This is a genomic window from Flavobacterium soli DSM 19725 (genome assembly GCF_000422705.1).
In the GTDB taxonomy this organism is placed as follows: domain Bacteria; phylum Bacteroidota; class Bacteroidia; order Flavobacteriales; family Flavobacteriaceae; genus Flavobacterium; species Flavobacterium soli.
Genome location: NZ_AUGO01000006.1, coordinates 173,015 through 288,357 on the forward strand (window position 1 = coordinate 173,015; position 115,343 = coordinate 288,357).

Sequence of the window (115,343 nt, forward strand, 5' to 3'; positions counted from 1 at the left end):
AAGCAATTCTGATAAAACTTCGGCTTTGTTGGTTTGGGTTTCATTTACCAATATTCCATCCACGAAAGTGGCAAAAGTTGGAAGATTGGAAACATTCGCCAATTTTCTCGATTCTGGAGATTTTTCAGCATCAACCAAAACAAAAGTCACGTCTTCGTTTTCCGAAGCCAATTTCTTGAATTTCGGTTTCATGATACGGCAATTGCCACACCAAGAAGCAGAATATTGCACCACAACTTTTTTAGTTTTGGCAACTAAATCTTGTAAAGTATCTTCGTTTAATTCGATTAACATAGTGATTTTTTTGTAAAAAATAAATTCCAAATAAAAATATCCAAATTACAAATCTTTAGGCTTCCGGATTTTTTTTTTGAAAATTTTAAAATTGATTTTTGGGTTTTATTTGGAATTTATAATTTGTGATTTGAAATTTTTAGTTTTGAGACAAATAAGCAGCAGTACTAATTCTATCAGCACTCATCGCTTGTTTTCCTTCTTCCCAGTTTGCAGGACAAACTTCACCTTTTTCTTGAACGTGAGTATAAGCGTCAACTAATCTCAAATATTCGTTAACATTTCTACCTAATGGCATGTCATTAACACTTTCGTGGAAAATTTTACCAGTTTCGTCAATTAAGTAAGTCGCTCTGTAGGTTACGTTTGAACCTTCGATGATTACTGAATCAGTTTCTTCGCTGTAGCTTGTAGATTCGATATCAAGAATTCCTAGGATGTTAGCCAAATTACGGTTAGTATCAGCCAAAAGTGGATAAGTAACTCCTTCAATTCCACCGTTATCTTTTGCTGTATTCAACCAAGCAAAGTGCACTTCGTTAGTGTCGCAAGAAGCTCCAATCACAATTGTGTTTCTTTTGTTGAATTCTGGTAAAGCAGCTTGAAAGGCGTGTAATTCAGTTGGACAAACGAAAGTGAAATCTTTTGGATACCAAAACAATAGTACTTTTTTGTTATTGTTTACTGCTTCTTCAAAGATGTTAATTTTTAAATTATCACCCATTTCTGAGATGGCGTCAACTGCAATACTTGGAAATTTTTTACCTACTAAAGACATAATTATAATTTTTAATGTGTTATTTTTTTCTGGTGCAAAAGTATCGATATATTACATCGTTTTGACGAGAAAGTAATGGTTAATTTTTATGCTGATATAGAGAATCACTATGATGCTTTTTTTAACTTTGATAGGTTATAAAAACAAAAACCATCCTTAATTAAAGATGGTTTTTGAGAATTATTTAAAGTTAATTATTTAGTTTTTAAGGTCAAAACGATCCAAGTTCATGACTTTTGTCCAAACTTTTACAAAATCCTGAGCAAATTTTTCATTATTGTCGTCTTGTGCATAAACTTCTGCATAAGCTCTTAAGATTGAATTGGAACCAAAAACTAAATCTACTCTTGTGGCAGTCCATTTTGTAGCACCCGTTTTCTTATCAACAATATGATAGAGATTATTTTCGATTGGTTTCCAACTGTAACTCATGTCTGTTAGATTTACAAAGAAATCATTACTCAAAACACCTTCATTATGTGTGAAAACACCATGTTTGGTTCCGCCATAATTGGTTCCTAAAACTCGCATTCCGCCAAGAAGAACGGTCATTTCTGGAGCTGTAAGTCCTAAAAGATTCACTTTGTCCAGCATTAATTCCTCTAAACTAACGGCATATTCTTTTTTGGAGAAATTTCTAAAGGCGTCATGAGTTGGTTCTAAATCTTCAAAAGATTCAGCATCAGTCATTTCTTGGGTTGCATCGCCTCTTCCAGCATGAAACGGAACTTTGATATCAAAACCGCCTTCTTGAGCTGCTTTTTCGATTGCTGCACTTCCTCCAAGGACGATCAAGTCAGCTATGCTTACTTTCTTGGCTAAGCCAGATTGAATTTCCGTAAGTTTTTGCAATACACGTTGCAATCTTTCAGGCTCGTTTCCAACCCAGTCTTTTTGAGGAGCCAATCGAATTCGAGATCCATTGGCACCACCTCTAAAATCAGATCCTCTAAAAGTTCGGGCACTGTCCCAGGCGGTGTTTATTAATTCTGTTCTTGTCAAGCCGCTGTTTAGCAATTTTTCTTTTAATGCTTCGATTTCTGATTCCGATAAAATATAATCTACTGTTGGAATAGGATCTTGCCAAATTAAATCTTCGGAAGGAACATCTGGTCCTAAATATCTGTTTTTCGGACCTAAATCACGATGTGTCAATTTGAACCAAGCTCTTGCAAATACTTCTGAAAAATAGGCTTGATCATTACTAAAACGCTCTGAAATTTCTCTATAAATTGGATCCATTTTCATAGCCATATCAGCATCGGTCATGATAGGATTATTTCTTTTTGTTGGATCATGGGCATCAATTGGCTTGTCTTCTTCCTTAATATTAATTGGTTCCCATTGCCAAGCTCCGGCCGGACTTTTCTTTAATTCCCAATCATACGTAAACAATAAATGAAAATATTCATTGTCCCAACGCGTCGGATTTGTGGTCCATGAACCTTCCAAACCACTAGTAACGGTGTTTCCGCCATTTCCATTGGAATTGATCCAACCAAAACCTTGATCGTGAAGTTCTCCAGCTTCAGGCTCTTTTCCTAATGTTGAAGCGTCACCGTTTCCGTGAGCTTTTCCAACGGTGTGTCCGCCAGCCGTCAAAGCTACAGTTTCTTCATCGTTCATGGCCATACGTTTAAACGTTGTTCGGATATCGATTGCCGTTCTCAAAGGGTCAGGATTTCCATCAACTCCTTCTGGATTTACATAAATCAATCCCATTTGAACAGCAGCCAAAGGATTGTCTAAGGATTCGCGGTTTTCATCACTTGCATATCGGTTTCTAGTTTCAGCCAGCCATTCCTTTTCAGAACCCCAATAAATTTCTTTTTCTGGGTGCCAAATATCTTCTCGGCCTCCGGCAAATCCATATATTTTTAATCCCATCGATTCATAAGCCATTGTTCCTGCCAAAATGATCAAATCTGCCCATGAAATTTTATTTCCATATTTTTTCTTGATAGGCCATAACAATCTTCGGGCTTTATCCAAATTTCCATTATCTGGCCAACTGTTTAAAGGTGCAAAACGAAGGTTTCCAGTTCCACCACCACCACGACCATCTGAAACCCTATAAGTTCCAGCAGAGTGCCAAGCCATTCGAATCATCAAGCCACCATAATGTCCCCAATCTGCAGGCCACCATTCTTGCGAATCAGTCATGAAATTTTTCAGATCCGTTTTTAGGGCTTCCAAATCTAATTTTTTGAATTCTTCGGCATAATTAAAGTCGTTTCCAAGCGGATTTGTTTTCGTGTCATGCTGATTTAGGATGTCTAATTTTAATGATTTAGGCCACCAATCCTGGTTACTGGTTGCCGGTTTTGCTAAATCTTCTTTTTGATGAAAAGGACATTTGCCGATGTTTTCGAAGTTTTCCATAAATGTTGTTTTTGTAGTTAAAATATTTTTGGATTTATAATTATTTGAAAGTTTGTTAAAAGATAATTAATTGATTTGCTTTTAATTTTAACAAATTTAATAATAAATAAAAAACAAACTATAGATGATTAATGTTTAATTGTTATTTGTTGATAGATTTTGGTTATAGTGTGTAAATTTTACAAGTCAGTAGAAGTAAATAATATTATCCTATATTTGTTTTTCAAAAACACTAAAAAGTAAGTTATAGCTATGAGTTTTTCCAATTTATTCAGAAAAAAATCAACCAATGTAATAATCCAAGAAGGAGGAGATGGTGAACATTCAGGCCTAAATAAAGTATTGACAGTAAAAGATTTAACCTTTTTTGGAATAGCAGCAATTATTGGTGGAGGAACTTTTAGTGCTATTGGGAATGCTTGCTTTTCTGGAGGTCCAGCAGTAGTGTTGTTGTATGTAATGTGTGCCATTGCATGCGGATTCACAGCCATGTGCTATGCCGAATTTGCTTCACGTGTGCCCGTTTCTGGTAGTGCTTATACGTATGCTTATGTTTCTTTCGGAGAATTATTTGCTTGGATAATAGGCTGGGCATTGATCATGGAATATTCAATAGGAAATATTTATATCGCTTTTTCATGGAGTGGATATTTTACTAATTTATTGGAAACATTTCACATTCATTTACCCGAATGGTTGACTATAAATTACAAATCAGCTCATGCCGCTTTTATTGCTAATAAAGGAACAGAAGGTTTGGCGGCTTGGAGCAATGCTCCAGTAATTGGCGGATTGCGAATCATTTTCGATTTGCCTGCAGTTGTCATTAATGTACTAATTACCTATTTAGTATATAGAGGAGCGAAAGAATCCAAGAATTTCAGTAATGCAATGGTTTATATTAAGTTAGCTATTATTGCATTGGTGATTGTTGTAGGTGCCTTTTATGTCGATATTGACAATTGGACCCCTTTTATGCCTAACGGATTCAGTGGCGTAATGGCTGGAGTTTCTGCTGTTTTCTTCGCTTATATTGGTTTTGATGCCGTTTCAACTTTGGCAGAAGAAAGTAAAAATCCGCAACGTGATTTACCAAAAGGAATGATTTATTCACTTGTTATTTGCACAATTGTTTTTGTTGTTTTGGCATTGGTAATCACTGGAATGGTTTCTTACGAATTACTTGGTGTAAGCGATCCACTAGCAGAAATTTTCGCATTAAAAGGTGTCAAATGGATGCTATTCATAGTATCAATTGCCGCTGTTGTTGCCATGACAAGTGTGTTATTAGTTTTCCAAATGGGACAGCCTAGAATTTGGATGACCATGAGCCGCGATGGATTGATGCCAAAGAAATTTTCAGAGATTCATCCAAAGTATAAAACACCTAGTTTTGCTACCATCGTGACCGGTTTAGTGGTTGGAATTCCTATATTTTTCACCGATGAGAATTTTGTATTAGACTTTACAAGTATCGGGACTTTATTTGCTTTTGTTTTGGTTTGTGGAGGTGTACTAATGCTTTCTCCACAAAGTGAAACCGAATTGGCAGAAAGAGCAACAAAAGGAAAATTCAGAATTCCGTATGTAAATTCCAAGTATATTTTTCCGGCAATAATGATTGTGGCTGTTGCATTAATCATAAACTATGTTCCAACATTTTTTACCGATATTCTTGATTTTTCAGAAGGCAAAATGGCTACAAATCTCCCAATGTTAGTATTCCTATTAGTTTGCGTAGTCATGACCTTTTTATCGTTCCTTAAAAATCTTTCATTGATTCCATTATTAGGATTGGTTTCTTGTTGTTATCTTTTAACAGGAATGGCAGTTTCCAACTGGATGTGGTTTGGCGTTTGGTTAGTTATTGGTTTGATATTCTACTTTATATATGGTTACAAAAAAAGCAAGTTAAATCTTCAAAACATTTAAAATTATATCCCGGTACTTCCGGGATTTTTTTATTATACAATATAAAGCTTAAAATCATGTTAACCCTTTCCGTTACTGTTGTTTTTTGCGTATATTTAAATAAAAAACAATTTATGAAAAACCTTAAGTTATATTTAATACTCTTTGCAGGATCACTTTTGATGACCGTTTCCTGCAAAAAGAAAGAAGAAAAATCTGCTGTAGTAGAAAAGGAAGACCTCGTAAAATTCGATAGTACACAAATCGCTTCTTTCTTTGTTAAATATCCTGAATTCAAGTCATTTGAATCCGAAATAAAAGAAGTCTATAAAAAAAGAAACTACCATTATGTGTGGTATGATAAAGACGGAAGAATTGATTTTGCCGAAGTTTTATACAACAGAATCAATCAAATCAAATCGGATGGTGTTCAAGCTTCCATTCCTTATAAAAAACAAATCGACGAACTTTTCGACCAAAGGGAAAGCAAAAAGGCAGGTCCAGAAAGTGATTTTTTGGTAAGTTCCATGTATTTTTTCTATACCAAAAATGTATTGGAAGGTTTAGACCCTGAAAAAAGTAAACAAACCGGTTGGTATTTGCCTCGCGAAAATGTTTCCTATGTCGATTATTTAGACTCGCTTTTAAAAGATCCTTACTTAATAAAAAAAGATAAAGGTGAATTAATTGGTCAATATTACAACCTCAAAAAAGCTTTGCAGAAATTCCGTGAAATCCAAAAAGCGGGAAGTTGGTCAAAAATTGAATTGCCCGAAGGTGTGAAATCTTTAAAACCTGGCGATTCTTCAACTGCAATTACCCAAATTAGAAAGAAATTATTCTTAATTGGAGATTTGAAAAAAGATTCTGGAAAACCTATTTTCGATGATGATTTAAAAGAAGCTCTAACCCAATATGAAAGCCGCCACCATCGTAAATTCGATAATAAAATTGGACCTGCAATCGTAAAAAATCTCAATGTGCCAATCGAAGAAAGAATCAAAACAATCATTGTAAATATGGAAAGATGCCGATGGATCAATCCCGAAACAATGAATGCAAAGGAACTCGTTGCCGTGAACATTCCTTCTTACAGAATGCAATATTTCCGTGATGGAAAACGTGTTCTGGAATCCAATGTCGTGGTAGGGAAGGAGCTGAATCAAACCGTAATTTTTAGTGGAGAAATGAGCTATATCGTGTTTAGTCCTTATTGGAATATTCCACCAAGCATCATCAAAAATGAAATCAAACCAGGAATGGATGCCGATAGCGATTATCTTGCCAAGCACAATATGGAATGGAACAACGGAAACGTCCGTCAAAAACCAGGACCAAATAACTCACTCGGTTTAGTGAAATTTATGTTTCCAAATTCAAATAATATCTACCTTCACGATACGCCAGCAAAGAGTTTATTTGGCAGAGATGCTAGAGCTTTGAGCCACGGTTGTGTTCGTGTAGAAAAAGCAAAAGAATTGGCCAATGCTATTTTGGATGGCGATAAAAAATGGAACGCAAAAAAAATTGATGAAGCTATGAATGCAGGAACCGAAAAAGCATACACCTTGAACCATAAAATCCCTGTGTATATCGCTTATTTTACAGCTTGGGCTGATGCAAACGGTAACGTTAGTTTCTATGAAGATATCTATAAAAAAGATGATAAATTGGCTCATTTATTATATACCGAAGCCAAATAATTCAGAATTTAAAACACGAATTCCACTAATTTACACGAAATGATTTGTGCAAATTAGTGGAATTCGTGTTGATAAGAATCTGTGAAAATCTGTGCAATCTGTGTTTAAACTTCTTCCGTTTTCAAAACACCCAATTCCACCATACAAGCTTCCATCATGTCAAAAGTTCTCTGGATGTCATTATCAAGTCCTATTGAAAAGCGAATCAAGCCATCGGTCAAGCCCATTTCTTTTTGCTCGTCAAGCGGGATCTCGCTTGATGTAGAAGTTCCTGGAGCACTAAAAAGCGTTTTATAAAAACCTAAACTTACCGCCAAGTATCCTAGATTTCGTTGTTGCATCAACTCCATCAATTCGTTCGCCTTTTCCAAACTTCCTACGTCAACCGTCATCATCCCGCCAAAACCATATTCAGGATTAATCATGCTTTTATACAACTCGTGGCTCGGATGACTTTTCAAACCAGGATAAACCGTTTTCAAACCAGCCTGTTCAAATTTCTCCGCCAAAAATTGTGCATTATGACTGTGCTGTTTCATTCGGATGTGCAATGTTCTCAAGTTTTTCATCACACTTGCCGAACGTAAACTGTCCATCGTTGGCCCCAAAAGCATACTCGCTCCGTTGTTCACATTCTTCAAATCGTTGATAAATTCCTGTGAAGCACAAACCACACCACCAACCGTATCGCTACTTCCGTTGATGTATTTCGTCAAACTATGAATCACGATATCAGCTCCCAATTTCGCTGGAGCTACAGATAATGGCGAAAACGTATTATCTACCACCAATTTAATATTATGTTTCTTTGCAATCTTCGCCAAACCAGCAATATCGGCCACTTCAAGTAAAGGATTACTCACGGTTTCGCAATACAAAACTTTAGTATTTGGCGTAATCGAAGCTTCCACAACATCCAATTTTGTGATGTCTACAAAAGTGGTCTTGATACCAAATTTAGGAGTAAAATTCTTCAAAAAAGCATACGTTCCGCCATAAATGGTTCTGCTCGAAACAATATGATCGCCACTTCCACACAATTGCAAAAGCGTTGGTGTAATCGCACCCATTCCAGAAGCCGAAACATTCGCAGATTCCGTTCCTTCCATTGCTGCTAAAGCCTTGTCCAAATACAAATTACTAGGCGAGGAGTGACGCGAATACAAATAACAGCCTTCTGCATTTCCTTCAAAAGTGTCAAACATCGTCTTTGCCGACAAGAATGTATAAGTTGACGAATCAGAAATCGATGGATTCACACCACCAAATTCTCCAAAATACTGCAAATCCTGAATGTTATCAGCCGGATTAAAATTTTTCATATGGATATTTTTAAAATTATTATTGCTTTTTGAAATTGCTATTGTCTTTTTTTAGAAGCAAATCGGTCGGGTATTTCAGCAATCCATGTTCCCGCCTTCCTTCCAAATCTTTTTGTTTTTAAAGGAAAAACAAAAAGGATTTTCCCTCAAGTCGGGGCTATTGGACAATCCATTTACCCTTTGGAATCTTTTTCAAAACAACAAACAAATAGATAGATAATCAACCTAAAACACTATATTTAGAATATAAAACTATAATTGAGTATATTTTTAGTTATTTTTACATAAAAACTAAAATATTTCCATTTAAACCGAAAATATATCCAAATGACCTTAGATGCCACCGATAAAAAACTGCTCCAATTCCTTCAAGAAGATTCCAAGCAAACCACAAAAGAGCTTTCTTTAAAGCTAAACCTTTCCGTTACGGCCGTTTACGAACGAATCAAGAAGCTCGAACGCGAAGGAATCATCGATAAATATGTAGTACTTTTAAATCGAAATAAAATCCAAAAAGGTTTCGTCGTTTTCTGCCATCTCAAATTAATGCAGCACACCAAGGAATTCATTTCGCAATTCGAAAAAGAAGTCGTCCAGCTAACTGAAGTCCTCGAATGCTTCCACGTCAGCGGTGATTACGATTATATCCTGAAAATCTGTGTAGAAAATATGGAAGAATACCGGGAATTTATGGTTACCAAACTCACGACTTTGCAACACATTGGTAGTACACATAGCACTTTTATGATTGGTGAAGTCAAAAACACAACAGGTTTTTCATTACAATAAATCATTATAAAACTTTAAACACAAACCTCTCTTAAACAAAAAAACTTCCGTAATTTTGTACTGCAAAAATTTAAACACACAAAACAATATAATATGAGTTCATTTGACGTAGTCGTTATCGGTTCAGGACCAGGTGGATATGTAGCAGCAATTCGTTGTGCACAATTAGGTTTCAATACCGCAATCATAGAAAAATATTCAACCCTTGGCGGAACTTGCCTTAATGTGGGTTGTATTCCATCAAAAGCTTTACTAGATTCTTCACACCATTATCACGATGCCATTTCGCATTTCAAGGAACACGGAATCGAAATCACAGGCGAAATCAAATTCAGCATCGAGCAAATGATTGCCAGAAAAGCTTCGGTTGTAGACCAAAACGTTTCGGGTATCAAATATTTGATGGACAAAAATAAAATCACCGTTTTTGAAGGTGTTGGTTCTTTCGAAGATGCTACTCACGTAAAAGTCACAAAAGCCGACGGTTCTTCTGAAACTTTGGAAGCAAAAAACACCATTATTGCTACAGGTTCAAAACCATCTTCTTTGCCTTTCATCAAAATCGACAAAGAAAAAATTATCACTTCAACAGAAGCATTGAATCTAAAAGAAGTTCCAAAACACCTTATCGTTATTGGTGGTGGCGTTATCGGGCTTGAGTTAGGACAAGTCTATCTTCGTCTAGGTGCCCAAGTTTCAGTTGTAGAATATCTAGACAGAATCATTCCAGGAATGGATGCCGGTTTGTCTAAGGAATTGACAAAAGTCTTGAAGAAACAAGGAATGAAATTCTACACGTCTCACAAAGTGAAATCAGTAAAAAGAAACGGAAAAGATGTTCAAGTTCAGGCTGAAAATGTTAAAGGAGAAACCATTACGCTTGACGGAGATTATGCTTTAGTTTCTGTAGGTCGTCGTCCTTACACTGACGGTTTGAATGCTGATAAAGCAGGAGTAAAAGTTACTGAAAGAGGTCAAATCGAAGTAAACGATCATTTGCAAACTTCAGTTTCAAATATTTACGCAATCGGAGATGTTGTCAAAGGTGCAATGTTGGCCCACAAAGCCGAAGAAGAAGGTGTTTTTGTAGCCGAAACTATCGCCGGACAAAAGCCACATATCGACTATAACTTGATTCCAGGAGTTGTTTACACTTGGCCAGAAGTTGCTGCTGTTGGTAAAACCGAAGAGCAGTTGAAAGAAGCAGGAGTGGAGTACAAAGCCGGAAGCTTCCCTTTCAAAGCCTTGGGACGTTCCCGTGCAAGTGGCGATACAGACGGTTTCGTGAAAATCCTTGCCGATAAAAAGACAGACGAAGTTCTAGGAATCCACATGATTGGTGCCCGAACTGCCGATTTGATTGCCGAAGCCGTAACAGCAATGGAATTCAAAGCCTCAGCCGAAGATATTTCAAGAATGAGTCATGCACATCCAACCTATGCCGAAGCTGTAAAAGAAGCTGCACTTGCTGCAACTGAAAACAGACCAATTCACATGTAAGATTATTCTTTTTCAAAATACAAAAACCCGTTTCCAAAAGAAGCGGGTTTTTTATTTGGAGCGAATCAGAGGCATTTTAAAAATCCATGTTCCCGTTGGAGCCACTCGCTTTGCAACAGCTCTTACGGCAGTTGCAAGAGCTCAAATCCCGAAGCTTCGGGAGCACCATCGGGGCTAGATGGAATCTTTTCGCACTTTGGAACCATTTTCCTAGATTGCCTTAGAAACTTGTTTCTTCAAATATTTTTTATAAACGATAAAAGCAATAAATCCAAGCAAAATCAATGACCAAAGCTGTACAATAAAACCAATAATTGCTTCAAGAATATACCAACCTGTTTTCAATCCATCCACAATCTGAATCCCAATATGCGGTCGATAAGCACTGATATCTGCATTGTTCACCACCATTTCCTGTCTTGTAGTTTCAGGCTGATAAATATATAATGAAATCGTACTGAAATTAACCTTGTCATTTAAGGCAAGATTCTCCAGCTTTTTATTGTCGTTAATTTCTTTCTGATTATTCAAATTCTCTTCTGAAGGATTGATTTCTTTGAGCTTTCTGCCTTTTTCATCAATTGCTTTTTCCAATCGGTTTTCATAATTCTTGCTTCTATTCTGAGCCAATTGGTTGCTTAACATCTGCAACGAAACATCATCAGCCTTAATCACACGATAATCCAGAAAGTCAATTTGCTTGGCAATTGTTTTGATTACGGTATCCAATTGAGTGTTTGGAACCCGAATCGTAATATTGTTTTCCACTTTATATCGTGTCGTTTCCAAAGTACTATCCTGACTGATTTTGGTATCAAATTTTTCGGAGACATTACTTTGCAAATTGGTATAGATTACAAAGCCACCAAATTTTGTAGTGGCATTTTCAATCGCATAAGTGGATTGTGCCACATTTTTGACTTTAAATTTTGCATCAGCTGTGCGAACAAATTTTCGTTCGCTGTTTTTGTTTTCTACTGCAGCCGAAGATGAAGTAACATCAACTTCCTTAGCAGTTTCAGTCATTTCCATTGAAGCTTCTTCAGTTTCAGAGTAGTCTTTACACGAAAGTGCAACAGTAAAAAGGAGTAGGGCAATTCCAAGTTTTGGAACAGAAATCAATCCATTTCTTGAATCAATTTTTTTCAAAGCATTTTTCATAAAATTCATATTAAAGGGTTACTATTAATTTAATTACAGTTTTAAATAAGGAAAGTTGTAGTGTAATTTTCAATCAATAGCGTTATGAATTTTTAGATTATTTTAACATTTAAAACAATACTAAAAACTGTGCCAGAAATTTTCAGGAAATAAAAATAAAAAGAATTTAAAGGCTCAAGGCTTATATTCTTTAATCTTAAATTTTTTAGAATAAAATATTTTCCCTTTATCATCTATAATAATACCCTGAAGGTGTGGATTTTTTTTCAAAAGTTTCAATCCGGCTTTCTTGCCCAAAACCATAATTGCTGTCGAAAATCCGTTTGCAGTTTCAGCACTATCGGCAAAAACAGTAACACTTGAAACACCTGCCGAAGGATAGCCTGTTCGAGGATCAATAATATGGGAATAACGTTTGCCATTAAGCATGATATATTTTTCATAATTGCCAGACGTGACAACAGCCGTACCTGAAAGTTCAAATAGGGCAAACAAATCTTCATTTTCCATTGGGTTAGTAATGCCGATAATCCAGTCGCTTTCATCGGGCTGTTTTCCCCAAGTATTCAAATCACCCGATGCATTTATAATTCCAGCTTGAACACCTTTCGAGATCATTAATTCCTTGGTCTTATCGGCTGCATAGCCTTTTCCTGTTGCTCCAAAACCAATTTTCATCCCAGGGAATTTAAGGAAAATAGTAGAATCTTGATAGTTGACAATAATGTTTTTATAACCAATTTTTTTTACTGATTCCCGAACTTCATCAGCTGAAGGCACTTGTTTCATAGAACCATCAAACTTCCAAATTCTTTCTGCAGCAGCAAAACTAATATCGAAAGCACCATTTGTTAATTCAGAAAAATGAAGGGCTCTTTGGGTTAAATCTAGAAGTTCTTTGTCTACTTTTACAGGTTGTATACCTGCATTTTTATTTATTTTAGAAACCTGACTTTCTGGAATCCAATCCGAAATTAGGTTTTCTATTCTTGTAATTTCAATGATTGAGGAATCAATATAAGCTGATGCTGTAGTCTCATCTTTTGCAACAATTGTAATATCAAATCGAGATCCCATCAAAGTAACCGCCCTACTTTTGGCAACTTGTGATTGCACTTCAATTATTTTAAAAAGTAGAAATAAGAAGAATATATTTTTTTTCATGATAGTAGATTGCTGCAAAAATAGAGTTTTATTTTCAGTTCAATTTTAAAAACAAATAAGCATCCAATAAAACCCATTAGGATAAGTTTAACGTAGATTAAATAAAAATAAGAGCGATATAATTGCCGATTAATTTTTAATTTAGAATCATTCTTATTAGTTTTGCCGTAAGAAATTTTTTAGATCCCTATTCGTACAATTTAGGTTTCCCAATCTTATAATCATTAAAAATGAAACAACTTTTTATCCTTGCAATTACTTTGTTGAGTTTTTCTGTTCATTCACAAGAAAACAGTTTATTAGACCGTTCGTTCTGGAAAAAAAGTCCAGATGTTGCAGCAGTTGAAGCCGAAATAAAAAAAGGAAATAATCCAGCAGAGCTAAACAGTAATGCTTTTGATCCTGTAGTTTTGGCTATAAACGAACAAGCTTCAAATGATGTCATCAAAATGTTATTGAATCAAAAGGGAAATGATGTCAATAAAAAAACGCATGACGGTCGGACCTACATTTTTTGGGCCTCTTATCGTGGAAATATTGAGATTGTAGAATTTTTACTTCAAAAAGGAGCTAAAACAAATGTATTTGATGACAAAGGATATTCTCCTTTAAATTTTGCTGCTTCATCTGGACAGGAAAATACTAAAATATATGACGTTCTGATTGAAAGCGGAATCGATCCTAAAAAAGATTTTGATAGTAAAGGAGCAAATGCATTGCTTTTGGTTGCTCCACATGACAAAGATTTTACCCTGATTAATTATTTTGTCAACAAAGGTTTGGATTTAAAAAGTACCGATAAAGAAGGAAATACGGCTTTCAATTATGCCGCAAGAGTTGGAAATATCGCGACTTTAAAAGCATTGGTAGAAAAAGGAGTGAAGTATAATGACAATGCTATCCTGATAGCAAGCCAAGGAGGAAGAGGAACTGCTACTAAACTAGAGGTGTATCAGTATCTTGAAAGTTTAAAATTGAAGCCAACTGTTATTGGAAAAAATGGGGAAACAGCTTTGCATAATGTTGCTCGAAAAGAAAAACAGAAAGAAGTTATCGAATATTTATTGTCCAAAGGATTGGATGTCAACAAAGAAGATAACGAAGGCAATACTCCATTTTTGAATGCAGCAGGCGGAAATCCAGAGGCAAACGTTATAGAAATGCTTTCGTCTAAAGTAAAAGACATCAACCATAAAAACAAAAAAGGGGTGACAGCTTTGGCCTTGGCTTTGAAAAGTAATTCGCCAGAAATTGTAAGATTGCTTTTAGAAAAAGGAGCCGATAGTAAAGTTTTGGATAACAATGGAGATAATCTAATTGTGTATCTGATGGATTCTTACAACCCTAGAAAGAGAGATGATTTTGAAACAAAAATAAAAATCTTGAGAGAAAAAGGGCTTGATTTTACAGCACCACAAAAAAATGGAACCACTGTTTATCATTTGGCTTTAGCCAAAAATGATTTGGAATTGCTACAACTTGTAGAAAGATTCAAAGCTGATGTGAATCAGAAAAACGGCGAGGGTATGACTCCTTTGCAACAAGCCGCTTTGACAGCAAAAGATGACGTAATTCTAAAATATCTTTTAGCACTTGGAGCCAAAAAAGAAACAGCAACTGAATTTGGAGAAACGGCCTATGATTTGGCTTCCGAAAACGAAATGTTGACCAAAAAGAAAGTATCAATCGATTTTTTAAAATAAGCCATGAATAACATCTTTAAAATTTGCCTTTTGTTGGCAATCACTTTGACTTCTTTCAACTCTTTTGCACAAAAAAAAGGAGTTACAAAATATAAATGTATGGTCCAAATGACCAATTATCCTGGAGAAGGAGCCTATATTGTGGTTTCGTTGATTGATCCGAAAGGAGCTTACGAGAAAACACTTTACATGATGGGACCGGACAAGCAATGGTATAAAGATTTGAAGGAATGGAACAAATTCCAAACTAAAAAACCAGTGAACATCAGTGCCATTTCTGGAGCATCTGTTGATGGTGGTGATAGAAGTATGACAGTTTTGGAAATTGAAAATTCAAAGATTAATGCAGGTTACAGCATCCGATTTGAATCGGCTGTTGAAAATCAAGAGTATCATGTAAAAGATCTTCAATTTGAACTTACTACTGAAAATCTAGCGAAAAAGAACGAAGGAACGGGTTATATTCGATATGTACGTTTGAACGCGAATTAAAAACAAAAGAGAATGACAATTTCAATCTGGAGGTATAGCCATTTAGCTTTGGCTATATCTTCTTTTCTTTTTATAGCATTGGCTTCCATCACTGGGATTATCTTGGCTTTCGAGCCAATTTCCCAAAAGGTTCAGCCTTATAAAACTGATGGTTTTAGTGAGATGAATGTTGCTGAAACCATTGGAAATTTCCGTTCAAACTATGATGAAGTTTTTTATATTGCTGTAGATGACAATCAGTTTGTTATTTTGAATGCAATTGACCAAGAAGGAAATGATGTATCGGCTTATGCCAATCCCAAAACAGGAAAAAAAATAGCTGAAGTAGGAGAAAAGAACGAATTTTTTCAATGGGTTACCAATCTGCATCGATCACTTTTCTTGAAAGAAACAGGACGTTTTATTATTGGATTAGTTTCTTTTTTACTGCTTTTGATTGCCTTTTCGGGAACTGTTTTGGTCATTCAAAGACAACGTGGCATCAAACGTTTTTTCACCAAAATCATAAAGGAAAATTTCGCACAATATTATCATGTTGTTTTAGGAAGATGGACACTTATTCCGATTATAATTATAGCCTTGACGGGAACTTATTTGTCACTTGTGAAGTTCAATGTTTTTACAGAACAAAAGATTTCTCACGATATTGATTTCGATAAAATTACATCTGAACCGAAAAAAGAAGTTGCTGATTTTAAAGTTTTTCAAGATATTCCTTTATCTGATGTAAAAAAAATTGAATTCCCTTTTTCAGATGATCCAGAAGATTATTTCACGCTCCAATTGGCGGATCGTGAATTGGTGGTGAATCAATTTACAGGCGAAGTTTTAAGTGAAATAGAATACTCTAAAATTAATATTTTTAACACTTTAAGTCTTGACTTGCATACAGGAAGGGCTAGTGCGATTTGGTCGATAATTTTAGCAATTGCCTGTATTAATATTTTATTTTTTATTTATTCTGGTTTTGCAATTACGCTAAAGCGGATGAAAAATAAATTGCGAAATAAATATAAAAAAGAAGACTGTAAGTTTATCATTCTAGTAGGTTCAGAAAACGGAACAACAATTCGTTATGCAAATGCGGTTCACAATGAATTGCTGAAAAACGGTCAGAGATCGTTTATTACTGAATTAAATAATTACACCATTTTTCCAAAAGCTGAGCATTTAATTGTGATCACAGCGACTTATGGTTTGGGAGATGCTCCAACAAATGCAACAAAATTTCTTCAAAAAATAAAAGAAAACCCACAATCCAATTCGGTTCATTTTTCCGTTCTCGGATTTGGTTCGAAAGCCTATCCTGATTTTTGCCAATTTGCTTTTGAAGTTCATAATGCTTTATTGCAGGAAAGTTGGGCTGAACCTTTGCTGGAAATTCATACGGTAAATGATAAATCGCCAGATGATTTTGAAAAATGGACATCTCTTTGGTCACAAAAAACAGCCATTCCATTCGATATTTCGCCAAAGCTTTTGAATCTAAAACCAAAGCGAACCCAACAACTCGTGGTTACCGAAAGAACTGAAATCGCACATGTTGATGGATCTTTTTTAATCCGATTAAAATTCAAGAAAAAGGCAAAATTTACTTCGGGTGATTTGTTGGCTATATATCCTGCAAACGATCATCGTGAACGCTTGTATTCAATTGGAAAGGTAAATAATGAAGTGCAATTGAGTGTGAAATTGCACCAAAATGGACTAGGTTCAGGTTTTTTATATCAATTGGATTCAGGTGATACAATTGAAGCTCATTTGAGTAACAATAAACATTTTCATTTTCCGAAGAAGGCGAAATCAGTTGTTATGATTTCCAACGGAACCGGAATTGCTCCTTTTTTAGGGATGATTGATGAAAATCGAAATAGAATAAAAACCTATTTGTATTGTGGTTTCCGTGATCAATCTTCCTTTGAATTATATAAAAATGATCTAGAAAAAGGTTTATCAGAAGAAAAACTTACCCAATTAAATTTGGCTTATTCCCGCCAAGGCGAAAAACAATATGTGAAGGATTTGGTGCTTCGAGATGCAAATCTGATGGCTGAAACTTTGAAAAATGGCGGTGTCATTATGATTTGTGGTTCATTGGCTATGGAACAAATGGTTGTCGCCAATCTGGAAGCCATTTGCCTTGAGCGAAAAATGGAAACAATTGGTTATTATCAATCAAGAAATCAATTGCTGACGGATTGTTATTAATAACAGCAATTTTTTAAATTTTATGGATAAAAAAGTCAACACAGATTTCACAAATTTCCACAAATTAATTGGTGAAAATCTGTGAAATTTGTGTTGATTAACTACTTTTATTCGGAGTAATTAGTCTTAAATTCTAGTAAATTTACAAACTATAATTCAAGTTTACCGCCAAACGATAATTGGCCTCAACTCGACTTCCGGTAAGATTCTGATTGATTGGAAGCATTGCATTTACTCCAGCGGAGAATTTTTTGTAACCCACTTCAACTCCAATTTTACTGAAAAAAATATCGCCTTTTGTTAACGGTACATCTTCCTTGTGGTCTTGGTTGGCCTTGTAAGTTTCTCCAGCAATTCCAATTTGTGGAACAATCAAAACCTTTTGGATTCCAGTTGTATAAAATAGCGTGCTTCCGTAATTAAATTGATCGCCAAATTTATAGTTCTTGTCGTTTTCAGTCTTGAAAATATAATTTAATGTAGTATTCAGTCCTAATTTTTTTCTTCGAATGATATATTCTGAAGCAAGCGAATAATCCCAACTTCCGGTTCCAACCTGAAAACTCGGATTGATGCTTCCGTTATTGGTACTGTCGTATTTTCCTGTTGGAGCTTTCACGCCACCACCAACGAGAATTTTGTGTCCAAATTTTACGGTACTGTCAATTTTTGATTCAAATAGATTATAAAAAGCCATCACGGTAATATCGCCAATTCCATCGATATTTTGAGTGTCATCGGTTTTGATTCTTCGATGAAAATGATAGGGAAGGAGGGCTGTAATTTCAATCTTTTTAGAAATTGGAATTCTTCCCCAAATTTGAGCCGTATTGAAGTTTTCGTCTATCCAAGGTGAATTGTTGAAAACGCCATCCCGACTTTTATAGCTTTGATGGAAATAGCGAATACCAACAAAATTATCGTTCAACATCGAGCTGAACCCCATACTTCCTCCATTTGCAGAGCATCCACAGGCATCACAATCATCGAAAAAAGTAAAAGAATTTACCTTGAAAAACGGATTTGGAAATGCATTTGGTTCATTTGCAAAAGCATTTAAAACCAAAAAGCAAAACATTATAATTAGTGTTTTTTTCATTTTAAATTAAGTTTGATGGTAAAATTCAGGATTGGTAATGAATTGTTGATCAGTTAATGTTTTCAAGAAAGCGATAATGGCTTCCTTTTCTTCTTGCGAAAGCGGAATTCCTAAGGTTTCGTGTTGTTGCATCAAAGGGTCTAAATTTTGGGTATTTTGAACGCCATTAGAATAAAAATTCAAAATCGATTGCAATGAGCCAAAACGGCCATCGTGCATGTAAGGTGCTGTTAGTTCAACATTTCTTAAACTTGGCACTTTGAATTTGTATCGGTCATTTAGAAATCCTGTAACCGTTTCTCTACCTAAATCATTCAAATTTGGATTAGGTGGCAAACCGTTATTTCGGAAGGAATTATCAGTGAAAATATCAGTCGGGTGACAAGAAGCACAATTGTTTTGGAACAAGCTCAATCCTTGCAATTCCTGTGCATTCAATTCACCACCCATTTCGTTTCGAACATATTTGTCGTATTTTGAATCGGCCGAAATCATAATGGTCATAAATTGACCTAAAGCCTTGAGAATATTAGCCGAACTGATTTGCTTGTTTTCAAATGCATCACCAAATAAACGAACATATTCTGCATCTTGCTTGAGCTTTTCTGTAATTCCAGGAAGCGTTTCGTCCATTTCTATTGGATTGTGAATCGGAACTATAGAAAGCATCTCAATACTATTGGAAGCTCCGTCATAGAAATAGTCACTTTGAAACGCCATATTTTGAATAGCTGGAGCATTCCTAGTACCAATCTGGTTGTTTATTCCGTGACTGAAATCGTGTCCGTGATGCGTGAAAGCTGATGATTGTTCATGGCAAAAAGCACAGGAAATAGTGTTGTCCTTTGATAAACGAGCATCATAAAACAATTTCCTGCCTAATTCCACACCGTATTTTGTTGGATAATTATTGGCAATATCCTGTTGCAAATCGGGGAAATTGGAAGGGATTGTAAAATCATAAGGACTGTTCTTTGGAATGCTAGCATAATCGTCTTCATTGCTACAAGATGTCATCATCAAAAGCGGACCAATCAAGGCAATGTGTTTTACTTTTTGAAAAAATAAAGTCATGTTTTTTAGATTGAATTATTCAAACCATTAAGATATTAAGTTTCATTAAGCCTTAATTCTCTTAATACCTTGATGGTTTAAAAGTTATTAGTGATGGCTTCCAGCTCCATTATGAACGTGATCTACTTTAAACATATTCAAGGTATTGGTTGCAATCTTGATTAAGTTTTCGCCACCCATAATACTTGCGTTAGTTCCAGCATTATTCAAGTTGTTGTGAAGGATGATTTTGTTGGTTCCATCAGCAATTACATTGGCATCAGCCACCAAATGAATGTTAGGCATCTCGTTGGTTCTTACTCTGGCTGTAGAAGGTAAGTTCAAAGTAATCTGCCTGTAATTGTCTGTTGCAGAATTACTTCCTTGATGTATTTGGAAGTTTAAAGGTTCTTGATTGTTTAAAGAAGTAAACGTTCCTTCAAAGTTGATAAAACGGTAGCCTGTACTCCAAGTCCAAACCATATTGTTGGCAGAAGCGAGGTTCCAAAATTCCTGTTGGGCCGTTTCTCCTTCCAAATAACGTTGCTGATCCACTCCAATTCCGAATTTTATTTGCTTATAATTTCCAGAAGGAACATTTTCTAAATGTACTGTCAACGCTTCAGTTTCTTCACTGATAAGGAAATAGCTTTCATTTTTTGGATAGGTGAATTCCGTTCCATCTTCTTTTATGAGGACAATATTACTCACGATATAATTGAAGCGGTTGATAGTCAGCGTTTCACCATTTGAGTTGGTGTATGAACTTCCCAAGACCAATGCATCTCCGTTTACACCGTTGTCAAAAAACAGTTCTACCTCTCCAAAAGTTCCATTTGCGGAACCTTCATTTGCAGAATCGTCGTTGCTACAAGAAGTTAATAATACAGTGAATGCTAAAAATAGTGCTAAATGTTTAAAGTTTGTTTTCATTTTATTTTTAAGATTTGATAATTAAGATTTAGTTTTCCTTTCGGAATTGTTCAGGTGTAATACCCACCTGTTTTTTAAAGAATGTGATAAAATAGGACGGACTTTCAAAACCCAATTCATCGGCAACTTCATTGATGGAAAGTGAGGTAAAACGGAGCTGTCTCTGCGATTCAATTAGTATGTGTTTTCGAATCATATCTCCAGCAGTTTTACCTGTTTCTTTCTTGCATAAATTATTAAGATAATTGGTTGTAATGTTCAATTTATCAGCATAATAAGAAGGGAGTTTTTGACTTGAATAATCTTCCTCTATTAATTTTTTAAATTGATTTATCTTATCCAGTTTTACTTCTGTTTTTCTGAGAATATTTTTAGGCGAAAGCAATCGTTCCAACTCAAAAAGAATGATGTTGATGTAGGAACGAAGTATGTTTATTCCTTCTTCTGAATGCAATAAATATTCCTGATGGAGTAGTTCCAACAAGCTTTTTATTTTGTTTGATTGCAATGTTGACAGCTTCGAAACCACTCGGTTTTCTGTTTCCAAAAAGCCAAAATGATTCAGGATATTATTGTTATACCGCAAGGAAAAAAAGGTTTCCGAAAAGCAAATTGCCTTTCCCGAAGCTTTTTCCTCAATAGTAATCGTGTTGACACAACCTGGCTCAATGACAATGATTTTAGCTTGCTCAAGATGAACTACAGCATTGTCTATTTGAACAATGCCAAAAGCATCATCCACAAATAGGACCGTATAGAAATCATTCTTGTGAGGCGTTTGCAATTCTTGAAAAGTCACTTGAAAATCTTCAAGATCACAAATCAAAAAGTGCTGAAAATCACTATCAAATTCAGCCAGATTGCATACTTTTATTTTTGTATGCATTTGGGATTTGATTAATTAAATTTTAGAGGATCTAAAAATAATTAAGCCAACTTGGGAGGATGGAATATGGAAGTGGAGCGTTTCTTGATTAAAATACAATCAGGAAGAATTGCAGGTTTTGGATATTCCTGAAAAAGCACAGGCATTTTTGTATAAGTATCATCTGCAATATGACAGAATAACTGAATTTCTTTAACTTTTAAATTGGGAAGTTTTTGTTCCTGTTTTTGGTTTTCCTTTAATTTCTCATTCAAAAAACATTGTCCTTTACAAACTGGAATCTGGTCAAATCGGTTGATACAAATGTTTTCGGCAATATAATCTCTATTGGCATAAAAAGAAATTATGATCCAGAAGTTGCACGTACTTTGGAATACGAACGTCAAAAGCATTATATGAATCAGCAACTTTTTCATTTAGGCTTTCAATTCTTTTAAAAGGATTTTGATATCGGCAATCAATCGTTTTGTTTCGGCAGAATTGGTTCCGTCATAAACGCCACGAATATGACCCTTATCGTCAACCAGCAATAAGCCACCTCCGTGAACATATCCGCCAGGTTCATTTTCATCACTGTAAGCCGTTGTAAAATAGCTTTTTTCTGCTATTTCAAGGATATCTTCTTTTTTTCCGGTAACAAAATGCCAGTTAGAATTAAGGTTCATACTTTCGGCATAAAATTTTAATTTTTCGATTGTATCTCGTTCAGGGTCAATGGTGTGGGAAAGAAAAGCAACTTGCGGATTACTGTTGTAAACATCATAAACTGATTTTAGTTCTGATGTCATTTTCGGACAAATAGTAGGGCAGGAGAGGAAGATAAAATCGGCAACGTAGATTTTATTTTCAAATGTTTTATTGGTAACAATTGAATGATCCTGATTGGTAAATTTGAATGCACTAATCTTTGGGAAAATGGTATCAGTGCCTTTCACAACAGGGTTTCCCAAATATGGAAGTTTAGTTTCCTTTTGAGAACAGCCCATAATGCCCATAAACAAAAAAACAATTGCCATTTTGCAAGAGTGTTTTAAAGTATATGGAGCTGTTTTTTTCATTTAGGGATTTTCCTTTAAGAAAGGATTCAAATTTGATGCAAATATACTGAAAACAATAGCAATTTGGATTTCGTTTTTAAGGTGTTGTATATCAATAATCAATTATAAAACGAAAAAAACTCTTCAGGAAACTGAAGAGTTTTGAAAATATAAGGAGCAATAGGGCTTATTTCAAATTCGCTTTGATAACAGCTGCAGCTTGCAAAATAGCTGTTTGAACAGCTGGTACATTTGCAATAGGGTTCAACAAACCATAATCGTGAATCAATCCGTTGGATCTTGTTAGTGTTACTGGAACTCCAGCTTGTTCTAACTTTCTGGCGTAAGCTTCGCCTTCATCTCTCAACACATCATTTTCGGCAGTTTGGACGAGTGTTACAGGTAAACCTTTTAGTTGCTCCAATGAAGCTTGTAGCGGAGAAGCATATATTTCTTTTCTTTTTGAAGTATCAGGCAAATAGCTGTCCCAGAACCATTTCATCATGTTTTTAGATAGGAATCTTCCGTTTGCAAACAGGTTATAGGATTCTGTTTCAAAATTTGCATCCGTAACAGGCCATAACAAAACTTGCAATTTGATTTTTGGTCCGTTTTTATCTTTTGCCATCAAGGCAGTTACCGCTGCCATATTTCCACCAACACTGTTTCCAACTACGGCAAGGTTTTTTCCGTCAACACCAATTTCTTTTCCGTTTTTTGAAACCCATTCTGTAGCTGCATAAATTTCATTGATAGCAGTAGGATATTTGGCTTCTGGAGAAGGAGAGTAATCCGGAAATACGGCTACAGCACCACTTTCTACAACCAAATCACGAACCAATCTTCTATGTGTTGGGTAATCTCCCAAAACCCATCCACCACCATGAATAAAGATGAAAACTGGTGCATTTGCTTTAGCTCCTTTTGGTTTTGTAATATGAATTTTTACAGTATATCCGTTTTGAGAAATGGTGCGTTCTGATTCTTCAATTCCTGAATAATCTACTTCAACAGATTTTTGTGCTCCAACCAAAACCTGACGAGCATCTGTAGGACTTAATTGTTCCAATGGCTTTCCATTGCCAGAGTTCAATGCTTTTAAAAATGATTGAACAGAAGTGAATACTTGAGGGTCATTTTCTCCTTTGAAAGGTCTTTCTTGTGCCATGATAATTGTATTTAATGTTAGTAGTAAAAATAGTGCTATTGATTTTATTGTTTTCATGATAAATGTTTTTTAATGATTAATTTAAATGTGCTTCTAAAGTAATTTCGAGGTTATAAGCTTTACTTACAGGACAAGTCTCTTTAGATTTTTGTGCGATTTCTAAGAATTGTTCTTCTGAAATCCCGTCGATTTTAGCATTTAGGGTTAAAGCTGATTTTGTAATAATACCATTATCTAATGTTACGACTGCTGTTGTTTCCAAAGCATCTGGATTGAATCCAGCTGTTGTCAAGTCTAAACTTAATTTCATCGTAAAGCAACCTGCATGTGCAGCCGCCATTAGTTCTTCAGGATTGGTTCCTTTTCCTTCATCAAATCTTGAAACGAATGAATAAGGAGTTTGATTTAAGGTTGTACTTTGAGTAGTTAGGTTTCCTTTTCCTTCTTTGATTGTACCGTTCCAAACGGCTTTTGCTGATCTGTTCATAATGTTTATTTTTAATGATTAATTTTAACACTACAAAGTTGCGACAGTTACACGTTCGAAAACAGAGCTAATATTCCTTAAAGATTGTATATTTTTCCCTTTGAGGTATTTTTATAGATTTTTATATGATTTTCTAAGCTTAAAGCTAAAGTTTGAAGCAAAAAAAACCAGTCAAAAAGGTTGACTGGCAAAAGTTTTAATTCGTTCCGCTGAATTTTTTCCTAAAACTCACCGGACTATCTCCGGTTTTTAAAGTAAAGAGCCGATTGAAATAGGCGGGGTCTTCATATCCTAATTGATAGGCAATTTCCTTTGAAGTTTTGTTGGTATGGATAATAAGCCGTTTTGCTTCAAGGATAATTCGGTCTTTAATGATGTCATTGGGTTGTGATAAACCTAATTTTTTGAATTTGTGTGTAATAGTTTTTGGTGCCAGATGCAGTAAATCGGCATAATCTGCTACGGTATGTTTTTCTTTATAATGAATTTCAACCAACCTGCTGAAGTGGCGGAAGAATTCCATTTCGCTATCTTGAGTAAGCATTTCCTGTCCTAATTGTTGCTTTTTCCAAGCACGAGCCGCTCTCAATAATATTTGTTTCAAGCAAGTGCGAATCATTTCTTCTTCCGAAGCATCTTTCAAATCCAATTCTTCATTGATTTGCAGGAATAGATTTTGAATCAGTTGCTTGTCTGCATCATTCAGAACGGTCATCGGCATATTATAGATGTTGTTGAAAAGCAAGCCATCACAAGCCACTTCTTCATCATGAATCTGGACACAATAGAAATCTCGATTATAAAATATAAAATAACCCTTTTCTTTTCCTGATTTTTGAATTTGTAAGAACTGATTGGTATTTACAAAAAACAGACTGTCTTGAGAAGTAGTATATTGATTAAAATCAATGGTTAGGGTATAATCTTTTGGGAGATAAAGTATTTTTATCAATGATTTAAATTGTATGTCATTATTGATTTTTGACACACTTTCTTCATCAACGGCAAGTAGGCCTAATTTTTTATAATTTAATTCAAATACTTTTTGCAAGACCATATTATAGGGATATAATGAGTTGTAAAAGTAGTAAATTTAAGGTAATTGAAATTTTTGAGATAATAATTAAAACTTAAATATAAAGAAAAAAACTCCAACATTTCTGTTGAAGTTTTGTGGGCGATGAGGGGTTCGAACCCCCGACCCCCTCGGTGTAAACGAGGTGCTCTGAACCAGCTGAGCTAATCGCCCTGAATGCGAGTGCAAATATACACTATGAATTTATATTTGCAAGCTATTTTGAGTAAAAAATTATTCTTTTTTGATGTCTTTCAATAAAACCTTGTCGGAATAGTTGATGACTTCTACAGTAATGTTCTCATTTTTAGAATTTTTACCATCAATTGTGTATAGTTTTCCGCTTCCGTCTTTAATATTACTTTGGTCAAAATCAACATCGCCATGGGTCAATATTTTTTTGATATCGCTGGTGTCAATCCATTTTTGAGCTAATTTTTCCTTTGCAACATCAGAATAATGGAAAGGTTTACTTCTCAAATCTTTCAAAACCCTGGCATTTGGAAAATAACTGCAACTTGTTTCTTTTCCGTTAAGGATAAAAAAAAGAAAAACCATTCCGATGGCAAAACCAGAAAGGTAATAGGCAAAACGCTGATAAAACTTCATTTAGTTAAATTTTGTGCAAAGGTAAGTCAAACAATAATTAAAACACAATTAAATTGATGTCGCTATTTGGAATTCCGAACCACTCTCCAATTGCTTTATTGGTAAGGATTCCGTGATAGAAATAAACACCGTGTTTCAAGCCATTATTGCATCTGATGGAACTTTCAATTCCGCCATCTTCGGCAATTTGCAATAGGTAAGGAGTGATGATGTTACTGATGGATAACGAAGCGGTTTTGGAATAACGCGAAGGGATATTGGGAACACAATAATGAATAACATCGTGTTTTATAAAAGTAGGTTTCTCATGTGTTGTCACTTCCGAAGTTTCGAAACAGCCACCAGTATCAATGCTAACATCCACGATTACAGCACCTTTTTTCATGTTTTCCACCATTGTTTCGTTTACAATAATCGGGCAACGGTCTCTTCCTTTCATGGCTCCAATAGCGACATCACAACGGCGAAGCGCTTTCAGTAAGGATTTTGGTTGTATGGTTGAAGTAAAAACCCGTTGATTCAAATGATTTTGTAATCTTCGTAATTTTGTGATTGAATTGTCAAAAACTTTTACGCTTGCACCTAATCCGATGGCAGTTTTTGCAGCAAATTCTCCAACACTTCCAGCACCAAGAATTACAACTTCGGTAGGAGGAACGCCAGTTATGTTTCCGAAAAGCAATCCTTTTCCAGATTGACTGCTGATCATTAATTCGGCTGCAATTAAAACAGAAGCTGTTCCTGCAATTTCACTCAAGGATTTTACTGCTGGATATGTTCCGTCGTCGTCTTTTATGAATTCAAAAGCTAAGGCAGTAATTTTTTTCTTGTGAAGTGCCTCAAAATAGTTCGCTTGTTTCGTTTTCAGTTGAATTGCCGAAATAATAATCGTTTGCGGATTAATCATTTCGATCTCTTCTATTGTTGGTGGTTCTACTTTTAGAAGCATCGGACAACCGAAAACTTTCTTGGTGTCTTTTGTAATTTCGGCACCTGCATCACTGTATTCTTTGTCGGAATAACTTGAAGCTTCTCCTGCACCAGATTCTACCATTACCCTGTGTCCATGTGAGGTAAGCGAATTTACAGCATCGGGAGTCAGGCAAATTCTACGTTCCTGAAAAGAAGTTTCTTTTGGAAGACCAATAAAAAGTTCGCTCTTGTGTCGGGCGATTTCTAACTTTTCTTCCTGCGGAATAAGTTGCTGTTTGGTAAAGGGGGTCAGTGACATAATGGTGTCTAAAAATTAAAGGTCTAAATTACGTAAAAAGTTGGAAAATCCGGAAGTGAAATGTTGGAATTTTATCGATATTTTTAAGAAATGTTTAATAGTACAAAAATCATTTTCCTTTTAGCCCCGATAGTAATGGAAATCCCGATGATTTTTTCTTTAAAAATCATCGGGATTGTAATGGATAGCGGGAACGACGTTTCTGAAAATGCCCTACAGTTTCGCTCCCGAAACTTCGGGATAATTACTTTAAAACAAGTTTCCTATTTCCGTTCCCTAATACTTTAATATTGATAACAGAATGCTGTTGCGGAATCAATGACGGGATTTTTTCGGCCCATTCGATGAAGCACCATTCGCCTGAATATAAGTACTCGTCGATGCCCATATCATAAGCTTCGGCTTCGTTTTTTAATCGGTAAACATCAAAATGATAAACTAGTTTTCCGTTTTCGGCTTCATATTCGTTTACTAAAGAAAAAGTTGGGCTGCTTGTGGCATCTTTCACGCCAAGTGCCTTTGACAACGCTTTTATAAAGGTGGTTTTGCCAACTCCCATATCGCCGTTAAACAAAATTACCTTTTGTGGATTTTGCTTTAATACTTCTTGCGCAACTTGATGTATTTGTTCAAGTGAAAATTCTATTTCCATTGTATATCAGAACAATAAATTTTTATTTTGGATTAAAAACTAAAAACGGAACAATCATTTCTTCAAGCGAAATTCCACCGTGTTGGTAGGTATTTCTATAATAGCTCACATAATGATTGTAGTTGTTAACGTAGGCCAGAAAGTTGTCGTTCTTGGCAAAAATATACGAACTACTCATATTAATTGTTGGTAATCCGATGGATTTTGGGTCTTTGACTGCATAGACATCACGATCTTCATACGTTAGACTTCTTCCTGTTTTATAACGTAAATTCAAGCTCGTGTTTTTGTCTCCGATAACTTTTGAAGGATTCTTCACGTTGATGGTTCCGTGGTCGGTGGTGATGATGAGTTTGAACCCCATTTTTTGTGCCTGCTGGATGATCTCCAAAAGAGGAGAATTTTTGAACCAACTCAAGGTCAATGAACGATATGCCTTGTCATCCGAAGCCAATTCTTTCACAACATCCATTTCGGTTTTGGCATGTGATAGCATATCAACAAAATTATACACCACACTTACTAAATCATTGTTTTTGAATGATTTGAAGTTTTCAGCCAGTTTTTTACCGCTTGCCAAATTTGTAATCTTGAAATAATCCTGCTTGATATTCAACCCCAAACGTTTTAAATGTGCTGTTAAAAATTCAGCTTCGTAAAGGTTTTTTCCACCATCGTCAACATCATTTTTCCAATATTGCGGAAATTGTTTTTCCATATCAATCGGCAACAAGCCTGAGAAAATAGCATTTCTTGCATATTGTGTCGCAGTTGGCAAAATGGCATAATAAGGAACTTCTTTTTCTAACTTGTAATGATTGTTTACCACACTTTCGAAGACTTTCCATTGATCGTAACGCAAGTTGTCAATTACTACAAACAGGACTGGACGGTCTTTTTTGGTGATTTCTGGAACAACGAGTTCACGGAAAAGGGTATGGGATTGGATCGGTTTATCAGCTTTTGGCAAAAACCAATCTTCATAATTTCTTTCGATGAATTTCCCGAATTGTGAATTGGCTTCTATCTTTTGTGATTCCAATATCTCCACCATATTCTGGTCGTCAATATCTTCGAGTTCAATTTCCCAATACAATAGTTTTTTATACAATTCGAACCAATCTTCATAAGAATTTACCATAGAAAGTTCCATGGCAATCTTGCGAAATTCCTTCTGATAATCCAAAGTTGTTTTTTCGGAAACCAATCTTGAATGGTCCAAATTTTTCTTGATGCTCAATAAAATCTGGTTTGGATTCACTGGTTTTATAAGATAATCGGCAATTTTAGAACCGATGGCTTCTTCCATAATATATTCTTCTTCACTTTTTGTAATCATGATTACAGGTGTAGAAGATTTTTTTTCCTTGATTTCCTGAAGTGTTTCCAAACCGCTCATTCCAGGCATATTCTCATCCAAGAAAACAATGTCAAAATTGCCTTCGTCGAACATATCGACAGCATCTCGACCGTTGTTGCAAGTGGTTACATTGTAGTTTTTTTTCTCTAAAAAGAGTATGTGTGGCTTGAGCAAATCGATTTCATCATCAACCCAAAGTATTTTTATCTGATCCATTCGTAGCTATAATTTTCTGTTACTAAAGTAGTGCAATTTAACATTTATTGGTTGGGTTGGTTCTTAATATTTTTGTAAACTTTTTTGCGAAGAGGATTTAAAGATTGAATGATTTAAAGATTTAAAAAGATTGTTGGTGTAAAATAAAAAACTCCCAAAAAATGGGAGTTTATATCTATGATACTATTCTGAAAGATTACTCTTCCATAGTGTGATACACGTTTTGAACGTCATCGTCTTCTTCTATTTTTTCTAATAATTTTTCAACATCAGCTACTTGTTCTGGCGTTAATTGCTTGGTTACTTGCGGAATTCTTTCAAAACCAGAAGAAAGGATTTCTATCTTACGGTTTTCTAATTCTTTCTGGATAGCACCAAAACTTCCGAAAGGAGCATAGATCAGGATTCCGTCTTCATCAGCAAAAATTTCTTCTGCACCAAAATCGATGAATTCCAGTTCCATTTCTTCCACATCGATTCCTTCTGCAGGAATTCTAAAGTTGCAAGTATGGTCAAACATAAATTCAACCGAACCTTGAGTTCCCATTGTTCCGTTGCATTTGTTGAAATAGCTTCGGATGTTGGCAACGGTTCTATTATTATTATCTGTAGCAGTTTCAATCAAAAGTGCAATTCCGTGTGGTGCATATCCTTCAAACAAAACTTCCTTATAGTTAGCAGTGTCTTTATCGGTAGCTTTTTTGATGGCACGTTCCACATTTTCCTTTGGCATATTGGCAGCCTTGGCGTTTTGCATAACGGCTCTCAAACGGGAATTTGCTTCCGGATTTGGTCCACCTTCCTTAACGGCCATTACGATATCTTTTCCAATTCTGGTAAATGCTTTGGCCATTGCTGACCAACGTTTCATTTTTCTACCTTTTCTAAATTCAAAAGCTCTTCCCATTTCTAAAAATTATTTTAACGATGCAAAAATAGTGTTATTCCTTCTTTATATCAAATGAAAAATTAATCTTTAGGTACATGTTTTGAAACAAAATTTTCGCTTGCCATATTCCAATTGTTTACGGCAGTCGTTTTTTCTGCATTGAATTTGGCATTCAGCTTGTTGTAGTTTCCAACTTCCTTGTTTACTTCTGTAACCAATTTATTGAATGCATCAATTTCCTCCTTGGTTCGGTCCTTTGGTTTCTTATTGTTCATTGTAGTATTACTCTCTTCCATTTTCTCATTGAGCATTAAAAAGGCAATGATTTTCGGACTCAATTCAACGGCTTCTTTTTTGTAGAATTCTAAAGCTTTCTTTGTTGCATTAATCAATAAAGGATCGTTCTTATAAGCCTGAAATGTTTTTAATTTCTCCAAACCTTCATTTGCAAACTGTTCCAATGCATTTGCATTTTGCTGAATGGCATTCAAGTCTTTCTTTTCAGCAGCTTGCATCAAATTATAATCGGTGATATTTGCCTTGAAGAAAATCAAATACAAATCAGTCTGATTTCCGAAAACCTCATTGGAAATTTTCATCTTTTTAGCCAATTCTGTTTTGTTCTCACCAATTTGGATGCCGTATTTATTAGCAAATAATTTCTGGTTGGCATTCAGTTTATCCACTTCGGCATTTATTTTTTCATTGACTAATTCTCGGGCTAAAATATAAGCTTCCATAAAATCATAGGATTGTTCCGCGACTTCTTGCATATCAATAATTTTGTCATATTCTTCATTGATTTGATTTTCAGAAATTGTCAGGTAAGACAGCATTTGATCGCGGTATTCTACATCTCCTTTATAGCCATCCTTTAAAGCCCCGATTTTCTTTTTTGCATTTTGAATACTTTTTACCAATGCTTTTCGGGTGTTATCAATCTTTCTGGCGCTTTTACTATGAGCTACAGCCAAAGTATATTTCCAGGTAGTTCTCGAAATAATATCCGATTCATTCCCGATGTAATCCAAATAATCTACAGGCGTTTTAAATTCTTGAGCATTCGTGTTCAAAACGAAAAGTAAAAGCAAAGCTGATAAAGCTGTTTTCATAAAGTTTAGTGTTTAAATTTTTTATAATCGTTAATAATATTGATGGCTTCTTCCAAGTAAGGATTTGTCTTGACATCTTTCATTTTAAAGGTGTTGATTTCCTTTTGGAATTCATCAAATGCTAATTTTTCGGTATCATAAGAAGTATTCGAGATGGTCAAATTGTTTTCTTTTTCAGTAACATTTTTTACTTTTTCCCAAAGCGAATCAATGTCGTGCACTTCCTTGAAGACATCTGTAAAAGTCAGTCTTACAGGATTTCTCGGTTTATTATAAGTGAAATTAATTTCTTCATTGATGCTTCTCATTTCTTTAAAACGCAAATCATTATCAATCCTCGTTTTGCTCAAATTGAAGATTTCTGAATTAAAAGTTGTAGGTAGAGGGTTGTATTTTGCCTTTGTTGTAATAGCATCATAAGGAAGAGCCGTTTTAAAACTATTTTCTCTTTTTATAAGACTGTCAAATAAAACCGGAGCCGAAATATCAGGAACAATACCTTTTATTTGATGGCTTTCGCCCGAAATCCTATAGAATTTTTCAATCGTAAGTTTCACAAAATCATTCTCGTTGTCTTCTTCCAAAGGCATAATGGTTTGCATTGAAGCCTTTCCTAAAGAAGTAGAGCCTAGAATTACAGCACGTTTATAATCCTGTAAAGCTGCCGCAAAAAACTCGCTGGCGGATGCCGAATAGCCGTTCATTAAAATTACAATCGGACCATCATATACTTCGCCACGGTGAAAATCCTTGATGATATTTTGATTATGATTATTATCTACCAAAACTGAGATTGGCCCTACATTAATAAACATGCCAGCTAATTTTATAGCTTCCGTCATTGATCCGCCACCATTATTTTGCAAATCGATCACGAGACCAGTAATGTTGTCCTTTTTCAATTTTACAATTTCCTTCGCCACATCATCGGCACAACCCTTCATGGTCTTGCCATCAAAATCGGCATAAAAATTTGGAATCTTGATATAGCCAACCCGTGTTTCTTTTTCAGCTATAAAGCTATAAACCGCATTAGCTGTGGCTTTCATTACTTTTTTTTGGAGTAAAACATCTAGTGTAGTACCATTTTTCTTGCGAAGTGTAAGCTGAATCTGCTTGTTGGTATCCGAAAAAATCAAATCGCCTATGGTTTCCATCGAAGAGCAGGAAACCCAATATTCTTCGCCAGTTGTATTAGAAACTTTGGTGATAATGTCACCAATCTCCATTTTTTCATTTCTAGCAGCAGGCCCACCTGGAACAATTTCTTCAATAACAATTTCATCATTTTCATTCAAGGAAACATCAAATCCAAGCGATAAATTGCTGGTGGATAAACCTGATAAGAAGTTGGATTTCGCATCAAAAGAAAAATAGTTGGAGTGGGGGTCAAAATAATAGCAGAAAGCGTTCAGGAAATCATTTTTCAAAACCCCTTCCAAGCCATTCTTACTATTCAAAATCGCATTGACTTTGCATAGATTGGTATCTAAAATTTTCTTTTTTATTGTTTTTTCAATCGAAGTAAAGTTTTGCTGAAGGGAATCAGCATTCTTGCTCAGTTTCGAAATATCTTCCAAGATGTCAAAACGTAATCTTTTTTTCCAAACCCTATCAAAATCATTTTCAGTCAAATCAAACGGAAATTGTTCTTTCGAAAATTTCACGCTGTCTTTCGAGTTATAATCCAAGGCAACACTTTCTAGCTTTTCAATAACAGCTCTCTTTCTTTCCAAGGCCAATTTATAAGTCGAAACAAAATCATTCATAAACGAACAATTGTTTTCCGTTATATAATTGTCAAGCAAAAGGCGGTGTTTGCGGAGTTTTTCATATTCCACTTTCGTAAAAAGATTCCTGTTGCTGTCCAATCCGTCAATAAATTTATCAAAAACAAAAACCGATAGACTATCGTCCACCGGTTTCGGTTGAAAGTGATTCTCTGCTACAAGAGCATTTATTTTAGAAAGCGTTTCGCAGGTCTTGTCGTTCGACTGACTCAAAACGGAAATAGGTAACAGCAACGAAAAAAGTAAAATTTTCTTCATAATTAAGGTTAATTAATTGCCAGCCGTTGCCAATAGAATAGCTGTAAATTTCAAACCATTAAGATATTAAGAAAATTAAGAAATCAATACTTTTTTTAAAATTTTGTTTTTACTTAATTTCTCTTAATATCTTAAATGGTTCAATATATTTACTATTTCTTATAAAAAGGCATTTTTACCACCTTAGCAGGAACATCATTTTTTCTGATTCTGATGAAAATCTCACTGTCAACAGTAGCAAACGGAGTCGTAACATAACCCATTCCGATACCTTTGTTCAACGAAGGAGCCATTGTTCCAGAAGTTACAATACCAATCACATCGCCATTCTTGTCAACAATTTCGTAGTCTTGACGCGGAACACCTCTGTCCAACAATTCAAAACCAACTAATTTTCTATGAACGCCAATTTCTTTTTGCTTCTTCAAGCTCTCCGAATTCACGAACACTTTTGTGAATTTTGTAATCCATCCCAAGCCAGCTTCCAAAGGCGAAGTCGTGTCATTGATGTCGTTTCCATAAAGGCAGAAACCCATTTCCAAACGCAAAGTATCTCTAGCAGCAAGACCAATCGGCTTGACCCCAAAAGAAGCACCCGCTTCAAAAACCTTATTCCAAACCTGTTCCACTTCGTCGTTCTTGCAATAAATTTCAAAACCTCCAGAACCAGTATAGCCCGTGGCAGAAATAATAACATTTTCAATTCCAGCAAACGGCCCCACCTCAAAGTGATAATAAGGAATAGCCGACAAATCAACCGAAGTCAATGCCTGCATCGCTTCAACCGCCTTAGGACCTTGAATTGCCAATAACGAATAATCATCAGAAAGATTTTTCATGTCCACACCTAAATCATTGTGTGACGAAATCCATTCCCAATCCTTCTCGATATTCGATGCATTCACCACCAAAAGATATTGCTCTTCTTTCATTCTGTACACAATCAAATCGTCCACAATACCACCGTGAGTATTTGGCAAACAAGAATATTGAGCACGACCAATAGTCAGTGTCGAAGCATCATTCGAAGTCACTTTCTGAATCAAAGCCAACGCGTTTGGCCCAGTCAAAAGAAATTCCCCCATGTGCGAAACATCAAAAACACCCACTGCATTTCGCACCGTTTCATGTTCGGCATTCACGCCTTCATATAAAATCGGCATATTATATCCCGCAAACGGTAAAATCTTCGCTCCCAAACTCTCATGTATGTGCTTTAATGCAGTATCTTTCATCTTAGATGTAGTTAAATTTTTAAAGTTGCTAATTTATTGCTTTTTTTAGAGAATATTATTTTTTTAAGGAGCAATTTCCCGTTATCCGTTACAATCTTTGTTATAAAAACCTTTTTTTCCAAGCCCCGGCAGGAGCTTCCGTTGGTCGCTCTGCCACGTCAAGAAAAAATAGTTTTTTATCAACAAAGGATTTCCACTACTATCGGGGCTAGTTACCAGGATTGTCGATGTAGATTGTGTCAATTAGGCAATCCAAGTAGAAATTATTTTTTCAATGATCCATTTATTATTTGTCTTTTTTAGGTAAATTTTATAACCTTGTCCACACTTTCCTCCACATAAATATGACGCACTTAAAATACCGTGTGTTTTTTCTTTGTCGAAATAGATTTTTGAAACCGAAATGATGCCACCTAATTCGAATTCATATTTTAAATTAAAAAGTTCAGTATATCCTTTAAATTTAGATAAGTATTTTAATTTATAAGCAGTTACACATTCCAAGTCTATTTTATAATTTAAATTTGACGAAATAGTTTCTTTTTCAAATTTGACTGTTTTAAAATATTGATTTCGGGTGTTTCAATCTTCTTGATTTATTTTATAAGTAGAATCATTTATTGCAAATACAACATTTGTATCCTGTTTTATTTTTATTAATCTTTCTTCAAATTCCTTTCTCCTCATATCTAAGTCACTTGAATCTAATCCAATACGATTATCATTCTTATCAAAAATTGCTTTAGCAACAGGAGGAAGAGGGTACATTAATCTTCTATCAATTGCTAATGAATCCATCACTATAGGAAGAATTTCACACATTACATTTTTTTCAAATTCTAATGGCGTTTCTTTTTTACAACTTAAAAGGCTTTGAAGTACTAAGAAAAGTAAAAGAAGTTTGTATGATTTTTTCATTAGAAAATATTTAATAAGCTAAATCAAATATAAATATTTAAAACTTCTAAAACCCTCTAAACATTTCATCTTTAATTAAAAATTCCTATATTTAAACAAATCCATAAACAATGAAAACCATCGATATTACCAGAACCGAAATCCTAAAAAGATATAAACCAATAGAAAGTGACACCCATAAAGGAACCCAAGGACATGCCGTTATCATTGGCGGAAGCTACGGCAAGATGGGTTCGGTTTGTTTAGCATCAAAAGCTTCGCTAATGTCAGGTTGCGGATTGGTAACAGGTTATATTCCAAAATGTGGTTACAACATCATGCAAACTTTTCTGCCAGAAGCAATGGTTATTACAGATATAAACGAAGAATTTATCTCTAAAATCCGTATAGGTTTTACTCCAGATGCAATAGGGATTGGAGTAGGAATGGGGCAGGACCGTCAAACCAAGAGAGCACTTTATCAATTCTTGAAAAGCAATACATCACCTTTGGTTATTGATGCCGATGCCTTGAATATTTTGTCCTTGAATAGAGAATGGCTGTTGGAGTTACCCAAAAAGACAATTCTGACACCACACCTAAAAGAACTAGAAAGATTGATAGGTAAATGGGAATCCGAAGAAGAAAAATTTGAGAAAACCCAAGCTCTTTCACAAACGCTAGAAGTAATAATCGTGATGAAAGGTGCTCCAACTTATATTTTTGACGGCGATACAATTTATAAAAACACCACAGGAAATTCCGCATTGGCGACAGCCGGAAGTGGCGATGTATTGACGGGAATTATAACTGGATTATTGGCACAAAAATACAATCCCACCGATGCAGCCATTTCAGGGGTTTACCTTCACGGACTAACAGCCGATCTTGCCTTATCTGAAACAGGACATCAGAGTTTTATTGCCTCTACCATCATAGAATATCTTGGAAAAGCCTATCTGAGCATTGAAAGGGAAATCGGACATGGATAGAAAATTTTATTAAAACGCAATAAATCAGTTGGTTGTTAAAAAATTTTTGTGTAAATTTACTTTAGTGATTTATTCTAAACTATTTATTTTCTTTCAGTCCTGATTCTTAATAAATAGTTTAACCTCGAAGTACTGTCAACGTAAACTGCAGGTATATAAATTAACAAAAACTATAGTAGAGAAGTCTTTTTTGCAAAGGGCTTCTCTTTTTTTATATTTGAGTATTAAATTTCTAATCCAAAAATGAACGAAGAAGATTTAAGAAATATCGCAAACCAACTATCAAAACCCGATGGGGAACATGGAATTCAAGTTGCCGATATGATGAATACCACCAACTTTACTATGACATCGGACTGTATTGATCTATTGAAATTAAAGGACGGTAATTCAGTTTTGGAAATCGGTCACGGCAATTGTGGTCATCTAAATTATCTTTTAGAAAAAGCAAAAGATGTAAAATATACTGGCTTGGAAATTTCTTCTTTGATGTCAGAAGAAGCCAAGAAAATAAATAGTCAGTTTTTAAGCGAAGCTGTTCAATTTGTTTTATATGACGGAATAAAACTTCCTTTTGAAGAAGAGTATTTTGATTCAATTTTCAGCGTAAATACCATTTATTTCTGGAAAGATCCTCAAGATTTTCTAGTAGAAATTTATCGAGTTCTGAAACCAACCGGGAAGATGCTCATTACTATGGCTGATAAAACATTTATGCAAAAACTACCTTTTACCAAATATGTCTTTAATTTATATGAGACAATTGAAGTTGAAAAATTAGCTAAAAGTGTTGGTTTTGAAATATCCGAAATCAAAGAAAATAACGATGAAGTGAGGAGCAAGGTAGGGGATTTGGTTACCCGAAAATTCTATACGTTACATCTTGATAAAATTTAAAATAAAAACAGCTTCTGATTAAAGAAGCTGTTTTTCAAGTTTATTGTCTATATTTAAAATTCTTTTCAATTGCGAGAATCATTTCTCCTGCAATGTCTTTATTGGTAGCACCCTCAATTCCTTCTAATCCAGGCGAAGAATTTACTTCCAACAACAATGGTCCTTTTGAAGAGCGGATGATATCTACACCTGCAACTTTCAAATCCATTGCTTTTGCAGCCTTTATGGCAATACGTTTTTCCTCAGCAGTTACTTTGATGATTGAAGCTGTTCCGCCCAAGTGAATATTCGCCCTGAATTCTCCTGGCAAGGCTTCACGCTGAATGGCTGCCACTACTTTTCCGTCAATTACAAAACAACGAATGTCTTTTCCGTTGGCTTCCTTGATAAATTCCTGTACCAAAATATTTGCATTCAAACTCTTGAAAGCATTGATCACACTTTCAGCCGCTTTTTTAGTCTCTGCCAAAACGACACCTTTTCCTTGTGTTCCTTCTAATAGTTTTACAATTAATGGCGGTCCGCCAACCATTTTTATCAAGTCATTGGTGTCCAAAGGGGAATTTGCAAATCCTGTTGTCGGAATATCTACACCATTATTTAATAATAACTGTAATGAATATAATTTGTCTCTAGACTGTGTTATTGCTGAAGATGAATTCAAACAAAAAACCTTCAAAGCCTCGAACTGTCTGGTCAAAGCACAACCATAAAAGGTAATACTCGGACGAATTCTAGGAATGATGGCATCAAAATTATCAAGGATTTTTCCACCTCTGTAATGAATTTCAGGTTTGGTGGCATCGAGTTTCATATAGCATTCCTTAATGTTCAGGAATTGCATATCGTGACCTCGCATTTCGCCAGCTTCCATAATCCTTTTATTACTGTAAAGCTCAGGATTACTGGCCAAAAGTCCGATTCTTAAACCTGTCTTTGCTCGATCAGAAGTCTTGTAAAGTTCTTTTAGACTATCAGTTGTAGGTTGGCCTAAAAGATATTTTTGTGAAGGGTCAACCAAAACACGACCGTTCATAGCTTCACGACCCAACAACATCCTGAAACCCATCGAGTCACGATTGGTTAGTGTAATTTCTACCGACCAATGTTGGCCGCCAATTTCAAGTTCAGCACCAATAACATAACGTTGTTCGCGGAAACCGCTGGAACTTTTTACTACCCTTTTGTCAACCAATTTCGATTCGCAATGGATGACGGTTTTGACATTATTTTGTATTGGATTGATGTCAAATTTGACCCAATTTTCTCCATCTTTAATGAATGGAGCAATATTAATAGCATGCAAGGCTGATGTTTTTGCACCAGAATCTACACGTGCCTTAATCGTTGGAATACCCAAAGCAGGGAAGGAGCACCATTCTTCACTTCCGACGATAACTTTTTCTTGTAACATATTTTTTGATTGATGAACTGTTATATTGACTTTATCAAAAGTAGTATTTGTTTTGGAAATATATCCTAGAATCCTAAAAAGATTAGACCCGATAAACATTGAATTTATCGGGTCTTAAAAGTACTATAACAATTTAATAATATTAATTTGTAGGTTCTTCTGTTTTTTGAACTGTAACCGTCAATTCCTGACCGCCATCTTCAATGTCCATAAAAATTTCATCACCCATTCCAATTTTTGAAGTTATGATTTCTTCTGCCAAAGCATCTTCAACATATTTTTGAATGGCTCTTTTCAATGGTCGTGCACCAAATTGCTTGTCAAAACCTTTTTCAGCAATATATGCTTTTGCTTTGTCAGAAAGTTTTAGGTTATAACCTAATTCTTTCACACGAACATATAATTTTTTCAATTCAATTTCGATGATTAGGTTAATGTGTTCTTGCTCTAAAGCATTGAAAACAATAACGTCATCAATTCTATTTAAGAATTCTGGAGCAAAGGCTTTTTTCAAAGCGTTTTCGATAATGCTTTTTGAGTTTTCATCTGTTTGAGAAACTTTCGCGGCAGTACCAAAACCAACACCTTGACCGAAATCCTTCAATTGACGGGCTCCAATATTAGATGTCATGATGATAATAGTATTCTTGAAATCGATTTTACGACCTAAGCTATCAGTTAAAAATCCATCATCTAAAACTTGAAGCATCATGTTGAATACATCTGGATGTGCTTTTTCAATTTCATCCAAAAGCACAACTGAGTAAGGTTTTCTTCTCACTTTTTCAGTCAATTGACCACCTTCTTCATATCCAACGTATCCTGGAGGTGCTCCAACTAATCTTGAAATGGCAAATTTTTCCATGTATTCGCTCATGTCAATTCTGATCAAAGCTTCTTCGGAATCAAATAATTCTTTGGCGATAACTTTTGCCAATTGTGTTTTTCCAACTCCTGTTTGCCCTAAGAAAATAAATGAACCAATTGGTCGATTTGGATCTTTCAATCCGGCACGATTTCTTTGGATGGAACGGGCAATTTTCATTACTGCTTCGTTTTGTCCAATTACCTTACCTTGAATAATTTCTGGCAATTTAGCTAATTTATTACTTTCAGTTTGAGCAATACGGTTTACTGGTATTCCAGACATCATTGAAACGACATCAGCAACGTTATCTTCAGTCACCTGAATACGGTTGTTTTTAGAATCTTCTTCCCATTGTTCTTGAGCGATTGCCAAGTCTTTTTCGATGCGTTTTTCATCATCTCTAAGTTTGGCTGCTTCTTCGTATTTCTGTTTTTTAACAACAGTATTTTTAAGTTCACGAACTTCTTCCAACTGACGCTCTAAATCCAAAATTTGTTTTGGAACATCAATATTAGTAATGTGAACTCTGGAACCTGCTTCATCCAAAGCATCAATAGCCTTGTCTGGAAGGAAACGCTCTGACATATATCTGTCCGTTAACTTCACGCAAGCTTCAATTGCTTCTGGAGTATAGATGACGTTGTGGTGGTCTTCGTATTTATTTTTGATGTTGTTTAAAATCGTAATTGTTTCTTCAACAGAAGTTGGTTCGACAATTACCTTTTGAAAACGTCTTTCTAAAGCACCATCTTTTTCAATGTATTGACGGTATTCATCAAGAGTAGTGGCACCAATACATTGGATTTCACCTCTAGCTAAAGCTGGTTTAAACATATTTGAAGCATCGAGTGAACCAGTAGCTCCTCCAGCTCCAACAATGGTATGAATCTCATCAATGAAGAGAATAATATCATCGTTTTTTTCAAGTTCGTTCATCACAGCTTTCATACGTTCTTCAAACTGGCCACGGTATTTTGTTCCGGCAACTAAGCTTGCCAAATCTAGGGTAACTACACGTTTGTTGAATAAAATACGGGATACTTTCTTTTGGATAATTCTCAAGGCTAATCCTTCTGCAATAGCAGATTTACCAACACCTGGTTCTCCAATTAAAAGTGGATTGTTCTTTTTTCTACGGCTCAAAATCTGCGATACACGCTCGATTTCTTTTTCACGACCTACAACAGGATCCAATTTTCCTTCTTCGGCCATTTCTGTTAAATCTCTTCCGAAATTATCCAGAACTGGTGTTTTAGATTTCTTATTGGATTTATTAGCAGGATTGTTAAAACTGCCTTCTTTTAAACTGTCATCTTGTCCTGAATCATCGTTAAACGATTCGTTTCTTGGCAAGTTATCTAGGAATTCTTCTTCGCTTGGCGTCATATTTAAATATTGTTCTTTGGCTACGTCATAATCGATTTTCATCTTATTCAATAGCTTGGTTGTGGGATCGTTTTCATTTCTTAAAATGCACAATAAAAGATGTGCAGTACTAATTGAACTGCTTTGAAAAACTTTAGCTTCTAAAAAAGTGGTCTTCAGAGCCCTTTCCGCTTGACGGGTAAGGTGAAGATTCTTTTTGTCGTTGCTAATTTCAACACTTGGATTGGCAGGGCTTAAAATTTCTACTTTTTTTCTCAGGTGGTCTAAATCGACTGATAAATTGTTTAGTATATTTATAGCTTTACCATTACCATCTCTTAAAATACCCAACATTAGATGCTCGGTACCTATGAAGTCGTGACCCAAACGAAGGGCTTCTTCCTTGCTGTAGGTAATCACATCTTTTACTCTTGGTGAAAAATTATCATCCATACTATATTGATATTGGTTCTGTAAATTTAGTAATAATGTATCTCTTTTGCAAAAATCATACCCTGCCATTAGTACTGACAGCTAATTGACAAAAAAATATCCGAAAATAAAAGTTAAATTACAATTAACTTATCAACTAATAACGGCTGGTTTTATGTTAATAAATCGAATAAATTTCTGTTAATTTATATACGAAAAAAGTTTGAGAAAGGTTATATTAGCAGGATTTTTTAAAACACATTAAATTTAATTATAACTATAGAATATGTCTGACGGAGAAAAGTTAATTCCTATAAACATAGAGGACGAAATGAAATCAGCTTACATCGATTATTCGATGTCAGTTATTGTATCAAGAGCACTTCCAGATGTTAGAGATGGCTTGAAACCAGTGCACCGAAGAGTACTTTACGGGATGTACGAATTAGGAGTTCTTTCGAATAGAGCCCATAAAAAATCAGCAAGAATTGTTGGAGAAGTTTTAGGTAAGTATCACCCACACGGCGATACATCGGTTTACGATGCTATGGTTCGTATGGCACAAGAGTGGAGTTTGCGTTATCTTTTGGTAGATGGGCAAGGTAACTTTGGGTCTGTGGATGGTGATAGCCCTGCAGCAATGCGTTATACTGAAGCAAGAATGAAAAAAATATCAGAAGAAATTATGGCTGATATCGACAAGGAAACTGTCGATTTCCAGTTAAATTTTGATGATACTTTATATGAACCAAAAGTAATGCCTACGAAAGTTCCGACTCTATTGATAAATGGAGCTTCGGGAATTGCAGTGGGTATGGCTACCAATATGGCACCTCACAATTTAACTGAGGTAATCAACGGAACTTTGGCTTACATCGAAAATGAAGATATTGAAATCGATGAGTTGATGAACCATATCAAAGCACCTGACTTTCCGACAGGTGGTGTGATTTATGGTTATGAAGGTGTTCGTGAAGCCTTTAAAACAGGAAGAGGAAGAATTGTGATGAGAGCGAAAGTAGGCTTCGAAGAAGTTGACGGACGTGAATCAATCATTGTTACTGAAATTCCATACCAAGTGAATAAAGCTGATATGATCAAGAAAACAGCCGACTTGGTAAATGATAAAAAAATTGAAGGTATTGCCAATATCCGTGACGAATCGGATCGAAATGGTATGCGAATCGTTTACATCTTGAAACGTGATGCTGTGCCAAATGTGGTATTGAATACCTTATATAAATATACACAATTACAATCTTCTTTCAGTGTAAACAATATTGCACTTGTAAACGGAAGACCTCAAATGTTGAATCTAAAAGAATTGATTCATTATTTTGTGGAACACCGTCATGAAGTTGTAATCCGTAGAGCTCAATATGAGTTGCGTAAAGCAGAAGAAAGAGCTCACATCCTTGAAGGTTTAATCATTGCTTCGGATAATATTGATGAAGTAATTGCCTTGATTCGTTCGTCTAAAAACACAGATGAAGCCAGAGAGAAATTGATGGAGCGTTTCAAATTATCTGAAATCCAATCGAAAGCAATCGTTGAGATGCGTTTGCGTCAATTGACAGGCTTGGAGCAAGATAAATTGAGAGCGGAGTATGAGGAAATCATGAAATTGATTGATCATTTAAGAGCTTTACTTGCAAGTAAAGAAATGAGAATGGATTTGATTAAAGAAGAATTGGCAGAAATCCGTGATAAATATGGAGATGAACGTCGTTCTATCATTGAATATTCTGGTGGAGATGTAAGTATTGAAGATTTGATTGCTGATGAAAATGTAGTGATTACCATTTCGCATGCAGGTTATATCAAACGTACGCCTTTAACGGAATACAAAACACAAAATAGAGGAGGAGTTGGGCAAAAAAGTGCCGGAACAAGAGATCAGGATTTCTTGGAACACATGTATGTTGCAACGAATCATCAATATATGATGTTCTTTACCCAAAAAGGAAAATGTTTCTGGATGCGTGTTTATGAAATTCCAGAAGGAAGCAAAACTGCGAAAGGTAGAGCCATTCAAAACTTGGTGAATATTGAAAGTGATGATAAAGTGAAAGCTTTTATCTGTACTCAGGATTTAAAAGACAAGGACTATATCAACAGTCATAACCTTGTGATGGTAACGAAAAAAGGTCAGGTTAAGAAAACTTCTTTGGAGAAATATTCTAAGCCTAGAGTAAATGGAGTTGCTGCAATTACAATTAAGGAAGGTGATGAATTATTGGCTGCTAAATTGACCAATGGTGAAAGCCAAATTATCTTAGCGGTTAAATCAGGTAAACTAGTTCGTTTTGAAGAAACTAAAACACGTCCGATGGGAAGAACAGCTTCTGGAGTTCGTGGAATTACCTTAAAAGATGATACTGATGAAGTAATTGGTATGGTTACTGTAAATGATATGAGTAGCGAAATCCTAGTAGTTGCTGAAAACGGTTACGGAAAACGTTCTAGCCTTGATGAATACAGAATTACGAATCGTGGTGGAAAAGGAGTTAAAACCCTTAATATTACTGAGAAAACAGGTAAATTAATCTCTATTAATGATGTTACTGATGCTGATGATTTAATGATCATCAACAAGTCTGGATTGACCATCAGAATGGCGGTTGAAGATCTAAGAGTAATGGGGCGTGCCACACAAGGTGTGAAATTAATCAACATCAAAGGAAACGATTCAATTGCTGCAGTAACTAAAGTAATGAAAGATGATGTTGTTGAACCAGCAGTTGACGAAGACGGAAATATCATTGTAGATGAAACCATCGAAAGAGTAAAACCAGTTTTGGAAGTACTTGAAGACGATGGAACAGCAGACGACGATGACGATACCGACGAAGAAATTGAAGACGAAGAATTAGAAGAAGATGACTCTGACGAAGAGGAATCGGAAGAGTAATAATATAAACACAACGATCATGAAAAATAAATTTGTACTACTTGCAGCAGCATTGCTTATTTCGGTAAGTTCTTTTGCACAGAAAGACGAGTTAAAAACCCTTAAAAAATTGTATTCAAAAGATGCACCATCTGCTAAAGATGTAATTGAATACAAGGCGAATGTAGTAAAATTAACACCTTTGGCTACTGAAGAAGGCGATAAGGTTTATGCCAATTTCTATAAGGCAATGTTACCTGTTGTGGAAATTAAAAGTTTAGGCACTACTGCTACTCAAGAACAAATGTCAAAATTTGTTACACCAGCTGCTGTTGATACTTTTACAAAGGGAGCTAATGAAATGTTGGAGTACGAAAAAAGAACAGGAAAAAAAGTTTATACAGATAATATCAAACAAACTATAACTTTTTTCAAACCTTCTCTTTTAAATTATGCAATTGATTTAGGAAGCCAAAAAAAGTTTGCTGAAGCTGCAAATGTTTTTTACAATACTTATCTTTTGGACAAAAACGATCAGGAAAAATTATACTATGCTGCAAGTTATGCCGTGAATGCTCAGGACTTTGATTTGGCTCTAAAATATTACGAAGAGTTGAAAGCACTAAATTTTTCTGGTGAAAAAACAAATTATTACGCTAAAAGCAAAGCAAACGACGCTGAAAATTACTTTGATTCAAAGTCGAACAGAGATGCTGCAGTAAAAATTGGAACTCACACAGCTCCAAGAGATGAGAATGAACCTTCAAAAAGAGGAGAAATTTATAAAAATATTGCTTTGATATTAGTTCAAAAAGGTAGAATTGAAGAAGCCAAAAAAGCTATTCAAGATGCAAGACAAGCTAATCCTGACGATACTTCATTGATATTATCAGAAGCCGATTTGTATTTAAAAACTAATGATATGGAATCTTACAAAAATGCCATCAATCAAGTTCTGGAAAAAGATCCAAATAATGTAGATTTAATATTTAATCTAGGTGTCATTAGCAGTAATAATAAAGATTTAAAAAACGCAGAAAAATATTATAACCAAGCACTAAGTATCAATCCAAATTATGCAAATGCCTATTATAACCTTTCTGCTATAAGGATTGATGAATCTCAAGTGTTATTAGATCAGATGAACAAATTGGGAACTTCAGCTGCTGATAATAAGAAGTATGATGTTTTGAAAAAACAAAGAGAAGAGGTTTTGAAAGGTGCAATTACTAACCTAGAGAAAACTATAAGTCTTGATGATAAAAATGTTGAAGCTAAAAAGGTTTTGATAAATGTTTATAATGCTTTAGAAATGACTGATAAAGCGAAAGCATTAAAAGCTACTATGAAGGAATAGTTAGGATTTATAAAAGTTATAAAAACTCTTTATTATAAAATACCCCAAAAAGTATCTAGCTTTTTGGGGTATTTTTTTATGGTGATTAATAATTAATTCCTTACCAGAATTTCACATACAAAGCCATTACCAAAAGTACCGTTACAACAATTAAAACCATAGTTGAAGGCTCAACTTTAAACATGCTTTTATCGAGTTCAAATGCTTTTGGGTTGATTTTTGGTCCAGCCAAACTCATCAAGATCATAACCAACATTGTGAAGGCAAAAGCCAGCCCCATACAAATTAGGAAAGGAATTTCGAATCCTCCTTTTCCATTTGGAAACGCAGTATAAATCCAAGTTTCGTTTCCAAAAACTGCTGGTGCATAATTATTGAAGAATACCGAAAGCAAGAAGCCCGTTAGCATTCCGACGATAGCAGCAGCACCTGTTGTGCGTTTCCAAAACATACCCAAAATAAACATTGCAAAAACTCCCGGACTAATGAAACCTGTATATTTTTGGATGAAAGTAAAACCACCTTCACCACCAATTCCCAATAAATCTTTCCAAGTCAATAAAACAGAAAGAGCCATTGCTACCAAGATCGTCAAACGGCCTATATTGACCATTTTTTTCTCGCTAGCACCTTTATTAATATATTTTTTATAAATGTCTAAAGTAAAAATTGTTGAGATACTATTTGCTTTTCCAGCAAGTGATGCCACAATCGCAGCCGTCAAAGCTGCCAAAGAAAGTCCTTTCAACCCTGATGGAAGAAATCCTAAAATAGCCGAATAAGCATTATCCGCATTGAAACTTCCTCCTGGAGCCATCTCAGCTTGCAAAGCGCCATCTTGGTACAACACATAAGCTGCAATTCCAGGAAGCATCACGATAATTGGCATTCCTAATTTGATAAATCCAGCAAAAAGAATTCCGGTTCTAGCGGTTTTTAAATCAGCTCCTAGAGCTCTTTGTGTAATATATTGGTTGCAACCCCAATAATTTAGATTCACAATCCATTGACCTGCAAAATACATTGCAATCCCGGGAAGCATTAAGTATTTATTAATGTCGGCTTGTGAGGATCCAGGTCCTGGCTTGTCTAAAATCATCTTAAAATGATCAGGGGCTTGTTTCATCATTGTAGTAAATCCGGCTAGAACATCATGTCCTAAGCCAAAACGTTCGCTAACCATCGTCAAGGCAATGTAAGTGGTTGCCAAACCTCCAATAATTAAAACCACAACCTGAATAACATCTGTAAAACCAATCACTTTCATACCACCAAGTGTAATTACCAAAGCGAAAATAGCCATCAAAACGATGATGATATGAAAATAACCTCCACCAGCAATGTTGTCAATTGCTAAGGCTCCCAAAAACAGGATAGAAGTAAGGTTGACAAAAACGTATAAGAACAACCAAAAAATCGCCATAATCAAACTCACAGTTTCATTGTAACGTGTTTGCAGGAACTGCGGCATCGTGAAAATTTTGTTTTTCAGATATACAGGAATAAACCAAACTGCAATAATTATCAAGGCGATGGCTGCCAACCATTCATAAGCCGCAACTGCTATCCCGACTACAAAACCATTACCACTCATTCCGATAAATTGTTCTGCAGAAATATTTGAAGCGATTAAAGATGCTCCAATTGCCCACCAAGTGAGCGAGCCTTCGGCAAGGAAAAAATCTTTGGTTTCGGATTCTCCTTTGTTCTTTTTTCGACTATAGATCCAATAACCATAACCGGCTACCAGAAAAAAATAGACAATAAAAATAATGTAATCAATGCTTGAAAATTTACTCATAATGTTAAAATGGTTAGTTTTAATAGAGGGTTAAAGTTTTTTAATCACTACAAATAGTGGTTGACTATATCGATTTCTTAATAAGTGTCAAATTAACACTAATTATTTTTTAAAAACAAAAAAGTAGGTGATTTAATTAATCTGAATCATTTTAACAATCACATTTCCATTGGTTTTGTTGGCTTCGTCAGGTTGATTTCCTCCAATGGCTATTTTGACATTTCCATTAAATTGTTGGTATTTTCCTTCGGATGTAGTGTAGGACAAATCTAGAGGCGATAATTTGAAAATTACGGTCTTGGTTTCACCGGCTTTCAAGTGAATTCTTTCAAATCCTTTCAATGTTTTCAAAGGAGCTTTTATTGAATTATCTTGATTGATAACATACAATTGAGCCACTTCATCTCCTGCAATTTTTCCAGTATTGGTGATTTTTACTTCAACCAAAAGATCTTTTCCTTTTTTTATTTTTGATGGAATTTTGGCTTCTTCATATTTAAAAGTGGTATAGCTTAAGCCGTAACCAAATCCGTAAAGCGGTTTTCCATTGAAATAACGATACGTTCGGTTGTCCATTTTATAGTCTTCAAAAGGGGGGAGATCGTCATCACTTTTATAGAAAGTAACTGGCAATCTTCCGGCAGGATTGTAATCGCCAAATAAAATATCGGCTACACCCGTACCAGCCGACTGGCCTCCATACCAAGAATTTAGAATGGCATCAACATTTTCAGCTTCCCAAGGGGTTGCAATTGCACTTCCTGTCATCATCACGAAAACGAGTGGTTTTCCAGTACTTTTCAGCTTTTTCATTAATTCGGTTTGAACAGTAGGAAGTAAAATTGAAGTTCGGTCGCCACCTTCAAAACCCGGGAAGTTCACAGGCATTTCTTCGCCTTCCAATTGAGGTGATATTCCACCAACGAAAACAAATGCATCAGCATCTTTTAGTCTAGAAATCATTGCATTGAAATCGGTTTTAACGAAATTCCCAGCATTGAAGGCTACATTGGCTTTGCCTTCGCCTTGCCAATATTCGACTACCAAATTATATACTTTTCCTTTCTGAGTTTCCAACAAATAAGTTTTTTCTCCCCAACGGTTTTTTGACCAAGCATCTAAAACTTGCTTTCCATCGATGAAAAAGCGGTATCCGTCATCTGCATTTAACTCGAAAGTGATAGAACCGTTTTCAGTAGCAGTAAAATTGGTAGTATATCGAGCCGAAAAATTATTGGCTTTTATATTTCCAATTACAACTTCGCCTTCTTGCCAAAGATTGTTTATTTCAGTTTCAGTTCGAACGGCTTCGGGTTTTCCTTCAAGATTTTTGTTGTTGAAATATTCGGCTTTAAAGCCAAATTTTCCCTCGAAAGCATATTGATTTTTTAGATTTGAATAGACTAAAAGTGTATCATTCGTAAAATTAATCGCCTTCTCATAAACCACTTCGGTATCGTTACCCACTTTATCCTTGATTCCCTTTAAAACGGTACTCAATTCAGACGGAATACCATTGTAATTACCTAAAATAGAGATAGAATTATCGGCATTTGGACCTAAAACCGCAATCTTCTTTAGCTTTTTATTTAGTGGTAAAATATTGTTTTCATTCTTGAGCAAAACCATCGATTGTTGAGCCATTTTCAAAGCATGTTCCTTGTGAGGTGCACTTTCTAAAATCGATTCTGAGGTTTGGGCATATTTTACAATTGAAACAGGATCGAACATTCCAAGTCGGAAACGAATCATAAATAGTCTTTTTACTGAAACATCAATTTGAGCTTCAGTAATTAATCCTTTCTTTACGGCTTCAACCAAAGATTTATAGGCATCAGTTCCACAATCAATGTCAGTTCCATGATGAACGGCATCTGCAGAAGCGGATGCGGCATCAGGATGCGTCTTGTGGTTTTTGAAGAAGTCGTCAATTGCCCAACAATCTGAAGTTACATAGCCTTTAAATCCCCATTGCTTTCTCAAAATATCATTCATTAAGATATCGCTTGCACAACAAGGTTCGGTTCTGAAGGCATTATAAGCACACATCACTCCAGCGACTTCAGACTCCGTAATTAGTTTTTTGAAAGCGGGAAGATAAGTGTCCCAAAGCTCATAAGGTGTTGCATCTGCATCAAAAGTGTGACGCAAAGGTTCTGGACCGCTGTGAACCGCATAATGCTTTGCACAAGCTGCCGCTTTTAGGTATTTAGGATCATCACCTTGAAGACCTCTAACGAAAAAATCACCTAATTCCGCCGTCAGAAAAGGATCTTCTCCATAGGTTTCCTGGCCACGACCCCAACGAGGATCACGAAAAATGTTGATATTTGGAGTCCAATAGGTTAGTCCGAGATACCTTTCATTGGTTCTTCTTAATGCCACGGCCTTGTTATAAATCGCTCTTCCTTCTAAAGCAGAATAATCGGCCATTTTATAAAGCGAATTCTTGTCGAAAGTAGCAGCCATTGCAATTGCTTGAGGGAAAACGGTTGTTTTAAATGGAGTTCTTGCCACACCATGAAGCGTTTCATTCCACCAATCATAAGCTGGAATTCCCAGTCTTGGTATGGCAGGGGAGGAATTGAGCATTTGAGCTACTTTTTCTTCAAGCGTTAACTTGCTAACCAAGTCATCAACACGTTCTTCGAAAGAACGATTATGATCTCGAAAAACAAATTTTTTATCCACTTGTTGGGAAAGACAATTGTTTGAAATAAATAAAACGACTAGTGTTTTGCAAATTATGAAGGTTGATTTCATAAGTATAGTATTTGATTTTAATAATGTCAAAAAATGAAGAATGCCTAAAAAAATCAGTTATTTACAAAAATTATATTAGGTCTAAAGTAAATGCAACCGATTGTGTAAAGAAATAAAAAATATTTTAGATGTAATGCATTAATTGTAAATAATATGTGTTAAAAATAACGTTTAGGCAAAAATATTTTGTAATTATTTTATAATCAAAAAATGTATATTTGTTAGATATTTAAGATTCATGGAAGAAAAGAGAGATGTTACCATTTATGATATAGCAGAGCGATTGAGCTTGGCGACTTCAACTATTTCAAGAGCTTTGAAAGACCATCCAAGTATAAGTGATAGAACGATTAAAAAAGTAAAAAAAGCGGCTGAAGAAATGGGTTTTCGTCCCAATACTTTGGCAGCGGGTTTAAGAGGTAATCAAACCAAAATCATTGGGGTTTTGGTGACGCGAATCAACCGACCATTTATTTCATCTTTGATTAGTGGTATTGAAGAAACCGCTCAAAAAGCAGGCTACAGCGTCATGATTACGCAAAGTCATGATTCATATAATGATGAAGTAAATTTATCTAAAGCTTTATACGACAGTAGGGTATGTGGTATAATTTGCTCTTTGGCTATGGAAACTCGTGACACTTCTCATTTTCAAAAATTTATCGACAAGAATATCCCTTTGGTTTTTGTTGATAGGGTTCCGAAAGATTTTAATACGTATCGTGTTATGATCGACAATTATTCGGCCGGTTATAAAGCTACAAAACACTTGATCGAACAAGGCTGTAAACGCATCGCTCATATTACAGGTTCGTTACATCGAAATACGTATTCAGAACGAAGAAGAGGTTATGTTGATGCTTTGTTGGAATCTAATTTGGTTGTCGATGAAGCCTTAATTGTCGATTCTACAGGATTGACTTTTGAAGACGGGGAAACGGCAAGTAATGCCTTTTTTGATCTTCAGAATCCGCCTGACGGAATTTTTGCTTCAAATGATACGGCAGCTGTTGGAGCCATCCAAGCTGCTAAAAAAAGAGGCTTGAAAATTCCCGAAGACATTGCTATAATTGGTTTTAACGATGATCCGATTGCTTCAATTATCGATCCTGGACTTTCTACCATTTCTCATCCGGCTGTAAAAATGGGTCAGACATCTGCCAAAAAAGTTATCAATCATTTGAAATCTTTGCGTAACAACGCCAATGCCTCTAACAAGGATAATATTACCGAAGTTACGTTTTTGAATACTGAAGTTGTTGCTAGAGAATCATCTAAAAAACAATCTTAGAGTTCTTAGCATCTTGATAAAAATGCTTTAAAAAATTAAACACAAAATGCACTAATTTTCACAAATTCGTTTATGAAAATTAGTGCATTTTGTATCTTTTTAAAGATGATAAATATGTAGTTTGTATAGCCTAGAGTTCGATTTTTTTCATTTTCGGAACCAAAAAGTGCATTACTAACCAAGCCACAACGTAGGCACCACCACAAATGCAGAACATGATGAAATAGCCAGTTTCTATTTTTCCAATTTTGGTGTAATAAACAAACATGTTTTTCTGAACTAACCAAGTTAGTAAAACTCCTCCAAAAGTTCCGAACATCCCGCCAATTCCTGTTACAGATGCAGTGGCTTTCTTAGGAAACATATCTGAAACGGTTGTGAAAATATTCGCACTCCAAGCTTGATGAGCAGCTGCTGCAAGTCCGATGACAGTTATTGCCAACCACATATTGATGGTTCCTAAATATTGCGAGAAAATTACAGGCAAAACCAAAGCAGCAAAAAACAACATGCTCATTTTTCGGGCTTTGTAGGCAGGCCAATTTCTATTGATTAAATTCATTGGCAACCAACCTCCAAAAACACTACCAACACTTGCCATAGTATAAACCAAAGCCGATGGCCAAATAACTTGAGTAACCGGTAAATCATATTCTTTCATCAAGAAATCAGGCAACCAGAAGAGGTAAAACCACCAAACAGGATCAGTTAAAAATTTTCCAATGGCAAAGGCCCAAGTTTGCGGAAACGAAAGTAATTTCATCCATGAAACCTTTTCCTGATTGGTTTCTACTTCTGCATCAGCATTGATGTATTCGAGTTCTGCAATAGAAAGTTTCTTTTGTTTTTCGGGAGTTTCGAAAAAATAGAACCAAAAAATTAACCATACAAAACCAATAGCACCAGTTAAAATAAAAGCCCATTGCCATCCCCAAGTTATCGCAATAAACGGAACAGTTAGCGGAACAAGTATCGATCCTATATTGCTTCCTGAGTTGAAAACACCTGTTGCCAAGGCACGTTCTTTTTGTGGAAACCATTCGGCTGTAGCCTTTATCGCAGCAGGAAAGTTTCCAGCTTCAGTTATCCCTAAAAATATTCGGGCAAAAATAAAACCCAACGTTCCAGTGGCAAAAGCGTGTAGCATTGCAGCAAGACTCCAAAGCCCAGTTGCAATGGCATAACCAATTTTGGTTCCGAATTTATCAATGAAACCGCCTGCAAAAATCATCCCAATTGCATAGGATAATTTGAAAGCAATTTCAATATTTGAATAATCTCTAACTTCTTGTTCAGCAGTCCAATTGAAAGCTTCAGCTAAAAATGGCTTTAAGTAACTGATGACATTTCGGTCCAGATAGTTGATCGTTGTGGCAAAGAAAACCAAGCTGCAAATTGTCCATCTGTAATTTCCTATTTTGGGAGTACTCATACTATTTTATTTTTTTGAATGATGTCAATAACTTGCTTCACTTTCTGTGTAAGTTCTTCGTATTTGCTATTGGCGATAATATCATTGCTTATCAATTTAGATCCAATTCCAACACAAGTTGCACCAGCATCAAACCATGATTTCAAACTTTCTTCTGTAGTGTCAACACCGCCAGTTGGCATTATTTTAGTCCAAGGTTGTGGTGCTTTTGCTGCTTTTATAAAATTTGGCCCATAGACTTCTCCCGGAAATAACTTTACAATTTCACAGCCCCATTCTTCAGCTTTTGCAATTTCTGTTAGTGAACCACAACCTGGCGACCATAATACCTTTTTACGGTTACAAACGATAGCGATATCCTCTCTAAAAAGGGGTGTCACAATGAATTGAGCCCCAATATTTAGATAATAGGAAGCAGTCCCGGCATCGGTTATCGATCCAACTCCAAGTATCATTTCTGGACATTCCTTACTGCAATACTTACTTAATTCGGCAAAAACCTCTTGAGCAAACAAACCTCTGTGAGTAAATTCCAAAAGTCGGGCTCCACCATCATAGCAAGCTTTTATTACTTTTTTGGCTACTTCTGCATCAGGATGGTAAAAGAGGGGTACGAGTCCTGTTTTTTCCATCGTTAAGGCAACTTCAATTCTTGAAAATGTTTTCATTTATATTTTTTATAAAAGTTGTAAAGTCTACAAATTATCGAACAACTCGTCCTGAACCATCGCCATTCATGAGTTTTTCTACTTCGGCAACTGTTGCTAAATTTGCATCCCCATAGATAGTATGCTTCAAGCAAGATGCAGCAACGGCAAATTCCAAGGCTTTTTGATCGTCAAAATGATGCAGTCCATAAATCAAAGCACCCATAAAGCTGTCTCCAGCTCCAATTCGGTCAACAATATAATTGATTTCGTAAGTTTTTGATATCTTGATTGTTTTTCCATTATATAAAATTGCCGACCACATATTTTGGGAAGCACTGCTGTCAACTCTATTGGTTATGGCTATTTTCTTGGCTTTCGAAAATCTTTCGGATAATTTTTTACAAAGTGACAACTGCAAATCAGCTTCTGAGTTTCCTTCGGGAATGATATTGAAATATTGTTGTGAAGCATAATCTCCTGCCAGAATCACATCACAAAGAGCGACCATTTTTTCCATTATTTCACCTGGTGATTTGCCATAGTTCCAAAGATTTTGACGGTAATTGAAATCGGTTGAAATGGTCAAGCCGAATTCATTTGCTTTTTCAATCGCTTCCAGACAAACATCAGCAGTATCTTGCGAAATTCCTGCTGTAATGCCCGACCAATGGAACCAACCAGCGTTTTCAAAAACCTCTTCCCAATTGATCATTCCTTTTTTTAATGTCGAAAAAGAAGAAAAAGCACGGTCATAAACTACTTTACTACCTCGCATTGCAGCCCCTTTTTCAAGAAAATAAATTGCCAATCGGTCGCCACCTTTCACGATGAAATCAGTTCCAACATCTAGCTTCTTTATTAGGCTCAAGGCCGAAAAACCAATGTCGTTATTGGGAATTCGGGTTACAAATTCAGCTTCCATACCAAATTGTACCAATGAAGTCGCCACATTGAGTTCGCTTCCACCATAATCGGCATTGAAGTTTGAGCTTTGTGAAAACCTTAAATAGTCGGGTGTAGAAAGTCGTAGAAGGACTTCTCCAAAAGTGATGACTTTTTTCAATTTTACTTTTTTATGTTCCATTAAAAATTAAAATAGGCTTTTGCATTGTTGTAGCAAATATCTTGAACTATTTTTCCAATCCACTCCATATCATTTGGTAATTCACTGTTTTTTATGTCATTACCTAAAATATTGCATAAGATTCTACGATAATATTCATGTCTTGGAAAGGATAAGAAACTTCGACTATCGGTTAGCATTCCTAGCGATGTACTCAAAAGTCCCATATTTGAAAGTGAATTGATTTGTTTGGTTATGCCATCCTTTTGATCCAAAAACCACCAAGCGGCTCCAAATTGCACTTTTCCTTTTATACCGTCTTCGCTGAAATTTCCTGCCATTGTAGCAAAAACATCATTGTCTGCCGGATTAGAATTGTAAATTATTGTTTTAGGAAGCAGTCCTTTTTCATTTAATCTGTTTAGGAAGCCAGCCAATTGTTCGGCTTGTTTGAAATCGCCGATGCTGTCAACACCAGCATTAACCCCAACCGTTTTCAATAATAATTTATTGGTATCCCTAATTGGTCCCAAATGCAACTGCATCGTCCAGTTTTTTTCGGCATAAAAAGTGCCTAAATAGATCAAAATTGCAGTCTTAAACTTCGAAATCTCATCTTTAGATAAGGAATTATTTTGCAATCTTTTCTTTAAAATTGTATCAATCTCTATTTCTGTAAAATCAATATCATAAAGATGCGAAAGTCCATGGTCGGATAATTTACAGCCAATTGCTTCAAAATAATCAATTCTGTTTTGAATGGCATTTAATAAGGATTCTAAATCATTTATTTGATAACCTGCTATTTTTGAAATATTTAGAAGGTAATCATTAAAGGCTTCACTATCAATATTAATGAATTTATCAGGTCTGAAAGTAGGTAAGACTTTTGTTTGAAAATCAGATTTTGCAATTTGGGAATGATGTTTTAAATCATCCAACGGATCATCTGTTGTGCAAAGCAATTCTACGTTTTGTTTTAATAATAAACCTTGGGTAGAAAATTCAGACTGTTGCAAAAGCTCATTACACTTATTGTAAATGGCTGAAGCAGTATTAGCATTTAGTAAAGTTTCAATATTGAAATAACGTTTTAATTCCAAGTGAGACCAATGATACAATGGATTTCTCAAAGTATAAGGAACAGTTTCAGCCCATTTTTGAAATTTTTCTGAATCAGAGCTTTTTCCTGTAATATAGTGCTCTGCAACTCCCAAATTCCGCATCGCTCTCCATTTGTAGTGATCGCCATCAAGCCAAAGCTGGGTTAGGTTGGCGAAGCTTTTATTTTCGGCAATTTCATTTGGAGGCAAATGGTTATGATAATCTATAATAGGAAGATCCTTAGCATAATTATGGTAAAGTATTCTTGCATATTCAGTTTCTAATAAGAAGTTTTGATCAATAAAACTGTTCATTAATTTTAAGATATTTTTGTTTATACAATCAATTTTGGTTAAATCATTTGTTTTCTAAAAGTAAGAGAAAAGTATTAATTTTCGTTATGAAAAATGCCTTTTCAAAACAGCTGTATTTCTTAAAAATAAAAAAAATCAACATTTAATTTTTTTCTTAAAATACAATGCCATACTTTTACGCAACCGATTGCAAATATAAAATAAATATTTTTCTGTACTTGATAAAATGCAATGTTTTTACTTTAAAATTATTAAATGTGTTTTTTTAATCGGGAATTAATAGTGTTTTTAAAATAAATAACCCTTTAGTCCATATATTTATGATTGCTCCAAAAAGACTTTTTTTTCTGCTCAAAATCATCTTGTTATTGACTCCTTTTTTATCTTTTTCGCAAAAAGATTATAAGTTATGGTTGCAATATGAAAAGAAAAATAATCAAGAGTTGATTATCAAATACAACTCCAAAATTTCAGGTATTGTTTCGTTGGAAAATTCAGAAACATCAAAGGTTGAATCAAAGGAATTGGGAGTTGCTTTAGAAAGTATGTTAGGCATAAAAATAGCCGTTCAATCAAAAATAGAAGGAGAAAATTTATTGATTTTTGGTTCTAAATCTTCCTTAGATGCCGAAATTCAGAAAAAGCTATCAAAAGATTTTGAAGCAATCAATAATGATGGATTTATAATCAAGACCATTTCTTATAAAAATAAAAACCATATCTTAATTACAGGAAAAAATGATGTTGCCGTTTTATATGGCATTTTCAGCTTCCTACGATTGGTGCAAACCAACAAATCGATTGACAATTTAAATATTGTAGATTCTCCAAAAACAAACATCCGAATCTTGAACCATTGGGACAATCTAGATGGAACTGTGGAACGAGGTTATGCTGGTGCATCGCTTTGGAATTGGCAGAAATTACCTGAATTTATTGACCAACGTTACATTGATTATGCAAGAGCAAATGCTTCAATAGGCATCAACGGAACCGTTTTAACCAATGTGAATGCCAACGCTTTAATCCTAACACCACAATATCTTGAAAAAGTAGAGGCTTTGGCGAATGTTTTCAGGCCTTACGGAATTAAAGTCTATTTGACCGCCCGTTTTTCGGCTCCAATTGAAATTGGAGGATTGAAAACCGCCGATCCGAAAGATGCAACTGTAATCAATTGGTGGAAAGAAAAATCGAAAGAAATTTACAAACGCATTCCAGATTTTGGAGGTTTCTTGGTAAAAGCAAATTCAGAAGGACAACCTGGCCCTCAAAATTATGGAAGGGATCATGTTGATGGTGCCAATATGCTGGCCGATGCCGTAGCTCCTTTTGGTGGAGTTGTGATGTGGAGGGCTTTTGTGTATTCAGAACACGATGCAAGCGATAGAGCAAAGCAGGCTTATTCAGAATTTGTTCCGTATGACGGAAGATTTAAAGATAACGTAATTGTTCAAGTGAAAAATGGTGCGATTGATTTCCAACCCAGAGAACCTTTTCATCCGATGTTTGGTGCAATGCCCAAAACGCCGTTGATGATGGAGTTTCAAATCACTCAGGAATATCTCGGATTTAGTACACATTTGGTTTTTCTTCCAAAATTATTTCAAGAAGTTTTAGAAGCCGATACCTATCAAAAAGGAAAAGGTTCAACCGTTGCAAAAGTGGTAGATGGCAGTTTGGATAATCATAAATTGACCGGAATTGCTGGTGTAGCCAATATCGGAAGCGACATTAATTGGACAGGTCATCCTTTTGGTCAAGCCAATTGGTATGGCTTCGGAAGATTGGCTTGGAATCCTTATTTGGACTCCGAAACAATTGCGGACGAATGGATTAGGTCAACTTTTTCGAACGATGAAAATTTCATTAAACCCGTAAAGGAAATGATGATGGATTCGCGTGAAGCGGTTGTGAATTACATGACACCGCTTGGTTTACACCACATCATGGATACAGGTCATCATTATGGCCCAGGACCCTGGGTTAGTAATCTAGGGAGACCTGATTGGAATCCAGTCTATTATCACAAGGCTGATAAAAAGGGAATTGGCTTCGACAGATCTAAAACGGGAAGTAATGCTGTAGCACAGTATTCTCCAGAAGTTGCCAGAATGTATGATAATCTTGTTACTTGTCCAGAGAAAGATCTGTTGTGGTTCCATCATGTTTCATGGGATCATAAATTAAAAAATGGTAGAACACTTTGGGACGGAATGGCATTAAAATACCAAGAAGGTGTGGATCAAGTCGAAGAAATGATTAAAACTTGGAATGCAACCGAAAAATATGTTGATGCTGAACGTTTTAAAGAAGTTCAGATGTTACTGCAAATACAATTAAAAGAAGCAAAATGGTGGCGAGATGCCTGTTTGCTCTATTTTCAACAGTATTCTGGAAAGCAATTGCCAGAAGGAGTTGAAAAACCCACACAAACGTTGGAACATTTCAAATCGTTGAAGTTTCCATTTGCCCCAGGAAATTAATAAAAACAAAAACAAAGAAGAAGAAAATGAGTACGAAAACTGCAATTGTAACCGGAGGAAATTCTGGTTTAGGTTTTGCAACAGCAAAAAAATTATGCGATAATGGCGTGAAAACTTACATTATCGGAAGATCAAAAGATAAAACAGAAGACGCTTGTAAGGAAATTGGCAAAAATGCCATTCCTGTTATTTTTGACTTGAATGACCTTGATGGAATTCCAGCAATGATTGCCACAATTACCCAAAACGGTCCTGTTGATATTTTGGTAAACAATGCCGGAATCAACTTGAAAAAAGAATTTTTGGAGGTTACCAATGAAGAATTTATGTCAATTGTTCACACCAATGTTTTGAGTGTTTTCGCCGTAAGCAAAGCCGTGGTACAAAACATGAAAGAAAATAAAGGTGGAAATATTGTAAATATTAGCTCGATGGCTTCGCAATATGGATTGCCAAAAGTAATTGCCTATTCTGCAAGTAAAGGTGCAATTGAAGCGATGACAAGAGCTATGGCAGTTGAGTTGGCACAATTTGGTATCCGAATTAATTGTGTGGCTCCAGGATTTATCAAAACCAAAATGTCGGCTACTGCTTTGGACAGCGATCCAGAACGAAAAAATAAAGTCTTGGGAAGAACTCCGATGGGAATCTTGGGCGATCCATCTGATATAGCAGATGCCGTTTATTATTTTGCTTCAAGCGAATCTAAATTTACAACTGGAACCATTTTGCCTGTCGATGGCGGAAACAGCATCGGTTTTTAATCTAAATAATATTTGTCATGATAAAAATGCAACAAACCATGAGGTGGTTTGGACCTCAAGATACCGTTAGTTTGCTTGATATTCGGCAAGCTGGTGCAACCGGAATTGTAACGGCTTTGTACCAAATTCCTGTCGGAGAAGTTTGGCCTGTTGAAGCCATCAAAGAAAGACAGCAAATTGTTCGCGAAGCAGGAATGGAGTGGACGGTAGTAGAAAGTCTTCCTGTTCACGAGGAAATCAAACGAGCTACTGGAAATTATAAGCAACACATTGAAAATTATAAGATTAGCTTGAAGAATTTGTCGGATTGTGGCATCAAAGTGATTACGTATAATTTCATGCCTATCCTTGATTGGGTAAGGACTCATCACGATTATGCAAATGGTGACGGAAGTAAAGCTTTGCTATACAATCAGGATGCATTTACTTACTTTGAATTGCATTTGCTGAAACGACCAAATGCTGAAAACGATTATACAGATGCTCAAAAATCGAGTGCTTTGGAATTTGGAAGTACACTTTCTGAAGACGATAAGAAACTGCTTTTCAAGAATGTATTGCTAGGTTTGCCAGGAAGTAAAATCAATTTCACAGCTGAACAAATCCTTTCATTATTAGACGATTACAAGCACATAGATAATACAAAATTAAGAGAAAATCTTGTTTATTTCCTTTCGGAAGTGGCTCCAGTGGCTGAAGAATTAGGCTCAAAATTGGCCATTCATCCCGATGATCCGCCGTTTTCGGTTTTGGGACTTCCTAGGATTGTTTCTACAGAAGAAGATATCAAGGCTATTTTTGATGCTGTTCCTCAAAAAGCAAATGGATTGTGTTATTGCACAGGTTCTTTAGGAGCGAATCCGAAGAATAATTTGGAACGTGTGATTGAGGAACATGGAGACAGGATTCATTTCTTGCATTTGCGAAATGTAATCCGTGAAAATGACAGTGTTTTCAGGGAATCCGAACATTTGAATGGCGATAACAATATGGAAGCTATTATGGAAAAACTGATTCTTTTGATGAAGAAACGAGAGATCAGTTTGCCAATGAGACCAGATCATGGCTTTCTTCATGCCATCGAAGAAGGAATCGAGCAATATCCTGGTTATTCTTTAGTTGGAAGACTAAAAGGCCTTGCTGAATTGAGAGGATTGGAAATGGGAATAGGGTATAAGTTGCAATAAATTAAGTTTTCTATTAACCAATAACCAAAATATAAAAGTATGAAGTTAGTAAAATTAAATGTTATGCTGGTTGCCGTTGTTTTGATGGCAAGTTGTAACAATAAAAAAGAAGAAGTTCTGGAAACACCTTCATTGAAAAGTGTTTTCAAAGACGATTTTTATATTGGAGCTGCCATAAATGCGGATCAAATTGAAGCAAAAAATACTCAGGAAGATTCGATAATTGTGAGTGAATTCAACAGCATTACGGCAGAAAATATCATGAAGTCGATGTTTGTACAGCCAGAAAAAGGCAAGTATGAATTTGGCTTGACCGATAAATTCGTGGCCTATGGCGAAAAGCACAATATGTTTATTCACGGGCATACTTTAATTTGGCACAGTCAATTAGCTCCTTGGATGGAAAAAATTACCGACAGTACAGAGATGAAAGCGTTTATGCAAGATCACATCAATACGGTTGTGACCAAATATAAAGGAAGAATCGATTCTTGGGATGTAGTTAATGAGGCTTTGAACGATGATGGAACCTTGAGGGAATCCGTTTTCTTGAAAACACTTGGAGAAGATTATCTGACAGATGCTTTCAAATTGGCCGCAAAAGCCGATCCGAATGTTGATTTGTATTACAATGATTATAACCTGTGTTTGCCTGCAAAAAGAGATGGAGCGATTAGATTGGTCAAAAAAATCAAGGAAAATGGTGGAAAAGTAGATGGTATCGGAATGCAAGGACATTGGAAATTGACAACACCTACACTTGAAGAGATTGAAAAAAGTATTCTAGCTTATTCTGAATTAGGTATAAAAGTCGCTATTACAGAGCTAGATATCACGGTGTTGAAAAATCCATGGGAAGTTCAAGGTGCCGATGTAAATCAAAGTTTTGAAGGAAGTGCGGAAATGAATCCATATCCAGAAAGTCTTCCAGATTCTATACAAGATCAATTGGCAAAGCGATATGAATCGATCTTTAAATTGTTCTTGAAGCATAAGGATAAAATCAGCAGGGTAACTTTTTGGGGATTTAATGACGGACAATCATGGTTGAATGACTGGCCAATAAAGGGAAGAACGAATTATCCTTTACTTTTTGATGATAAGCTACAACCTAAAAAAGCCTATTTTGGTTTGATAGAAATAAAGGAAGCGAAATAACACACTAGCTTTTCTATAAAAACCCGTTGAAAGTCCTCAATTTCAGCGGGTTTTGTTTTTCAAGACAGCTTCCTAGCTATCTGTTTATATATTTTTTAAATAATAAGAAGCCAAAATAAAGCTTGCTTCATTTTTTTTTATATTTTTACGCAACCGATTGTATTTTGAATTATTCTTTAAATGTTAAGCTTTAAATTGCTTATTAAATAAAAAAAATAATTAAAAACAAGAGTTAGAATAATTATTAAATTGCGAATACAACTATTCGTCCACCAAAACCAAAAGCAATAATGAATTTCACTTCACAAAAGTTGTCCATAAAAGAAAAAATTGGCTACAGCCTTGGGGATTTAGCTGCAAATTTAGTCTTTCAAACTTTGATGACCTATTTGGCTTATTTCTACACCGATATTTATGGATTGTCGCCAACACATTCTTCGATAATCATGTTAGCGGTTGGATTGATTGCTGCTTTCCTTTTCAACCCAATTGTTGGTGTTTTGGCTGATAGAACAATTTCAAAATGGGGAAAATTCAGACCATGGATTCTCTGGACAGCGATTCCACTTGGGGTTATTGCTTTGTTGGCATTTACGACTCCCGATTTTTCATACAAAGGAAAAGTAATTTATGCTGTCATAACCTATACTTTATTATTGTTGTTATATGCAGCTAATAATTTACCATATTCCGCATTAAGTGGTGTTATTACTGGAGATATGAGCGAACGAAATAGCTTATCTTCTTATCGATTCGTTGCCGTAATGTTTGCTCAATTTTTTGTACAAGTCTTCATGTTGGGAATCATTAAAAGTGCTGGAGATGGTGACAAGGCAATTGGTATCGAAAAAGTAATGACTGTCTTGGCTATTTTGGGAACCATTATGCTTTTGATAACATTTTTTACTACGAAAGAAAGAATTGTTCCAAAACCGGAACAAAAATCAAGTATTAAGGAAGATTTAATTGATTTGAAAAAGAATACTCCTTGGTTGATTATGTTAGCACTTACAATGTTAGTTTTTATTACTTTAGCAATGAAAGGTGGGGCTTATGTATATTATTTCGAAAATTATGTAGATAAGAATGAAATGGCCCTTTTTATAAGTCCGATTTTGGATTTCCTATCTACTATCGGATTGAATCAATTTGGAGAAGATCCGATATCAGCTGCATTTGGCTTATTTAATGCTGGAGGAATTATTTTTATGATCATTGGAATTACATTATCTAAAAAATTAGCCGATAAATATGGCAAGAGAAATGTGTTTGGTATCTTCCTCTTTATTTCGACCTTATTTATCATGGCATTTTATCTTTTTCCTTCGAAAGCGGTAAATCTTATTTTCATGTCGCAAATTCTTCACGGCTTTTTCTACGGAATTACCATTCCGCTACTTTGGGCTATGATTGCAGATGTTGCCGATTATTCGGAGTGGCTCAATAACCGTCGTGCTACAGCGATTATTTTCTCGGCTATGATGGTGGGATTAAAAGCAGGATTGAGCATTGGAGGTGCAGTAACAACATCTATTTTAGGATTTTATGAATATGTACCTAATTCTTTAGTTCAAACAGATGTTGCCATAAATGGGATCAAACTATTAGTTAGTATCTTTCCGTCAATTCCTTTTTTAATTGGAGTAGGATTATTGTTTTTCTATAAGATAAACAAGGAAATGGAAGTGAAGATTGAATCCGATTTAAAGTCAAGAAGAGTTTAATTATACATAAAAATTAAAATAATATGCCAGAAGAAAGTATCGAAAAAGTTGATTTTACAACTTTAGAGGTAAAAGCAATTTCGCAACCTTTGGTAAAGCACATGTATACAGCAGATCCATCTGCACATGTTTTTAACGGAAAAATTTATATTTATCCATCACATGATATTGATGCCGGAATTCCATTTGATGATGATGGAGGACATTTCGGTATGGAAGACTATCATGTCTTTTCGATGGAAAGCGTGAACGATCTGGAAGCAAAAGACAATGGACTTGCATTGGATGTAAAAGATGTAAAATGGGCCGAAAAGCAAATGTGGGCTCCAGATGCAGCTCATAAAGACGGTAAATATTATTTATACTTTCCTGCAAAGCGTCCAGATGGGATTTTTCAGATTGGAGTTGCTGTAAGCGATTCACCAGTTGGTCCATTTGTTCCAGAACCAGTAGCCATCAAAGGAAGTTATACTATCGATCCGGCTGTTTTTGAAGATGAAGATGGTAAATATTATATGTATTTTGGCGGAATTTGGGGCGGACAACTTCAAAAGTATCGCAATAATAAATTTGCCAATGAAAACGAAGAACCATCTGCAAATGAACCCGCTTTAGGGCCAATCATGGCATTACTTTCGGATGATATGAAAGAATTTGCCGAAGAACCAAAAGAACTCAAGATTTTGGATGAAAACGGCAACGAGCTTTTGGCTGGAGATAATGATCGTCGTTTCTTTGAAGCTTCGTGGATGCACAAATACAACGGAAAATATTATTTTTCCTATTCAACTGGCGACACGCATTTTATTTGTTATGCAATAGGAGATAATCCTTATGGACCATTTACATATCAAGGAAGAATTTTAAATCCAGTTATTGGTTGGACTTCACATCATTCTATTTGTGAAGTAGAAGGTGAGTGGTATTTATTTTATCACGATTCAAGCCTTTCAAAAGGTGTAACGCATTTAAGATCTATTAAAGTGGTTAAAATCAACTATAGAGAAGACGGTTCGATTATTACACTAGACCCTTATAATGATTACAAAGTACTGTAAGTAAGACTTTAATTATCATTTTTTTAGCCGATAAAAATTAACACTTAATTTTTTTAAATAAAAATTTAAGATAAGATAAAAATAACTATTTTAGCAGACCAGAACAGAACAGTATGTTAGAAAATTTTTCCAAAGAGTTCAGCATTTACATCAATCATGAAAGTGATGTACCAAAATACCAGCAATTGGTAAATGGTATCAATAATGCAATTGCTAAAAAGATCTTAGAAAAAGGAGACTCGCTTCCTTCTGTAAACAGCATTTGCAAAAACAATCAATTATCTAGGGATACTGTTTTCAAGGCCTATTCGATTTTGAAAGAACAGCACGTGATTGATTCTGTTCCAAATAAAGGTTATTATGTTGCTGGAGAAACTCGAAAAGTTCTTTTGTTTTTGGATACGTTTAAGGCTTATAAAGAGGTATTGTATCATTCGTTTGTAAACAATTTGCCATCAAATATTATTACAGACGTTCAATTCCATCATTACAATATCGATAATTTTAAGACCATCATTAACAACAGTGTTGGGAAGTATTACAAATATGTAATCATGAATTTTGACAATAAGGAAATCCCAGCGGCATTGGCAGGCATTGACAAGGATAAATTGTTGTTGATTGACTGGAACATTCATTCAAAAGCCAAGCATAATTATGTTTGTCAGGATTTTGGTGCAGCCTTTTATAATTGTTTGGTTGAAGCTTTATATGCCTTTAAGAAATATGAAGAAGTAATTTTTATCTACCCAAATTACACGAACCATCCAAAGGAAACTGTAGATTTTTTTAAGAAATTTTGTGCAGACCATCAAGTGAAATACAAGATAATCGTTAATCCAAGTGATTTTAATATTCAAACAGGAAAAGCTTATATAAGTGTGAGTGATCGGATTTTAGGTAATTTCTTGGAACAATGCAGGGAGAAAAATATGGAACCTGGAAAAGACGTTGGCTTTTTATCCTATAACGAAACACCAATGAAAAAATTTATATACAAGGGAATTTCGGTAGTTTCTACTGATTTTAAAGAATTGGGAACAAAAGCAGCATTGTTCGTTTCTCGTGAAGAGCCGGTTCAGAGTTATGTTGCAACAAATTTAATTTTAAGAGAATCTTTATAAATGAACTATTACATAGGATATGATATCGGAAGTTCTTCTGTCAAGGTGGCCTTGGTAGAAGCCGAAACGGGTAAAAAAATAATCGTTTTGCATGAACCGCAAAGCGAAATGGAAATTGTTTCCCTGCATCCTGATTGGGCAGAACAGAATCCTGAAATGTGGTGGGAACATATTTGTGTAGCTACAAAAAGAGCCATTCGTGAAGCCAATATTGATGCTTCAAAGATTGCGGGAATTGGTATATCTTATCAAATGCACGGATTGGTTATTGTGGATGAAAAATGCAACCCATTGCGTAATGCAATCATCTGGTGCGATAGTAGGGCAGTTGAAACAGGCGACAAAGCTTTTGAAGAATTGACAAAAGAAAAATGCATGTCGCATTTGCTGAATTCACCTGGAAACTTCACCGCTTCAAAATTGAAATGGGTAAAAGAAAACGAGCCGGATCTTTATAATAAGATTTACAAATATATGCTTCCCGGAGATTATATCGCTTATAAATTAACGGGCGATATTAGAACTACAAAAAATGGTTTATCTGAAGGAATGCTTTGGGATTATAGAGAAAATAAAGTAGCCAACTGGTTACTAGACTATTATGGAATCGATCAATCCTTAACGCCTTCGATTGTTGAGAATTTTACGAATCAAGGCTTGTTAAATGAGCAAGCTTCTAAGGAATCAGGACTTCCTGTTGGAATTCCAGTAGTGTACAGAGCTGGGGATCAACCCAATAATGCATTGGCATTAAATGTTTTAAATCCAGGCGAAGTTGCAGCAACAGGCGGAACTTCTGGTGTTTTTTATGCTGTAAGCGAAATGTCGGCTGGCAATAAAAGTACAAGAGTTAATAATTTCGTACATGTAAATTATGAAGTCGAAAGTCCAAGGATTGGAAAGCTTTTAAATATCAACGGAGCTGGAATCCAATACCGATGGTTGCGTAATAACATGGGAAATGAAACCTACGAAACCATGAACAGGAAAGCTTCAAAGATTGCAATTGGTTCGGATGGAGTAGTGGTGCTTCCTTTTGGAAATGGTGCAGAACGTATGTTCAACAATAAAAATATCGGAACCCATTTCTTGAATTTAAACCTGAATATTCACAACAGTTCACACTTGTTCAGGGCTTCATTAGAAGGAATTGCTTTTTCATTTGTATATGGAATGGAATGCTTGAAAGATGATAATGCTACAATCAATGTGATCCGTGCTGGAAATGACAATCTCTTTAGATCTGAGATTTTTTCGAATACGGTTGCAACCCTAATCGGACACGAAATTGAAATTTATAATACAACTGGAGCGGTTGGAGCTGCAAGAGCGGTTGGTTTAACCGACGGTGACTTTGAAAAATTTGGATCAAGCATCACGACCAATGATCACGTTATGACCTTTTTACCTTTAAAAAATAAGGAACCTTATGAAAAAGCATACGAAAAATGGAAATCAGAATTAGAATTAATATTAACACAAAAAAAATAATTAAATGATCACTTTAGGAAATAAAGAATACTATAAAGGTATCGGTCAAATTAAATTCGAAGGTAAAGAATCGGACAATCCGTTGGCTTTCAAATATTACAATCCAGAACAAGTTGTGGATGGAAAAACAATGCGTGAGCATTTCCGTTTCGCTATTGCTTATTGGCACACCTTCTGTGGTCAAGGTAGCGATCCGTTTGGACCTGGAACTCAAAACTTTGCTTGGGACCAATCTTCAGATCCGCTTCAAGCGGCAAAAGACAAAGCCGATGCAGCTTTTGAATTCATTAGCAAAATGGGATTTGATTACTTCTGTTTCCACGATTATGATTTGATTGCTGAAGGGCCAACTTTTGCAGAATCAGAAAAACGTTTGACGGCTATCACGGAATATTTGAAGCAGAAAAAAGCAGAATCAGGAATTAAATTGCTTTGGGGAACTTCAAATTGCTTCTCAAATCCAAGATTTATGAATGGTGCTGCAACAAACCCAGATTTCAATGTAGTAGCAAGAGCTGGAGGTCAAGTAAAATTGGCTTTGGATGCTACTATTGCTTTAGACGGTGAAAACTATGTCTTTTGGGGTGGTCGTGAAGGATATATGTCGTTGTTAAACACAGATATGGGAAGAGAATTGGATAATATGGCTAGATTTTTAACAATGTCTAGAGATTATGCAAGAGCTCAAGGTTTTAAAGGAACTTTCTTTATCGAGCCAAAACCGATGGAGCCTTCAAAGCACCAATATGATTTTGATTCGGCAACTGCAATCGGTTTCTTGAGAGAATATGGTTTGGATAAAGATTTCAAAATCAATATCGAAGTCAACCATGCTACATTGGCACAACACACTTTTCAGCATGAAATTGAAGTTGCTGCAAAAGCAGGAATGCTAGGAAGTATCGATGCTAACAGAGGTGATTATCAAAATGGTTGGGATACGGATCAGTTTCCAAACAACATCCAAGAAACGACCGAAGCGATGTTGGTTTTCCTAAAAGCTGTTGGATTGCAAGGTGGTGGAGTTAATTTTGATGCAAAAATCAGAAGAAACTCAACAGATTTGGAAGACGTTTTCTTGGCACACATTGGTGGAGCCGATACTTTCGCAAGAGCTTTATTGATTGCTGATAAAATTATCACTTCATCTCCTTACGAAAGATTGAGAAAAGAAAGATACAGCTCTTTTGATTCTGGAAAAGGAAAGGATTTCACCGAAGGTAAATTAGACCTCACAGACCTTTACAACATTGCACATGAAAATGGAGAATTGAAATTGCAAAGTGGTAAACAAGAATTATTCGAAAACATCATTAATCAATATATTTAATTGGTAGTGATTAAAAAAAGAATAGTTTTTAAAAATTTTGTTCTTAGCTTATTGATTCATTTTTTCTAAGAATAATTTACAAGTTTAGCCGTTAGAAAAAGGTTAGTGCTAACGGCTATTCTTTAAATTTTCAGAGCTTTTCTTTAAACTTATATATCGAAAAAACTGTAAGCAAACGATTGTATAAAAAAGAATATTTTTTCACTAACCAAAGTTTATAAGCCTAATAGATAAGTAAAATTTTTATTCCGCAAAGAGATACAGTCATCTGATTCACCCCAACTAGAAAGTAATAATAAATATTTTCTATATTTAATTCATATTTATGAATTATGCACTGATATTAAGTTATTTATGAAATATTTATTTCGTTTTGTTCATTATCATATTCGTAATTACAGATACTATATTTTTAATGCTATATTATTACGGATTGGCTAATTATTTTTTAAAATATTTTCAATTATCGTAAAAAATAATTCTCGCAATCGGTTGCGTATAATTTTATTTTATTTATATTTGTTAAATAAAACCAAATAAAAAAGAATTCACCCCACAACCACAAATTCTAGTGCAAGGAATTCTTCTTTTTAAACCAGAACTAACCAATGTATTAATTATTTAAATTAATTTTTATGACTAAATTTTTTACTATTAAAAGCAGGTCAAAGCATTTCAAGTATCTCGGATTTCTACTCTTGATGTCTGTGTTTTCTTTGGATGCTAATGCTCAATCAAGCGTTTCCGGAACTATTTCGGATGCAAATGGACCAATACCCGGTGCGAATGTTGTAGTCAAGGGAACGACAAACGGCACTAGTTCCGATTTTGATGGAAATTACACCCTTACAAATGTACCTTCAAATGGTGTTTTGGTTATTAGTTTCTTAGGATATAATAATAAGGAAGTTCCTGTGCAAGGGAAAACTAGGGTAGATGTATTGCTTGAGGAGAGCTTGAGTACTCTTGAAGAAGTAGTGGTAATTGGATACGGAACTCAAAGAAAAGAAGCGGTGACGGGATCTGTAGCTTCTATCTCTGGAGCCGAAATGCGTGATATTCCTTCAGGAAATATTACACAGGCTTTGCAAGGTCGACTTGCCGGTATCGAGTTTGCCCAAACATCTTCTAAACCTGGTGCAGCTATGCAAATCCGTGTTCGTGGAACACGTTCGTTAACAGGAAGTAATGATCCTCTTATCGTTTTGGATGGTATTCCTTTTGCTGGATCAATTAGTGATATCAACCCTATCGATATTAAAAGTATTGATGTGTTAAAAGACGCTTCTGCAACGGCTATTTATGGTTCGAGAGGGGCGAATGGAGTTGTTTTGGTGACAACCAATAAAGGACAACAAGGTCAAAAAGCTACTTTTACTTATAATAGCTATTATGCTATTAAAGATGTGTTTGCTGATTTCCCAATGATGAATGGTCCTCAATTGGTAGAACTTAGAAAAGCTTCTGGTTTGTATCCAGTAAATGGATTAGACGAAGCTGATGATGTTGATACGGATTGGCAAGGTAATTTTTACCGAACAGCAATTATGACAAGCCATGATGTGGCAATTGCAGGTGGTACAAAAAATGGCTCTTATAATTTTGGAATTGGTTATTTCCTTGATGAAGCTGTTATTCCAGGACAAAATTATGATCGTTTTTCACTTAGAGCAGCATTGGATCAGGAAATTGGTGCTTTTAAGTTTGGATTAAATTCTAATAATAATTATTCTGTAGCTCGTGGAGGAAACATGGGTATGTATGGCGTTTTAAGTGCATCTCCAATCGCTAATCCTTTTAAACCACAAAGCGTGTAATAGAATCTGCCGCAGATCAACAATGGGTTTACACTAAAAATACTGTAGAAAATCTAGGTAGTGCTTGGGTAGATGAAAGTAGATCTTTTGCATCCTACAATAACTTATATGGCGAACTAAAGATTCCTGGAATCGAGGGGTTAAAATATCGTACAAACGTAGGTTTGAACTTCCGTATGAATAATTCTGGTAGTTATACAGGAGAAGGGGTTTTTAGTCCTACACCAGATAATATGTCTAGAGCAGCCATCAGTAATTCTCTCACTACACAATGGGTTATTGAAAATTTATTGACTTATGATCGTACTTTTGCTGATAAGCACAAGATAAACTTGATTGGTATGTTTTCTGCAGAAGAAAACTCTTTCAATAGATCAGTTGTTTCTGCAACAGATATTGCAAGAGATGAATTTAGATTCTATAATTTAGGACAAACAACAGAGCCTATTGTTGTAGATCCTGCTCAGCAACTTTATGAAAAATCAGGTTTACGATCTTATATGGCTCGAGCAATGTATTCTTATGATGACCGTTATATGCTTACAGCAACTATACGTAGAGATGGTTCTTCAAGATTAGCAGATGGAAAAAAATGGCATACTTATCCAGCCTTGTCAGCAGGATGGAACATCACAAATGAGTCATTTTTAGAAAATAACAAATCTATAAATTTACTAAAATTACGTGTAGGTTATGGAGAAACTTCAAACCAAGCTGTTAATCCTTATGCAACTTTAGGACGTCTAGGATTGAGACCTTATAATTTTGGAGATCAAAATGCAATGGGTTATTATGTTCAAGAATTACCAGGTCCTGATTTAGGATGGGAATATTCTCAAACAAGAAACTATGGATTGGATTTTGCTTTTTTCAACAATCGTTTATCAGGAACTGCAGAATATTATGTTACAAAGACCACTGACCTTTTAATGAGAATAGGACTTCCTCCTACATCAGGTGCTAGCGGATATATTGCTAATGCAGGAAATTCAATGAATAAAGGTATTGAATTCTCTTTAAACGGTGTTATATTAGATAATCCTGATGGTTTGAGTTGGGAATTAGGAGTTAATATTTATTCAAATAAAAATGAGCTAACAGGGCTTGCTTCTGGACAAGATAGAGACGAAGGGAACTGGTGGTTTGTTGGACAACCTATCAACGTAATCTATGATTACCAAAAAGAAGGACTTTGGCAAGAAGGCGATCCATACTTGGATATATTAGAACCAGGTGGAAATCCAGGTATGATTAAAGTAAAATACACGGGTGAATACAATGAGGATGGGACACCAGTTAGACAAATTGGACCAGATGATCGTCAGGTTATCAAAATGGATCCAGACTTTCAAGGTGGTTTTAACACACGCTTCAGTTACAAAGGTTTTGATTTAGGAATTGTAGGTTCGTTCCAAAGTGGTGGAGTTTTAATCAGTACACTTCACTCGGCTAATGGATACTTAAATTTATTAAGTGGACGTAGAGGAAACGTAGATGTAGATTACTGGACTCCAGAAAATACAGATGCTAAATATCCAAAACCGGGAGGATTAACAAGTGGCGATAACCCTAAATACGGAACTACAATGGGATACTTTGATGCATCTTATATGAAAGTTCGTACCATTACATTAGGATATAATTTTGAACAAGCATTTATCAAGGATTTAGGACTTGACAGATTCCGTCTATATGCAACTGTAACAAATCCATTGGTATTGTTCTCTCCTTTCCATAAAGAAACGGGAATGGATCCAGAAACGAACTCTTATGGAAATGAAAATGCAGCTGTTACAGAAACATATAAACCACGATTACTAACTATCGGAACCAATACACCAGCAACAAAAAGTTTCTTGGTAGGCTTTAATTTAACATTTTAATATAAAAGACTATGAAATTTATAAAATCTAAAATTTTAATTTTGACTGGCTGTATAGCCCTGTCTTTCGCGGGATGTTCTGACGAAATCTTAGAAGAACAACCTCGTAGCGTCTTAGAACCTGGTTTCTTTCAAACAGAGAAAGGTGTTTTGGGCGGTTTGACTTCAATGTATGCACATTTACGCTACATCTATGGACCTGCCTATTACTACAATACTTTAATTACAGGTACAGATGAGGCAACTTATGCCCAAAGTGCCGATAATAATTTTAAAGATATGGATATGACTGGGGTTGGATCCATAACATCATCTAGCAGTAGAAGCGATGCTTTATGGGGAACCGCTTTCTCCAATATCAATACGGCAAATGGTGTAATCGAATATGCTGCAGCAGTAGGAATATCAGAACAACTTATTGCCGAAGCAAAATTCTTTCGTGCATTCGATTATTTTTTACTTGTTCAAACATTTGGAGGTGTGCCATTGGATTTAGGTTCAGGAGAATTAAGATTTAACGTAACACCATCAAGAACTTCTGTACGAAATACTGTTCCAGAAGTATATACAAGATGTGTTTTTCCAGATTTACTTCAAGCCATTGAGGAATTACCAGCTGGCGAACGTGTAAAAGGAGGAGTAAACAAAACTGTTGCCAGATTATACTTATCGAAAGCATATCTTACTTATGGTTGGTGGTTAGAAAATCCGAATAATATCCCAACTTATCCTGAAACCACAAGAGTTGATCCTGACGGACATGATGCTCAATGGTACTACCAGCAAGCTTATAATGTTGCACTTGAGGGAATAGACAATCCAGGACCATACAGCCTACAAGAAACTTATTATGATGTTAATCTTGGACTAAACGACAGGAATTCAGAAATAATGCTATATGCTGACCATACCGAAAAGAGTGAATTTTTTAATGGAAGTAGCCTTAGTTTTGGAAGTGGTGCCGCCCCAGATAACTTTGCTGGATGGATGATGACATGGAATTATACCAACATTAGAAGTTCTGGAGTAAGTTCAGTTCAACGTGCTGCAACACAACCGTTAGGTCGTCCTTGGACCCGTATGTGTCCTACAATAGGAGTTATTAAGAATACATTTGCAGACAAAACAAATGATTCTCGCTATGATGGAACTTTTACAACCACCTACCGAGCTAATTGGGACAAAGCAAAAAATCCTGATTTGCCAGCAACTTTAATTAATGCTAATGGTTTATCAATAAGCCCTGGAGATGCTGTTTTGACATTTTTAAATGAAGATAATCCTGCAGTCGTTTATGACGCAGCAACAGGAGGAATTGGAGCTGGAATTTTACCTGGTCGAGCTGATTATGTTATTGAACCGGGTGTGATTAGCAGAATTGTATACCCAGGTCTTTGGAAATTAGGTCCTTTCAGGACAGATAATGGTGATGGTTTAGGCCAGCCAAACGCTGCAAGTACTCGTCCTTTCAATATTGCAAAATTTTCTGAATTCTACTTTATTGCAGCTGAAGCAGCCGTTAAAGGTGCAGCAACAACAGGAGGTAGAGATGCAAGAAGTTTAATCAACGTGATACGTGCTCGTGCAGGAAAATGGAGATTTGACAATAATGGTAATGTAGTTAAAAATGAGGATAATAGTGCAGCTATGATAGCAGCAACTCCTGCAGTAATCGATATCAATTATATTCTAGCAGAACGTTCTAGAGAATATTATGCAGAAGGTTACCGTTGGTTTGATTTAGTTCGTACTCAAAAATGGGAAGAACTAGCAGGTTCTTATGAAATTTGTGGACCAACATATGGCGATCATACGCCACAAACATTTACAAGAACAATCGAGAAGCATTTTTATCTTCGTCCAATTCCAATCGGTCAGCTTGATGCAATGAATGGAACTCCAGAAGATAAAGCTACTTATCAAAATCCTGGTTACCTATAATCAGTAGAACACTAAATAAAATAGTTTTTTCAAAATAAGTTTGAGTTAGTAGTTTGTTTTTACACAAAAAGCCGAGAGTTAATTACTTTCGGCTTTTTAATATCTTTCAAGAAGTGAACGATATTTGCAGTTAAATAATTAAAAGCCAAAAAAAATAATTATAAATCGAAATTAAAAAATATCAAAATGAAAAAAATAATGACAGTCATAATCCTGTTTCTTGGAACAATCCTCAATGCACAAATAAAACTTCCGAGACTAATTAGTGATGGAATGGTGTTACAATGCGATACCAAAATAAAAATATGGGGCTGGGCTTCCCCAAACGAAAAGATCCAAATAGATTTCAATACTAAAAAATATTTTGCTACCACTTCAAAAACTGGTGAATGGACCGTTATTTTGCCTTCGCATAAAGCAGGTGGACCCTATGAAATGACGCTTTCGGCTTCCAATAAAATTGTACTGAAGGACATTCTTTTTGGCGATGTTTGGGTTTTAAGTGGACAATCCAATATGGAACTCCCGATGCAACGTGTCAAGGATAAATATGCAAATGAAATCGCTAAAGCAACTAACTCTAATATCCGTCATTTTCTAGTTCCTGACAAATATGATTTCGAAAAGGAAAATACTGATGTTGAAGCGGGAGAATGGAAAGCTGCAACACCTGAAAATGTTTTGGAATTTTCAGCTGTTGGATACTTTTTTGCCAACGAAATTTATACCAAATACAAAGTGCCAATCGGTTTGATCAACAGTGCATTGGGAGGTTCGCCTGCCGAAGCTTGGATAAGCGAAACGGCTGTCAAGAAATTTCCAGAATATGCAAAAGAACACCAAAAATTTAAAGACGGAAAACTCATTGTTCAAATCGAGGAAAACGATAAGAAAGTCAGTAAAGATTGGTATGAATTGGTCAATAAAACTGATGAAGGTTTAAAAAACAATTGGAAAAACACGGAATTGGATGATTCAGATTGGAAACAAATGAATATTCCAGGCTATTGGGCAAACGAAGAACTAGGCTATTTGCATGGAGTTGTATGGTTCAGAAAAGAGTTTCATCTTTCCAAAATCGACGGAAAAACAGCTCATATCGAATTGGGAAGAATCGTTGATGCCGATTCTGTTTTTGTAAACGGAAATTTCGTCGGGACAACTTCCTACCAGTATCCTCCAAGAAAATATACGTTTGATACTAAATTTTTGAAAGAAGGAAAAAATGAAATCGTTGTCAGAGTCATCAACAATTCAGGAAAAGGTGGTTTTGTTACCGATAAGCCTTATGAACTTGTTATCGGAAATCAAACCCTAGATTTAAAAGGAAGTTGGAAGTATAAATTAGGTGCAAAAATGGAAGCATTGCCTTCACAAACCTTTATCAGATGGAAACCTGTAGGACTTTACAACGCCATGATTGCTCCATTGACTAATTATTCTATCAAAGGTGTTCTTTGGTACCAAGGGGAATCCAGCACTAAGAATCCAGCCGAATATGGTGATTTGATGGAAACCTTAATCACCACTTGGAGAGCAAAATGGAACCAAGGTGATTTCCCTTTTTTATATGTACAATTGGCCAATTTTATGAACCCAAATCCTGAACCAACAGAAAGTAATTGGGCAGCTTTAAGGCAACAGCAAAAAAATACTTTGGCTGTTGCCAATACAGGAATGGCTACTATCATTGATATTGGCGAATGGAACGACATTCATCCTTTGAACAAATATGATGTTGGAAAAAGATTAGCCTTGCAAGCTCAAAAAGTTGCCTACGGAGAAAAAAATATAGTGGCTTCTGGACCACTTTTTGAAAGTATGAAAAAGGAGGGAAGCAAATTGATTCTATCTTTTTCTGATATTGGTTCGGGTTTAATTTCTAAAGATGGAAAACCGTTACAAGAATTTGCTATTGCCGGAAAAGACGGCAAATTTGTTTGGGCAAATGCAAAAATTGAAGGCGATAAGGTAGTCGTTTGGAGTGATAACATTCCAAATCCGGAAGCTGTTAGATATGCTTGGGCAGATAATCCCGATAGAGCCAATTTATTCAACAAAGAAAATCTTCCAGCATCACCTTTTGAAGCAAGTTTAAGCACAAAAAAATAAATACAATGAGTTTTAATTTTTCCAAAATAATTCAACAGAAATTCAGATTTTGGTGCAGTGCCATTTTGATAGTATCCTTATCAACAGCATTTTCCCAAGATGAAAGTGCCTACATATCAACCACAAAAAACAAATCCTTTTTTAAATTATCTGATGATGGAAAATCAACGAATTTATTTATCGATTCCAAAGACTTTTCGGGAGTAATCCGAGCCTTGAAAGATTTAAAATCAGATATAGGAAAGGTTACCAATCACGAACCAACCATTATTTTCGACAAATTACCAACCGAAAAAGAGATTGTAATCGTTGGAACGTTTAGCAAAAGTCCAGTCATCGACCAATTGGTCAAAAGCGGAAAACTTGATGTAAAGGAAGTTGCAGGAAAATGGGAAGCCTATTCTATTCAAACCATCGAAAAACCTTTTCCTGGAATTGATAAAGCGTTAGTAATTGTTGGAAGCGACAAACGAGGAACGATCTACGGAATCTATGATGTTTCGCAAAAAATTGGTGTTTCGCCTTGGTATTTTTGGGCAGATGTTCCCGTTGAACACAAAAATGCTTTATATGTAAAACCAGTAAAATATAACCAATCCCCAAGTGTGAAATACCGCGGAATTTTCATCAACGATGAAGCTCCAGCTTTGACAAATTGGGTCAAGGAAAATTACGGGTTGGTTCCGCCAAGCAAAAATCCGCCCATTGGGAATAACGTTGCCAATTATGGAAGCGAATTCTATGCAAAAGTGTTTGAATTGATGCTTCGAATCAAAGCCAATTATCTTTGGCCAGCCATGTGGAGCAATGCATTTAACGAAGATGATCCTGAAAATCCGCGTCTTGCAGATGAATACGGAATCGTTATGGGAAATTCACATCAAGAACCGATGATGCGATCTCAACAAGAATGGGACAGACGATACATCAAAACCTTGGGTCATTGGAATTATTACAAGCATCCTGACACGCTTCAAAAATTTTGGAGAGATGGTATCCGAAGAAATAAAAACTACGAAAACATGATTTCAATGGGACTTCGTGGTGCAAATGATTCGGAGATTGAAGGTAGTTTGCAAGACAATATCGCCATGATTGAAGGAATCGTGCATACTCAACAGCAAATCATCAAGGAAGAAACGGGACAAAATTTAAATGAAATTCCACAAACTTGGTGTCTTTACAAAGAAATCCTAGATTATTATAATGAAGGAATGGTCGTTCCCGACAACATCACGCTTTTATGGGCCGATGACAATTGGGGAAATGTTAGACGATTGCCAACTTCTGAGGAACGAAAAAGAAGTGGAGGCTCAGGCGTTTACTATCATTTTGATTATCATGGAGGTCCAAGAAGTTATGAGTGGATCAATACCAATCCTATTTCCAAGATTTGGGATCAGATGGCGTTGTCAAAACAATATGAAGCCGACAGGATTTGGATTGTAAATGTAGGTCATTTCAAAGGTTATGAATTGCCGATGGAATATTTCATGGATTTGGCTTGGGATACAAAAAAGTGGACCAATTCGAACATCAATGCTTATACAAAAGAATGGGTCATCAAGCAATTTGGAACCGAATATGCCGATGAAATTACCAACATTCTTTCAAAATACACCAAATTTAATGGAAGAAGAAAACCCGAATCGTTATCGCCAACAACCTACAGTTTGGTACATTACAATGAAGCCGAAAATGTCGTAGCCGATTACAACAAAATAACTGCTGAAGCTGAAGCCATTTATGAAAAATTACCAAAGGAAAAACGAGATGCTTTCTATCAAATCGTTTTGTTTCCAACAAAAGCGAGTGCCTTGGTAAACGAACTTTATGTAACGGCAGCCAAAAATAAATTGTATGCCAAACAAAAAAGAGCCAGTACGAATGATTTTGCAAAACTCACACGAGATTTATTTGTGAAAGACACCACTTTGATGCACCATTACAATAAGATTTATGCCGATGGAAAATGGGATCATTTTATGGATCAGACACATCTTGGTTATACAAGTTGGAATCCGCCTAAGAAAAATAGTTTGGATGCCATCAAACTTTCGGAACTTGAAATTCCGGAAAAGGCTTCGATGGGAATTGGTTTGGAAGGAAGCGAAAACAGCTTTCCGAACCGTTCTGAAAAAGCGATTTTGCCTGAATTTGATATTTTCAATAACAACAAGCATTACATCGAAATTTTCAATACAGGGCAAGGTTCTTTTGATTATGAAATTTCGTCTGACGTCCAGTGGATCAGTATTGATGCACCAAAAGGAACAATCAAGAATGGAAATAAACGGGTTTATTTAAGTGTAAACGAAGCTAAACTACCGAAAGGAAAAACCAATGGAACCGTAACCATTTCCGGTTCTGGAAAAAAAGTTATTATCGCAGTTTCGGCTTTTCATCCAGAAGAAGTTACCAAGAAAAATCTAAAAGGCTTTGTAGAAAGTGGAGGAGTGGTTTCAATTGAAGCCGAACATTTTGCAAAAAACAGTAATGAAGGTGAAAGAAAATGGATCAAGATTGAAGATTATGGTTTGACTTTATCGGGAATGAGAGCTACTGGACCAGTAGATGCTCCATCTGCAACTCCTGGAAAAGACGCTCCATGCATGGAATATCCAATGCATCTTTTTACGGAAGGCGAAGTTGAAATTAATTTGATAACATCTCCATTGCTGAATTTTATTCCGGGTCGGGATAACCGAATAGCCGTTTCTTTTGATGATGAAAAACCTGAATACATCACGAATGTTCCAGACGATTACAAGATAGAATACACAAACAAAGATTGGTCAGAATCAGTTGTAAATCAAGTTAGGAAGATTAAAACCAAATTAAAAATCAACAAGAAAGGGTATCACACTTTGAAAGTCTGGATGATTGATCCTGGAGTTGTGGTACAAAAAATTATCGTGAATACTGGCGGATTGAAAGAAAGTTATCTTGGACCTCAAGAGAGTTTTAATATGATTCAATCCATCAAAAAACCATAGAAATTAAAAGATTATATTTTTTTTATAATTGTTTTTTGTGAACAGAAAAAGGCAGATAAATTTTTTATCTGCCTTTTCTAATTTAGAATGTTGAGGAATTTTAGATTTTAAATCCACCAGAAACTTCAAGTCTTTGTGCATTGATCCAGCCCGATTCATCCGAACATAGAAAAGCAACCACAGCTCCAATATCGTCAGGTAAACCAACTCTTCCTAATGAAGTATCGGAAGCAATTAATTGATTAAAATCTTTATTATCTCTCACTAATCCACCACCAAAATCAGTTTCAATTGCTCCAGGAGCTACTGTGTTCACTCTAATTTTTCGCTCACCTAACTCCAAAGCTTGATAACGTGACAAAGATTCCACAGCGGCTTTCATCGCTCCATAAGCTGAATATCCTGCAAATGAAAAACGGGCCAAACCTGATGAAGTGTTTACGATACTACCACCATCGTTGATAAGTGGCAATAGCTTTTGAGTAAGGAAAAAAGGTCCTTTGAAGTGAATATTGGTCATGGCATCAAGAGCTTCTTCTGTAGTTTGTTCGAAAGGCATGTTAACACCAACACCAGCATTATTAACTAGTGCATCGAGTTTTTGTCCTTCAAAATGGGTATCTAAAAGTGATAAAACTTCATTTTTAAAGTGATCAAATCCAGTTGTACTTGCAATATCCAATTGAATTGCAAATCCTTTTTGCCCAATATTTTTAATTTCTTCAACTACCTTTTCAGCATCCTCTTTTTTGGTTTGATAAGTAATGATCACATCAAATCCTTTTTTGGCTAATTGCAAAGCCGAACTTTTACCTAAACCACGACTTCCGCCTGTTACTAAGGCTATTTTTTTTGCATTTTTTGACATCTTTTGATTGTTTAAAATTATACTACAAAGTTGCGAAGTATTCCTCAAAAGCAATTTGCATGTATCAAATCAAAATTTGCAAATATCAAATAATTTTATCCTCGATAGACCAAAGGTGACTGTTGGGTATGCTTTTTAAAGAAGTTCGAAAAGTGGGCTACTTCTTCAAAGCCTAAAGAATAGGCAATCTCCGAAACATTCCAATTGGTTTGCTTCAGCAAAATTTTCGCCTCTTGATTAATCCTGCTGGAAATGATTTCGCCAGTCGTTCTTCCGATGGTTTCTTTTAATACTTTATTCAAATGATTTACATGAACATTCAAGGCTTCCGCATACTCTTTTGGTGTTTTTAGCACTAAAAGCTGAGTTGTATTTTCAATAGGAAACTGCCGTTCAAGTAGTTCTATAAAAAGAGAGGTAATTCGGGTTGCAGCAGTTTTTCCAGTTTCAGATGAAGCAAGGGGTTTTAATTTTTGTCCATAGTGCAAAAGTTCCATCAGATAATTCCGAAGCAAGTCATATTTGAATTCATAATCTGAATTAATTTCAAGATGCATTTTTTCGAAAACTGTTTTAATCTGATGGTAATTTTCGGCTGTAATTTGGTACACAAAATCACTTTTGCTAGAAAAAACATTCAAAGAATCAATATCAAATCCGGTTTTAGAAAAGGGTACAAAATCTTTTGTAAAGACACAAAAATGCCCAGCTTGATCAGAATCTTTCGGGCTGTAACGATACGGTATTTTAGGTGTGGCAAATAAAACACCATATTCCTTTATATGAATGGTTTTATCAGCATATTCAACTGTGTTTTCGCCAGAAATCAAACTTACTTTATAATAAGTTCTTCGGTTATAAGGCATTTCCGGTTTCGACTTACACGTATTGTACATGTTTTCGATATTGAACACATTAAAATGTCCTATATCTTTATTGATATTTTCGGATAGAAATTGGTCCAAATCAGGACAGGTGTCTCTGAAAATATCTTCGTAGAATTCTTTGATGGTGATGGTACTCATATATTTGCAAAATTCAAATATACATCAAAATTCAATTGCAGCTTTAAATGTTTTTCCACCATTCTGAAAAAACTTGTTCAGTGTTGTCTAAATCAACTTTTTCACCAATTATGGGTGTAGCCAATTTGAAATCGAAATTTCCTTTCTTATACATTTCTGAAACTTGCTGCAAAGGCTCGTTCCAAGGATGCATTGCCAGTTTGAATTTTGAAGAGTGAACAGGTATGAGTTTTTCTGTTTTTAAATCTGTAGCAGCTTTCAGCACTTGATTTGGCAATAAATGAATGGCTTCCCAAGCTACATTATATTGTCCGTTTTCCAAAAGAGCTAAATCAAATGGTCCATGTTTTTCTCCTATTGCAGCAAAATGTCTATCATAACCGCTATCACCTCCTAAAAACAATTTTCTTTTGGAGGTTTCCAATACAAAAGACAACCAAAGCGTGTTGTTTCGAGTGAATCCTCTTCCCGAAAAATGACGTGCTGGTGTGGTATGGATTTTTATTTCATCGGTTAAGACTTCGGTTTCATGCCAATCTTTCTCTATGATTTTTGAGGCATCATAACCCCAATATTCCAAATGAGACCCCACTCCTAAGCCACAAATCACTTGCTTTACTTTGGACTTGAGTTCTAAAATAGTGGTATAATCCAAATGGTCATAATGATCGTGAGAAATCAATAAAAAATCAATTTCGGGCAAATCGCTAACTTGATACTCATTGCTTCCGTTGAATGCTTTCATGCTTTTAGGAATTGGAGATGCATTACCACTGAAAACAGGATCAATCAGGAATTTTTTACCTTCAACTTGAAGAAAATAAGATGAATGTCCGAACCAAATTAAAATATTTTCATTTGGATCTAGATTCTTTAAATCGGTTTTTACAGATGGGATTTCCTTTAAAGGAGTCCTGTCAGGATGTTTTCCAAAAAGTTGCTTGTAAAGTATTCCCGACATCGAATAACCTTCGGTCAAGGTAGGAGTGAAGCTGAAATTTTGAAATTTGCCGTCTTTGAATTGTGGCGATTTTGAAATTCTATCGAGTCTTTCTCCTGATGGAGCTTTGCCAAACTGAGGTTGATTTAAAAAAAAGATTCCAGCAATAACAAGGATTACAAGAACACTGCCAAATATTATTATCATTCGTTTAAGGATTTTTTTGAGTTTTATTTTCATGTAAATCAACTCTGAATTTTAAGAATTCAAATGTATGAAAATTGCAAATCCATAAACCAACACTAATTATAATACTGTGTTAAAATCCAGCTAATTATAATAAAAAATCAGGAATTGATTCTCTTGATTAAATCCAAAAGAGCAGGAATGTCAACAATAAAATCAGGTGAAGTATTTTGTACTGCATGACTAGGCATGAAGGGCATATCGGCTGTTTCGGGTTGTTGCACAATGATGATTCCTCCTGCATTTTTTATCGCAATCAGTCCGTCAGTTCCATCAGCATTTGCACCAGAAAGCAGCACCCCCACGACCGCTTTTCCATACGCGTCAGCGACAGATTCAAACGCTACATCAATACTTGGGCGGCTGTAATTTACCTTCTCGGAAGTATCGAGCGAAAGCAAATTATTTTTTTCAAAAAGCAAATGGTAGTCAGAAGGTGCAATATAGATATAACCTGGCAGTATCTCCACCTTGTCTTCGACTTCTTTTAAAGGTATTATGGATTTGGCTGCAATCAATTCTTCCAAGGTATTGTCCTCTGTATGCTTTCTGTGGAGTACAATCACGAGGGCAAAACTAGGAATATCAAGGTGAGGCAAAATCTTGATCAACACATCCAAACTTCCTGCCGAACCACCAATTATAAGTATTTTACAATTGGAAATCAATGTGTCTTTCTCCATATTTTTTCTTTTTCTAATTGCTTATATCGCTTTTGCATAGAAGTAAATTTGATGGTTTCTTTTGTTCCCAGTGCCAAATAGCCCAGTTTTGCCAAACTGTCGTCAAATAAATGCAAGGCACGTTCTTGTAATTCTTTATCGAAATAAATGAGCACATTTCGGCACAAAATTAAATCAAATTCATTGAAGGAACGGTCTGAAACCAAATTGTGTTGCGAAAAAACCATTCTGGAAGAGAGGTCTTCGCCAAATTTTGCCAGTCCATAATTTGCAGTATAATAATGCGAAAAATCTTTTTTTCCACCCGAAGCCATATAGTTTTCGGAATATTGCTTCATCATTCGTAACGGAAAAACACCTTTTCTAGCTACTTCCAAAACTGGTGGACTAATATCTGTAGCATAAAGTAACGCTTTCTCCAGAAGATTAGCCTCTTTGAGCAAAATGGCAACCGAATATACTTCTTCGCCAGTAGAACATCCCGCATGCCAAATCCTGATAAAAGGCTTTGTAGCCAAAACAGGAAGGATTTCAGTTCGCAGAATTCTATAAAAATGTGGATCGCGAAACATCTCAGTAATGTTCACGGTAATTTCCTCTACCATCCTGCTAAAATAATCTGAATCATCGATTATCTTCGATAGAAATGATTGAAAATTAGTGAAGCCATCTAATTGGTAAAGCCGGTCAACGCGTCTCTTGAATGACGCTTTTGAGTAGCCACTAAAGTCATAGCCATAACTTTCATACAATTCATTGATTAAGATATCAAGCTCTTGGTCCGTTATCATAAATTTATGTAATGCTTAGAATTTGGAACAATTTATCCATATCTACAGGTTTAGAAATATAATTATCGGCACCAGCCTGAATGCATTTCTCCCTGTCGCCAAGCATTGCTTGAGCCGTGACAGCTATAAGTGGTGTGTTTTCATGATTTGGAAGGCTTTTAATCAACGGAATAGCTTCATATCCATCCATGTCAGGCATCATCATATCGAGCAAAATGGCATCAAAATCTTTTTCATTATTTAAAATACTTATGGCTTCTGAAGCACTCATGCAGGAAACACATTGATATTCTCTGGAACGTAAAACCGCTGATAAGGCAAAAATATTTCGCGAATCATCGTCAACTATCAAAACTTTTTTCTTCTTTTTCATCTGTAAAAAACTATAAATTAAAAACGGTCATACAGCCAAACCCTCAATAAGGATAGCAGCTGATCTACATCTACAGGTTTTGTAATATAATCTGACGCACCTGCATTGATGCATTTTTCCCGATCACCAGTCATTGCTTTTGCAGTAACGGCAATCACAGGAAGATTTTTTAACTTAGGGTTTTTTCTTATGATTGTTGCAGTTTCATAACCGTCCATGTTGGGCATCATCATATCTAGCAAAACGACATCAATTTCAGGATGTTTTTCTAATGCTGCAATGGCTTCATTTCCATCAATGGCGGTGATGATATTCATTTTTAAGGCTTCGAGTGCTTTTGTGAGCGAATAGATGTTTCTCACATCATCATCTACCACCAAAACGGTTTTTTCACTCAAGATATTGTTCAGAAGGTTTCGCTTTTTTGGAGCACTTGTTGTTTTGTTTTCTTCCATCAAGTGCATGAATAGCGATACTTCGTCAAGCATTCTTTGATAGGAATGTGCCGTTTTGATAATGATTGAATCGGCATATTTTTTAATCTTCAGCTCTTCTTTCATAGAAAGGCTTTTTCCTGTAAAAACAATCACGGGAAGTGCTTCTAGTTCTGGATTTTTTCGAACGCTTTCAAGTATTTCATAAGCTTGCTTGTCCGGAACTCCCATGTCGAGGATAACGCAATCTACATCGGCTTTTTTCAATGTTTCCAAACCATCACTAATCTCACTTTTGATTTCCGAATTGATATTATAGGTTTCCAAGAAATAGGCGAGAGCCTTGGCATGTTTTGAATTGTCTTCAATGATCAGGACTTTTTTTGACTCACGGTTGATAATGTGTTCTATTTTCTTGAAAATTTCAGGCATTTGTTCGAAAGCAACTGGCTTATCAAGGAAATTTACAGCACCTTTCAATAAACTTTCTTGCTTCAATTTATGAGAAGACATGATGTGAACCGGAATATGCTTGGTTTGTGAATTGTTTTTTAATTCTTCCATAACCTGCCAACCACTTTTTATAGGCAATTGGATGTCAAGCAAAATACCCACAGGCTTGTAAACGATGGCTAAGTTTAAAGCATGATCACCTCGAACCGAAACTATTCCTTTATAATGACGTTTTCTGGCAAAGTCCAATAACGATTTTGCAAAATTAATATCGTCTTCCACAATCAAAATGACTTTATCGCCTTCCTGAATCATTTCACGATCATCGGGAACATCTTCTGGAATATGTGAACTTAGGTATTTATTTTCTTTGTGAATTGGTTTTTCAACAATTTCTTTACTTTCTACTTCTATCTCATTATAAGATTGTTGTGAGCTTTCACTTGATTGTATTGATGAAGTTCCTATAATTGGAATAGAAAGAATAAATTCACTTCCTTCATCCACATTACTGATTAAAGTGATGTCTCCTTTTAATAATTTTGCAAGTTCACGACTGATAGAAAGTCCAAGTCCAGTTCCTCCATATTTTCGTTTGGTTGAACCATCTGCTTGCTGAAATGCTTCAAAAATTAGTGGTTGTTTTTCTCTTGGAATTCCAATTCCGGTGTCTTTTACGCTAAAGCAAATAAATTTCGGATCCTTCGGATTTTTCTTGATCTCAAGTGTAACAGATCCTTGAGCCGTAAATTTGATGGCATTAGAAATTAAGTTTTTCAGAATCTGCTCAAGCCTCATTTTATCGGTTTTGATAACAAGTGGAGCTTCTTTCGAAATGATTCTGAACTCAATTCCCTTATCTTTTGCAAGTTCATGAAACAAATCATTCAAGCTTCCTGTAACTTCCCCAACGGTAATATCCATCAGCTCAAGATCCATTTTTCCTGCCTCAATTTTAGAAAGGTCCAAAATCTCATCGATAAGTCCTAACAAGCCGTTTCCTGAACTTTGAATCACTTTTGCAAATTCAATTTGCTCTTCGTTCATATTGCTGTCGTTGTTCTCAGAGAGTAATCGGCTTAGCAATAGAATTGAGTTTAAAGGCGTTCTCAACTCATGCGACATATTGGCCAAAAACTCTGATTTGTAACGTGTTGTAAGTTCCAAATCTTCCGATTTCTTTTGGATTTCCATGTTTTTTTCTTCCAATAAAACACTTCTTTCTGCAAGCTCTTCGTTAGTTTGCTGCAATTCTTCTTGTTGCACTCTCAGCTCTTCTTCTGATGCTTGAAGCTTTTCAGTTTGGGCTTCAAGTTCGGCATTCATACTTTCTAGTTCGCCATGTTGAGTTTGCAATTCTTCGGATTGGGCTTGGGTTTCTTCCAAAAGTTCTTGAACGCGTTTTCTGTTTTGTGCAGCTTTAATAGCTATTCCGATATTATTGGCAACTGTAGAAAGGAATTCGATTTCACGTTTTTTAAACTCTTTTAAAGTGGCAAGTTCAAATACGCCATTGATTTTATCTTCCATCACAGGAACCGCCACCACATGACCTGGTTTTAATTCGCCTAAAGCATAAGAAATCTTGATATCTTCTGGAGCAATAGATTTTAATTGCATCATTTGTCCCGAGGAAACAGCTTGTCCTGTTAGCCCTTCTCCAATTTTAAAGATTTCTCTTTCTTTGTTCCATATATAGCTATAACCAGCCGTTGCTTTAAGATTGTCACCTTCTACAAGATATATCACACCGGCATTGCTATTGGTATATATCGCAAGGTATTCAATAATGTCCTTGGTAAGTTGTTCTAAGGTCTTTTCGCCAATCATGACCATGTTCATTTCTGCAACACCAGCTCGAAGCCATTCCTTATCGGATAATGTTGTAAAAGAATGATGCAGTGATTTTGCCATGTTGTTAAGCGAATCACCTATGCTACTTAAAGCATCACTTTTAGTAGTATCAATTCTAATATCATAATTTCCTTGAGAAATTTGTCCTGCTACACCACTTATGATACGTATTCTTTCGGCTGTTTCCTTTTCGCTTTTTTCAAGCTCACTTTGGAGTTTGACTCTTGTTGTGAAGTCATTCAAGATTCTGCTAAAAAATAAAAGACTGCTAATAATGGCAACTACCGAAGCCACTATGATGAGAATCAAGCTGTAGTTTCCAAATCGTTCCGAAGTAGCAATTCTTTCTTTCAAAAGTGTTTGCTCTTGATTTTCCATAATCTTAAAAAGGCTTCGGATGTTATCCATGTGTCGTCTACCTTCATCAAGTACTGTAGCCTCAACAATTTGACCTTTTCGTTTTTCATCAATTCTAATAGCTAGATAATCAAAAAAAACTTTTTTCAAGGCTTTTAATTCTTGTATATTCTTTTGCTGTACAGGATTGTCTTTCGTTAGAATTTGAAGCTGATCGATATAATTATTGGTTTCGGTCTCAGCATTTACATAACGCTTTAAAAAATCTTCTCGACCAGCCACCAAAAAACCTCGCATTCCAGTTTGAGCATCGAGCATGACCAAGGTCGAAGAATTTATATTGTAGAGCACTTCGTGAGTGTGATTGACCAACCTGTTGCTTTCGATGAGGCTTCGGATGCTAAAATAAGATGCAGTAGCACTAACGATCAACAACAGCATCGAAATACTTGAACTTATTATTAAATTTCTTTTAAAATTGCTATTCATATAAAAAAATGCGATTAGGTAAAACTATTTTAAACGGGTAAGATCATAATAAAACTAGAACCTTCTCCAAGTTTGCTTTTTGCTGTGATTAATCCGTTGTGTTTTTCAATTATTTTTTTGGCTATGGCCAAACCAATTCCGGTTCCTTCATAGCTTTGTCTATCGTTGAGACTTTGGAAAATGATGAAAATTTTATCCAAATAACTCTCGTCAAAACCAATACCATTGTCTTTTACCGTAATTCGACAAAACTTTCCAGTAGGAGAGACGGAACTTTCAAAGTTTTTTTCGGTTATAAATTCTGAATCTATTATAATTTCAGGAGCTATGTCAGCTTTAGCAAATTTGAGCGAATTGCTTATTAAATTTTGAAAAACTTGACGCAGTTGACTCGGAATACTTTTAATGGTTGGAAGATTGTTGACCTTTATGACAGCATTTTTTTCTTCAATCAAATAATCAAAATCAGATAAAACTTCATGCAAAACGTTATTCAGGTCAATATTTTTGAAAGGAACATCAGCAGAAAGTCTGGAATAATCGAGCAAATCGCTAATTAGATTAGACATTCTCTCGGCAGATCCTAGAGCTCGTCTAACATAATCATAGGCTTTTTCATCATCTATCAAATATTTTTCCTTCAAGAGTTTGATGAACATTTCGATTTTTCGGACTGGTTCCTTTAAATCATGCGAAACGACCCAAGAAAATTGCTGCAATTCATGGTTACTAAATTCAAGCTCTTCATTTTTAGCTATCAATTCACGGGTTCTTTCAGCAACTTTTATTTCCAAAATTTCATTTGCCAGTTTTTGTTCCTGAATGTCAGTAAAAGTTCCCACCCAACGTGATATTGAATCATTATGCCTGATTGGAAGAATCTTCATTTTAAAGTACCGAAACTCGTTAGAACTTAGATGACGAATTCTCATTTCGCAAGCAAATTCCTTTCCTTCTGCAAAGTGAGTTTCCCAACTCATACAATTATGATGATCATCTGGATGCGGTTCTGGAAAGGTTTTGGCATCAGCCGAATAGTGAAACCATTTATCGTTTACATATTCAATGGGGCCTTCTTTAGAAACAATAAAGGCAATTTCTGGCAAGGATTGTAGCACTGAACGAAGTTCTTCCATTTGGTGCGAAAGATTTTCCTGAGCTTCTTTCCTGATTTCAATTTCTTTCGAGAGGATGTCGCGAATGTTTTCGAGTTCGGTTTTTTGTTCGGATAACTTCAGGAACGTTTTTACCTTTAGAATAAATAAATCAGGATCTACGGGTTTTGTGATATAATCTACACCACCCGTTTCATATCCTTTTGAGATGTATTTTTTTTGCTTGTTGATGGCTGATAAAAAGATGACAGGGATATCTTTCGTTCGATTACTTCCAGACAGTGTTTCCACCACCTCAAAGCCATCCATTCCAGGCATTTGAACATCCATAATAATCAGTGAATACTTCACCTTTAGGATTTTTTTCAAAGCTTCTTCACCGGATTCAGCTGTATCAACAGGCAAATTGTGCAGTTCCAATATTTTTTTTAAGGCAATTATATTGGCTTTTATATCGTCAACGATAAGTATCATAAATCAAAGATATTATCCATAACAAATGCTGGAATTACACAAGATTGAACTTTTTGGAAAGGGAAACATAGCGAATATCGATGATTGTCGCATTCTTTTAACTGAATAACTTTAAAATTTTGATGCAAGATCATTAATAGTAATTAGGATGGGTTGGGTAGATTGTTTTACTGAAATTTTATAAATTGTTTAAATTTCACAACAACCATCCAAAAGTATTAAAAATTGTTAAAGAATCAAAAAGCAAGTTCAGTATTAGACTTTTTGAAAAAACATATTTTTTCACATTTTAACTTATTAATGACTTCATAATCTTTTTTAATATTCCTTTTTTGGTTTGTAAAGTACTGGAATATAAACGCTTTTTTTACATTATTTGCAAAATTGCGTTTTTTTATGATCAACTAAGCTTAGTTTCTGTAGATTGAAATTTTATAACATTTGAAAAATATGTTATAATCTTTTTTTTTAATAGAATGATTTTTTTTTTTGAAATTGCACTACTATTAAAAATATTAGACGATTGTTAAAAATCAATGAAATTTTCAACAATTTTTAAAGTCTTTTTAATAGCGATACCCCCAAATAAAATAGGTACTAAAATATGCTTAAACACAATCAGAAAATAATAAAAATAATTTTGGCTGATGACGATCCTGATGATCGTAGTTTTTTTGAAGAGGCAATCAAGCAATTGGATTTTGACTCGAAAGTAGTTACCGTAGAAAACGGTAAAGAATTATTAGATCATCTAGAATCTGAAGAAACAGATATACCACACATCGTGTTTCTGGATTTGAATATGCCAATATTAAATGGTCTGGAAACACTCAAAAGACTCAAGCAACATCAAAAATACAATAATATTGCGGTTGCAATTTATTCGACATCATCAGCTAACAAGGATATCGAAAACACGTTGGCTAACGGAGCAAATTGCTATATCGTGAAGCCAAATGATTTCCAAAACCTAAAAAGTACACTTAAATATGTTTTAAGCTTGCAGTGGCAATATCATACCAGCAATGGTCTAGATTTATCAAATTTTGTAATATCAGTTTAGAACAATTATATAAAAATAAAACCCTCAAAATGAATACTTTTTGAGGGTTTTTATGTTTTTAATCAAAATCGGATTATAAAACCAATTCTTCAAATAATCTATTAATTGTAACTTCCAAGTTATTGGATAATCCAGGATGTGGTCTTGAGGTTTGTATTACAGAACTTCTCACTGCTGTCAACCATCTAAAGCGTTCCGGAACTTCCATCGAAGCAATTGGTCCACCTTGTTTATCGCCTTGGGCAATTTTTTGAAGTGAAAGTAAATTCAGTTCCAGCTGAACGATATCAATTTCTGAACAGAGGCATTGGATTTTTTCAACATTTAATTCAAATAAGACTTTTATAAACCGTGATTTCTTGCAAAACAAAATAATGCCTACATTCACGAATTCTTCACGTTCAACCCTTGGAACAACGCGAATAACGGCATATTCATATAGATTTTTGTCTTGCATTTTGTGCTTCTTTTATAAAGATTTCTGAATGGGCTAATCGTGTCATCAAAAAGTCAAAATATACTTTCTTGATTGCTTCTGGACTTTCGTCCGATTCTTCCCAATGAAGCCATTCATCAGGAATTAATTCAACAATGGCATTGATTTTTTCTTCTGTCAATAAAGCCTTGAAAACCTTGTCTGTTTCTTCAATCAAAGAAGCTTTTGGCAATAAAACATGATCTTTTATCAAAGCAAACGGACTTTTAGCATGATTTTCCCAATTGGTAAAAGAATGATGAAAATAGAAAGAAGCACCATGATCAATAAGCCAAAGCTCCTTATGCCAAATCATCATGTTGGTATTTCGGAAAGTCCTGTCAACATTGGTTATAAAGGCATCGAGCCAAACAATCTGTGAAGCTAATTCAGCATCTACATTGGTAACAACCGGATCAAAATTAATCGCTCCTGATAAAAAATGCAATGCCAAGTTCATTCCTTGGCTTCCTTGCAATAAATCTTGAATTTCCTCATCGGCTTCAGTCCTTCCAAAGTCTTCTGAAAGATGGGCAAAAACCAATTCGGGAATTCTCAAACCCAGAGTTCTTGCAATTTCACCACCTAGCAATTCTGCAATCAAAGCTTTCACACCGTGCCCGGCACCTTTAAATTTCAATACATATTTAAAATCATCATCGGCTTCAGAAAGAGCAGGCAAGGAGCCACCTTCTCGCAAAGGAGTGATATACCGGGTGACATTTATTGTTCGTAATTGGGGTAGGGCAGTCATAAGCAATTTTAAGAATAGTAAAAATACATCGTTTTTTTGAAATGAATTTGAATTATTCTTCTTTATGATTGGCCTTTATAAAATCAGTTACGAGATAACCAATTAATTTTCCGATGAGATGATTGTTTTTTTCTTCTCCCAAATCAGGAGCACCTTCGCAAATATGCAAATAGGCAACATTTTGATTTTGTGCGAAGTAGCTAATAAACAAACGTAGCTCTTCGACTGAATAACCGCTCATTGTCATGGCACTACTGGCGATATTAGGCAAGGAATCTAAATCGATTTCTAATCCAAAAGCGTCACCTTTTATAAAATTTAAAGCTTGAAAAAGTTCCTGATCGAAGTTTTTTTGCTTTCGAATGTTCACTTCGTCATAGGTATTATAACGAACACGATCTTCAATTTTCTTGATAATATCCAAAACGCTTTTCGAAGTATAACTTTCATGGAGTCCGAAAATAAAATACTTTTTGAGAAATCCTTCTTCAAAGGCATACGAAAAACCGTTTCCGCTGTGTCTTCCTTCCAAAATTCTGAAATCAGAATGGGCATCAAAATTAATGGCATTGATAGGTTTTCCTTTGGCCAAAGCCGTACCTTTTATATTTCCATAGGAATTGTTATGGCCTCCGCCAATGACTATAGGGATTTTTCCAGCTTTTACAATGTTGAAAATAATATGGGCCACTTCCTTATCAATTTTTTCTACGGTTTGGCTGAGTTTTACCCGATCATCAGAATTCATGAAGTCAAGATTTTTTACCGATTCCATTTCTTCTTTTACGTCAAGCGAACCCAAAACGAGCAACCTACTTCCTTTACAAAAGCGATTGTGCTGAATGTTTGCAATACTTTTTATGGCACTTTCCCAAGCCGAAGCCGTTCCTGGACGACCATAGTTGGCACGGACTCCAATATCTTCTGGAATGCCAAACAATACATACTTTGCTTCGCAGGTTTTTAGAAATTCCATTGCCGAACTATCTTTCGGGACGGTGTGCATCTTTTCGCCAAACTTAATTTCGCCGCTTCTATGGTTGGTAATCTTTGCAAGGTCTGCAAGGGTAAATGGGATTAGGTTTTCCATACGTTTATTTTGTGCATCAAAAATACTATAAAAGTATAAACTTACGTTAATAAGATTGACACAGCTCAATATTATTTTAAATTTGTTAAAAGTAAAATTAAGAATTAATCCCAAGTATTTATTAAAACTTACACTTTATGGAAAATCAAACCAATAATTCAAGCCTGAAAGCAATTGTTGTTGTTTTAGCTCTTCTTCTAGCAGGTAGTTTGGCCTATATTTTTAAAATGACAACTGATGCCAATGCACTTCAGACGGAATTAACTACAGAAAAAGGTGAGAAAGCAGATGTTCTCAAACAACTTGAAGAATTAAAAGTTACTTATGATCAGGCAATTGCTGATAATACAACCCTTTCGGATGATTTAGTTGCCGAAAGAGAAAAGGTAGTAAACTTGATTGCTGATTTGAAAAAATCGAAAGGTGATGCGGCTTCAATGGCAAAATACCGTGATCAATATAACAAGTTGCAAAGCAACATGAAGCTTTTGATTGCCGAAAATGACGAACTCAAAAAGCAAAACCAAAAATTAACAACCGAGCGTGATAGTACGGTAATTGTTTTGGGTGAAGCAAAAAGATTTAACGATACTTTGGTTGTTCAAAATGAAAATTTAGCCAAAACGGTTGAAAAAGGTTCGAAAGTAACCGTGATGAACTTGAGAACTCAGGCGATAAAAGTGAGAAGTTCTGGTAAGCAAATTGAAACTGAAAAAGCTAGAAGAGCTGATCAATTGAAAGTTTGTTTTGCTTTGGCAGCCAATTCTATTGCAAAATCTGGAGACAAAACGTATTATATTCAGATTATTGACAGTAAGAACAATGTTTTAGGCGAAAAGAAAACCGAAAACTTTGGCGATATGTCGCTTACTTATAGTTTTACGACTACTGTAGCTTATAACAATGAAGCCGTTGATGTGTGTGAATTCCTTGACGGAAAAGGCGTTGATTTTGAGAAAGGAACTTATTTTGTAAACATCTTTGATAAGGGAGATTTGGTTTCCAAAACAAGTTTCACGCTGAAATAAGAATTTTAGTTAATTATTGATTCAAAAAAGAAAAGAGTTCGCTTTACGGCGGACTCTTTTCTTTTTTTTTAATAAATTTTATGTTCCAATTAGTTCCGTATTTATTTTTATCAAGGCATCGTTAGTCAATTTCTCTGCTTTACCTTTAAATTTTAATTTCAAACTATGTGATAGTTTATATTCTGAATTACCAAAGCTTTGATATTCTTTTATCTCTTTTAGGATACCTTTTTTAGAATAGCTATAAATAATCTTTGTTTTATAGTTATTGATAATCTCTTTTGAAATTAATCTTTTTTGTGAATCAAAACATTCAATTTCTTTTTTTGAATTTTCTTTTCCATCTCCATAATAGGTTTGGAAATTTCCAATTCTGCAACTATCAAGATATTCATAAATGTATTGCCATCTAATTTTTTTTGTGTCTTCAAAAACTTGATTAAGTTGTGTGAGCTTATTTTCTGAATCGTAGATGTACTGATAAAATGTTGATTGCCCAAAATGACTTTCTTTTATATTTGATTTATCTACATGTTTAACCTCCATAGATAAAGAATCATTTTGGCTATGATAGGTCTTTTCGGTAATTAAAATTTGATCTTTATTATATTCGTATTTGGTGTAGAATTGATAATACTCACAAGATTTACAATATGAATTATAACTCTTCGATAATACAAGCTTTTCATTGTTATAATAAAATTGTTCAATTTTTCCAATGACATTTAATTTGTTGTAGTGATGTCTGCCATATTCGATTTTTTCGAGAATTTTACCATAATCATCAAAGTAAAATTTGGATTTACTGATTTTTCGCTTTTTATTTTTCTCGTTAAATGAATATCCAGTTTCAGTTATGGTAAACGCTCCAATTTTTTTCTCAATTTTTTGAGAATATACTTTTGGTAGAGTAATTATAAATAATATTAAAAGTATTTGCTTCATCTTAAAGAGAATTATATTTCTAACACCACAATTATTTAATTCTTTAAAACTTATACAATCACTCCATTAATCATCACATTCTCAATCAAATTACTTCCAAAAGCATACGGCAATTGGTAAAATGAAGCAATTTGTTTAGTAATAATAAGATTCGCTTTTTTTCCGACTGTGATACTACCATGCGTTTCAGAAAGTCCCATGGCGTAAGCTCCGTTAATTGTGGCTGCATTGATGGCTTCTTCGGGTGTCATTTTCATTTTGATACAGGCTGTAGCTACCACCAAATTCATGTTTCCTGATGGTGTTGTGCCTGGATTAAAATCTGTGGCTAGGGCCAATGGCAAACCGGCATCAAGCATTTTTCGGGCTGGGGTATAGGGAATGCTGATGAAAAAGGAACAAGTTGGCAAGGCAACCGGCATAGTTTCGGAGTTTTTTAAGGCTTCGATATCTTCGTCGGTCACGATTTCGAGATGGTCAACCGAGAGGGCATTGTGTTTTACGCAAGCTTCAATTCCGTTGATAGCGGTGAATTGATTGACGTGGATTTTAGAACGCAAGCCATATTTTAAGCCTGCTTCCATAATCCTTTCAGTTTCTTCGACTGAGAAGTAACCAGTTTCTAGAAAAGCATCGATATAATCGGCGAGTTGTTCTTCGGCGATTTTGGGAAGCATTTCGTTGATGATTAAGTCAATATAAGCAGCATGATTTTCCTTGAATTCAGTAGGGAAGGCGTGTGCTCCAAGGAATGTGGCTTTTATGGCAATTGGGTAATTTTCTTTTAGACGTTTGATGACACGGAGCATTTTGATTTCGCCTTCAACTGACAATCCGTAACCTGATTTGATTTCGACGGCTCCGGTTCCTTGTTGCATTACTTCTTCGAGACGCAATTTTGATTGGTTGTAGAGTTCTTCTTCGGAAGTTTCGTTTAATTTTTTTGCTGAATTTAGAATTCCGCCACCTCGGTTTGCGATTTCTTCGTAAGTCAATCCGTTGATGCGATCTACGAATTCCTGTTCGCGACTTCCGGCATAGACAATATGGGTGTGGCTGTCGCACCAGGTTGGCAGGACGGTTCTTCCTTGGCAGTTTATTTTTTTATCATATTCGAAATCGGGAAGGCTTTCCATTGGGCCGAAGTCTTTTATGATTTCGTCTTCGATTAAAAGATAAGCGTTTTTTATTGTTGGAAGTACAGCCATTTCTGAGCCTGAGACTTTTTGGATGTTGGTTTCTCTGATTTGAAGGAGTTCTTGTATGTTGGTGAGGAGTGTTCTCATTAAAGTTTTAAGGTGTTAGGTTTAAGGTTCTGGGTTTTCGCTGATTGCGGAAAATGTTTCTGTTTATTTCTTTTTAAAAGTTTAAAAGTATGCGTTTTGAATGTTCTCTAGCCCTGATGGTGCCATTGTTTGAGCTCTTGCAACTGCCGTTAGAGCTGTTGCAAAGCGAGTGGCTCCAGCAGGAATATGGATTCCGATAAAGCCCGAGCCTTTCGCTCCTAATTGTGCTACTGAATTTATTTTGTAAATGTAAAATGGAAATTTAAAAACTCCTATCTTTATGACAAATTAATGTGCTTTGAGGAGAATTAAATATAAGAAGGTTCGAAAAGTTCAGCCGAATTTTTTTGAATATACTGGGGTTCATACGACGGATGCTGTTGAAATGCAGTTGTTTGTGTATGACGATTTGGGGTATGAGGAGTATAAAAAGGTGTCGTTGGAGCGGGTGAAGAAGGAAATTTCGGATCCGTTGCAAGTGGAAGATGTGAAGTGGCTGAATGTTCACGGGCTTCATGATGTGGAATTGATCAAGGAAATAGGGGAGTTTCTGGAAGTGGAAACTTTTATTATAAGTGATGTCTTGAATGTTTCCAGGCGTTCGCGGATGGAGGAGCTTGATAACATGTTGTTTTTTAGCATCAAGTCGATTTTGCAGGAGGAGGATGCCGATGTGGTTCGGGTGGAGCAGATTAGTTTTTTACTAAAGGATAATTTGTTGGTTTCGTTTCAGGAAAAGAAGAGCGATTTTTTTACGCATATTCGGGAACGAATCAAGACCCATAGCGGTTTGGTGCGAAAGAAAAAAAGTGATTACTTGCTATATTTGTTGCTGGAAGCGGTGATGGAAAATTTTTATATCACGATTGAAAGCAATGAAAATACGATTGAGGAATTGCTGATTGAGGCGAAGAGCAATCATAAATCAGAAGTTTTGGAGCGGATAGAGAAGGAGCGGGAGAGTTTGAATTTCTTGAAACGGGCTATTGTGCCGCTTCGGGATGCTTTGTTTAACTTGAAAAGTATCCGTCACGATGATGAATTTGCTGGAATTGAGGAAGCCAATTATACTTTTTTTGCCCGTTTACACCAAAAGAGTTTGGAGATTTTAGATCAGATTGATTATGATTTGAAATCGCTCGAAAGTGCTTCGAATATCTTTTTTTCGATGCAAAGCCAGCGAATGAACCAGATAATGAAGACGCTGACGATTTTCTCTGTTATTTTTATGCCGTTGACTTTTATTGTTGGGGTGTATGGAATGAACTTTGAAAACATGCCGGAATTGAAAAGTGAGAATGGCTATTTTATTGTATTGGGGGTGATGTTTTTGACCGTTGTTGGGATGGTTTATTATTTTAGAAGGAAGAAATGGTTTTGATTTTAACATTAAGAAGTTAAGGTTTGAACCATTAAGGGATTAAGACAGCACTTAATGAATCTTAATGCCTTAATGGTTTATTTTTTTTTAATATTTGATTATGGAAAAGTTTGTAAGTGATATTTCGGGGAAGGAATATGCGGAAGCAGAGAAGGTTTCGGCAAAATTGGTTCGGAAATCGATTTTGGATTTTATAAAGGAAAAACATCCAGATTTTGAAGGTGAAAAATGCATGTCGATGAGTGAACTGCATTCCTTCAGGGAAAAATATATTGCTGAAATGCTCTTGAAAGAAACGGGCGAACTATCGGCCATGGAACAAACGGTTGTGGATTCTTTGAACGATAATGCAACCCTTTCTGACAAGCTGGATGATGAAATTCAGGATTTTACCTTTGGGCAGAAAGTGGCCGATAAAGTAGCTTCTTTTGGCGGAAGCTGGACTTTTATTATTTCGTTTTTAACCTTCTTAATGATTTGGATTGCTGCAAATGTTTTTATTTTGGCTAATAAAGGTTTTGATCCGTATCCGTTTATTTTGTTGAACTTGATTTTGTCGTGTGTAGCTGCTTTGCAAGCTCCTGTAATCATGATGAGTCAAAACAGGACTGAAGAACGAGACCGCGACCGAGCGAAAAAAGATTATATGATTAATCTGAAATCGGAATTGGAAATCAGGATGCTGCATGAGAAAATAGATCATTTATTATTGCATCAGGAACAATCGATGATTGAAATTCAAAAGGTGCAAATGGATATGATGCAGGATATTTTGGAAAAGATGAAGGAAAAAAAATAGATGTATAAAAAAACCTGAAGCATAAACTTCAGGTTTTTATTTAGTATAATTTGAAAATTATTTCAAGCTTCCAACCATATCCTCAGGTTTTACCCAAGCATCGAAATCTTCTGGAGTTACATAGCCTAAACGTACTGATTCTTCTTTTAAAGTAGTTCCGTTTTTGTGGGCTGTTTGAGCGATTTCAGCAGCTTTGTAGTATCCTATTTTTGTATTTAAAGCTGTTACCAACATCAATGAATTATCAACCAATTCTTTGATTCTGGTATAATTTGGTTCAATTCCTTGAGCACAATGTTCGTCGAACGAAACACAAGCATCTCCTAATAAACGAGCCGATTGCAAGAAATTTGAAGCCATTAAAGGTTTGAAAACATTCAATTCATAATGACCTTGAGTTCCACCGATTGTGATCGTAACATCGTTACCCATAACTTGAGCACAAACCATTGTCAATGCCTCACATTGTGTAGGATTTACTTTTCCTGGCATGATCGAAGAACCTGGTTCGTTTTCTGGAATCAAGATTTCGCCAATTCCTGAACGTGGTCCTGAAGCCATCATTCTCACATCATTTGCAATTTTATTTAACGAAACAGCCAGTTGTTTCAAAGCTCCGTGTGTTTCTACAATCGCATCATGAGCTGCCAAAGCCTCAAATTTATTTGGAGCTGTAACGAATGGATGTCCTGTGAATTTTGCAATATATTCGGCTACTTTCACATCATAACCTTCTGGAGTATTCAAACCTGTTCCAACGGCAGTTCCTCCCAAAGCAACTTCTGAAAGGTGTGCTAAAGTATTTTTTAATGCTTTTAAACCGTAGTTTAATTGAGCTACATAACCAGAAATTTCCTGACCAAGTGTCAATGGAGTAGCATCCATTAAATGGGTTCTTCCAATTTTTACTACGTTTTTGAAAGCTTCTGATTTCGCTTGAAGCGTATCTCTTAATTTCTCAACACCTGGAATAGTAACTTCTACAACCGCTTTATAAGCCGCAATGTGCATTCCGGTTGGGTAGGTGTCGTTTGAAGATTGTGACTTGTTTACATCATCATTAGCTTTGATGAATTGTTCGCCTTCGCCAATTTTATGTCCGGCAAGAACCTGAGCTCTGTTGGCTACAACTTCGTTCACGTTCATGTTACTTTGGGTTCCTGAACCTGTTTGCCAGATTACCAATGGAAATTCATCGTCTAATTTTCCAGCCAAGATTTCATCACAAACAGCTGCAATTGCATCTCTTTTTTCGATTGGCAAAACACCCAAATCGCAATTGGCATAAGCGGCAGCTTTTTTCAAATAAGCAAAACCTTCGATAATTTCTTTTGGCATAGAAGCCGACGGACCGATTTTGAAGTTGTTTCTTGAACGTTCTGTTTGGGCTCCCCAATATTTATCTGCGGGAACTTTTACTTCACCCATCGTGTCTTTTTCAATTCTGTATTCCATGATTGTTGTTGTTTGTTTTATATTTTGTTTGCTTTTAAAATAGGGTAGTATCCCTAAAAAACCGAGTCCAAATTTATGGATTTAAGCAGTTTTAAAAAAATATTTTGGCTGTTTTATTGGTAACTAAAAATATAAGGAGTACTTTTGACATTGAATTCACTAATTCCGGAAAAAACATGTTTGAATTTCAACAGTATTTAGGTTTTATCCTCTTTTTAACCATTTTGACCATAGGTTTTTGGTTAATGATTTTCTTGGTAGGTTTCGTTCAATATTGGATTGGCGGAGCGATCATGGAACTTGTTAAAGAAAAGAGAGCTAAAAGAAAAGAGCAGGCAATTTAATAATTGTTTGTTTCTAAAAAAAGGAAGTCCAACGGGCTTCCTTTTTTATTCTTATCAATCTAAGAAACTCTTGCTTGAAGGCAATTCATAGATTTCCAAATCAAAATAAACGACCGAAGCAATAATATGATCGAAGATATCGGCCATAATGTATTCATAGTTGATCCAAGTCTTGTCGTTTGAAAAGGCATAAATTTCAAGAGGAACTCCAAATTCATTTGATTGCAATTGACGACACATCATCAGCATGTCCTTATTCAATCCAGGATGCTGTTCTAGATATTGGTTGATGTATTTTCTAAACAACCCAAAATTGGTCAGGTTTCTGCCATTTACAGAAAGAGTTTTATCAATATTATTAGCAATATTATATTTGTTGATGTCATCTTGACGTTGATCGATATAATTGCTTACTAATTGTATTTTTTTAAGCTCTGTCAGTTCTGATTCTTGTAAAAAACGAATGCTGTTGGCTTTTATCAATACGTGCCTTTTAATTCTTCGTCCTTTGGAATTGAACATTCCTCTCCAGTTCTTGAAGGAATCCGATATCAAGCTATAGGTTGGAATTGTTGATGTTGTATTGTCAAAATTTCGAACTTTAACCGTTGCCAGATTGATTTCGATTACATCACCATCGGCACCAAATTTTTCCATCGTAATCCAATCGCCAATTCGCACCATATCATTCACTGAAACCTGAATACTTGCTATAAATCCGAGAATAGTATCACGAAAAATCAACAAAACTATAGCAGAAATAGCTCCAAAAGTGGTCAGTAATGCTTTCGCAGAAATATTAAACAAGTATAAAATAATGGCCACAATTCCAAATGTCCACAGTACAATCATGATAACTTGTATGTAACTGTCGATAGGTTTGTCGCTGTATCTCGGCTGCTGTTTTAGATAATCTCGAAGTGCATTAAAAATTGTTCGGATGATCCACAAAACCAAGAGAACGATATATATTCCAATTAATTTTCCAAAAACACCTTCCCAATAAATAAAGTTTTTCAGGATGACTGGAACTGCCTTATAAATAAAAAGTAGCGGAATCAAATGTGCTATATATTTTGCAGTTTTATTGGAAACCAATAAATCGTCAAATTTGGTATTGGTCTTTCGAGCAATTACTATCATTGCAGTTACCAATGTAAATCGAAACACCAAATAAATAATATAAGCTACAACAGAAAGCAGGATAATATCCACTGTTAAGCTCAAATAGGAGGTAAGGGTATCGTTAAAATCCCAGCCTTTCAAAAGCTTATAGGTCCAGCCAAATATATTTTCTGCCAATTTTAGCATCTATCTAGAGGTATTTTTTTTCAATATAAAAGGTACCGAAAGGAACAAGCGAACCTAAAATAATGATGCTGAATTTTTTCCAATCCCAATCTAATTCAAACTTGAGCATAATCGCCAAAATGATATAGGCTATAAACAAAATTCCGTGTGCCATTCCGATAGGAAACAACAACGATTTGTAAAGATCTATATTGATATTTTTAACGATAAGCATATTTGCCAATAAAACTAAAAAAGAAACACCTTCCAACAAGGCAATGATTTTAAAAAATTTAAGCATTTGTATTTGAATTGATTATGTTTGTCGATTTACTATTTTTGTTTAATATAAAAAAACCAATTAGTCCGCCAATTGTAGAGGCAATGAAAATTCCTAACTTAGCCTGCAATTCATATTCAGGATTATTGAAAGCAAGATTTGTCACAAAAAGAGACATGGTAAATCCGATTGCAGCTAAAAATCCCACGCCAAATAAATGCATATTGTTTAATCCCTGAGGCATATTGGCGATCTTAAATTTAATCATCGCGAGCGAAACTCCAAAAACACCAATTACTTTTCCAGCAACGAGTCCAAAAACAACTCCAAGGGTTACATTGCTTGTTGTCTCAGCTAAAATATCATTCGAAAATGTCACTCCTGCATTTGCTAATGCGAAAATTGGCATTATAACAAAGCTTACGAGCGAATGCATCCCATGTTCCAGTCGTTGCAAAGGTGTCATGGCATCCTTAGTAGTGACTCTGATTTTCTCTAAAAGATGCAGCTGTTCTTCGGTTAACGTAGGTTTATTGGTTGTATCAGCATTTTTGAATTTTTCTAGATACTTCTTGATTTTATCGATAAATAAGATCTCATCTACTTTAGAATCAGCAGGAATTGTAAAGGCTACCAAAACAGCTGCAATCGTGGCATGAACACCCGATAGCAAGAACGGCAACCAAACACCAAAGATGCCAACAATTGCATAAAAAATAGTATTACGAATACCGAAAGCCTTACTACAGTATAAGAAAACAACAAACCCAATTCCTGTGAACAACATAGGGAAATTAATTTCTGCAGTATAGAAAAAGGCAATAACTAAAACCGCACCCAAATCATCCACAATAGCTAAAGCTGTCAAGAAAACTTTTAACGAAGTTGGAATTTTATTTCCCAATAAATATAAAACGCCCAATGCAAAGGCAATATCAGTAGCCATTGGAATTCCCCAACCATGTGAAGATTCTGTTCCAGAATTAAAAATTCCATAAATTAAAGCCGGAAAAATCATTCCGCCAACAGCTGCTGCAATTGGCAACATCGCGTTTTTAGGATTCGACAGCTCACCTCCCACAATTTCACGCTTCAGTTCAAGTCCAACCACAAAAAAGAAGATAGCCATCAAACCGTCATTCACCCAATGGTGCAAGGTATAATTCAGATAGGTTGCTCCATCAAAAGTAAAACCAATTTTGTGTTCCCAAATATGATGGTACCAATCAGAAAGTGAAGAATTGGCTAAAATAATGGCAACTAAGGCCGAAACAAACAATACAATTCCGCCTGTTGTTGATTTTTTTATAAAATTATTAACCGGATTGATAATCCATTTTTCTGCAGGAGTGGTCTTAATTTGGTCGTTCATTCTGTTTTTTTTCTTGTGGGTTACAAAATTAAGTATTATCATTGATTTTAATAGTACGAAAGTGTTAATGATTTTAATAAAATGAAATGAGCAAACGCGATTTAAAAAAATATTTAGCTTCTTTAGATAAGCAACAAGTTGAGGAACAGCTTTTAGAGCTTTATGATAAATTCAGCGAAGTAAAAGTTTTCTATGACTTTGTTTTTAATCCAAAAGAAGAAAAACTCATCCAGGAAGCGAAGATTAAAATTTCAAACGAATATTTCCCTACCAAAAGTAAGCGTCCAAAACTCAGACGTTCCGTGGCACAAAAAATCATCAAGCATTTTCTGGTTTTGGGGGTTGATGCGTTTGCTGTCGCAGATATCATGCTCTATACCATCGAAGTAGCGATGAAATACTCTGCAAAGCGCGAAGTTCGATTCGCTTCTTTTTTCAAAAGCATCCAAAAATCATATGAACAAGTCTTGCACTATACGATTGCAAACGGAATTGTAACCGACTATAAAAAACGAATTTTAGATATCTACTATGAAGCCGAACGTCAAAAATGGGAAAACGTTTATGAACTCGAAATGATTAAGGATCAAATTGACTAAATTCTTAAAATTAACTTTTAAATAGCCGGATAACTCTTTTTTAGGTGTATTTTTGCAAAAATCCCAAAAAAGATAATGCTTTACAAAGACGTAGAAATTGAAATAGAAGATAGAAAAGAACTGTATGCTTATCAAAAAGGAGACATTGATGCCATTTTTGAACGGATGGCTAATACCCCTCCAAATTATCATTTGTTGTACCAATTGCCAACTGGTGGAGGAAAAACGGTAATTTTCTCGGAAATTGTTCGTCGTTATTTAGCCGAACACAATAAAAAAGTCGTGGTTTTAACCCATAGAATCGAGCTTTGCAAGCAAACTTCCAAAATGCTCAAAGGTTTTGGGGTCAAAAATAAAATCATCAACAGTAAAATCAAAAAATTGGAGGATCAGGAAGATTATTCCTGTTTTGTTGCAATGGTCGAAACCTTAAAGAATCGACTCAATGATGAACTTCTTGAAATCGAAAATGTAGGCTTGGTGATTATCGATGAAGCCCATTACAATTCTTTCCGAAAACTATTTGGTTCTTTCAAAAATTCTTTCATTCTGGGTGTGACAGCAACTCCGTTGAGTTCAAACATCAAGATGCCGATGAACGAAAACTACGATGAATTAATCGTTGGTGACACCATTTCTTCTTTAATCGACAGCGGATTTTTGGCGAAAGCTATAACCTATAGCTATGATGTGGGATTGACTTCGCTTAAAGTTGGAATAAATGGCGATTATACCGTGAAATCTTCCGATGATTTATATTCGAATATGGTCATGCAGGAAAAACTCCTTCACGCCTATACCGAGAAATCATTGGGAAAAAAGACCCTGATTTTCAATAACGGAATCAATACTTCCTTATATGTTTATGAAACTTTCAAGGAAGCGGGTTATGACATTCGACACCTCGACAATACCAATAATCCCGAAGAGCGAAAGGAAATTCTAAGCTGGTTCAAGAAAACGCCCGATGCCATTTTGACTTCCGTTGGGATTCTCACCACCGGTTTTGATGAACCAACTGTTGAAACCATTATTTTGAATCGTGCCACAAAATCTCTGACTTTATATTTCCAAATGATTGGTCGTGGTTCTCGAAAATTGGAAAACAAAGATACTTTTTCCGTAATCGATTTGGGTAATAATGCAGCACGTTTCGGACTTTGGAGCGAACCTGTCAACTGGCAACACATCTTCAAATCGCCCGAGTTTTATCTCGAAAATCTTCGTGCCGATGCCGAAATCGAGCAACATTTTAAATTCCAGATGTCGCCTGAATTAAGAGCTAAATTTGCCAAAACAGAAGTCGTAACTTTCGATGTTGATGAAGAACATAGAATCGCCATTTCGCTCAATCTTCGTTCAAAAGTCGTACTCGACAAATCCATCGAGCAACACGCCATGATGTGTGTCGACAATACAGAAACCCTTAACGAAGCTAAACAACTGTCTAAAGAACTAAATGACGATATCGAATGCAGAATTCGCCGTTATTCCAACTGTTTGAGCCATTGTAGCAAAAATTACCGAGAATGGTTGGTCGAAGATTACAAGCTCAAGCTTACACTGATGATCGGAAAAAAATACCGTGAAAAAATCTTTAACGAGGATTAATTTTCTTTTAGTTGAAGCAAAACAGTAGGCCTTTTTTAAACCATGTTCCTGCTGGAGCCACTCGCTTTGCAACAGCTCTTACGGCAGTTGCAAGAGCTCAAATCCCGAAGCTTCGGGAGCACCATCAGGGCTAGAACAATAACTTTAGGCTTCTATTAAACTTTGACACCTTTGTGTGAAAAAAGCGACTTCAAAAATTTCTTCTTTAAGCCAAATAAATATCCATTTCCCATTTGCAATAACGCTACAGTAGTCTTAATTTTGAAAAAATTAAAATCATAATGCAAAAATACATTAGCCAGCTGAATGATGCACAACAGGAACCCGTTCTCCACAAGGACGGACCAATGATTATTATCGCTGGTGCAGGTTCTGGGAAAACGAGGGTGTTGACCATCAGGATTGCCTATTTGATGAGTTTGGGTGTAGATGCTTTCAATATTTTGGCATTAACCTTTACCAACAAGGCTGCTCGGGAAATGAAGAAACGTATCTCGGATATCGTTGGTTCATCGGAAGCAAAAAACCTTTGGATGGGAACCTTTCACTCCGTTTTTGCTCGAATTCTTCGCTCGGAAGCTGACAAATTGGGTTATCCTTCCAACTTTACGATTTACGACACACAAGACAGTGTCCGTTTGATTTCGGCTATTATCAAGGAAATGCAACTTGACCGTGACATTTATAAGCCAAAACAGGTTTTAGGAAGAATTTCTTCTTATAAAAACAGCCTCATCACGGTGAAAGCCTACTTCAATAATCCAGAATTACAGGAAGCCGATGCGATGTCAAAAAAACCACGTATTGGTGAAATCTATCAACAATATGTAGAACGTTGCTTCAAATCTGGAGCAATGGATTTTGATGATTTGCTATTGAAAACCAATGAATTATTAAATAGATTTCCCGATGTTTTGGCCAAATACCAAGACCGTTTCCGCTATATTTTGGTCGATGAGTACCAAGATACGAACCATTCTCAGTATTTGATTGTTAGGGCTTTATCGGACAGGTTCCAAAATATTTGCGTTGTTGGAGATGATGCTCAAAGTATTTATGCCTTTCGAGGTGCAAACATCAACAACATCTTGAATTTCCAAAAAGATTATGAAGGGGTAAAAACCTATCGTTTGGAACAAAATTACCGTTCTACAAAAAATATTGTAGAAGCGGCAAATTCCATTATCGACAAGAACAAAACTAAGCTTGACAAGGTGGTTTGGACAGCCAATGATTTCGGACCGAAAGTAAAAGTGCACCGAAGCATGACCGATGGGGAAGAAGGCCGTTTTGTGGCTTCTACCATTTGGGAACAAAAAATGCAAAATCAACTCACGAACGGACAATTTGCGATTTTATATAGAACAAATGCACAATCCAGAGCGATGGAGGATGCCTTGCGTAAACGCGATATTCCGTATCGAATTTATGGAGGATTGTCTTTTTATCAAAGGAAAGAAATCAAGGACGTACTGTGTTATTTGCGATTGGTCATCAATCCGAAAGATGAGGAAGCGTTGATTCGGGTCATCAATTATCCCGCTCGTGGAATTGGCGATACAACGGTAGAAAAATTGACGATTGCTGCAAACCATTATAAACGTTCGATTTTTGAAATAATGCAGAACATCGACCGAATCGATTTGAAATTGAATTCCGGAACCAAAGCAAAATTGCAGGATTTTGTCACCATGATTCAGAGTTTTCAAGTAATAAATGAAAATCAGGATGCTTTTTATTTGGCTGACCACGTGACCAAGAAAACCGGATTGATTCAGGAATTAAAGAAAGATGCAACGCCAGAAGGAATTGCAAAAATTGAAAACATCGAGGAGCTTCTAAACGGTATAAAGGATTTTATCGAAGGCCAAAGAGAAATTGATGGAGCAAGAGGAGCCTTATCGGAATTTATGGAAGATGTGGCTTTGGCGACTGACTTGGATAAAGATACGGGCGACGACGACCGTGTAGCCTTGATGACGATTCACTTGGCAAAAGGTCTTGAGTTTCCGTATGTTTTTGTAGTTGGGATGGAAGAAGATTTGTTTCCGAGTGCCATGTCCATGAGTACGAGAAGTGAATTGGAGGAAGAACGCCGTTTATTTTATGTGGCCTTAACTAGAGCTGAACATCAAGCTTATTTGACCTATGCTCAATCGCGTTACCGATGGGGAAAACTGACGGATAGTGAACCTTCGCGTTTTATCAACGAAATTGAAAGTGAGTATTTGGAATATTTATCTCCCGAGGAAACCAATTACCGCTACAAGCCAATGATTGACAGCGATATTTTTGGTGATGTCGATAAATCGAAATTGCGACAGATGAAACCCGTTAGCGGTACTCCGCCAAAATACATCACGAATAACGAACCTAAATCTGATTTGAATATCAGGAAATTAAAACCTGTTTCCAGTCCAACAAAAACGGGAGCCAACCTATTTGATAGTGGTTTAACTATTGGGAATATTGTGATGCACGAGCGTTTTGGAAAAGGAGAAGTAGTGAATATCGAAGGAGCTGGAGCTGATAAAAAAGCAGAAATTAAATTTGAAATTGGCGGGATTAAGAAATTGCTATTGCGTTTTGCGAAGTTGGATGTGATTGGGTAATATTTGAGGCTTTAATTGATATGGTAAACTTTCTCACTTTGTGACTTTACGTTGTAAAAATGGCTCTCAAAGACGCAAAGAAAAATAATACTAGTCTCTATTCCCAATCCACCTTTTAACCTCACCTTTATAAGTCTCTCCAATAGGAGTGGATCCTAATTCGTGGTAAATCAAGTTCCCGTCAATGGATTTTATTTTATCGAGTTGGATGATATACGATTTATGGATTCGCATAAAATCCTTTGAAGGAAGTTTGTTGATGAAATCTTTCAAATTATCCAAAACAATCAGGCGTTCATTTTGCAGATGGATTCGGATGTAATCGCTTAATCCTTCTATAAAAATAATGTCCTTTGGATTGATCTTGACTTGCTTTCCATCGACTTTTACAAATAAATAATTGGAAGTTTCTTTTGCTTCTAAAGTGACAAAATCGGTAAATTTAGTCACCGCTTTATGGAATTTATCAAACGTAATGGGTTTCAACAAATAATCTACAACTCGGTAATCATAGCTTTCCAAAGCATAATTTGCATAAGCGGTCGTGACAATAAAATAATTATCCTTGTTGAACATCTGCATCAACTGGATGCCAGACAATTCGGGCATTTGAATATCAATAAAAATCAAATCAACGGTTTGTTTCTGAAGCAATTCAATGACTTCAAAAACATCAGTTGTCGCTAAAACTACTTCCAATTGCAGTAGTTTATTGGCATAATTTTTTAAAAGTTCGACAGCCAAAGGTTCATCGTCAAGGATGATGCATTTTATTTTTTTCATTGCTTAATATTTTGCCACAGATTTACAGAAATTAAAAATTTAGAATTAAATATCTGAGGGAATCCGTTTTAATCCATTTAATCTGTGGTTAAATTAATTTCCAAAAGGCTTTTAAAATTTACTCCATCATTCATAACATCAAACCGATATTTATTCGAAAAATAATGGTCCAATCGTTTTCTCAAATTCGATACGCCAATTCCTGAATGTGCATCTTTCAATTTGTTGTTTATCTTATTTTCAACATCAATGATGAGTTTTTTTTCATCTGATTTAATAGAGAAAACAACTGGATTTTCTTCTTCATCCAAAATCCCGTGCTTGATGCAATTTTCGATAAAAGGCAAAAGCAAATAGGGTGGAAGCATCTGATTTTTATTTTCTATTTCAGTCAAAAACCGAATGTGAATTTCCTTGGTATTGCGAATCCGTTCCAAATCGATAAAACTTTCGATGTATTTGATTTCGCTTCCAATGGGAATTAGTTCTTTTTGGGTTTCATAAGTTGTAAAACGCATAATCTCGCTCAATTTTTCAATTGCTGGCAAGGCTTTTTCGGATTTAAGGAAAACCATCGAATAGATATTATTCAACGTATTAAAAATAAAATGCGGATTGATTTGCGACTTTAAAAACTGAATCTCTGCGAATTTCTTTTCTTCATTTAAAACAACTTCCTTCTGGAGCGTTCTAATAAAATTTATTACAATCCAAATTATCGTACTTGCAAAAATCGGTGCCGAAGCCCAATGTAGATTGTCAAAAATATAATATTGGAGAGTGGTTCCTTCAAAATAATTTCCGGTTCCGAACAAATGCAAAAACAAAACTTCTTCGAGCAGATAACGGAACGTGATGAAATAGGCAAAGATTAAAAAGAAGCCAATCAAAAATTTACTCAACATCTTAACATCAAAAAACCTTTTCATGATATAAAGATAATTGAGGTAGAATGTCGAAATGCTGATAAATAAATTACTTATGCTAAAAAGCGTTACTTCAAAACCAAAAACAAGCTCTTTTTCGGGCTGGAGTTTTATGATAGAACTGACTAGAATAACCAGCCAATAGAGCAGATGTATGATGATTTCTTTTTGTCTAGAAAATAGCTTCATGAGGAATTTTTCATTTTTGGTAAAGGTACGAGTGCATTTTTGAAACCAAAAAAGTGTTGACCGATAATTATGGGGTGTTCATCGAAAAGATTCGATTTAAAATGAAGAAAGAGTGGATTTTTGTCATCAAATCTTAAAACACTTAAACCATGAACAAGTTATTTTTATTCCTTCAATTGTTGATTATTTCACAACTTCAGGCTCAGCAAAAACCGATTTTTCAAGACAAGTTCCCAGATGCCGTTCCGGTTTTGAATTTCGGAACCTTCCACATGGGTTTTACTTCTGATGCTACCTCAGTCGATTTCGATGAACACAATAAGAAGAATCAGGAAGACGTACATAAGGTTGCTAAAATGTTGGCTGAATTTAAGCCCACCGTTATAATTGTAGAAGATATTCCAGAAAACAATCATTTGATTCAAAAAGCCTATCAGGACTACCTCAACAATCCAGAAATGAAGTTTAAACATCCTTCTGAAATAGAACTTTTGGCTTTTGAAATTGGAAGATTAAGCAAGACTACTCGTATTTATGGAATTGATCATCAGATGAGCTACAATTATATGATTCCGAATTCTGTTAAGGAAAAAGTGAATGATAATACGTATGAACGCTATTTTGAACTTATCGAAAAAGAGGAAGTTAGGCTGAATTATGACAATCTTTCGTTATTGGATAAATTAAAGGTTGACAATCATCCTCAATATTTGGATTTTCTGTTGAATGTAAATGCCGATATCCTGACATACGTTTCTACAAAAGGAAATTTTGAAGGAGCTGATGAAGCGGCAAAATATTACCATAGAAATATCAGAATGTTTTCCAACCTCAACCAAATTGAATTAAAAGCCGATGACCGTGTTTTCATCTTGATGGGAGCCAGCCACACAGCTTTTTTCAATGATTTTATGAAAAGAAGTCCACGATATAAGTTAGTTGATCCTTTTTTGTATTTGAAATAAAACACTAAATAATCCTACTATTTCTTTAATTTTGCGTAACTTGAAATAAAATTAAAGTAAGATATGGGCCAGTTTATAAAAATATACGAAGATAAACCTAGTGAAGCTGCAATTGCAAAAGTCGTAAAGGTTTTAAAAGACGGAGGCTTGGTTATTTATCCAACTGATACGGTTTATGGTTTAGGTTGTGATATTACCAATTCGAGAGCTTTGGAACGTATTGCAAAAATTAAGGGCATCAAACTGGAAAAGGCAAACTTCTCGTTTGTCTGTTCTGATTTGAGTAACCTTTCGGATTATGTGAAGCAAATTGACACCAGTACTTTTAAGTTGTTAAAAAGGGCTTTGCCTGGAGCTTATACTTTTATTTTGCCCGGAAATAATAATCTTCCGAAGGAATTTAAGAAGAAAACTACTGTTGGTATTCGTGTTCCTGATAATTCGATTGCTTTGGAAATTGTTCGCCAACTTGGAAATCCAATTGTATCCACTTCTATTTATGATGAAGATGATGTGATTGAATATACAACCGATCCGGAATTGATTTTCGAGAAATGGCAAAACCTTGTAGATGTTGTGATTGATGGTGGTTATGGAGATAACCAGCCTTCAACCATTATTGATTTATCTGGTCACGAGCCGGTTTTGGTTCGGGAAGGTAAAGGAGATATTGATATTATTGATTTCTAAATATTTAACCAAAGATTCACAGATTTTAATACTTCTTAATCTGTGAATCTTTGGCTTTTTTTACATCTGCAATTCAAAAAGCAACACCTGACTTTTTAATCGTTCAATCAATAACGACATCATTCTTTTATTTAAAGAAGATGAATTTTCAATGTAACGTGAATATTCGTCAATCGTGAACAATCCAATCACAATTCCTTTTAGAGAATTCCTAAATTTGATATCCCGCTGGATAGAATTCTCGATGAAAAGCATTTTCTTTTCTACATTGAAATTATAAAAATCGGTTTTACTTTTCGCAATATAATTTCTAAAAACATCCAAAAATAAATCATTCTGAAGTTTTAGAATTGGACGGAGGGTTTCATTTTGAAAAAATTCTTCGGCTGAAGATTGACTGTTGATGGTTCCAAGCATTTCCCCTCTAAATTCTCTGATAAATTGGTCTCTTGTACTCATTTTCTTTTAAAATTACGAAGAAAATCAAAGCTCCTATTCTTTTTTTATAATAGTTATTAAGAATTTAATTAACCATTTTAATAATGATATCTGTAAATAAAGTGTGGTTGACCTAACTTGTTTTAATCCATGAATAGAAGAAAAATAAAATTCTATTATTGACATAAAATATATCTTATAACAAATAATTCCGTAAGACAAATACTATATCAGTAACTCAAAAGCACTATTTCATAATTATATCACAAAAAATTAACAATTAGCATTTTTTAAATTATGGCATTTTCTTTAATTTAGTTGAAACATTCTTGCCCCACAAGAATCTAAATGACCTACTATGAAAAAGATTACCTCTTTTAGCCTAAGAGCATTTATTGCTATAGGTTTATTTTTCGTTTACCATCTTTCCGTTGGACAAACCACTACTGTTTTCAATGATGATTTTTCAAGTCCTGCAAATACAGTATATACCGTTACAAATGGTTTGATTACAGATTCACCAACTTGGACAATGACCCGAAGTGGTGCCGATTTTGGTGCTGGGATTTTAAACCGACTCATCTTGACAAATGATGGAACAAATGGTTCAAATTCTAATGGTTGGGTTTTAGGCTCTACATCTTCAAGCAATTTTTTGTCACCTTATACAAGCACATTAGTTAATAATCCAGGTCCTGTGACATGGACTTTTAATATGAGACAAATTAGAACTAATCCTGCTGGATTTGGAAGTACCGTTTTTGGTACAGCATTTATTTTGGCAGGAACAGCGGGTACCACAAATGTAACTGGAACAGGTTATGCCGTAATTTTAGGAAATTCAGGCACTACAGATCCAATTAAGTTAGTAAGATACACATCCGGTATTAGAACAAACACCAATATTATAACTTCTAACACAACAGGCTTGACCGATTTTGGAACCCAGTATTTAAGCATCCGTGTTGTCTATACACCCAGTACCAATACCTGGCAACTTTTTGTGAGAAATGATGGAACAACTGCTTTTGCAGACCCATCAACAGGAACCTTAACATCACAAGGGAGTGTTATAAATTCTACTTATACAAATACTGCTTTACCATTAATAGGAGGTTATTTTAACGGGGGAACAACAGCTAATCAAACTTCTTTTTTTGATAATGTAAAAGTAACAGTTGGGGTTCCTTTTATAGCCTCTCTGACACCAAATTCTAAGATTGCTGGAACTGGAGCTTTTAGCATAACAGTAACTGGTCAGAATTTTTCACCTTCAAGTATAGTTCGATGGAATGGTAATAACAGGACAACAACCTATGTTTCTCCAACTCAGTTAACAGTAAATATTCTTGCTTCTGATATTGTAACTTCTGGCACGGCAACTGTTACAGTTGCAAATGGAAGTACTATTTCTAATTCTAGTACTTTTACAATCGATCCAGCAGGAGTACCCAATTTGACCGTTTCGACTGCTTCTTTAAATCTTGCCATTTCTGTTACAGGAACTCCATCTGTAGCTTCTACTTATACTATTTCGGGTGTAAATCTTACGGCTGACCCTGTTGTCACTCCTCCTACAAATTTTGAGGTTTCCACCAATAATAGTACGTTTTTTCCTTCTTTGACATTAGCAAGAAATGGTAATACTATAAACGGACAACCGTTAACAATATATGTTAGAACAACTTCTGGAGCCCCATCTAATTTCTATAATGTTGTGGTGAATAATACCGCTACGGGAGCTACAGCTAAAACGGTGAACGTTAGCGCTACCGTTTTGGCATCTCAGCCTTCAGTGTCAAGTGCCATAAACTTTACAGCAATAACGTCAACCAGTTTCACAGTCAATTGGACAAACGGAACAGGGGCCAGAAGGTTGCTACTTATCCGTCAAGCGGGTGCTGTGAATGCATTGCCCGTTGATGGACAAAGTTATACGGCTGTTGCACAATTTGGTTCGGGATCTGAAATTGGTACTGGAAATTTTGTGGCTTATTCAGGAACTGGAAATTCAGCCACTGTAACGGGATTGTCAGCTTCCACAAATTATCATGTTTCGGTGGTAGATTATAATGGTAGTGGTGGTTTAGAAAATTATACTACAACAGGACTGACAGGAAATGCCACTACTCTGGCAACACCTGTAGGCTGGCAAATTTACACTGCAAATACCGTTAATACTATAAATTTTGACACGACTGTGGATGGTGTTAATTCAGATGCTTTTCAAGGAGATGGTGTTGCAACACCTGTAGAATCAGGACAATTAAATTCAGGAGCGTGGGCATTTACAGGATTCAGTGATGGAAATTTAGCTTTTGGGGCTACCAGCCCAGAAGATAGTGATTATGATCAAGGTGTTTCTAGTGGAGGCACTGCAGATCCTGGGCTTTATGCTTTCGAAACACAAACAGACAATTCTTCGTTAGGGATACAACCCGGTACTGGAGATTTTGCACCAGGAACTATTACCCTTAAGTTTCAAAACCGAACTGGAGCAACTATTACATCATTAAATATAGGTTATAAGGTATTTATTTATAATGATCAAGCTTCCTCTAGTAGTTTTAATTTTAGTTATTCTGCAAATAATTCAGCTTACACTACGGTACCAATTATCAATACAATTTCACCAGCAACAGCTGATGGAATTCCTCAATGGAAAGGATATTATCGTTCTACAACAATTACGGGATTAACGATTGCAGCTGGAGCAGATTATTATCTTAGATGGGAAAGCGCTGCTGTCTCTGGAAGTGTTGATTTTGATGAGTTTGCCTTAGACGATATCTCCTTAGTTGCTATTCCATCGACCAATTTTGTACCTTTTAGTGGTACAGCTGAAACCTTTGTTTTAAATGGAAATGCAACCATGTCTGGTAACTTAGAGGTAGTAAGCAATTTAAGTTTTAATAACAATGCAAAATTAGGTATAGCTTCTAATACATTAACTTCTAATGGAACTATAACCAATACCACAACGGCAGGAATCAAAGGTAGTGCTACAAGTAACTTAATTATTGCGGGAACATCAAGTAACACATTAAGTTTTGATCAAACTACAGTAGGAACAACCAACCTTTTGAACAATCTTACAATTGCAACAACAACTGCTAATACAACAACTGTTGGTAATGCACTTGCTGTTAACGGTACCTTGAATATAGCAAGCAGTCAGATTTTAAATATGGGAACCAATGCCTTGACAGGAACATTGACAACAGCGACAGTAAACGGAACACTCCAAACAAGCAATACATCTGCAACACCTTTACCAACAGGAAAAACGTGGTCGGGTAATGGAACCGTTCATTATAATTCAGCTTCAACAGCCCAAACCGTGGTTATTGGAACTTATAATGGGCTTACCATATCTCCAACAGGAGGAGCAACAGCTGGTGGGGCTTTGACTGTTAACGGAACTTTAAACCTTCCAACGGCAAATCCTTCTGCAACAGTGGGGAGCTTATCTATGGGAGCTTTTGAATTGTTGATGGGAGGAAATGCAACTAATACAGGAATTGGCGATGTTACCGGCGATGTCATCAGGACTAATATCATGTCGAATGTACTCTATACTTTTGGGCATCACGAGACTTCTATTATTTTTCCAGCTATCGGAACTTTACCAACTTCTATGGGACTTAGAATTCAAATAGGCACAGCTGTAACTTGGCGTCCTAGTGCTATACTCAGAAAATATGATTTTAAGCAAACAGGTGGAACGGGAACAAAAGCCATTATAAAAGCACATTATTTGGATTCTGAA

91 protein-coding genes and 1 tRNA gene (2 of these 92 running past the window's edge) are annotated in these 115,343 nt (G+C 35.5%); 39 read left to right on the forward strand and 53 right to left on the reverse strand.

What is annotated here, in order from left to right:
- The 3 genes from G508_RS0108135 to katG form a co-directional block, all read right to left on the reverse strand.
- On the reverse strand, positions 1 to 294 hold the 5' portion of the coding sequence (locus tag G508_RS0108135) for a thioredoxin family protein (protein WP_026704851.1). It extends 15 nt beyond the left edge of the window; the window shows 294 of its 309 coding nt (coding positions 1–294); its start codon is at positions 292 to 294; its stop codon lies off the left edge, out of view.
- A gap of 139 nt (positions 295 to 433) precedes the next feature.
- Positions 434 to 1,072 (reverse strand): peroxiredoxin, encoded by a 639-nt coding sequence (locus G508_RS0108140; RefSeq protein WP_026704852.1) that lies wholly within the window; start codon positions 1,070 to 1,072, stop codon positions 434 to 436.
- Between the two features lie 198 nt (positions 1,073 to 1,270).
- On the reverse strand, positions 1,271 to 3,454 hold the full coding sequence (katG, locus tag G508_RS0108145) for a catalase/peroxidase HPI (RefSeq protein ID WP_026704853.1): 2,184 nt from the start codon (positions 3,452 to 3,454) through the stop codon (positions 1,271 to 1,273).
- A gap of 252 nt (positions 3,455 to 3,706) precedes the next feature.
- On the opposite strand from katG, the gene G508_RS0108150 reads away from it, so the two are divergent.
- Positions 3,707 to 5,386 (forward strand): amino acid permease, encoded by a 1,680-nt coding sequence (locus G508_RS0108150; RefSeq protein ID WP_026704854.1) that lies wholly within the window; start codon positions 3,707 to 3,709, stop codon positions 5,384 to 5,386.
- A 113-nt stretch (positions 5,387 to 5,499) separates the two neighbouring features.
- Positions 5,500 to 7,068, forward strand: coding sequence for a L,D-transpeptidase family protein (locus tag G508_RS0108155; RefSeq protein WP_026704855.1), 1,569 nt, complete (start codon positions 5,500 to 5,502; stop codon positions 7,066 to 7,068).
- A gap of 104 nt (positions 7,069 to 7,172) precedes the next feature.
- On the opposite strand, the gene G508_RS0108160 is transcribed toward G508_RS0108155, so the two are convergent.
- Positions 7,173 to 8,390 (reverse strand): aminotransferase class I/II-fold pyridoxal phosphate-dependent enzyme, encoded by a 1,218-nt coding sequence (locus G508_RS0108160; RefSeq protein ID WP_026704856.1) that lies wholly within the window; start codon positions 8,388 to 8,390, stop codon positions 7,173 to 7,175.
- Between the two features lie 327 nt (positions 8,391 to 8,717).
- Here G508_RS0108160 and G508_RS0108170 point away from each other — a divergent pair, with 327 nt between their 5' ends.
- The 3 genes from G508_RS0108170 (at position 8,718) to G508_RS20485 (ending at position 10,857) form a co-directional block, all read left to right on the forward strand.
- Complete coding sequence (locus tag G508_RS0108170; protein WP_026704857.1) at positions 8,718 to 9,179, forward strand: Lrp/AsnC family transcriptional regulator; 462 nt, start codon at positions 8,718 to 8,720, stop codon at positions 9,177 to 9,179.
- A gap of 93 nt (positions 9,180 to 9,272) precedes the next feature.
- The gene (lpdA, locus tag G508_RS0108175; RefSeq protein ID WP_026704858.1) at positions 9,273 to 10,679 is read left to right on the forward strand and encodes a dihydrolipoyl dehydrogenase; all 1,407 of its coding nucleotides are present in this window, start codon (positions 9,273 to 9,275) and stop codon (positions 10,677 to 10,679) included.
- 55 nt (positions 10,680 to 10,734) lie between these two features.
- A complete protein-coding gene (locus G508_RS20485; RefSeq protein WP_281170215.1) occupies positions 10,735 to 10,857 on the forward strand; it encodes a hypothetical protein in 123 nt (40 codons plus the stop codon).
- Between the two features lie 32 nt (positions 10,858 to 10,889).
- Here G508_RS20485 and G508_RS0108180 read toward each other — a convergent pair whose 3' ends face one another.
- Entirely contained in the window at positions 10,890 to 11,840 is a 951-nt protein-coding gene (locus G508_RS0108180; RefSeq protein WP_084625950.1) for a DUF4349 domain-containing protein, read from the reverse strand.
- A 174-nt stretch (positions 11,841 to 12,014) separates the two neighbouring features.
- The gene (locus G508_RS0108185; protein ID WP_026704860.1) at positions 12,015 to 13,004 is read right to left on the reverse strand and encodes an FAD:protein FMN transferase; all 990 of its coding nucleotides are present in this window, start codon (positions 13,002 to 13,004) and stop codon (positions 12,015 to 12,017) included.
- 230 nt (positions 13,005 to 13,234) lie between these two features.
- Here G508_RS0108185 and G508_RS0108190 point away from each other — a divergent pair, with 230 nt between their 5' ends.
- The 3 genes from G508_RS0108190 to G508_RS0108200 are packed head-to-tail and all read left to right on the forward strand — an operon-like array spanning position 13,235 to position 17,407.
- Positions 13,235 to 14,707 (forward strand): ankyrin repeat domain-containing protein, encoded by a 1,473-nt coding sequence (locus tag G508_RS0108190; protein ID WP_026704861.1) that lies wholly within the window; start codon positions 13,235 to 13,237, stop codon positions 14,705 to 14,707.
- 3 nt (positions 14,708 to 14,710) lie between these two features.
- Positions 14,711 to 15,199: a DUF2271 domain-containing protein gene (locus G508_RS0108195; RefSeq protein WP_026704862.1), complete on the forward strand. Its 489-nt coding sequence runs from the start codon at positions 14,711 to 14,713 to the stop codon at positions 15,197 to 15,199.
- Positions 15,200 to 15,211: 12 nt separating this feature from the next.
- The gene (locus G508_RS0108200) at positions 15,212 to 17,407 is read left to right on the forward strand and encodes a PepSY domain-containing protein (RefSeq protein WP_026704863.1); all 2,196 of its coding nucleotides are present in this window, start codon (positions 15,212 to 15,214) and stop codon (positions 17,405 to 17,407) included.
- Positions 17,408 to 17,549: 142 nt separating this feature from the next.
- On the opposite strand, the gene G508_RS0108205 is transcribed toward G508_RS0108200, so the two are convergent.
- The 19 genes from G508_RS0108205 to G508_RS0108300 all read right to left on the reverse strand — a co-directional run bounded on the left by G508_RS0108205 (position 17,550) and on the right by G508_RS0108300 (position 35,415).
- On the reverse strand, positions 17,550 to 18,506 hold the full coding sequence (locus tag G508_RS0108205) for a transporter (RefSeq protein ID WP_026704864.1): 957 nt from the start codon (positions 18,504 to 18,506) through the stop codon (positions 17,550 to 17,552).
- A gap of 6 nt (positions 18,507 to 18,512) precedes the next feature.
- Entirely contained in the window at positions 18,513 to 19,580 is a 1,068-nt protein-coding gene (locus G508_RS0108210) for a cytochrome-c peroxidase (RefSeq protein WP_026704865.1), read from the reverse strand.
- 87 nt (positions 19,581 to 19,667) lie between these two features.
- Complete coding sequence (locus tag G508_RS0108215; RefSeq protein WP_026704866.1) at positions 19,668 to 20,492, reverse strand: MbnP family protein; 825 nt, start codon at positions 20,490 to 20,492, stop codon at positions 19,668 to 19,670.
- Positions 20,493 to 20,520: 28 nt separating this feature from the next.
- Positions 20,521 to 21,378: an AraC family transcriptional regulator gene (locus G508_RS0108220; protein ID WP_035694409.1), complete on the reverse strand. Its 858-nt coding sequence runs from the start codon at positions 21,376 to 21,378 to the stop codon at positions 20,521 to 20,523.
- 41 nt (positions 21,379 to 21,419) lie between these two features.
- Positions 21,420 to 21,794, reverse strand: coding sequence for a hypothetical protein (locus tag G508_RS0108225; protein ID WP_026704868.1), 375 nt, complete (start codon positions 21,792 to 21,794; stop codon positions 21,420 to 21,422).
- Entirely contained in the window at positions 21,795 to 22,394 is a 600-nt protein-coding gene (locus tag G508_RS0108230) for an SCO family protein (RefSeq protein WP_026704869.1), read from the reverse strand.
- Positions 22,395 to 22,602: 208 nt separating this feature from the next.
- Complete coding sequence (locus tag G508_RS0108235) at positions 22,603 to 23,640, reverse strand: alpha/beta hydrolase (protein WP_026704870.1); 1,038 nt, start codon at positions 23,638 to 23,640, stop codon at positions 22,603 to 22,605.
- A 19-nt stretch (positions 23,641 to 23,659) separates the two neighbouring features.
- Positions 23,660 to 24,070 carry an OsmC family protein gene (locus G508_RS0108240; protein WP_026704871.1) on the reverse strand — a complete coding sequence of 137 codons (411 nt, stop codon included), beginning with the start codon at positions 24,068 to 24,070 and terminating at the stop codon, positions 23,660 to 23,662.
- A gap of 196 nt (positions 24,071 to 24,266) precedes the next feature.
- Positions 24,267 to 25,127, reverse strand: a complete 861-nt coding sequence (locus G508_RS0108245; RefSeq protein WP_026704872.1) for a helix-turn-helix domain-containing protein — start codon at positions 25,125 to 25,127, stop codon at positions 24,267 to 24,269.
- Positions 25,128 to 25,244: 117 nt separating this feature from the next.
- Positions 25,245 to 25,319, reverse strand: a tRNA-Val gene (locus G508_RS0108250).
- A 60-nt stretch (positions 25,320 to 25,379) separates the two neighbouring features.
- Positions 25,380 to 25,754 carry a DUF4258 domain-containing protein gene (locus G508_RS0108255; RefSeq protein WP_026704873.1) on the reverse strand — a complete coding sequence of 125 codons (375 nt, stop codon included), beginning with the start codon at positions 25,752 to 25,754 and terminating at the stop codon, positions 25,380 to 25,382.
- Between the two features lie 37 nt (positions 25,755 to 25,791).
- Positions 25,792 to 26,985, reverse strand: coding sequence for an alanine dehydrogenase (locus tag G508_RS0108260; protein ID WP_026704874.1), 1,194 nt, complete (start codon positions 26,983 to 26,985; stop codon positions 25,792 to 25,794).
- 244 nt (positions 26,986 to 27,229) lie between these two features.
- Positions 27,230 to 27,637 (reverse strand): tRNA (adenosine(37)-N6)-threonylcarbamoyltransferase complex ATPase subunit type 1 TsaE, encoded by a 408-nt coding sequence (gene tsaE / locus G508_RS0108265; protein WP_026704875.1) that lies wholly within the window; start codon positions 27,635 to 27,637, stop codon positions 27,230 to 27,232.
- Between the two features lie 22 nt (positions 27,638 to 27,659).
- Positions 27,660 to 29,213: a T9SS response regulator signal transducer PorX gene (porX, locus tag G508_RS0108270; protein WP_026704876.1), complete on the reverse strand. Its 1,554-nt coding sequence runs from the start codon at positions 29,211 to 29,213 to the stop codon at positions 27,660 to 27,662.
- 196 nt (positions 29,214 to 29,409) lie between these two features.
- A complete protein-coding gene (locus tag G508_RS0108275) occupies positions 29,410 to 30,120 on the reverse strand; it encodes a YebC/PmpR family DNA-binding transcriptional regulator (RefSeq protein WP_026704877.1) in 711 nt (236 codons plus the stop codon).
- A 62-nt stretch (positions 30,121 to 30,182) separates the two neighbouring features.
- Complete coding sequence (locus tag G508_RS0108280) at positions 30,183 to 31,214, reverse strand: LIC11966 family surface protein (RefSeq protein WP_026704878.1); 1,032 nt, start codon at positions 31,212 to 31,214, stop codon at positions 30,183 to 30,185.
- Positions 31,215 to 31,219: 5 nt separating this feature from the next.
- Positions 31,220 to 33,262, reverse strand: a complete 2,043-nt coding sequence (locus G508_RS0108285) for a carboxy terminal-processing peptidase (RefSeq protein WP_026704879.1) — start codon at positions 33,260 to 33,262, stop codon at positions 31,220 to 31,222.
- Between the two features lie 152 nt (positions 33,263 to 33,414).
- The gene (gene gcvT / locus G508_RS0108290) at positions 33,415 to 34,497 is read right to left on the reverse strand and encodes a glycine cleavage system aminomethyltransferase GcvT (RefSeq protein ID WP_026704880.1); all 1,083 of its coding nucleotides are present in this window, start codon (positions 34,495 to 34,497) and stop codon (positions 33,415 to 33,417) included.
- Positions 34,498 to 35,079: 582 nt separating this feature from the next.
- Positions 35,080 to 35,415 (reverse strand): hypothetical protein, encoded by a 336-nt coding sequence (locus tag G508_RS0108300; protein WP_026704882.1) that lies wholly within the window; start codon positions 35,413 to 35,415, stop codon positions 35,080 to 35,082.
- Between the two features lie 110 nt (positions 35,416 to 35,525).
- Here G508_RS0108300 and G508_RS0108305 point away from each other — a divergent pair, with 110 nt between their 5' ends.
- On the forward strand, positions 35,526 to 36,386 hold the full coding sequence (locus tag G508_RS0108305) for an NAD(P)H-hydrate dehydratase (RefSeq protein WP_026704883.1): 861 nt from the start codon (positions 35,526 to 35,528) through the stop codon (positions 36,384 to 36,386).
- A gap of 243 nt (positions 36,387 to 36,629) precedes the next feature.
- Positions 36,630 to 37,283, forward strand: coding sequence for a class I SAM-dependent methyltransferase (locus tag G508_RS0108310; RefSeq protein WP_026704884.1), 654 nt, complete (start codon positions 36,630 to 36,632; stop codon positions 37,281 to 37,283).
- Between the two features lie 40 nt (positions 37,284 to 37,323).
- On the opposite strand, the gene rimK is transcribed toward G508_RS0108310, so the two are convergent.
- Both rimK and G508_RS0108320 read right to left on the reverse strand, forming a co-directional pair.
- A complete protein-coding gene (gene rimK, locus G508_RS0108315) occupies positions 37,324 to 38,697 on the reverse strand; it encodes a 30S ribosomal protein S6--L-glutamate ligase (protein ID WP_026704885.1) in 1,374 nt (457 codons plus the stop codon).
- 142 nt (positions 38,698 to 38,839) lie between these two features.
- A complete protein-coding gene (locus G508_RS0108320; RefSeq protein WP_026704886.1) occupies positions 38,840 to 41,383 on the reverse strand; it encodes an ATP-dependent Clp protease ATP-binding subunit in 2,544 nt (847 codons plus the stop codon).
- A 265-nt stretch (positions 41,384 to 41,648) separates the two neighbouring features.
- Here G508_RS0108320 and gyrA point away from each other — a divergent pair, with 265 nt between their 5' ends.
- On the forward strand, positions 41,649 to 44,273 hold the full coding sequence (gene gyrA, locus G508_RS0108325) for a DNA gyrase subunit A (RefSeq protein ID WP_026704887.1): 2,625 nt from the start codon (positions 41,649 to 41,651) through the stop codon (positions 44,271 to 44,273).
- Between the two features lie 19 nt (positions 44,274 to 44,292).
- Positions 44,293 to 45,609: a tetratricopeptide repeat protein gene (locus G508_RS0108330; RefSeq protein ID WP_026704888.1), complete on the forward strand. Its 1,317-nt coding sequence runs from the start codon at positions 44,293 to 44,295 to the stop codon at positions 45,607 to 45,609.
- 100 nt (positions 45,610 to 45,709) lie between these two features.
- Here G508_RS0108330 and G508_RS0108335 read toward each other — a convergent pair whose 3' ends face one another.
- Both G508_RS0108335 and G508_RS0108340 read right to left on the reverse strand, forming a co-directional pair.
- Positions 45,710 to 47,410 (reverse strand): sodium:solute symporter family transporter, encoded by a 1,701-nt coding sequence (locus tag G508_RS0108335; protein WP_026704889.1) that lies wholly within the window; start codon positions 47,408 to 47,410, stop codon positions 45,710 to 45,712.
- Between the two features lie 132 nt (positions 47,411 to 47,542).
- On the reverse strand, positions 47,543 to 50,173 hold the full coding sequence (locus G508_RS0108340; protein WP_035694412.1) for a beta-glucosidase: 2,631 nt from the start codon (positions 50,171 to 50,173) through the stop codon (positions 47,543 to 47,545).
- 238 nt (positions 50,174 to 50,411) lie between these two features.
- On the opposite strand from G508_RS0108340, the gene G508_RS0108345 reads away from it, so the two are divergent.
- Positions 50,412 to 51,464, forward strand: a complete 1,053-nt coding sequence (locus G508_RS0108345; protein ID WP_026704891.1) for a LacI family DNA-binding transcriptional regulator — start codon at positions 50,412 to 50,414, stop codon at positions 51,462 to 51,464.
- A gap of 130 nt (positions 51,465 to 51,594) precedes the next feature.
- Here G508_RS0108345 and G508_RS0108350 read toward each other — a convergent pair whose 3' ends face one another.
- The 4 genes from G508_RS0108350 to uxaC are packed head-to-tail and all read right to left on the reverse strand — an operon-like array spanning position 51,595 to position 56,027.
- Positions 51,595 to 52,896, reverse strand: a complete 1,302-nt coding sequence (locus G508_RS0108350; protein ID WP_026704892.1) for an MFS transporter — start codon at positions 52,894 to 52,896, stop codon at positions 51,595 to 51,597.
- On the reverse strand, positions 52,893 to 53,564 hold the full coding sequence (locus G508_RS0108355; protein ID WP_026704893.1) for a bifunctional 4-hydroxy-2-oxoglutarate aldolase/2-dehydro-3-deoxy-phosphogluconate aldolase: 672 nt from the start codon (positions 53,562 to 53,564) through the stop codon (positions 52,893 to 52,895). Before G508_RS0108355 ends, G508_RS0108350 begins: the two co-directional genes overlap by 4 nt.
- A 34-nt stretch (positions 53,565 to 53,598) precedes the next feature.
- Positions 53,599 to 54,609 carry a sugar kinase gene (locus G508_RS0108360; protein ID WP_026704894.1) on the reverse strand — a complete coding sequence of 337 codons (1,011 nt, stop codon included), beginning with the start codon at positions 54,607 to 54,609 and terminating at the stop codon, positions 53,599 to 53,601.
- Positions 54,610 to 54,629: 20 nt separating this feature from the next.
- Entirely contained in the window at positions 54,630 to 56,027 is a 1,398-nt protein-coding gene (gene uxaC, locus G508_RS0108365) for a glucuronate isomerase (RefSeq protein WP_026704895.1), read from the reverse strand.
- A gap of 320 nt (positions 56,028 to 56,347) precedes the next feature.
- Here uxaC and G508_RS0108370 point away from each other — a divergent pair, with 320 nt between their 5' ends.
- The 14 genes from G508_RS0108370 to G508_RS0108430 all read left to right on the forward strand — a co-directional run bounded on the left by G508_RS0108370 (position 56,348) and on the right by G508_RS0108430 (position 79,097).
- Complete coding sequence (locus G508_RS0108370; protein WP_035694420.1) at positions 56,348 to 58,513, forward strand: alpha-glucuronidase family glycosyl hydrolase; 2,166 nt, start codon at positions 56,348 to 56,350, stop codon at positions 58,511 to 58,513.
- A 26-nt stretch (positions 58,514 to 58,539) separates the two neighbouring features.
- A complete protein-coding gene (locus G508_RS0108375) occupies positions 58,540 to 59,277 on the forward strand; it encodes an SDR family NAD(P)-dependent oxidoreductase (protein ID WP_026704897.1) in 738 nt (245 codons plus the stop codon).
- 26 nt (positions 59,278 to 59,303) lie between these two features.
- Complete coding sequence (gene uxuA / locus G508_RS0108380; protein ID WP_157485926.1) at positions 59,304 to 60,464, forward strand: mannonate dehydratase; 1,161 nt, start codon at positions 59,304 to 59,306, stop codon at positions 60,462 to 60,464.
- A 39-nt stretch (positions 60,465 to 60,503) separates the two neighbouring features.
- A complete protein-coding gene (locus G508_RS0108385; protein WP_026704899.1) occupies positions 60,504 to 61,622 on the forward strand; it encodes an endo-1,4-beta-xylanase in 1,119 nt (372 codons plus the stop codon).
- Between the two features lie 290 nt (positions 61,623 to 61,912).
- A complete protein-coding gene (locus G508_RS0108390; RefSeq protein ID WP_026704900.1) occupies positions 61,913 to 63,346 on the forward strand; it encodes an MFS transporter in 1,434 nt (477 codons plus the stop codon).
- A 23-nt stretch (positions 63,347 to 63,369) separates the two neighbouring features.
- Positions 63,370 to 64,404 (forward strand): glycoside hydrolase family 43 protein, encoded by a 1,035-nt coding sequence (locus G508_RS0108395; protein WP_026704901.1) that lies wholly within the window; start codon positions 63,370 to 63,372, stop codon positions 64,402 to 64,404.
- Between the two features lie 113 nt (positions 64,405 to 64,517).
- Entirely contained in the window at positions 64,518 to 65,528 is a 1,011-nt protein-coding gene (locus G508_RS0108400; RefSeq protein ID WP_026704902.1) for a GntR family transcriptional regulator, read from the forward strand.
- Positions 65,529 to 67,019, forward strand: coding sequence for a xylulokinase (locus G508_RS0108405; protein WP_026704903.1), 1,491 nt, complete (start codon positions 65,529 to 65,531; stop codon positions 67,017 to 67,019). It begins immediately after the preceding gene.
- 4 nt (positions 67,020 to 67,023) lie between these two features.
- Positions 67,024 to 68,349, forward strand: coding sequence for a xylose isomerase (xylA, locus tag G508_RS0108410; protein ID WP_026704904.1), 1,326 nt, complete (start codon positions 67,024 to 67,026; stop codon positions 68,347 to 68,349).
- Between the two features lie 635 nt (positions 68,350 to 68,984).
- Positions 68,985 to 70,166, forward strand: a complete 1,182-nt coding sequence (locus G508_RS20490) for a SusC/RagA family TonB-linked outer membrane protein (protein ID WP_281170216.1) — start codon at positions 68,985 to 68,987, stop codon at positions 70,164 to 70,166.
- A 131-nt stretch (positions 70,167 to 70,297) separates the two neighbouring features.
- Complete coding sequence (locus G508_RS20495) at positions 70,298 to 72,049, forward strand: SusC/RagA family TonB-linked outer membrane protein (protein WP_281170221.1); 1,752 nt, start codon at positions 70,298 to 70,300, stop codon at positions 72,047 to 72,049.
- 11 nt (positions 72,050 to 72,060) lie between these two features.
- Positions 72,061 to 73,989, forward strand: a complete 1,929-nt coding sequence (locus tag G508_RS0108420; RefSeq protein ID WP_026704905.1) for a RagB/SusD family nutrient uptake outer membrane protein — start codon at positions 72,061 to 72,063, stop codon at positions 73,987 to 73,989.
- 186 nt (positions 73,990 to 74,175) lie between these two features.
- Positions 74,176 to 76,101 carry a sialate O-acetylesterase gene (locus tag G508_RS0108425; protein ID WP_026704906.1) on the forward strand — a complete coding sequence of 642 codons (1,926 nt, stop codon included), beginning with the start codon at positions 74,176 to 74,178 and terminating at the stop codon, positions 76,099 to 76,101.
- A gap of 5 nt (positions 76,102 to 76,106) precedes the next feature.
- On the forward strand, positions 76,107 to 79,097 hold the full coding sequence (locus tag G508_RS0108430) for a glycosyl hydrolase 115 family protein (protein ID WP_051197515.1): 2,991 nt from the start codon (positions 76,107 to 76,109) through the stop codon (positions 79,095 to 79,097).
- Between the two features lie 100 nt (positions 79,098 to 79,197).
- Here the strand turns inward: G508_RS0108430 and G508_RS0108435 are convergent, their stop codons facing one another.
- The 8 genes from G508_RS0108435 to G508_RS0108470 all read right to left on the reverse strand — a co-directional run bounded on the left by G508_RS0108435 (position 79,198) and on the right by G508_RS0108470 (position 89,199).
- A complete protein-coding gene (locus G508_RS0108435) occupies positions 79,198 to 79,965 on the reverse strand; it encodes an SDR family NAD(P)-dependent oxidoreductase (protein WP_026704908.1) in 768 nt (255 codons plus the stop codon).
- A gap of 95 nt (positions 79,966 to 80,060) precedes the next feature.
- Complete coding sequence (locus G508_RS0108440; protein WP_026704909.1) at positions 80,061 to 80,990, reverse strand: helix-turn-helix domain-containing protein; 930 nt, start codon at positions 80,988 to 80,990, stop codon at positions 80,061 to 80,063.
- Between the two features lie 43 nt (positions 80,991 to 81,033).
- On the reverse strand, positions 81,034 to 82,137 hold the full coding sequence (locus tag G508_RS0108445; protein WP_026704910.1) for an MBL fold metallo-hydrolase: 1,104 nt from the start codon (positions 82,135 to 82,137) through the stop codon (positions 81,034 to 81,036).
- Between the two features lie 140 nt (positions 82,138 to 82,277).
- Complete coding sequence (locus tag G508_RS0108450) at positions 82,278 to 82,859, reverse strand: chemotaxis protein CheB (protein ID WP_026704911.1); 582 nt, start codon at positions 82,857 to 82,859, stop codon at positions 82,278 to 82,280.
- Complete coding sequence (locus tag G508_RS0108455; protein ID WP_026704912.1) at positions 82,841 to 83,650, reverse strand: CheR family methyltransferase; 810 nt, start codon at positions 83,648 to 83,650, stop codon at positions 82,841 to 82,843. Before G508_RS0108455 ends, G508_RS0108450 begins: the two co-directional genes overlap by 19 nt.
- A gap of 4 nt (positions 83,651 to 83,654) precedes the next feature.
- A complete protein-coding gene (locus G508_RS0108460) occupies positions 83,655 to 84,023 on the reverse strand; it encodes a response regulator (RefSeq protein ID WP_035694424.1) in 369 nt (122 codons plus the stop codon).
- Positions 84,024 to 84,040: 17 nt separating this feature from the next.
- Positions 84,041 to 87,610, reverse strand: a complete 3,570-nt coding sequence (locus G508_RS0108465) for a response regulator (protein ID WP_026704914.1) — start codon at positions 87,608 to 87,610, stop codon at positions 84,041 to 84,043.
- Positions 87,611 to 87,639: 29 nt separating this feature from the next.
- Positions 87,640 to 89,199 carry a hybrid sensor histidine kinase/response regulator gene (locus G508_RS0108470; protein WP_026704915.1) on the reverse strand — a complete coding sequence of 520 codons (1,560 nt, stop codon included), beginning with the start codon at positions 89,197 to 89,199 and terminating at the stop codon, positions 87,640 to 87,642.
- 604 nt (positions 89,200 to 89,803) lie between these two features.
- Between G508_RS0108470 and G508_RS0108475 the strand changes: the two genes are divergently transcribed.
- Entirely contained in the window at positions 89,804 to 90,262 is a 459-nt protein-coding gene (locus tag G508_RS0108475; protein WP_026704916.1) for a response regulator, read from the forward strand.
- Between the two features lie 73 nt (positions 90,263 to 90,335).
- On the opposite strand, the gene G508_RS0108480 is transcribed toward G508_RS0108475, so the two are convergent.
- The 3 genes from G508_RS0108480 to G508_RS0108490 are packed head-to-tail and all read right to left on the reverse strand — an operon-like array spanning position 90,336 to position 92,581.
- Positions 90,336 to 90,719 carry a DUF3037 domain-containing protein gene (locus G508_RS0108480; protein WP_026704917.1) on the reverse strand — a complete coding sequence of 128 codons (384 nt, stop codon included), beginning with the start codon at positions 90,717 to 90,719 and terminating at the stop codon, positions 90,336 to 90,338.
- On the reverse strand, positions 90,697 to 91,491 hold the full coding sequence (locus tag G508_RS0108485; RefSeq protein WP_026704918.1) for a HipA family kinase: 795 nt from the start codon (positions 91,489 to 91,491) through the stop codon (positions 90,697 to 90,699). The genes G508_RS0108480 and G508_RS0108485 overlap by 23 nt, the downstream gene beginning before the upstream one ends.
- 52 nt (positions 91,492 to 91,543) lie before the next feature.
- Positions 91,544 to 92,581 (reverse strand): formimidoylglutamase, encoded by a 1,038-nt coding sequence (locus G508_RS0108490; RefSeq protein ID WP_026704919.1) that lies wholly within the window; start codon positions 92,579 to 92,581, stop codon positions 91,544 to 91,546.
- Between the two features lie 137 nt (positions 92,582 to 92,718).
- Between G508_RS0108490 and G508_RS0108495 the strand changes: the two genes are divergently transcribed.
- Positions 92,719 to 93,609, forward strand: coding sequence for a hypothetical protein (locus tag G508_RS0108495; RefSeq protein WP_026704920.1), 891 nt, complete (start codon positions 92,719 to 92,721; stop codon positions 93,607 to 93,609).
- A gap of 78 nt (positions 93,610 to 93,687) precedes the next feature.
- On the opposite strand, the gene G508_RS0108500 is transcribed toward G508_RS0108495, so the two are convergent.
- On the reverse strand, positions 93,688 to 94,554 hold the full coding sequence (locus tag G508_RS0108500) for a hypothetical protein (protein ID WP_026704921.1): 867 nt from the start codon (positions 94,552 to 94,554) through the stop codon (positions 93,688 to 93,690).
- Positions 94,555 to 94,604: 50 nt separating this feature from the next.
- Positions 94,605 to 95,840 (reverse strand): imidazolonepropionase, encoded by a 1,236-nt coding sequence (gene hutI, locus G508_RS0108505; protein WP_026704922.1) that lies wholly within the window; start codon positions 95,838 to 95,840, stop codon positions 94,605 to 94,607.
- A 298-nt stretch (positions 95,841 to 96,138) separates the two neighbouring features.
- Here hutI and corA point away from each other — a divergent pair, with 298 nt between their 5' ends.
- Together corA and G508_RS0108515 are read left to right on the forward strand one after the other, a co-directional pair.
- Positions 96,139 to 97,221, forward strand: coding sequence for a magnesium/cobalt transporter CorA (gene corA, locus G508_RS0108510; RefSeq protein WP_026704923.1), 1,083 nt, complete (start codon positions 96,139 to 96,141; stop codon positions 97,219 to 97,221).
- A 100-nt stretch (positions 97,222 to 97,321) separates the two neighbouring features.
- Positions 97,322 to 98,020, forward strand: coding sequence for a DUF1003 domain-containing protein (locus tag G508_RS0108515; RefSeq protein WP_026704924.1), 699 nt, complete (start codon positions 97,322 to 97,324; stop codon positions 98,018 to 98,020).
- 57 nt (positions 98,021 to 98,077) lie between these two features.
- Here G508_RS0108515 and fumC read toward each other — a convergent pair whose 3' ends face one another.
- Complete coding sequence (gene fumC, locus G508_RS0108520) at positions 98,078 to 99,475, reverse strand: class II fumarate hydratase (RefSeq protein WP_026704925.1); 1,398 nt, start codon at positions 99,473 to 99,475, stop codon at positions 98,078 to 98,080.
- Between the two features lie 176 nt (positions 99,476 to 99,651).
- Here fumC and G508_RS0108525 point away from each other — a divergent pair, with 176 nt between their 5' ends.
- Positions 99,652 to 99,819, forward strand: a complete 168-nt coding sequence (locus tag G508_RS0108525; protein ID WP_026704926.1) for a hypothetical protein — start codon at positions 99,652 to 99,654, stop codon at positions 99,817 to 99,819.
- 54 nt (positions 99,820 to 99,873) lie between these two features.
- Here G508_RS0108525 and G508_RS0108530 read toward each other — a convergent pair whose 3' ends face one another.
- The 3 genes from G508_RS0108530 to nhaA are packed head-to-tail and all read right to left on the reverse strand — an operon-like array spanning position 99,874 to position 102,761.
- Complete coding sequence (locus G508_RS0108530) at positions 99,874 to 101,130, reverse strand: mechanosensitive ion channel family protein (protein ID WP_026704927.1); 1,257 nt, start codon at positions 101,128 to 101,130, stop codon at positions 99,874 to 99,876.
- 4 nt (positions 101,131 to 101,134) lie between these two features.
- Positions 101,135 to 101,410 carry a DUF3817 domain-containing protein gene (locus tag G508_RS0108535; protein ID WP_026704928.1) on the reverse strand — a complete coding sequence of 92 codons (276 nt, stop codon included), beginning with the start codon at positions 101,408 to 101,410 and terminating at the stop codon, positions 101,135 to 101,137.
- Entirely contained in the window at positions 101,403 to 102,761 is a 1,359-nt protein-coding gene (nhaA, locus tag G508_RS0108540) for a Na+/H+ antiporter NhaA (RefSeq protein ID WP_026704929.1), read from the reverse strand. Before nhaA ends, G508_RS0108535 begins: the two co-directional genes overlap by 8 nt.
- A gap of 86 nt (positions 102,762 to 102,847) precedes the next feature.
- Between nhaA and G508_RS0108545 the strand changes: the two genes are divergently transcribed.
- From G508_RS0108545 to G508_RS0108555, 4 genes are all read left to right on the forward strand, one after another.
- On the forward strand, positions 102,848 to 103,360 hold the full coding sequence (locus G508_RS0108545) for a DUF6155 family protein (protein WP_026704930.1): 513 nt from the start codon (positions 102,848 to 102,850) through the stop codon (positions 103,358 to 103,360).
- Positions 103,361 to 103,435: 75 nt separating this feature from the next.
- Complete coding sequence (locus G508_RS0108550; RefSeq protein WP_026704931.1) at positions 103,436 to 104,971, forward strand: DEAD/DEAH box helicase; 1,536 nt, start codon at positions 103,436 to 103,438, stop codon at positions 104,969 to 104,971.
- Between the two features lie 11 nt (positions 104,972 to 104,982).
- Entirely contained in the window at positions 104,983 to 105,105 is a 123-nt protein-coding gene (locus G508_RS20500; protein ID WP_281170218.1) for a hypothetical protein, read from the forward strand.
- A gap of 147 nt (positions 105,106 to 105,252) precedes the next feature.
- A complete protein-coding gene (locus tag G508_RS0108555; protein ID WP_026704932.1) occupies positions 105,253 to 107,583 on the forward strand; it encodes an ATP-dependent helicase in 2,331 nt (776 codons plus the stop codon).
- A gap of 90 nt (positions 107,584 to 107,673) precedes the next feature.
- Here the strand turns inward: G508_RS0108555 and G508_RS0108560 are convergent, their stop codons facing one another.
- Both G508_RS0108560 and G508_RS0108565 read right to left on the reverse strand, forming a co-directional pair.
- Positions 107,674 to 108,366: a LytR/AlgR family response regulator transcription factor gene (locus G508_RS0108560; RefSeq protein WP_026704933.1), complete on the reverse strand. Its 693-nt coding sequence runs from the start codon at positions 108,364 to 108,366 to the stop codon at positions 107,674 to 107,676.
- 77 nt (positions 108,367 to 108,443) lie between these two features.
- Positions 108,444 to 109,481: a sensor histidine kinase gene (locus G508_RS0108565; protein WP_026704934.1), complete on the reverse strand. Its 1,038-nt coding sequence runs from the start codon at positions 109,479 to 109,481 to the stop codon at positions 108,444 to 108,446.
- A 149-nt stretch (positions 109,482 to 109,630) separates the two neighbouring features.
- On the opposite strand from G508_RS0108565, the gene G508_RS0108570 reads away from it, so the two are divergent.
- Both G508_RS0108570 and G508_RS0108575 read left to right on the forward strand, forming a co-directional pair.
- Complete coding sequence (locus G508_RS0108570; protein ID WP_026704935.1) at positions 109,631 to 110,446, forward strand: DUF5694 domain-containing protein; 816 nt, start codon at positions 109,631 to 109,633, stop codon at positions 110,444 to 110,446.
- Between the two features lie 63 nt (positions 110,447 to 110,509).
- Entirely contained in the window at positions 110,510 to 111,136 is a 627-nt protein-coding gene (locus tag G508_RS0108575) for an L-threonylcarbamoyladenylate synthase (RefSeq protein WP_026704936.1), read from the forward strand.
- A 60-nt stretch (positions 111,137 to 111,196) separates the two neighbouring features.
- Here the strand turns inward: G508_RS0108575 and G508_RS0108580 are convergent, their stop codons facing one another.
- Entirely contained in the window at positions 111,197 to 111,595 is a 399-nt protein-coding gene (locus tag G508_RS0108580; protein ID WP_026704937.1) for a hypothetical protein, read from the reverse strand.
- Positions 111,596 to 111,932: 337 nt separating this feature from the next.
- Here G508_RS0108580 and G508_RS0108585 point away from each other — a divergent pair, with 337 nt between their 5' ends.
- Positions 111,933 to 115,343, forward strand: the start of a protein-coding gene (locus G508_RS0108585; protein ID WP_026704938.1) for a fibronectin type III domain-containing protein. It continues 3,573 nt past the right edge of the window; 3,411 of the gene's 6,984 nt are visible here — the first part of the coding sequence; it begins with the start codon at positions 111,933 to 111,935; its stop codon lies beyond the right edge, outside the window.

Bases quoted from the DNA above. Each gene is read 5' to 3' on its own strand.
- G508_RS0108185 (WP_026704860.1), bottom strand. From the start codon at position 13,004: ATGAAAAAAAATATATTCTTCTTATTTCTACTTTTTAAAATAATTGAA.
- G508_RS0108560 (WP_026704933.1), bottom strand. From the start codon at position 108,366: ATGAAAAAAATAAAATGCATCATCCTTGACGATGAACCTTTGGCTGTC.
- G508_RS0108300 (WP_026704882.1), bottom strand. From the start codon at position 35,415: ATGAAAAAATCATACAAACTTCTTTTACTTTTCTTAGTACTTCAAAGC.
- G508_RS0108545 (WP_026704930.1), top strand. From the start codon at position 102,848: ATGAGCAAACGCGATTTAAAAAAATATTTAGCTTCTTTAGATAAGCAA.
- G508_RS0108160 (WP_026704856.1), bottom strand. From the start codon at position 8,390: ATGAAAAATTTTAATCCGGCTGATAACATTCAGGATTTGCAGTATTTT.
- G508_RS0108515 (WP_026704924.1), top strand. From the start codon at position 97,322: ATGGAAAAGTTTGTAAGTGATATTTCGGGGAAGGAATATGCGGAAGCA.
- G508_RS0108555 (WP_026704932.1), top strand. From the start codon at position 105,253: ATGCAAAAATACATTAGCCAGCTGAATGATGCACAACAGGAACCCGTT.
- G508_RS0108190 (WP_026704861.1), top strand. From the start codon at position 13,235: ATGAAACAACTTTTTATCCTTGCAATTACTTTGTTGAGTTTTTCTGTT.
- G508_RS0108260 (WP_026704874.1), bottom strand. From the start codon at position 26,985: ATGTCACTGACCCCCTTTACCAAACAGCAACTTATTCCGCAGGAAGAA.
- G508_RS0108390 (WP_026704900.1), top strand. From the start codon at position 61,913: ATGAATTTCACTTCACAAAAGTTGTCCATAAAAGAAAAAATTGGCTAC.
- rimK (WP_026704885.1), bottom strand. From the start codon at position 38,697: ATGTTACAAGAAAAAGTTATCGTCGGAAGTGAAGAATGGTGCTCCTTC.
- G508_RS20490 (WP_281170216.1), top strand. From the start codon at position 68,985: ATGACTAAATTTTTTACTATTAAAAGCAGGTCAAAGCATTTCAAGTAT.
- tsaE (WP_026704875.1), bottom strand. From the start codon at position 27,637: ATGGAAATAGAATTTTCACTTGAACAAATACATCAAGTTGCGCAAGAA.
- G508_RS0108275 (WP_026704877.1), bottom strand. From the start codon at position 30,120: ATGGGAAGAGCTTTTGAATTTAGAAAAGGTAGAAAAATGAAACGTTGG.
- G508_RS0108170 (WP_026704857.1), top strand. From the start codon at position 8,718: ATGACCTTAGATGCCACCGATAAAAAACTGCTCCAATTCCTTCAAGAA.
- G508_RS0108205 (WP_026704864.1), bottom strand. From the start codon at position 18,506: ATGAAAAAAACACTAATTATAATGTTTTGCTTTTTGGTTTTAAATGCT.
- G508_RS0108320 (WP_026704886.1), bottom strand. From the start codon at position 41,383: ATGGATGATAATTTTTCACCAAGAGTAAAAGATGTGATTACCTACAGC.
- G508_RS0108370 (WP_035694420.1), top strand. From the start codon at position 56,348: ATGATTGCTCCAAAAAGACTTTTTTTTCTGCTCAAAATCATCTTGTTA.
- fumC (WP_026704925.1), bottom strand. From the start codon at position 99,475: ATGGAATACAGAATTGAAAAAGACACGATGGGTGAAGTAAAAGTTCCC.
- G508_RS0108485 (WP_026704918.1), bottom strand. From the start codon at position 91,491: ATGACTGCCCTACCCCAATTACGAACAATAAATGTCACCCGGTATATC.
- G508_RS0108565 (WP_026704934.1), bottom strand. From the start codon at position 109,481: ATGAAGCTATTTTCTAGACAAAAAGAAATCATCATACATCTGCTCTAT.
- G508_RS0108495 (WP_026704920.1), top strand. From the start codon at position 92,719: ATGGAAAATCAAACCAATAATTCAAGCCTGAAAGCAATTGTTGTTGTT.
- G508_RS0108435 (WP_026704908.1), bottom strand. From the start codon at position 79,965: ATGTCAAAAAATGCAAAAAAAATAGCCTTAGTAACAGGCGGAAGTCGT.
- G508_RS0108465 (WP_026704914.1), bottom strand. From the start codon at position 87,610: ATGAATAGCAATTTTAAAAGAAATTTAATAATAAGTTCAAGTATTTCG.
- G508_RS0108345 (WP_026704891.1), top strand. From the start codon at position 50,412: ATGGAAGAAAAGAGAGATGTTACCATTTATGATATAGCAGAGCGATTG.
- G508_RS0108215 (WP_026704866.1), bottom strand. From the start codon at position 20,492: ATGAAAACAAACTTTAAACATTTAGCACTATTTTTAGCATTCACTGTA.
- lpdA (WP_026704858.1), top strand. From the start codon at position 9,273: ATGAGTTCATTTGACGTAGTCGTTATCGGTTCAGGACCAGGTGGATAT.
- G508_RS0108220 (WP_035694409.1), bottom strand. From the start codon at position 21,378: ATGCATACAAAAATAAAAGTATGCAATCTGGCTGAATTTGATAGTGAT.
- G508_RS0108200 (WP_026704863.1), top strand. From the start codon at position 15,212: ATGACAATTTCAATCTGGAGGTATAGCCATTTAGCTTTGGCTATATCT.
- porX (WP_026704876.1), bottom strand. From the start codon at position 29,213: ATGGATCAGATAAAAATACTTTGGGTTGATGATGAAATCGATTTGCTC.
- hutI (WP_026704922.1), bottom strand. From the start codon at position 95,840: ATGAGAACACTCCTCACCAACATACAAGAACTCCTTCAAATCAGAGAA.
- G508_RS0108525 (WP_026704926.1), top strand. From the start codon at position 99,652: ATGTTTGAATTTCAACAGTATTTAGGTTTTATCCTCTTTTTAACCATT.
- G508_RS0108450 (WP_026704911.1), bottom strand. From the start codon at position 82,859: ATGGAGAAAGACACATTGATTTCCAATTGTAAAATACTTATAATTGGT.
- G508_RS0108480 (WP_026704917.1), bottom strand. From the start codon at position 90,719: ATGCAAGACAAAAATCTATATGAATATGCCGTTATTCGCGTTGTTCCA.
- G508_RS0108140 (WP_026704852.1), bottom strand. From the start codon at position 1,072: ATGTCTTTAGTAGGTAAAAAATTTCCAAGTATTGCAGTTGACGCCATC.
- G508_RS0108335 (WP_026704889.1), bottom strand. From the start codon at position 47,410: ATGAGTAAATTTTCAAGCATTGATTACATTATTTTTATTGTCTATTTT.
- uxaC (WP_026704895.1), bottom strand. From the start codon at position 56,027: ATGAACAGTTTTATTGATCAAAACTTCTTATTAGAAACTGAATATGCA.
- uxuA (WP_157485926.1), top strand. From the start codon at position 59,304: ATGCAACAAACCATGAGGTGGTTTGGACCTCAAGATACCGTTAGTTTG.
- G508_RS0108285 (WP_026704879.1), bottom strand. From the start codon at position 33,262: ATGAAGAAAATTTTACTTTTTTCGTTGCTGTTACCTATTTCCGTTTTG.
- G508_RS0108330 (WP_026704888.1), top strand. From the start codon at position 44,293: ATGAAAAATAAATTTGTACTACTTGCAGCAGCATTGCTTATTTCGGTA.
- G508_RS0108305 (WP_026704883.1), top strand. From the start codon at position 35,526: ATGAAAACCATCGATATTACCAGAACCGAAATCCTAAAAAGATATAAA.
- G508_RS0108245 (WP_026704872.1), bottom strand. From the start codon at position 25,127: ATGGTCTTGCAAAAAGTATTTGAATTAAATTATAAAAAATTAGGCCTA.
- G508_RS0108550 (WP_026704931.1), top strand. From the start codon at position 103,436: ATGCTTTACAAAGACGTAGAAATTGAAATAGAAGATAGAAAAGAACTG.
- G508_RS0108460 (WP_035694424.1), bottom strand. From the start codon at position 84,023: ATGAAAAAGAAGAAAAAAGTTTTGATAGTTGACGATGATTCGCGAAAT.
- G508_RS0108355 (WP_026704893.1), bottom strand. From the start codon at position 53,564: ATGAAAACATTTTCAAGAATTGAAGTTGCCTTAACGATGGAAAAAACA.
- nhaA (WP_026704929.1), bottom strand. From the start codon at position 102,761: ATGAACGACCAAATTAAGACCACTCCTGCAGAAAAATGGATTATCAAT.
- G508_RS0108180 (WP_084625950.1), bottom strand. From the start codon at position 11,840: ATGAAAAATGCTTTGAAAAAAATTGATTCAAGAAATGGATTGATTTCT.
- G508_RS0108230 (WP_026704869.1), bottom strand. From the start codon at position 22,394: ATGGCAATTGTTTTTTTGTTTATGGGCATTATGGGCTGTTCTCAAAAG.
- G508_RS0108195 (WP_026704862.1), top strand. From the start codon at position 14,711: ATGAATAACATCTTTAAAATTTGCCTTTTGTTGGCAATCACTTTGACT.
- gcvT (WP_026704880.1), bottom strand. From the start codon at position 34,497: ATGAAAGATACTGCATTAAAGCACATACATGAGAGTTTGGGAGCGAAG.
- G508_RS0108445 (WP_026704910.1), bottom strand. From the start codon at position 82,137: ATGATAATAATATTTGGCAGTGTTCTTGTAATCCTTGTTATTGCTGGA.
- G508_RS0108490 (WP_026704919.1), bottom strand. From the start codon at position 92,581: ATGGAAAACCTAATCCCATTTACCCTTGCAGACCTTGCAAAGATTACC.
- G508_RS0108580 (WP_026704937.1), bottom strand. From the start codon at position 111,595: ATGAGTACAAGAGACCAATTTATCAGAGAATTTAGAGGGGAAATGCTT.
- G508_RS0108375 (WP_026704897.1), top strand. From the start codon at position 58,540: ATGAGTACGAAAACTGCAATTGTAACCGGAGGAAATTCTGGTTTAGGT.
- G508_RS0108425 (WP_026704906.1), top strand. From the start codon at position 74,176: ATGAAAAAAATAATGACAGTCATAATCCTGTTTCTTGGAACAATCCTC.
- G508_RS0108150 (WP_026704854.1), top strand. From the start codon at position 3,707: ATGAGTTTTTCCAATTTATTCAGAAAAAAATCAACCAATGTAATAATC.
- G508_RS0108405 (WP_026704903.1), top strand. From the start codon at position 65,529: ATGAACTATTACATAGGATATGATATCGGAAGTTCTTCTGTCAAGGTG.
- katG (WP_026704853.1), bottom strand. From the start codon at position 3,454: ATGGAAAACTTCGAAAACATCGGCAAATGTCCTTTTCATCAAAAAGAA.
- G508_RS0108440 (WP_026704909.1), bottom strand. From the start codon at position 80,990: ATGAGTACCATCACCATCAAAGAATTCTACGAAGATATTTTCAGAGAC.
- xylA (WP_026704904.1), top strand. From the start codon at position 67,024: ATGATCACTTTAGGAAATAAAGAATACTATAAAGGTATCGGTCAAATT.
- G508_RS0108240 (WP_026704871.1), bottom strand. From the start codon at position 24,070: ATGAACAGATCAGCAAAAGCCGTTTGGAACGGTACAATCAAAGAAGGA.
- G508_RS0108575 (WP_026704936.1), top strand. From the start codon at position 110,510: ATGGGCCAGTTTATAAAAATATACGAAGATAAACCTAGTGAAGCTGCA.
- G508_RS0108430 (WP_051197515.1), top strand. From the start codon at position 76,107: ATGAGTTTTAATTTTTCCAAAATAATTCAACAGAAATTCAGATTTTGG.
- G508_RS0108475 (WP_026704916.1), top strand. From the start codon at position 89,804: ATGCTTAAACACAATCAGAAAATAATAAAAATAATTTTGGCTGATGAC.
- G508_RS0108530 (WP_026704927.1), bottom strand. From the start codon at position 101,130: ATGCTAAAATTGGCAGAAAATATATTTGGCTGGACCTATAAGCTTTTG.
- G508_RS0108255 (WP_026704873.1), bottom strand. From the start codon at position 25,754: ATGAAGTTTTATCAGCGTTTTGCCTATTACCTTTCTGGTTTTGCCATC.
- G508_RS0108400 (WP_026704902.1), top strand. From the start codon at position 64,518: ATGTTAGAAAATTTTTCCAAAGAGTTCAGCATTTACATCAATCATGAA.
- G508_RS0108225 (WP_026704868.1), bottom strand. From the start codon at position 21,794: ATGAAAAAGTTGCTGATTCATATAATGCTTTTGACGTTCGTATTCCAA.
- G508_RS0108570 (WP_026704935.1), top strand. From the start codon at position 109,631: ATGAACAAGTTATTTTTATTCCTTCAATTGTTGATTATTTCACAACTT.
- G508_RS0108395 (WP_026704901.1), top strand. From the start codon at position 63,370: ATGCCAGAAGAAAGTATCGAAAAAGTTGATTTTACAACTTTAGAGGTA.
- G508_RS0108340 (WP_035694412.1), bottom strand. From the start codon at position 50,173: ATGAAATCAACCTTCATAATTTGCAAAACACTAGTCGTTTTATTTATT.
- G508_RS0108535 (WP_026704928.1), bottom strand. From the start codon at position 101,410: ATGCTTAAATTTTTTAAAATCATTGCCTTGTTGGAAGGTGTTTCTTTT.
- G508_RS0108420 (WP_026704905.1), top strand. From the start codon at position 72,061: ATGAAATTTATAAAATCTAAAATTTTAATTTTGACTGGCTGTATAGCC.
- G508_RS0108310 (WP_026704884.1), top strand. From the start codon at position 36,630: ATGAACGAAGAAGATTTAAGAAATATCGCAAACCAACTATCAAAACCC.
- gyrA (WP_026704887.1), top strand. From the start codon at position 41,649: ATGTCTGACGGAGAAAAGTTAATTCCTATAAACATAGAGGACGAAATG.
- G508_RS0108500 (WP_026704921.1), bottom strand. From the start codon at position 94,554: ATGAAGCAAATACTTTTAATATTATTTATAATTACTCTACCAAAAGTA.
- G508_RS0108210 (WP_026704865.1), bottom strand. From the start codon at position 19,580: ATGACTTTATTTTTTCAAAAAGTAAAACACATTGCCTTGATTGGTCCG.
- G508_RS0108455 (WP_026704912.1), bottom strand. From the start codon at position 83,650: ATGATAACGGACCAAGAGCTTGATATCTTAATCAATGAATTGTATGAA.
- G508_RS0108280 (WP_026704878.1), bottom strand. From the start codon at position 31,214: ATGAAAACAGCTTTATCAGCTTTGCTTTTACTTTTCGTTTTGAACACG.
- G508_RS0108155 (WP_026704855.1), top strand. From the start codon at position 5,500: ATGAAAAACCTTAAGTTATATTTAATACTCTTTGCAGGATCACTTTTG.
- G508_RS0108385 (WP_026704899.1), top strand. From the start codon at position 60,504: ATGAAGTTAGTAAAATTAAATGTTATGCTGGTTGCCGTTGTTTTGATG.
- G508_RS0108350 (WP_026704892.1), bottom strand. From the start codon at position 52,896: ATGAGTACTCCCAAAATAGGAAATTACAGATGGACAATTTGCAGCTTG.
- G508_RS0108470 (WP_026704915.1), bottom strand. From the start codon at position 89,199: ATGATACTTATCGTTGACGATATAAAAGCCAATATAATTGCCTTAAAA.
- G508_RS0108235 (WP_026704870.1), bottom strand. From the start codon at position 23,640: ATGAAAACAATAAAATCAATAGCACTATTTTTACTACTAACATTAAAT.